The sequence below is a fragment of the Rubrivivax sp. JA1026 genome (assembly GCF_011065555.1).
Classification (GTDB): Bacteria; Pseudomonadota; Gammaproteobacteria; order Burkholderiales; family Burkholderiaceae_C; genus Rubrivivax; species Rubrivivax benzoatilyticus.
In genome coordinates this window covers 112,654-221,943 of record NZ_JAALCQ010000008.1, presented here as the reverse complement: position 1 = coordinate 221,943, position 109,290 = coordinate 112,654, and the positions used below count along the sequence as shown (strand labels likewise).

Below are 109,290 nucleotides of genomic sequence, written 5' to 3'. Positions count from 1 at the left end.
TTGTCGACGATCTCGCGGATCTCGTCGAAGCCGCGGCGCACGACGGTGACGTTGTTCTGCACGACACGCGCGCCCTTGGAGCCGAACTTGGCCTCGAGCTGCTTCTCGATGGCGCGGAACAGCTCCTCCTCGCTCAGGCCGGCGTTCTCGCGCACCGAGGTGGCGGCGAAGAACGCGCCCTGGAAGGCGTTGCCCTGCATGCGCAGCTGCAGGTCGGCGCTGCCGGCCTCCTCGCGGGCGATCTGGAAGGCGTCGAGGTAGAAGACGCGGATGCCGTTGTCGACGATCTGCTGCTGGGCCCAGCGCGGGAACGCCGCCCAGGTGGCATCACCCAGGTTGCTCTGGATGATGAAGACGCCGCCCTTCTTCAGGCCGGCCAGCGGGTTGGAGTGGCCGAACACCGCCGGGTCGGGCGACAGCACGACGTCGACGCTGACGTACTCGCAGTTGACGCGGATGGTCTCCGGCGCCGCCGACAGGTAGTAGGTCGTCGGCTGGCCCTTCTTCTCGGAGCCGTACTTCGGGTTGGCCTTGATCTCGTAGTCCAGCAGCTCGAACAGCGTCATCGCCAGGTTCTTGCCGGTGGTCATCGCGCCCCAGCCGCCGATCGAGTGCATGCGCACCGTGATCGCGCCCTTGGGCATCAGGTTCGGGTTCTCGCTGCCGCGCACGACGACGTCGGCGGCCTTCGGGTAACCGGCCTTCACGGCCTGCTGGTGCAGCTCGTCCTTCGGGTTCAGCGGGTCACGCTCGACGTCCACCGACAGGTAGAAGAACGGCTTCTTCGCGCCGCCCGGCAGCATGTTCTCGACGGCGCCGATCAGCCCCTCGGGCTGCAGGTCGCGCGAGCCCAGGCCGTAGCAGCCCGAGTACAGGCGCGGCATCTCCTGCGGCGTGATCGAGGCGTAGTTCTTGTGCGGCAGCGTGTCGGCGCCGGCCAGGCCGTTCTCCAGCGCCTTCGACAGCGAGGCGCGCAGCTCGCGCACCAGCGGCAGGTCCTCGGCCAGCGGCTGGTCGGTGCGTTCGAGCACGACGACGCCCTTCTTGCCGCGCAGCGCCTGGCCCACCAGGTCGCCCGGGAACGGGCGGAACATCGTGATGTTCAGCACCCCGACCTTCAGCTTGCGCGTCTCGCGCAGGTAGTCGGCGACGGCCTCGGCCTGCACGACCATGCTGCCCATGCCGACGATGACGTAGTCGGCGTCCTCCAGCTTCCAGCCGCCGACGCGGCCGTAGCGGCGGCCGGTCAGCGCGGCGTACTCGGCCATGCACTGCTCGGACAGCGACTCGATGGCGTCGAAGAAGTACGGCCGCTGCGCGGCCACGGCCTGCATGTAGGCGTCCTGGTTCTGCACCGAGCCCGACAGCAGCGGCACGTCGACGTCCCAGATCGCCGGCACGCGGCGGCGCTTCGGGCCGTAGACCATGGCCTGCGCCGGCGTCGGCGAGTCGATCAGGTCGTCGGGGCGGCCGAGGTACTCGGCGACGAGCTCGCGCTCGGGGATGCGCGCCGACTCGATCAGGTGGGTCGTCAGGAAGCCGTCCTGGCCGACGATGGCCGGGGTCAGCGACAGCTCGGCGAGCTTGCGCGCGATCAGGTTCAGGTCGGCGGCCTCGGTGGCGCTCTTGGCCATCACCTGGATGAAGCCGGTGTCGTCGATGCAGTGGTAGTCGTCGTGGCCGGCGTGCACGTTCAGGCTGGCCTTGGTGATCGCGCGGCAGCCCATGTTCAGCACGTAGGGCAGGCGCTTGCCGACCGTCGCGTACAGCGACTCGTGCATGAAGGCGATGCCCTGGCCCGAGGAAAAGTTGGTCGCGCGCAGGCCGGTCATCGACATGCCGGCGGTGACGCCGGCGGCAGCGTGCTCGCTCTCGGGCTCGACGAAGATCAGCGGCCGGTCGGAGACGTTCAGGTGGCCTGCGGCCACTTCCTGCGCCCAGTACTCGCCCATCTGCGTCGACGGCGTGATCGGGTAGGCGCCGGCGGCGTCCGAGGCCTCGCGCTCGACCATGATGACGGCGGTGTTGCCGTCGACCGCGTCGCGCACGCCGGGGTACTTGACGGTTTGCGGCTCGCTGTCGCGGCGATGCTCGCCGGTCAGGTAGTCGATGACCTTCTTCAGCATTTGGGGTTCCTCGGGCGGATGTAGAAAACGGTGGGGCGACGCGCGCAGAACTACTGGCGCACCGGCAGCGCGTCGTGGCGCAGGATCTTCTTGGCGGCGTGGCCGCGCAGCGCGCGGCCACGGTCGTCGAACCAGACGATCGCGCCGGTCGGGCAGCGGTCGGTGAAGCGGCGCTCGGCCTGGTCGTTCCAGCCGTAGTCGATCTCCACCAGGTTGTTCTTCAGCGCCATCAGGCCTTCGGGCGCGTCGGCGACGCAGCGGCCGCAGGCGGTGCAGGCGACTTCGCAGGAGGCTTCGGCGACATCGCCCTCGGCGCGGTTGCGGCAGGCGATCCACAGTCGCCGGTCGGCCGGCTCGACCGAGAACAGGCCCTTGGGGCAGACCTCGACACAGTCGTTGCAGGCCGTGCACTTGTCGACGTCGACGACCGGCAGGCCGTGCAGGTCCAGCGTGATCGCGCCGTGTTTGCAGACCGTGACGCAGTCGCCCAGGCCCAGGCAGCCCCAGGCGCATTCCTTGCCGCCGCCGCTGACGACGGCCGCGGCGCGGCAGGTCTCCAGGCCGGCGTAATGGGCACGCATGCGCGCCACGTGCTTGCCGCCGGCGCAGGCCAGGCGGGCGACACGCTTCTCGACCTCGCCGGCGCCGACCCCCAGCAGCCGGGCGATCGCGCCGACCTGCTCGGGGGCGCTGACGGTGCAGCGCGCCGGCACCACCTCGCCGGAGACGACCTGCTCGGCGAAGTTGCGGCAGCCGGCCAGGCCGCAGGCGCCGCAGTTGGACTTGGGCAGCAGGTCCTCGACCTGGTCGATGCGCGGATCCTCCTGCACCGACAGGCGCCGGTTGGCGAACGCGAGCACGCCGGCCAGCACGACGCCCAGCGCCGCCATGAAGCCGCCCGCAATGCCGAAGACCCCTACCTGCTCCATCGAAACCTCTCCCGGACCGTCCTACTCATGCGCCCACAGCGCCCAGCCCGCTAGAGCGTCCGATGCCAGTGCGAAAGTCGAGCCGCGACCGGCGTGCAGCCGGAGGCGGGCGGGGCTACGCATGCAAAGCGTCGGCAACTCCTGACGCCGGTCGGCGGCGGGATGAAGCGTCGTTCACAGGGCAGCCAGAGATCGGTCTGACAGACCACTTCACTACGCCGGCGACCACGTTGACCGCCGAAACCCGGGCCGCACCGCGATGGCAGTTCGACCCTGAAACGAATTGGACCCGGCCACCCGGCAAGCCAGATTGACGAACGACAAACGACTTCATCTGGCGGGATACGCGACCCGGGGAAACCCCAAAATCACAAGCGGAAAGCGCAAGAATCGACGGCCACCGCCCCGAATCGACGGCCTCCCTGCGCGTTGGCCGGCCCGGAACTCAGGCCAGGTGCTGCTGCAGCAGATAGATCGCGACGCCGGCGAAGTAGCCCAGCAGCGCCAGGCCGCTGATCTTGCGCATGTACCAGAAGAAGTCGATCTTCTCCATGCCCATCGCCGCCACGCCCGCGGCCGAGCCGATGACGAGGATGGAGCCACCGGTGCCGGCGCAATAGGCCATGAAGCCCCAGAGGAAGTGGTCCGGCGGGAAGTCGGCCAGGCTGTACATGCCCATCGACGCGGCCACCAGCGGCACGTTGTCGACCACCGCGCTGACCATGCCGATGACGATGACGATGAGGTCCTGGCGGCCGATCGTCGCGTCCAGCCATTGCGCCAGGCCGGCCAGCACGTGGGTGTGCTCAAGCGTCGCCACGCACAGCAGGATGCCGATGAAGAACACCAGCGAGCTCATGTCGATCTTGCTCAGCGCGTGCGCCAGCGTGAAGCGGACCTTGTAGTCGTCGTCCTTGTGGCGGTGCACCAGATCGCCGACGAGCCACAGGATGCCCAGCCCGAACAGGATGCCCATGAACGGCGGCAGGTGGGTCAGCGTCTTGAAGACCGGCACCGCGACCAGGATGCTCAGCCCGAGGAAGAACATCAGATTGCGCTCGAACGCGCTGGTGACGACGCCGTCGTCGTCCTCACGCTCGGTCGGCGCCAGCACCGGCTTGCCGCGCAGGGCGAAGGCCGTCACCGCCAGCGGCACCAGCAGGCTGGCGACCGACGGCAGGAAGACGTTCTTCATCACCTCCAGCGCGGTGATCTGGCCACCGATCCACAGCATCGTCGTCGTCACGTCGCCGATCGGCGTCCAGGCGCCGCCGGCGTTGGCCGCGATGACGATGATGCCGGCGAAGAACAGCCGGTCCTCGCGCCGGGCGAGCAGCTTGCGCATCAGCGAGACCATGACGATCGTCGTCGTCAGGTTGTCCAGGATCGCGCTGAGGAAGAACGCGACGATGCCGACCAGCCACAGCAGCGACGGCAGCGTCTTCGTGCGGATGCGCTCGGTGATGACCTGGAAGCCGTTGTGCGCGTCGACGACCTCGACGATGGTCATCGCGCCCATCAGGAAGAAGACGATCTGCGCCGTGCCCATCAGCGACTCGCCAAGTTCGGCGCTGACACGCGGGTGGTCCGCCGTGGCCATGGCGTAGATCGTCCACAGCAGGCCGGCGCCGAGCAGCGCCGAGGCCGACTTGTTGATCTTGAGCGGATGTTCCAGGGCGATCGCCGCATAGGCGGCGACGAACACGAGCACGAGTGCTGTCGTCAGCATGTCATCGAACCGGGGGGATGAAGAGCAAGGCGAGGCCGCCGGGGCCTCGAACCGTGACACCGCGGGGCCGCGCGGAGATCGTTCCGAGCAGCGCCCTCACCCGACGCGCGGCCGCATCGGCCGCCGGGTGGACGGTCGCGCCGTGATGACAACACGATCCGTGGGGACATTGGACGCCTGGACGGGCTGCAGCCGATTGATCGGCCGCAAGCATTCCCACCATGTGACATTTTGGGGCGTCGTGGCCCTTATCGGTGCGCCCCGGGATGGCGCCGCGCGCGGCGCATCTGCGCCAGCGGACGTTTGCCCTGCAGCTGGCGCTCGATGCCGTCGTTCAGCTCGGCGCGCAGCGCATGCACCTCCTCGACGTGGCCGTAGACGCCGGGGAAACGCAGGTCCAGCCACAGCCACAGCGTGCAGGCGCGCAGCGCCTGCTCGATGCGGTCGAGCCGGCTCCAGCCGTCGACCGTGTCCAGGAAGCTCGGCCGGCCGGCGCGGCCGCCCTTGGCGTGGCCGCGCGCCCAGTCCAGGTACTCCTGCACCGTGTCCTCGTTGCGCGAGTCCACCGGCGCCTGGGCGTAGACGAAACGCGCCGCCAGCGGCAGCGCGCCGGCGGCGTGGTCGAGCTGCTCGGCCAGCGCCAGCATCGCGTCGAGCTCGGCGACGGCGAAGTGGGCGTCGTCGAGCTTGAGCCGGTCGACGAAGACGCCCAGCACCTCGCGCAGCCGCGTGGCCTGCAGGCGCTCGGCGATGGTGCGCACGTGCCAGCCGTTGGGTGCCACCGGCGCCTTGAAGTGGCGCGGCGCCTTCGGCTGGCGGTGCAGCAGCTCCTTCAGCGTGCGCGCCGCGGTCGGCTCGGCGAGGTCGAGCACGCCGGCGAAACCTTCCTCGTGGAAGCCGAAGCGCCCGGCGCGGCCGGCGATCTGGTGCACCTCCGACTCGTCGAGCAGGCGGTCGCCGACGCCGTCGAACTTGCTCAGCGTCGAGAACAGCACACGCCGGATCGGCAGGTTCAGGCCCATGCCGATGGCGTCGGTGGCGACGAGGATCTGCGACTCGCCGCTGGCGAAACGTTCGGCCTCGCGCCGCCGCACCTCGGGCGGCAGCGCGCCGTAGATCACCGACACCGGCCGGCCGTTGGCGGCGATCGCGTCGCGCAGCGTCAGCACGTCGCGGCGGCTGAACGCGACGACGGCGTCGCCGGCCTGCAGCGCGTCCAGCGCCACCGGCCGCGGCAGCAGCTCGACGTGCTGTTTGCGCTCGAAGCGCCGCACCGTGCAGCGCTCGCCGCAGACGCCGAGCAGGATCTCGATCGCCGGCACCGCGTACTCGCTGCAGATGATGATCAGCTCGCTGGCCGGCACGGCGACGATGGCCTGGGTCCAGGCCCAGCCACGCGAGGCGTCGAAGATCATCTGAGCCTCGTCGACCACCGCCACCTCGACCGGGTTGTTGGTCGAGACCATCTCGATGGTGCTGGAGACGAAGTGCGCGCCTTCGGCGGGCACGTTCTCCTCGCCGGTCAGCAGCGAGCAGGCGACACCGCGCGCGACCATGCGGTCACGGCCTTCCAGCGCCAGCAGTCGCAGCGGCGCCAGATAGGCGCCGTCGCGCGCCTGGCACAGGCGCTCGAAGGCGGCGTGGGTCTTGCCGCTGTTGGGCGGGCCGACGTAGAGCGTGACCGTGCGCTGCTGCGCACGAGCCTTCGGGAAGGTGTCGGGATAGCCCTGGAAGGCCAGTTCGCTGGTCAGCCCCTGCAGCGTGTCGAGTTCGGTGACACGGTGCTCCCAGCGATCCTGCACGCGCGTGCAGGCGGCCATCAGCTCGTCGGCCCCCTGCGGGCGCGCGCACTCGGCCGACAGCCGCGGCAGCAGCGACACGAGTTCACGCGGCGACAGCGCGTGGCTGCGCGCCACCAGCCGAGCCAGGTGCACGACGATGGCCTCGCGCTGCGGATGCGGCACGCCGTCGCCCAGCGCGGCCTGCAGCGCCGCGGCGTCGCCGTCGCGCCAGAAGGCCCAGATCGGCGTGTCGTCGACGCGCACCCGTAACGGCAGCACCACCGGGAACGGGGCCTCCTCGGGCACCGGGATCTCGACGGTGTCGTGCAGCAGCCGGGTGAAGGCGCCGGCGTGGCGCACCAGGCCCAGCGACTCCAGCGTCGCGGCGCGCGCGTGCATCAGCGCCCGCACGTCGGGGCCGGTGCCCACCGCGTCGAGGTGGGCCAGCGCCAGCGGCACCAGGCGCGGCTCGATCCAGCGGCTGGGCCGCGTGCCGGCGGCCTTCTGCAGCAGGATCAGCCCGAGCTTGTCGAGATGGGCCTCGAAACCGGGCGCGTGCGGCTCCAGGTACTCGGCGGGTTTGGTGACCTGCGGCAGCAGGTGCGCGGCGCGGCGCACGCGCTCGAAGTCTTCGGGAGAGACGCCGGCGGGCACGCGCGCCAGGTGGCGGGGCTCGGGCAGATGGGGCAGCGGGCGCGGCGTGTCGGTCGGGCGTGGAACGGTCATGGAACGGGATCGAGCGAAGCGCAGACTCTAACCGCCCGCGCCGGCGCCCTGCCCGCTCATCCCCAGAGCGCGCCCCTGCGGTCGTCGACGCGGCGCGCCTTATGCGTGGCGCGCGGCAGCGTCTCCGGCGCCAGCAGCCGGACCTCGGCCGAGACGCCGCTGGCGCTCTTCAGCGCATGGGCGAAGCGCCCGGCCAGGCCCGGCGCGTCGCCGGCGAAACCCGGCGCGGTCTCGACTTCCACCGTCAGCCGGTCCAGGTGCTGCACGCGCTCGACGACCAGGCGGTACTCGCCGTTGAACTCGGCGAAACGCCGCACGACGGCCTCGACGTCGCTGGGGAACAGGTTGACGCCCTTGACGATCAGCATGTCGTCGAGCCGGCCGTGCACGCCCAGCAGGCGCGCGCTGGTGCGGCCGCAGCGGCAGGGTTCGGTGCTGAACGAGACGATGTCGCCGGTACGAAAGCGGATCATCGGCCGGGCGCGCTTGGCGAGCGTGGTCAGCACCAGCTCGCCGCGTTCGCCCTCGCGCACCGGCTCGCCCGCGGCGTCGAGCACCTCCCAGTGGATGTGGTCCTCGGCCCAGTGCAGCCCGTCCTGCTGCTCGCACATGCCGGCGCAGGACCCGAAGATGTCCGACAGGCCGTAGTAGTCGTAGACCTTGGCGCCCCACAGCGCCTCGATGCGCTGGCGCGTCTGCGGGATCGAGCCGCCGGGTTCGCCGGCGACGAAGAGCCGGCGCACCTGCAGGTCGCGGCGCGGGTCCAGGCCCTGCTTGAGCGCCGTCTCGCCCAGGTACCAGGCGTAGGACGGCGTCGTCCACAGCGCCGTCAGGCGGAACTGCTGCGCGATCTGCAGCAGGCGTTCGGACGGCAGCGTGCCGGCGTGCACGCTCAAGGCGCCCAGGCGCTGCGCGCCGAGCACGCAAGGCCCGCCGACGAACAGCGACAGGTTCAGCGCGTGGCCGTAGCGGTCGTCGGGCCGCAGCCCGGAGGACCAGAACTGGCGCGCCTCGTAATCGATCCAGTCGTCGAAGTCCTCGGCGGTGAACGGCGAGGCGGTCGGCACGCCGGTCGAGCCGCTGGAGGCGCAGACGTAGACCACGTCGCGCTCGGGCACGGCGACGATGTCGCCCAGCGGCGGCACCGCCAGTTGGCGGTCGCGCAGCGTGCGTTTGTCCAGCGTCGGGAAACGCCGCAGGTCGTCCAGCGTGCGCAGGTCCTCGGGGCCCACGCCGGCGGCGGCGAAGGCGGCGCGGTAGTACGGCGAGCCCTCGGCGGCGTGGTGCAGGTGGCGGCGCAGGCGCTCGAGCTTCAGCGCGTCCCAGTCGGCACGCGACTGGGTCTCCAGCGCCGGCGCCCAGAAGCGGCGTTCGGTGCCGATCTCGGCCAGGACCGCGCTCATTGGGCACCCTCCGGCCTGGCGGCCGGTCCCTCCGAGCGGGAATGAGCCCCGGACAAGTCCTGAGGGCTCATGCCGTCCTCGCGACGGCCGGCGGCGCGGTCACACGCCCGGCCAGCAGTTCGTCCAGCAACGGCAGCGTCGGCGCGCCGCCGCCGGTGGGCAACGCCTCCCAGCCCTGGCCGCGCGAGAAGAAACGCAGCGCCTCGAAGTCGGCCAGGCGGCCGCCGTCGAAGCGGTGGGCCAGACCCGCCGGCACGGCGATCCAGTCGCCGGCGGTGCAGAGCACGGCCAGGCCGCCCGCCGGCAGGCGCACGTGGAACAGGCCGCGGCCGTTGACGAACACACGCAGCTCCAGGTCGGCGTGCGTGTGCTCCTCCAGGAAGCGGGCGCGCTGCGCCGGCCAGGCCGGGTCGCCCGGGCGCACGGTGACGCGGTCCTCGTGCACGATGCCGTAGTGCCGGCGCAGCGCATCCAGCGCCGCGTGGTGGCCCGAATCGGCGTCGGGCTCGATCTCCACGCGCCCGGCGTCCACGCCCAGCCGCGCCAGCAGCGCCACGCTGGCGGCCGTGCCGCGGGCGTGCTGCGTCACGGCGCCGTCTTCATCGAACTGCCAGACCTGCATCGTCCGCCCCTCACGGCAGGAAGGACGGGCGGGCGTAGCCGGCGAAGTTCTTGTCCAGCACCTGCTTGAAGTACGGCGTCTTGAAAGCCTCGGCGATGTCGTGCGCCCAGGGTGTGGCGGCGTCGGCGCGCTTGACCGCGGCGACGAGCAGGTAGTAGTCGGGCGTCTTTTCCAGCGCCACCGCTTCGGTGAGCTTCAGCCCCGAGGAGATCGCGAAGTTGCCGTTGATGACGGCGAAGTCGGTGTCGTCCAGCGCGCGCGGCAGCTGCGCGGCCTCCAGCGGCACGAGCTGGATCTTCTTCGGGTTGGCGACGATGTCCTTCTCGGTGACGCGCAGCGGGTCGACGCCGGGCTTCACGGTCAGCAGCTTGTGCTGCTCCAGGAAGACCAGCGAACGCGCGAGGTTGGTCGGGTCGTTGGGCAGCGCGATGCGCGCGCCTTCGCGCAGCTCGGCCACGGTCTTGAACTTGCGCGAGTACAGGCCCAGCGGCGCGATCGGGCCCTGCACGATGTCGACGATGTCGAGCTTCTGGTCGGCGGCGAACTTCTTCAGGTAGATGATGTGCTGGAAGAAGTTGGCGTCGAGCGCGCCGTCGGCCAGCGCCTTGTTCGGCTGCACGTAGTCGTTGAACTCGACGAGCTTCACCTTGTAGCCCTTCTGTTCGAGCTGCGGCTTGATGCCGAGCTTCAGCACGTCGAGGTTGGAGCCGGCGGTGGCGCCGATGACGAGCTCCTTCTTCTGCTGCGCATGGGCCTGGGAGGCGAGCGTCGCGGCGCCGAGGACGGCGGCCAGGGCGACGGCGGTGGACAGCAGCGAACGGCGCGAGAACGACATGGGTTTTCCTTGGTTCCGGAGAAGACGGGAGGTCAGCGTTTGTCGAGGCGGCGTGCGAGCGCGTTGCCGCCGAACTGGATGAGCTGCACGAGCACGACGAGGATCGCGACGGTGAACACCATCACGTCGGTCTGGAAGCGGTAGTAGCCGTAGCGGATCGCGAGGTCGCCGATGCCGCCGCCGCCGACGACGCCGGCCACCGCCGAGTACGACAGGAAGCTGATCGCCAGCACCGTCAGCGCCAGCACCAGCCCCGAGCGCGCCTCGACGACGAGCACGCGCCAGACGATCTGCAGCTCCGAGGCGCCCATCGCGTGCGCTGCCTCGACGACGCCGCGCGGCACCTCGCGCAGCGTCTGTTCGACGAGGCGCGCGAAGTACGGGATCGCCGCGAAGGACAGCGGCACCGCCGCCGCCAGCGGCCCGATCGAGGTGCCGGCGATGACGCGTGTGACCGGCACCAGCGCCACCAGCAGGATGATGAACGGGAACGAGCGCACCAGGTTCACGACCCAGCTGACGACGCCGTAGACCGGCGCCGAGGCCAGCGGCTGGCCCGGCCCGAGCAGGAACAGCCAGACGCCCAGCGGGCCGCCGACGATCAACGCCGAGCCCAGGCCGATGGCCAGCATCAGCGCGGTCTGGCCGACCGCCGTCCAGAGTTCGGGCAGCAGCGCGACGATGTTCTCAGGCATGGGCGGGCTCCGGTTCTTCGGCCAGGGCCTCGTCGCCTTCGGCATCGAGTTCGGGCGGGTGGTCCACGAGGCGCTGCAGCGCCCGGCCCAGCGAGGTGCGGCGGCGCACGCCGCGCTCGGCCAGCGCGAACTGCTCGGCGACCGCACCGCGTTCGACGACGGCGACGTGGCGGCACAGCGAGCGCACGACCTCCAGCTCGTGGGTGACGATGACGATCGTCACGCCGAGCCGGGCGTTGATGTCGGCCAGCGTGCGCAGCACCTGGCGCGTGGTGTCGGCGTCCAGCGCCGAGGTCGGCTCGTCGCACAGCAGCACCGACGGGTGCGGCGCCAGCGCACGGGCGATCGCCACGCGCTGCTTCTGGCCGCCGGACAGCTGTGCCGGGTGGCTGTCGCGCTTGTCGGTGAGGCCGACGATGGCCAGGCATTCGGCGACCCGTTCGGCGACTTCGGCGCGCGAGCGCCGGCCGTGCAGGCGCAGCGGGAAGGCGACGTTGTCGAAGACGGTCGCGTTCTGCAGCAGGTTGAACTGCTGGAAGATCATGCCGATCGACTGGCGCGCCAGCCGCAGCTCGCGCTTGCCGAGTTCGGTCAGCACGCGGCCGTCGACCTCGACGCGGCCGCGGTCGGGGGTCTCCAGCAGGTTGATCAGGCGCAGCAGCGTCGACTTGCCGGCGCCGCTGGCGCCGACGATGCCGAAGACGTCGCCGCGGCGCACCTGCAGCGAGACCTCGTGCACGGCGTCGAAGACCTCGCCGCCGGGCAGGCGGAAACGTTTGCTGAGGCCGTCGAGCCGGATCAGCGGCGGGGCGGCGGGTAGTTCCTGGACAGGCATGGAGACGGCGGGAGGGACAACGTCTCATGAGTTTCTCCAGCGGTCCCGGCGCCCGGAACGAAGGAAACCGAGTTTGGTTCCTCGCCCTCCGGGAAAACCACAGCCGCCGCGGTAGGCCGCTACTACCGCCTGCGCGGCACGCTTGCCGAAGATGGCGCCCATCCCAACGAACCCAGGAGACCCGGGCGATGAGCAAGATCCTGATGCTGTGCGGCGACTTCGGCGAGGACTACGAGGTCATGGTGCCGTTCCAGGCGCTGCAGGCCGTGGGCCACACGGTGCACGCGGTGGCGCCCGACAAGAAACGCGGCGACTACGTGATGACCGCGATCCACGACTTCGAGGGCCAGCAGACCTACAGCGAGAAGCCCGGCCACCGCTTCACGCTCAACGCCAGCTTCGCCGACATCGACCCGGCGGCGTACGACGCGCTGGTGATCCCCGGCGGCCGCGCGCCCGAGTACCTGCGCATGAACTCGCGTGTCGTCGAGATCACGCGCCACTTCCTGGCGGCCGACAAGCCGGTGGCCGCGATCTGCCACGGCGCGCAGCTGCTGGCCGCCACCGGGCTGATCAAAGGCCGGCGTGTCAGCGCCTACCCGGCCTGCCAGCTCGAGGTGGAACTGGCCGGCGCCGAGTACATGGGCATCGCGATCGACGGCGCGGTCACCGACGGCAAGCTCGTCACCGCCCCGGCGTGGCCGGCGCACCCCGCCTGGATCGGGCAGTTCCTGGCCGTGCTGGGCACGCGCATCAGCCTGTAGCATCGTCCTGCAACGCCCAGGGAGACGCCCATGTGCCGGATCTTCGTCAGCGCCGACCCCGCCAGCTACGAGAGCCGCACGCGCTCGGTGCGGCTGCACGGCGTCGTCACCAGCGTGCGGCTGGAGAACCTGCACTGGGCGGTGCTCGAGGAGATCGCCGCGCGCGACGGCCTGAGCGTCGCCCAGCTCATCGAGACGCTGTACGACGAACTGGTGGCCGAACGCGGCGCGGTCGGCAACTTCGCGTCCTTTTTGCGCGTCTGCGCGCTGCGCTACGAGAACCTGATCGCCCAGGGCCTGATCCCGCGCGACGCCTCGGTGGCTATCCGCTCGCTGGACGCCGAGCGAGTGCTCGGCGCACAGCCGCGGCCGGTGGCTGCCTGGCGCGGGCAGCGCACGCTGAGCTGAAGCGGCGGGCGCGACAATCCGGGGCCCGCCCCCGGCCGCCGCCCGATGCTGACACTCTCCCAACTGCTCGCATTCCTCGCCGCCTCCGTGCTGATCACGGCCACGCCCGGCCCCGACAACCTGATGGTGCTGAGCACCGGCATGTCGCGCGGGCGGCGGCGCGGCATCGCCTTCGGCCTGGGCTGCGCGCTCGGCTGCCTGAGCCACACGGCGCTGGCGGTGCTGGGCGTCAGCGCGCTGGTCGCGGCCTCGCCGATCGCCTTCACGGCGCTGAAGTGGATCGGCGGCGGCTACCTCGTCTGGCTCGGGCTGCGTGCGCTGCGCAGCCGCGGCGGCGCGCTGTCGGGCACGGCCGGCGCCGGCGATGAGAGCGCGGCCACGCTGTTCCGCCGCGGCCTGCTGGCCAACGCGGTGAACCCGAAGGTCGTGCTGTTCTTCCTGTCCTTCCTGCCGCAGTTCGTCGTGCCGGAACAGGGGCCGGTGGCGCTGCAGCTCGGCGTGCTGGGCCTCGTGTTCACCGCCCAGGCGGCGCTGATCTTCGCGCTGCTGGGCGCCTTCGCCGGCAGCATCGGCGCCTGGCTGAACCGCCGCCCCGGCGCCGGCGCGTGGCTGGACCGCATCGCCGGCGTCGTCTTCATCGGACTGGGGCTGCGCATCATCACCAGCCGCTGAGACGCGGCCTCAGCAGCAGCGCGACTTGCAGCCGCATCCGGCGGCGGCAGCCGGCTCGGCCGTCGGCGCTTGCGCCGTCAGCGGCTTGGTGGCGCGCACGAAACCGCTGGCGAACAGGCCGTCGACCTGGCGCGCCAGCGCCTGGGCGTCGGCCACCTGGCCCGACAGCAGCGTCAGCGCGTCCTCGGCGCCGTAGACACGCGTGACCTCGATCGCCGCGTGCTCGAAACCGGCCGCGCGCAGCCGCGCGAGGTAGTCGCTGTCGCGCAGCGCGCCGGCCACGCAGCCGGCCCACAGCGTGCGGTCGGCCCGGATCGCCGCCGGCACCTCGCCGCGCACGACGATGTCGCTGACGGCGAAACGCCCGCCCGGCTTGAGCACGCGGAAGGCCTCGCGCAGCACGCGGTCCTTGTCGGCCGACAGGTTGATGACGCAGTTGGAGATGATCACGTCCACCGTGTCGTCGGGCAGCGGGATGTTCTCGATCTCGCCGCGCAGGAAGAAGACGTTGCGCAGCCCGCTCTTGCTCTTGTTCTGCTCGGCCAGCGCGAGCATCTCGCGCGTCATGTCCAGGCCGAAGGCCATGCCGGTCGGGCCGACACGGCGCGCCGACAGCAGCACGTCGATGCCTCCGCCCGAACCCAGGTCGAGCACCGTCTCGCCGGCGTGCAACTCGGCCAGCGCGGTCGGGTTGCCGCAGCCCAGCGAGGCCAGCACCGCGGTGTCGGGCAGCTCGCCGGTCTGCACGCTGTCGTACAGGCCCGAGGAGATCGGGTCGGCGGCCGCGCTGGCAATGCCGCAGCAGGGGTTGGCCTCGCCTTGCGCCACGCGCGTGGCGGCGTCGCCGTAGTGGCGGCGCACGAAATCCTTGACGTCGGTTTCGCTGTTCATCGTTCTTCCTTCACCCGGACACGCCGTTGTCACGGCCATACATCTATACTTCCACAACTTTAGAAATATAGGAAGCACCGATGTCAGAACACGACGCAGGCGCCACCACCACGATGAACGAGAAGGACGCCGTCGCCGCGCTGGCGGCGCTGGCCCAGGAAGCGCGGCTGCGCATCTTCCGCGCGCTGGTCGGCGCGGCGCCGGTCGGCATGACGCCATCGGCGCTGTCGGCGATGCTCGACATCCCGTCGTCGACGCTGTCCTTCCACCTGAAAGAGCTGATCCACGCCGGGCTCGTCAGCGCCGAGCGCGACGGCCGCAGCCTGATCTACCGCCCCGAGATGGCGCGCATGGACACGCTGCTGGGCTACCTCACCGACCACTGCTGCCAGGCCAGCGGCTGCACGCCGCGCACCACGCGCCGCGGCGCGCGCTGCTGAGCGGCGGCTTCTTTACGAGGCACCCGATGGAACCGACGACCTACAACGTCCTGTTCGTCTGCAGCGGCAACTCGGCACGCTCGATCCTCGCCGAGGCGCTGATGAACCGGCTCGGCGACGGGCGCTTCCGCGCCTTCTCCGCCGGCAGCCACCCCAAGGGCGAAGTGCATCCGCTGACGCTGAAGACACTCGCCGCGCAGGGCCTGCCGGTCGACGGCTGTCGCAGCAAGAGCTGGGAGGAGTTCGCGTCGCCAGGAGCGCCCGAGCTGCACTTCGTCTTCACCGTCTGCGACCAGGCCGCCGGCGAGGTTTGCCCGGTCTGGCCGGGCCAGCCGATCACCGCGCACTGGGGCATGCCCGACCCCGCCGCCGCGCCCGAGGCGCAGAGAGAGCAGGCCTTCGTCGACACCTTCGTCACGATGAAGCGGCGCATCCAGCTGATGCTGGCGCTGCCGCTGGCCAGCCTGGACCGCGTCGCGCTGAAGGCGCGCGTCGCCGACATCGGAAAGCACTGACATGACCGTGCACGTCCTGATCCTCTGCACCCACAACTCGGCGCGCAGCGTGCTGGCCGAAGGCATGCTGAACCACCTGGCCGCGACACTCGGCGCCGACGTGCGCGCGCACAGCGCCGGCAGCGCGCCCAGCGGGCGCATCAACCCGTTCGCGCTGGAAGCGCTGGCCAACGCCGGCATCGCCACCGGCGCGTTTCGCAGCAAGAGTTGGGACGAGTTCAGCGCCGACGGCGCGCCGCCGCTGGACATCGTCATCACCGTCTGCGACAGCGCCGCGGCCGAGACCTGCCCGGTGTTCTTCGGCGCCCAGGGCCAGCCGATCAAGGTGCATTGGGGCTACCCCGACCCGTCCAACGCCGAAGGCGGCGACGAGGGCAAGCGACGCGCTTTCGAACTGACGCGCCAGGCGATCGGCTACCGCATGCTGCAACTGCTGGCGCTGCCGCTGGCGACGATGGACCGCACCGCGCTGCAGGCCGCACTCGCCGAGATCGGCCGGAGCTGACGCCATGACCACCGCCACCCTGCCCGCCCCCGCACCGATGAGTCTGTTCGAACGCTGGCTGACGCTCTGGGTCGCGCTGTGCATCGCCGCCGGCATCGCGCTGGGGCAGTTGTTCCCGGGGCCGTTCCAGGCCATCGGCCGGCTCGAGTTCGCCCAGGTCAACCTGCCGGTCGGGCTGCTGATCTGGGTGATGATCATCCCGATGCTGCTGAAGGTGGACTTCGGCGCGCTGCACCAGGTGCGCCGGCACTGGCGCGGCATCGGCGTCACGCTGTTCGTCAACTGGGCCGTCAAGCCCTTCTCGATGGCGCTGCTGGCCTGGATCTTCATCCGCCAGGTCTTCGCGCCCTGGCTGCCGGCCGAGCAGCTCGACAGTTATGTTGCCGGGCTGATCCTGCTCGCCGCGGCGCCCTGCACGGCGATGGTCTTCGTCTGGAGCCGGCTGACCAACGGCGACCCGCTGTTCACGCTGAGCCAGGTGGCGCTGAACGACACGATCATGGTCTTCGCCTTCGCGCCCATCGTCGCGCTGCTGCTGGGGCTGTCGGCGATCACCGTGCCCTGGGACACGCTGCTGACCTCGGTCGTGCTCTACATCGTGATCCCGGTGGTGCTGGCGCAGGCCTGGCGCCGCGCGCTGCTGCGCCGCGGCCCGCAGGCGCTGGAGGCGACGCTGGCCCGCATCGGCCCGTGGTCGATCGCCGCGCTGCTGGCGACGCTGGTGCTGCTCTTCGCCTTCCAGGGCGAGGCCATCCTGGCGCAGCCGGCGGTGATCGCGATGCTGGCCGTGCCGATCCTGATCCAGGTGTTCTTCAACTCGGGACTGGCCTACTGGCTGAACCGCCGCGCCGGCGAGAGCCACGCGGTGGCCTGCCCGTCGGCGCTGATCGGCGCCAGCAACTTCTTCGAGCTGGCGGTGGCCGCGGCGATCAGCCTGTTCGGCTTCCAGTCGGGCGCGGCGCTGGCCACCGTCGTCGGCGTGCTGATCGAGGTGCCGGTGATGCTGCTGGTGGTGCGCTGGGTCAACCGCAGCAAACCCTGGTACGAAGCCGGGCTGCGGCGCGGCTGACTCAGCGCGCCTCGATCGCCTCGGGCGCCGTGTAGGCGCGGCGCGCCGCGTGCACGTCCTGGTGGTGCGCCTTGGCCCAGTCCAGCAGGCCGTGCATCGGCTTCAGGAACGAGGCGCCGAGTTCGGTCAGCGCGTAATCCACACGCGGCGGCACCGTCGGGTAGACGGTGCGGCTGACCAGGCCGTCCTGCTCCAGCCGGCGCAGCGTCTGCGCCAGCATGCGCTGCGAGATGTCGGCGATGCGCGACTTCAGCACCGTGAAGCGCAGCGTGCCGCCCTCCTCCAGCGTGAACAGCACCAGCATGCTCCAGCGGTCGCCCAAACGTTCGAGCACGTCGCGGATCGGGCAGCGGTCGGCATCGGGATCCTTGGACTTGTGAAGCGACATCGAGAACTCCGCGGGGCTGGGGTCGGTAACACCGAGGTCACCAAGTGACCTTCGGCTCCCTTCTTGTGGAGCCGGGGCGCGATGATGGATCATTTCGGCACCAACACGCAAGTTGAGAGTTGGTTCCTTTTAAATACTAATGATCCGGGCCCCGCCCGCCTTCAACGGAGTCCTGCATGTCCACCCTTCTCGTCACCGGCGCCTCGGGCCACTTCGGCCAGCGTGTGCTGCACCATCTGCTCGACACGCTGCACGTCGAACCGGCGCGCATCGTCGCCGCCTCGCGCCAGCCCGAACGCCTGGCGGCCTTCGCCGCCCGCGGCGTCGCCACGCGCCGCGCAGACTTCGACGACGCCGCGTCGCTGGCCGGCGCCTTCGCCGGCATCGCCCGCGCGCTGATCGTCAGCACCGACGCGCTGGACCGCCCGGGCAAGCGCCTGGAGCAGCACCGCGCCGCCGTCGCCGCCGCCGAGCAGGCCGGCGTCGCGCACCTCGTCTACACCTCAATGCCCGGGCCGCACGACTCCTTCATCACCTTCGCGCCCGACCACGCCGGCACCGAGGACGCGCTGGCCGCCAGCCGCGTGCCGGGCTGGACCATCCTGCGCAACCACTGGTACTTCGACAACCTGTTCCATTCGCTGCCGGCGGTGCTGGCCAACGGCGGCCAGTGGTACAGCGCGGCGGGCGACGGCAAGCTCGCCAACCTCTCGCGCGACGACCTGGCGCTGGCCGCAGCCACCGCGCTGGCCGGCAGCAGCCGGAGCCGCGAGGTCTACACGCTGAGCGGCGAAGAAGCGCTGACGACCGCCGAGCAGGCCGAACGCATCGGGCGTGCGATCGGCCGCCCGCTGACGGTGGTGCCGGTGGCGGTGGCCGACCTGGAGCGCGGCATGGTCGGCGCCGGCCTGCCCGAGCCGGTGGCGCGGGCCTACGCCTCGTTCGACGCCAACACCGCCGCCGGCCACGTCGGCACGGTGACCGGCGACTTCCGCCGCCTCGTCGGCCGCGCGCCGCAGAGCTTCGACGCCTGGCTGGCCGAAAACGCCGCGGCACTGCGCGGCTGAGCCCGCGCCACGCCGGCTAGCATCGTCGTCCCGAACCCGACGGAGACGAACGATGGCTGAAGACTCGCTGCGCGTGGCGGTGATGGGCGCCGGCGCCGTGGGCTGCTACTTCGGCGGCATGCTCGCGCGCGCCGGCCACGAGGTGGTGCTGATCGGCCGCCCGGCGCACGTGCAGGCGATCGGGGCCGAGGGCCTGCGGCTGCAGACCCGCGCCTTCGACGAGCGTGTGCGGGTCGCCGCCAGCACCGAGGTCGCGGCGGTGGCCGGCGCCTCGCTGGTGCTGTTCTGCGTGAAGTCCACCGACACCGAGGCCGCGGCCGCGTCGATGCGGCCGCACCTGGCGCCCGGCACGCTGGTGCTGAGCCTACAGAACGGCGTCGACAACGCCGAGCGCCTGCGCACGCTGCTGCCGCAGCCGGTGCGCGCCGCCGTCGTCTACGTCGCCACCGAGATGGCCGGCCCGGGCCACGTGCTGCACCACGGCCGCGGCGAGCTGCTGGTCGAACCCGGCCGCGGCGGCGACGCCTGGGCCGAAGCCTTCCGTGCCGCCGGCGTGCCGGTGCAGGTGTCGGCCGACGCGCGCCAGGCGCTGTGGACCAAGCTGATCCTGAACTGCGCCTACAACGCGCTGTCGGCGATCGGCCAGGCGCATTACGGCCGGCTGGTGGCCACCGACGGCGTGCCCGATCTGATGCGCGAGGTGGTGCGCGAGTGCGTCGCCGTCGCCGCGGCCGACGGCGTCGAGATCGCGCCCGACATCGAGGCCACGGTGTTCGCGCTGGCGCCGTCGATGCCAGGCCAGCGCTCGTCGACGGCGCAGGACCTGGCGCGCGGCAAACACACCGAGATCGAGCACCTGAACGGCTACGTCGTGCGCTGCGGCCAGCGGCACGGCGTGCCGACGCCAGTGAACGCGATGCTGCGCACGCTGGTGCGGCTGATCGAGAGCGGACACGCGCCGGCCGCTTCTTGACGCCTTCTTGATACCGCCGCCCGCAGTCTTGCGACCGTCTTGACGGCCGCTGCGGGAGCATCCCTCCGACATTGAACGGAGGGGTCGATGGACCTGTTGTACCTCGTGACCGGGGCCGCGCTGTGGGCGCTGGCCTGGGCGCTGGCGCGCGGCTGTGCGCGACTCGAACGACGCCGGGGGCGGGCATGAACGCCTGGCTTTGTGCCGCCGCGGCACTGGCCGCCGGGCTGCTCGTCTACCTCGTCGCCGCGCTGCTGCGGCCGGAGGACTTCTCGTGAGCGGCGCCTGGTTGCAACTGGCCGTCTTCCTGCTCGTGCTGTTCGCCGCGGCCTGGCCGCTGGGGCGAGCGATCGAGGCGGTGATGGACGGCCGCTTCGCGCTCGGCCAGCGCATCGAGGCGCCGCTGTACCGGCTGGCCGGCGTCGCCCCCGACGAGGACCAGCCCTGGACCCGCTACGCGCTCGGCCTGCTGGTCTTCAACGGCCTGGGGCTGCTGGCCGTCTATGCGCTGCAGCGCCTGCAGCCCGAGCTGCCGCTGAACCCGCAGCACTGGCCGGCGGTCGCGCCCGACTCGGCGCTGAACACCGCGGTGAGCTTCGTCACCAACACCAACTGGCAGGGTTACGGCGGCGAGACGACGATGAGCCGGCTGACCCAGATGCTGGGCCTGGCGGTGCAGAACTTCCTGTCGGCGGCCACCGGCATCGCCGTCGCGGTGGCGCTGGCGCGTGGTTTCGCGCGTCGCTCGGCCGGCGGCATCGGCAACGTCTGGGCCGACCTGACGCGTGCGACGCTGTGGATCCTGCTGCCGCTGTCGCTGCTGGCGGCGCTGTTCTTCGTCTCGCAGGGCGTGGTGCAGACCTTCGCCGCCGACACCACGCTCGTCACCGTCGAAGGCCGGCAGCAGACGCTGGCGCTGGGCCCGGTGGCCTCGCAGGAGGCGATCAAGCTGCTGGGCACCAACGGCGGTGGCTACTTCAACGCCAACTCGGCGCACCCGTTCGAGAACCCGACGCCGCTGGCCAACGCGGTGCAGATGGTCGCCATCCTGCTGATCCCGGCGGCGCTGTGCTTCGCCTTCGGCCGCCTTGTCGGCGACGCGCGCCAGGGCCGCGCGCTGCTGGCGGCGATGACGCTGCTCTTCGTCGTCGCCGTCGTCGCCATCACCCAGGCCGAAACCGCCGGCAACCCGCTGCTGCCCGGCCTGGGCGTCGACACCCTGCCCTCGGCGCTGCAGGCCGGCGGCAGCATGGAAGGCAAGGAAGTGCGCTTCGGCCTGAACGCCAGCACGCTGTTCGCCGCGGTGACCACCGCCGCCAGCTGCGGCGCGGTCAACACGATGCACGACAGCCTGACGCCGCTGGGCGGCGCCGTGCCGCTGGTGCTGATGCAGCTCGGCGAGGTGGTCTTCGGCGGCGTCGGCTCGGGGCTGTACGGGATGCTGGTCTTCGCGCTGCTGGCGGTGTTCATCGCAGGGCTGATGATCGGCCGCACGCCCGAGTACCTGGGCAAGAAGATCGAGGCCCACGAGATGAAGCTGGTCTCGATCACGATCCTGGTGACGCCGCTGCTGGTGCTCGGCGGCAGCGCGCTGGCGGTCAGCGTCGAGCCCGGCCGCGCCGGCATCCTGAACCCCGGCGCGCATGGCTTCAGCGAGGTGCTGTACGCGCTGGCCTCGGCGGCCAACAACAACGGCAGCGCCTTCGCCGGGCTGTCGGCCAACACGCCCTTCTACAACCTGATGCTGGCCGTGGCGATGTGGCTGGGCCGCTTCGGCGTGATCGTGCCGGTGCTGGCGCTGGCCGGCGCGCTGGCGGCCAAGCCGCGGCTGGCCGTCACGCGCGGCACGCTGCCGACGCACGGCGCGCTGTTCGTCGCGCTGCTGGTCGGCATCGTGCTGCTGGTCGGCCTGCTGAACTACGTGCCCGCGCTGGCGCTCGGCCCGGTGGCCGAGCACCTGGCGCTGTGGGCGCGATGAGGAATCCGATGTCCCGCACTTCCCTGCCCCTGTTCGACGCGGCGCTGCTGCGTCCGGCGCTGGCCGACGCGCTGCGCAAGCTCGACCCGCGTGCCCAGTGGCGCAACCCGGTGATGGCCGTGGTCTACGTCGGCAGCGCGTTCACGACCGCACTGGCTGTGGCGAACCCCAGCCTGTTCTCGGTCGGCGTCGCCGCCTGGCTGTGGTTCACGGTGCTCTTCGCCAACCTCGCCGAGGCGCTGGCCGAAGGCCGCAGCAAGGCCCAGGCGGCGGCGCTGCGCGGCCTGAAGAAGAAGACCTGGGCCAAGAAGCTGGAGCCCGGCAGCCCGCACGCCGAGCGCGCCGCGATGCACTGGCACCCGGTCGAGGCCGAGACGCTGCGCAAGGGCGACGTCGTGCTCGTCGAGGCCGGCGACACGATGCCCGCCGACGGCGAGGTCGTCGACGGCGTCGCCTCGGTCGACGAGAGCGCGATCACCGGCGAGTCGGCGCCCGTCATCCGCGAGTCCGGCGGCGACTTCTCGGCCGTCACCGGCGGCACCCGCGTGCTGTCGGACTGGATCGTCGTGCGGGTCAGCGCCGACCCGGGCGAGACCTTCGTCGACCGCATGATCGCGATGGTCGAGAACGCGCGCCGCGGCAAGACGCCCAACGAGATCGCGCTGACCATCCTGCTGGTCGCGCTGACCATCGTCTTCCTCGGCGTCGTCGCGACGCTGCTGCCGTTCTCGCGTTTCGCCGTCGACGCCGCCGGTGGCGGCGAGCCGGTGGACCTGGTGATGCTGGTGGCGCTGCTGGTGTGCCTGATCCCGACGACGATCGCCGGGCTGCTGTCGGCCATCGGCGTGGCCGGCATGAGCCGGCTGCTGCGCGCCAACGTCATCGCCACCTCGGGCCGCGCCGTCGAGGCCGCCGGCGACGTCGACGTGCTGCTGCTCGACAAGACCGGCACGATCACGCTCGGCAACCGCCAAGCCGCGGCCTTCCTGCCGGCGGCCGGCGTCGGCGAGGCCGAACTGGCCGACGCGGCGCAGCTCGCGTCGCTGGCCGACACCACGCCCGAAGGCCGCAGCATCGTCGTGCTCGCCAAGCGCCACGGCCTGCGCGAACGCGAGCTGGCGGCGCTCGACGCGGTCTTCGTGCCGTTCTCGGCGCAGACGCGCATGAGCGGCGTCGACCTGCCGGCCGGGCGCACGCTGCGCAAGGGCGCGGCCGACGCGCTGGCGCGCCACGTGCGCTCGCTGGGCGGCGAGTTCCCGGCCGGGCTGCAGCAGCTCGTCGACGAGGTCGCGCGCCGCGGCAGCACGCCGCTGGTGGTCGCCGACGGCGCGCGCGTGCTCGGCGTCGTCGAGCTCAAGGACGTCGTCAAGGGCGGCATCCGCGAGCGTTTCGCCGAGCTGCGCCGCATGGGCATCACGACGGTCATGGTCACCGGCGACAACCGCCTGACGGCCGCGGCCATCGCCGCCGAGGCCGGCGTCGACGACGTGCTCGCCGAAGCCACGCCCGAGGCCAAGCTGAAGCTGATCCGCGAGCACCAGGCCGCCGGCCGGCTGGTGGCGATGACCGGCGACGGCACCAACGACGCGCCGGCGCTGGCCCAGGCCGACGTCGCGGTGGCGATGAACACCGGCACCCAGGCCGCCAAGGAGGCCGGCAACATGGTCGACCTGGACAGCAACCCGACCAAGCTGATCGAGATCGTCGAGACCGGCAAGCAGCTCCTGATGACGCGCGGCGCGCTGACCACCTTCAGCGTCGCGAACGACGTCGCCAAGTACTTCGCCATCGTGCCGGCGGCCTTCGTCGGCACCTACCCGCAGCTGGCGGCGCTGAACGTCATGCAGCTCGCCAGCCCGGCCTCGGCGGTGCTGTCGGCGGTGATCTTCAACGCGCTGGTCATCGTCGGGCTGATCCCGCTGGCGCTGCGCGGCGTGGCCTACCGCCCGGTGGGCGCGGCCGCGCTGCTGCGCCGCAACCTGGCCGTCTACGGCCTGGGCGGCGTCGTCGTGCCCTTCGTGGGCATCAAGCTGATCGACCTGGGCCTGGCGGCCACGGGTCTGTTCTGAGGTGCTCGTCATGAACTCCATGCTCCGTCCCGCGCTCGTGCTGTTCGCCGCGCTGTCGCTGGTCACCGGCCTGGCCTACCCGCTGGTGGTGACCGGCGTCGCCCGGCTCGCCTTCCCCTGGCAGGCCGAAGGCAGCCGGGTCGAACACGAGGGCCGCGTCGTCGGCTCGGCGCTGATCGGCCAGTCCTTCACCGACCCGGGCCACTTCTGGAGCCGGCCATCGGCCACCGCGCCGATGCCCTACAACGCCGCCAACTCGGCCGGCTCCAACCTCGGGCCGTCGAACCCGGCGCTGGCCGACGCGGTGCGCACACGCGTCGCCGCGCTGCGCGCCGCCGACCCCGGCAACGACGCGCCGGTGCCGGTGGACCTGGTCACCGCCTCGGCCAGCGGGCTGGACCCGGACGTCAGCCGCGCCGCCGCCGAGTACCAGGCGGCGCGCGTGGCGCGCCTGCGCGGCCTGCCCGAGGCGCGCGTGCGCGAACTCGTCGCAGAACAGGCCGAGGAGCCCGCCTTCGGCCTCGGCGAGGCGCGTGTCAACGTGCTGAAGCTGAACCTGGCGCTGGACGAGCTGGCGCGCGCGGGGCGCAGATGAGCGCGCTGGGCGAGGTGCTGCTGGCGCTGGCGGCCGTGCTGCTGCCGCTGGCCGGCGCCGCCGCCTGGCTGCGCCGCGAGCAACGGCGAGCACGCGAGCGGCGTGGGAAGATCGCCGGCCGATGAACGAGCCGTCCCGTCCCGATCCGGACTCCCTGCTGCGCGACGTGCAGCAGGACGAGGCCCGCGAGCGCCGCGGCCGGCTGAAGATCTTCTTCGGCGCCAGCGCCGGCGTCGGCAAGACCTGGGCGATGCTGGCCGCCGCGCGCGACGCGCTGGCGCAGGGCGCGGCGCTGACCGTCGGCCTCGTCGAGGACCACGGCCGGCGCGACACCGCGGCGATGGCCGACGGCCTGCCGCAGCTGCCGCGCCAGCGCCGCAGCCATCGCGGCCGCGAGCTGGAGGAGTTCGACCTCGACGCCGCGCTGGCCTTCGGTGCCGCGCACGACGGCGCGCTGGTGCTCGTCGACGAGCTGGCGCACAGCAACGTCGCCGGTTCGCGCCACCCCAAACGCTGGCAGGACGTCGAGGAGCTGCTGGCCGCCGGCGTCGACGTCTGGACGACGATGAACGTCCAGCACCTGGAGAGCCTGAACGACGTCGTCGGCGGCATCACCGGCATCCGCGTGCGCGAGACCGTGCCCGACCGCGTCTTCGACGAGGCCGACGAGGTCGTCGTCGTCGACCTGCCGCCCGACGAGCTGCTGGCGCGGCTGAAGGCCGGCAAGGTCTACCTGCCGCCGCAGGCCGAACGCGCCGCGGCGCACTTCTTCCGCAAAGGCAACCTGCTGGCGCTGCGCGAGCTGGCGCTGCGCCGCACCGCCGACCGCGTCGACGGCGAGATGCTCGCCTGGCGGCGCCGCAACCGCGTCGAGACCGTCTGGCCCAACCGCGAGGCGCTGCTGGCCGCCGTCGCGCCGGGCGGGCACGGCGAGACCGTCGTGCGCCGCTGCGCCCGGCTGGCGGCGCAGCTGGAGCTGCCCTGGCACGCGGTGATGGTCGAGACCCCGGCGCTGCAGCGCCTGGGGCCCGAGGCGCGGCGCGAGGCGCTGCAGCAACTCAAGCTCGCCGAGTCGCTGGGCGCGACCACCGCCACGCCGTCGGCGCCCGACGCCGCCGAAGGCCTGGTGCACTACGCCCGCGAGCACAACCTGTCGCGGCTGGTGCTGGGCCGCGGCCGCCGGCGGCTGCCCTGGCAGCGGCCGACGGTCGAACGTGTCGCCGCGCTGGCTGGCGAGCTGGACGTGGTACAGGTCGGCATGGCCGGCGCGCCGGCGCCGCGCGCCACCGGCCCGGCCCCGGGCGCCGAAGGCGCCAGCTGGGCCGGCTACGCCGCCGCCGCCGGCGCCTGCGTGCTGACGGCGCTGGCCGCGACGCCGCTGCGCGACGTGCTCGAGCTCAGCAACATCGTGATGATCTTCCTGCTGGCCGTCGTCGGCGTCGGCCTGCGCTTCGGCCGCGGGCCGGCGGTGGCGGCGGCCTTCTTCGGCGTCGCGCTGTTCGACTTCTTCTTCGTGCCGCCGCGTTTCTCGTTCGCCGTCAGCGACGTGCAGTACCTCGTGACCTTCGGCGTCATGCTGGCTGTGGCGCTGGCCATCGGCCAGCTCACCGCCGGGCTCAAGGTGCAGGCCGCCGCGGCGATGCAGCGCGAGCGCCGCGTGCGCCGGCTCTACGAGATGACGCGCGACCTGTCGGCGGCGCTGCTGCCGGCGCAGGTGGCCGAGATCGGCGCGCGTTTCGTCGCCGCCGAGTTCGGCGCCCGCTGCGCGCTCTACGCCACCGACGAGCACGACGAGCTGCAGCGCCTGCCCGGCGGCGAGGCCGAGGCCGACGAAGGCGTCGTGTCCTGGGCCTTCCGCCACGGCCGCGCCGCCGGCGCCGGCACCGACACGCTGCCCGCCAGCCGCTGCCTGGTGCTGCCGCTGAAGGCGCCGATGCGCCAACGCGGCGTGCTGGCCATAGAAGCCGGCGACACCGCCGCGCTGGGCCCCGAGACGATGCGGCTGATGGAGACCTGCGCCTCGCTGCTGGCGATCTCGCTGGAGCGGCTGCATTACGTCGACGTCGCCCAGCAGAGCGCGCTGCAGATCGAGAGCGAGCGCCTGCGCAACTCGCTGCTGTCGGCGATCTCGCACGACCTGCGCACGCCGCTGGCGGCGCTGGTCGGCCTGGCCGACACGCTGGCGATCGCGCCGCCGGGGCCGGCGCCGCGCGGCCTGGTCGACGCGATCCGCGAATCGGCGCGGCGCATGGCGGCGCTGGTCGGCAACCTGCTGGACATGGCGCGGCTGCAGGCCGGCGCGGTGCGCCTGCGCCGCGCCTGGCAGCCGCTGGAGGAGGTGGTCGGCAGCGCGCTGGCCGCCTGCCGCCCGGTGCTGCAGGGCCGGCCGGTGACGGTGGCGCTGGCCGACGGGCTGCCGCTGCTGTCGCTGGACGCGGTGCTGTTCGAGCGTGTGCTGGTCAACCTGCTGGAGAACGCCGCGCGCTACACGCCGCCGGGCAGCACGCTGGTGATCCGCGCCGAGGCGCTGGACCAGACCGTGCGCCTGGTCGTCGACGACCAGGGCCCGGGCCTGCCGCCGGGGCGCGAGGAAGCGCTGTTCGAGAAGTTCGAGCGTGGCGAACGCGAGAGCGCGACGCCCGGCGTCGGCCTGGGGCTGGCGATCTCGCGTGCCATCGTGCAGGCCCACGGCGGCACGATTCGCGGTGCCAACCGCCTGGAAGCCGGCCGCGTCGCCGGCGCACGCTTCACGATCGAGCTGCCGCGCGGCACGCCGCCCGAAGACGACGGCAGCGCCGCCGCCGTGGCCGACGAGGACCTCCGATGAACGAACCGAGAACCCGTGTCCTGATCGTCGAGGACGAAGCCGACATCCGCCGCTTCGTGCGCCTGGCGCTCGAAAGCGAAGGCCACGAGGTGCACGAAGCCGACGGCCTTCGCCGCGGGCTGATCGAGGCCGGCACGCGCCGCCCCGACCTGCTGGTCGTCGACCTGGGCCTGCCCGACGGCGACGGCGTCGACCTGATCCGCGACCTGCGCGGCTGGTCGGCGGCGCCGGTCATCGTGCTGTCGGCACGCGCCGCCGAGGACGACAAGATCGCCGCGCTGGACGCCGGCGCCGACGACTACCTCGTCAAGCCTTTCGGCGCCGGCGAGCTGCTGGCGCGGGTGCGCGCCCAGCTGCGCCGCCGCGCGCTGCTGTCGCCCGACGACGGCCCGGTGCTGCGTTTCGGCGACATCACGCTGGACCTGGCGCGCCGCAGCGTGCGCCGCGGCGACGAGGAGCTGCACCTGACGCCGATCGAATACAAGCTGCTCGGCTGCCTGGCGACGCAGCCCGACCGCGTCGTCACCCACCGCCAGCTGCTGAAAGCCGTCTGGGGCCCCGGCCACGCCGAGGACACGCACTACGTGCGCGTGCACATGGCCAATCTGCGCAAGAAGATCGAGGCCCAGCCCTCGATGCCGGTGCACCTGCTGACCGAAGCCGGCATCGGCTACCGCTTCCGCGCCGGCGGCTGAGGCGCGAACGGCGCCCAGGACCGCTGCGCACCACAAGCGATCGCCGGCCGCACGAACACCGCCGCGGGCACGCAGGTCACCGGGCTGCGGCGGCGACGCGCTACCGTAGCGCCCTCGCCCAACCGCCTGCGTCCGATGTCCGACCATCCGCCCCGCGCCTGGATCCGCCTGCCCTCCGGGGCGGCGCTCGACCTGATCAACCCGGCACCCGACGCCTGGACCGACGAGGACCTGGCGCTGCGCCTGGCGCGCACCTACCGCTGGGGCGGCGAGTCGCGCTGGGCCTGGCCGCTGTCGGTGGCGCAGCACTCGCTGCTGGTGCTGGCACTGCGCCGCGCCGAGGCGCCGCAGCCGCTGAGCCTGGCCGAGCAGCGTGCCGAACTGCTGCACGACGCCGAGGAAGGTTTCCTCGGCTTCGACTGCATCTCGCCGCTCAAGCGTGTGCTCGGCGAGCCCTTCCGGGCCGTCGGCGAGCGGCTGATGGCGGCCATCACGCAGCGCTACCGCCTGCCCGACTGGACACCCGAGAGCCACCGCCTGCACAAACACGCCGACCGCGTCGCCGCGGCCTCGGAGGCGGTGCACTGCACCGGCTGGAGCGAACACGAGGTGCGCGCGCTGCTCGGCATCACCGAGCCCGTGCTCGCCGCCGACCCGCTGCAATCGCGTTACGGCGGCAGCGCCTGGGAACCCTGGCCCGCCGACCGTGCGGCCGAACGTTTCCTGGCCGAATTGAGGTCAATCAATTACGACTGAGCAGCGCCACGCCCGGCGCCGAGGAGCGAAGTCGGATTAGCGCCGTTCAGCCCCGACAGGTGACCGTTCGGCCGCGGTTCGCCTCCATTCGCGTGAAGTCGCGAAATCCGCAATCGTGCTCTCCAGAATTCGTGGAATCACAACGCTGGAGATGGACGAATGATCACCACGACCCGACGCTCGCTGTCGAAGACGCTGGCGCTGGCTGCCACCGCGGCCGCCCTCGGCGCGCCGACGCTGGCCGCTGCCGCCGACACGCCCGACATCCTGGGCACCTGGCGCCTCGTCAGCTACGTCGTCGAAGTGCAGCAGACCGGCGAGATCATGCCGGTGATGGGGCCGAAGCCGAGCGGTGGCGTGGTGTTCACGCCCAACGGCCGCGTCTTCTTCATGCTCACCGCCGACGGCCGCAAACCGGGCAAGACCGACGCCGAGAAGGCCGCGCTGCTGGACACCATCGTCTCCTACACCGGCCGCGCCGAGATCAAGGGCGACCAGTGGACGACGCACGTCGAGGCGGCCTGGAATCCGCAATGGGTGGGCACGGCGCAGACGCGCAACTTCAAGATCGACGGCGACAGGCTGCAGGTCACGACGCCCTGGCGCGTGATGCCCAATTGGGCCGACAAGGGCATGACGCGTTCGCTGATCACGTTCGAACGCCAGAAGTAATTGTTTTGGACGACGCCGGCCATTGAAGCGCCGGCGTCGCGGGTGACGTCATGTTCGACCGACTCACGTTCAAGGCCAAGATGGTCTGCCTGGTCACGACCGCCGTGGCCGGATTGCTTTTCCTCCTCGCGCAGGCCGTCTGGCAGGTGCGCCAGGAGATCGACCAGGGACAACGCGCGCAGCTCGTCGCCGTCGTCGACAGCGCACGCGCCATCGTCGCCGGGTTTCAGGCCGAGGCCGCGGCCGGGCTCCTCAGCAAAGAACAGGCCCAGGCCGCGGCCAAGGCCGCCCTGCGCGCGGCACGCTTCGGTCCCGAAGGCAAGGACTACTTCTACGTCTGGACGATGGACGGGGTCGGCGTGATGCACCCGATCAAGCCGGAATGGGAAGGCCGCGACATGAGCGGCAAGATCCTCGACGGCCACGGCAACGACCTGATCGGCTCGCTGGCCAAGGCGCTGCGCGCCAGCCCCGACGGCCGCATCTTCCTCGAGTCGGCGTTCGCGCGGCCGGGCAGCCAGGACGTCGTGCCCAAGCTGCAGCACGCGGTCGTCATCCCCGATTGGAACTGGTTCGTCGGCACCGGGCTGTACCAGGACGTGGCCGCGGCGCAGCAGCGCCAGGCGCTGCTGCGATCGCTGGCGATCGGGCTGCCGCTGATGGCGCTGATCGCCTTCATCTGCTGGAGCATGTCGCGCGCCGTGCTGCGCCAGATCGGCGGCGACCCCGGCGAGGCGCGTGCGGCGATGGCCCGCGTGGCCGCCGGCGATCTGGGCGTCGAGTTCGGCCGCGTGCCGGCCGACAGCCTGCTCGGCGAGCTCGAGCACACGGTGCAGGCGCTGCGCACGATGGTCGGCCAGGTGCGCCAGGCCACCGAGAGCATCGCCACCGCGTCGGCGCAGATCGCCGCCGGCGGCCAGGACCTGTCGCGCCGCACCGAGCAGACCGCGGCGCAGCTGCAGCACACGGCCTCGGCCGTCGAGCAGCTCAGCGGCACCGTCGACCACACCGCCGGCGCCAGCCGCAACGCCGCCGAACTGGCGGCCCAGGCCTCGGGCAGCGCCGACCGCGGCGGCCGCGTCGTGCACGACGTCGTGCAGACGATGGCCGCGATCACGGCCAGCGCCGGGCGCATCGGCGACATCACCGGCGTCATCGACGGCATCGCCTTCCAGACCAACATCCTGGCGCTGAACGCCGCGGTGGAAGCGGCGCGTGCCGGTGAACAGGGCCGCGGCTTCGCCGTCGTCGCTGGCGAGGTGCGCAGCCTGGCGCAGCGCTCGGCGCAGGCGGCGCAGGAGATCAAGGCGCTGATCGGCGAGTCGATCGAACGTGTGCAGACCGGCGCCGAACACGTGCAGCGCGCCGGCGGCGCGATGAACGACATCGTCGAGCAGGTGCAGAAGGCCGCGGCGATCATCCACCAGATCTCCGGCGCCGCCGCCGAGCAGTCGGCCGGACTGGGCCAGATCAACCGCTCGGTCGCCGACCTGGACGAGGCCACGCAGCGCAACGCCGCGCTGGTCGAGGAGTCGGCCGCGGCCGCCGGCAGCCTGCAGGAGCAGGCGCGGCGGCTGGAGCAGACGATGCGCGTGTTCAGGCTCGCCGGTCACGGCGCCTGAGGCCGCGGGCAGCGCGCCGCGACGTCGGCGACGAAGCGGCCGAAGGCGTCGAGCAGCGGCACGCCGTCGAACGCCGGCCCCTCCAGCATCGCCAGCGCCTGCACCGTGGCCTCCAGCGTCGACACCTGGTCGCCGCGGCGCGCGGCGCGGATCGCGCGGTAGCGGGTGGGCTGCGGGTCGGCCAGCGACAGCCGCGGCAGCGCCGCCAGCGCCGGGTGCTCGAGCAGCAGGCGCAGGCTCTTGCGCCAGGTCGCGTCGATGACCACCAGCCGCAGCGGCGCCGTCGCCGGCGCGGCCGAAGCCGGCGGCGCGGGGGCGGCCGGCACGTCGGGATAGAGCAGCCGCGTGTCGCGGCCAGGCCGCTGCAGCAGCGCCTGCAGGGCCTCGGGGGTGAAACGTTCGCCGACCACCACCTCGCAACGCGCCAGCGACAGCCGCAGCAGCGCGACGCTGTTCTTGGCCTGGCGCTGCTCCTGCGGGTGCTGCAGCACCAGCACCTCGGTGCGATGGGCGGTGGGCCGCACCAGCGCGCACAGACAGGTCGCCTGCGGGCGCAGGCAGCGCGCGCAACGCCGGCGGGCAACGGGGGACGGGACGTTCATGCGCCGATGCTCGCACGGGCGCCGGGCGCCCGGCCGCGATCAGCCGTGCCCTTCGGCGGCGGTGGCCCGGCCGTCCAGCCAGCGCAGCAGCAGCCGGTACAGCGCCAGCGGGTCCACCGGCTTGCTCAGGAAGTCGTCCATGCCGGCGGCCTGGCAGCGCACCTTGTCCTCGGCAAAGGCGTTGGCGGTCATCGCGATGACCGGCAGCGTGCCGGCCGGGTGGCGGCGGCGGATCGCGCGGCAGGCGTCCAGGCCGTCCAGGCCGGGCATCTGCATGTCCATCAGCACCAGCCGGTAGTCGCGCGCCAGCGCCATGTCGACGGCGGCGACGCCGTCCTCGGCGACCTCGACGACCAGGCCGGCCTCCTCGAGGATGGCCTGGGCGACCTCGGCGTTGACCGGGTTGTCCTCGGCGAGCAGCACGCGGGCGCCGGCGTGGCGCTGGCGCAGCGCCTGCTCGGCCTCGGCCGCCGGGCCCTGCGGCGGCTCCTCGGCAGCCGACGGGTCGCGCCGCAGCCGGGCGCTGAACCAGAAGGTGCTGCCCTCGCCGGCGACGCTGCTGGCACCGGCCTCGCCGCCCATCAGCTCGGCCAGCCGGCGCGTGATCGCCAGGCCCAGGCCGGTGCCGCCGGCGCGCCGCGTGGTGGAGCGGTCGGCCTGCTCGAAGGCCTCGAACAGCCGCGGCAGAACGTCCGGCGCGATGCCGATGCCGCTGTCCTGCACCTCGAAACGCACCAGCGCACTGCCCTCGTCCTGCTCGACCAGCCGCGCGCGCAGCGTCACCGCCCCCTGCTCGGTGAACTTGACGGCGTTGTTGGCGTAGTTCAGCAGCGCCTGCTGCAGCCGCGTGGGGTCGCCGATCAGATCGCGCGGCATGTGCTCGATCTCGCTGGACAGGCGCAGCTGCTTGGCGCCGGCGCGTTCGTCGACCATCGACAGCACGTTGGCGACGACGGTCTCGACACGCAGCGGCACGGCTTCGAGCGCCATCTTGCCGGCCTCGATCTTGGACAGGTCGAGCACCGCGTTGAGCACCTCCAGCAGGTGCCGGGCGGCGGACTCGAGCTTGCCCAGCCGGTCGGACTGGCGCACGCTCAGGGCCTCGCGGCGGATCAGGTGCGCCATGCCGATCATCGCGTTGAGCGGCGTGCGGATCTCGTGGCTCATGTTGGCCAGGAAGGCGCTCTTGGCCAGGTTGGCGGCCTCGGCACGCTGGCTGGCCTCGGCGAGCTGGCGGGTGCGCCGCTCGACGGTCTGCTCCAGCTGCAGGCGGTGCTCGGCCAGCGCCTGCTGGGCCTGCAGCCGCTCGGTCGCGTCGAGTGCCACGCCGTCCCAGAAGATCGAGCCGTCGGCGCGGCGCAGCGGGCGCGAACGCACGTCCAGCCAGCGCTGCCGGCCGTCGGGCAGCTCGAAACGCAGCGTGGCGTGGTAGTCGCTGCCCTCGGCGGCGCTGCGCTGCTCGTCCTCGATGTAGCGCGAGCGCGCCTCGGGCGCGAGCATCGCGAACAGCGGCTCGGCATCGGCCATCACGTCGGCCGGCCGCAGCCCCAGCGTGCCCTCGATGCCGCCGCTGACGTGGTCGAAGCGCCGGCGGCCGCCGACGACCTCGTAGCGGTAGACGAAGCCAGCGGGCAGGTTGTCGCCCATCGCGCGCAGCTGCTGCTCGCCGGCCTGAAGCCGGGCGGCGCTGGCCCCGAGATCCCACTCGATGCGCTGCGAGTTCATGCTGACGAGGGTCAGCGTGACGAGTTGCACCGACAGGATCTGCGCCAGCGCGTAGACGCCGCCGAAGCCCTTGATCGCCTCGAACGCGGTGCTGACGTCACCCGCCTCCAGCACGGCGCGCACCAGCGTGATCAGCGCGAACAGCGTCAGCCACAGCGCCAGCAGCAGGTCGTTGGAGCCGAAGTGGGGCGGCCGCCGGTGCAGCGTCACGGCGACCGTGGCCAGGCTCAGCGCCGCCGAGAACAGGCAGTAGCAGACGATGCGCGCAGTCAGCTGGCCGGGGTCCAGGCTCAGCCAGCCGAACAGCGGCAGGAAGAGCAGCGCCAGCGCGGCCTCCAGCCAGGCGCCGACGTGCACGCCGCGAAACAGCAGCATGCCGCGCAGGATCAGCACGTGCCCGGCCACCAGCAGCCCGTTGCGCAGCACGCGCGTGGCCCAGCCCGGCGGCAGCACGTCGGGGATCAGCAGCGCCGCGCCCAGCGCCAGGCAGGCGATGCCAGCGGCCCAGAAGCCGAAGCCCGGGTAGGTCTTGCGCGTGCGCAGCACCACGCCCATCACCACGGCGGCCGCCGAGGACAGCAGCGCGTTCGTGGTCAGCAGCGTGGCGGCATCCATCATCGTGAGGAAGCTGGCGCGAGAGCCCGGAAGACATCGTAGCCAAGCCGGCCCGCCCCGTGGCGATCGTTCAGGGTGCGCCTGGCCGCGCTGCCAGAAGCGGCCACTAGGCCGGGGCCGGCGCCGCGGCTTGCGCCAGCACCCGCTGCACGAAGACCTTGACGTCGCTTTCCTTCAGCAGCACCTCGCGGGCGCCGTCGGCCAGCAGGCGTTCGCGCGTGCCGGGCTCGACCTCGGCGGACATGCAGATCACCGGCGGCAGGCGCACGCCCGGGCGCACGGCCTCGCGCACGAAACGCAGCAGCGCGCAGGCGTCGCCGTCGCCGACGAAGCGGTCGCACAGCACCAGGTCCAGCGGCGGCGTCGTCTCGCCGGCGCCGGCCACCGAGGCGACGAGCGCGGCGCGCGCGGCCTCCAGCGTCTCGACCAGCACCACGGCCACGCCCTGGTTCTCGAAGGCCTGGCGCAGCAGCAGGCCGTAGACCTGCGAGTCCTCGACGACCAGCACCCGCTCGACCTGGCCCGGCTGCGCCGGCGCCGGCGCGTCGGCGGCCTCGATGTCGAAGGCCAGCGTGAAGGCGGCGCCTTCGCCGGCCCGGCTCTGCGCCTCGATGCTGCCGCCGAAGGCGCGCACCAGGTCGCGGCTGAGCGCCAGGCCCAGGCCGCTGCCGGGGCGGTCGCCGCCGTCGGTGTGGAAACGCTCGAAGACGTGTTCGCGCGAAGCGGCGGACAGGCCGCTGCCGGTGTCGGCGACGACGACGACCAGCCGCCGCCAGCGTTCGCCGCGCGGGCTGGGCTCCAGACCGGCGGCGACGTGCACCTGGCCGGCCTCGGTGTGCTTGACGGCGTTGACCAGCAGGTTGCGCAGCACCTGCTGCAGGCGCAGCGCGTCCAGCCGCCACCAGCCGTCCAGCGGCGTGCGGCGCTCGAACACCAGCGCCAGGCCCTTGGCCTGGGCCATCGGCCGCGCCTCGTCGGCGGCTTCGCGCAGGCAGCGCTCCAGCGACTCGGGGCGCAGCTCCAGCGCGAGCTGCCCTTCGTGCAGGCGATGGCGGTCCAGCAGCGCGTTCAGCAGGCCCAGCGTGGCCCGCGACGAGCGCCCCAGCACGTCCAGCAGCGGCTGCTCGGCCGGCCCGGGCGACGAGCCGCGCAGCAGCGCCACCGCGCCGCTGACCGACTGCAGCGAGTTGCGCACCTCGTGTGCCAGGAAGGCCAGGTACTGCTCGCTCTCCTGGCGGGCGCGGCGCGTGCGCTCGATCTCCAGACGCAGCGTGCGGCTGTGCCACCACCAGGCCAGCAGCAGCACCGCCAGCACCGCAGCGGCGGCATAGGCCGACAGGCGCACACGCGCCCAGTCGACACGGTCCTGCTGCTCGGCCGCGGCCCACTCGCGCTCGATGCGCGGCATGTCCTCGGCGAGCACGGCGTTGAGCGCGTCGCGCAGCCGCGGGGCCAGCGTCGCGCGCGCCAGCGACACACCCAGGTTGTGCTCGTCGTACAGCCCGGCCACGGTGCCGGTGATGTGCAGCGTGCTGCCGGCACGCGGCCCCAGGCGCGCGTAGGCGCCCTGCAGGCCGTAGAGCGCGGCCTCGGCGCGGCCCTGTTCGACCAGCGTCAGGCACTCGTCGAAGCCGGCGCACTCGACGATGTCGACGTTCGGGTAGGCGGCGCGCACATAGGGCGTGCCGAAATAGCCGCGGATCATCGCCAGCCGCTGGCCCGCCAGCTGCTGCAGGTCCCAGACCGAGAACTGGCGCCGGCTGATCAGCACCAGCGGGTTGGCGCGGTAGGGGCCGACGAAGCTCATGCGCGCGCGGCGCTCGGCGACGTCGGTCAGGCCCAGCATCACGTCCAGGCGGCCATCGGCCAGCGCCTGCAGGCCGCTGGCCAGGTCCATCGGCACGAACGAGGCGATCGACAGGCCGGCACGGCGCGCGACCTCGTTCATCATGCGGATGCCCAGGCCGTCGGCGACGCCGGGGCGCACCTCGGCACTGAACGGCAGATCGCCCGGCAGGTAGCCCACACGCAGCGGCGCGACCTCGAGCGCCGGTGCGGGCGCCGGCAGGACCACCGGCGCGGGCGGCAGCCAGCGGTCGCGCAGCGCCTTCGTGAACGCCGGGTCCAGCGCGGCGATCGTGGCGTCGAGCTGGCGCACCAGCGCCGCGTCGCGCAGATCGGCGGCCAGGCGCAGGTGGCCCTCGGGGAAGCCGTAGCTGCGCAGCACGGCCAGGCCCGAGCCGGGGCGCTCGGCCACCAGCGTGCGCAGCGTCGGCAGGGCCTCGAAGACGAAGTCGGCGTCGCCGCGCTGCACCGCGTCCAGCGCCTCCTGCAAGGTGCCGTAGGCCGGCCGCGCGGCGGCCGGGAAACGCTCGGCGGCGATGCTCTCGGCAACGTAGCCGCGCGTGACCGCCAGGCGCCGCCCGGACAGATCGGGTGTCGCCGGCACCGAGGTGATGGCCGCCGGGCCGACGAAGGCCTGCTGCACCGAGGCGTAGGGGCGCGTGAAACGCAGCGTCAGCGCCCGGTCAGGGGTCTGCGCGATCGCCGTGGCCAGCCGGATGCGGCCGTCGGCCAGCGCCTGCAGCAGCGCCGGGTACTCGACGAAACGTTCGTAGCGGAAACGCAGCCCGGTCTGGCGCGACAGCTCGGTGAGCAGTTCGACGTCCATGCCGCTCGGCGCGGGCTGGTCGGCGCGCCATTCGTGGAACGGCGGGAAACGTTCGAGCAGGCCCACCACGACGACGTCGCCGGCCTGCACGGCGTCGCCGGCGGCGGCGCGTGCCGGCCCATGGGCCAAGCACGTCATCGTCAATGCGGCCAGGGCCCCGCCGGCCCACGATCTCCACCCGAGCATTGCGCCTCCCCTGGGCGCACTGTAGACCGATCCCATGGTCCGGGGATGACAAGGCCGCCGCGCGAGGCGCGGCGGATCGCACACCCGCCGCCGTCGCGTGGCCGCGTCAGCGCTGCGGCGGCTCGCAGCGCTGCAGCAACTCGGCCAGCGGCACCTCCAGCGCCTGCGCCAGCTTGGCCGCGGTCTGCAGCGAAGGCATCGCGCTGGCCCGTTCGATCTCGCCCATGTAGGTGCGGTTGAGCTCGGCGCGTGCGGCCAGCAGCTCCTGCGACCAGCCGCGCGCCTGGCGCAGCCGGCGCACGGTGCGGCCGAAACGTTCGGCCACGCCCTCGTGCGGCAGGTGCCGCGCGTCAAATACCGGCGCCATCGATGCCGTCATCGTGTCCTGCCTCCCGTGTGAGCGCCTGCGTGATCCGGCTGCCCGCCGGCACGTCGCGCGTGATCCAGACATTGCCGCCGATGACCGAGCCACGGCCGACCGTGATGCGGCCGAGGATGGTCGCGCCGGCGTAGACGACGACCTCGTCCTCGACGATCGGGTGGCGCGCGCCGCCACGCTGCAGGCTGCCGTCGGCTTCGGTGGCGAAACGTTTGGCGCCCAGCGTGACCGCCTGGTAGAGCCGCACCTGGCGGCCGATCTGGGCCGTCTCGCCGATGACGACGCCGGTGCCGTGGTCGATGAAAAAGCCTTCGCCGATCGTCGCGCCGGGGTGGATGTCGATGCCGGTCTCGGCGTGCGCGCGTTCGGCCACCAGCCGCGCCAGCAGCGTCAGCCCGTGGCCGTAGAGCTCGTGCGCGATGCGGTGGTGGATCATCGCCTGCACGCCGGGGTAGCACAGCAGCACCTCGTCGACGCTGCGCGCCGCCGGGTCGCCGCGGAAGGCGGCGAGCACGTCGGTGTCCAGCAGGGCGCGCAGCCGCGGCAGCGCGGCACCGAAGGCGCGCACGAAGGCCAGCGCACGCGCGTCGACGTCCTCGGCGCCGCGGCCCAGGCGGGCCTGGTAGCGCAGCTCCAGCCGTGCCTGCTGCAAGAGCGCGCCCAGCACGCGGTCCAGCGTCTGGCCGACGTAGTAGTCCTCGCTCTCCTGGCGCAGGTCCTGCGGGCCCAGGCGCAGCGGGAACAACGCGCCGCGCAGGCCGTCGACGATCGCCGCCAGCACCTCGCGCGACGGCAGCTCGCGGTGGCCGTGCTCCTCGGGCCGCTGCTGCGCGCTGCGCCAGCGCGTGCGCGCGGCGCGCAGCCCGGCGACGATGCCGGCCAGGTCCAGCGAGGCGTCCTCGACCGCCAGCGCACGCGGCGGCGGGGCGTGCGTCGCCGCCGCGGCCGGCCGTTCGGCGACCGCGTCGTCGTGGGGGCCGGCCATGCTCAGGCCGCCTTGGCTTCGGCCGGCGGCAGGCCGCTGGCGTCGAACACGCCTTCGAACAGCACCGAGCTGAGGTAGCGCTCGCCCGAGTCGGGCAGCACGACGACGAGGGTCTTGCCGGCGTGTTCGGGGCGCTGCGCCAGGCGCACTGCCACCGCCGCCGCGGCACCGCCGGAGATGCCCGACAGGATGCCTTCCTCACGCGTCAGGCGGCGCGCGAAGTGGATCGCCTCCTCGTTCGTCACCTGCTCGACGGCGTCGACGAGCGACAGGTCCAGCACCTCGGGCACGAAGCCGGCGCCGATGCCCTGGATCTTGTGCGGGCCGGGCTTCACCTCCTCGCCGGCGCGCACCTGGCTCAGCACCGGGCTGGCGGCGGGCTCGACGGCCACCGAGGTGATGGCCTTGCCCTTGGTCTTCTTGATGAAGCGCGAGACGCCGGTGATCGTGCCGCCGGTGCCGACACCCGAGACCACGACGTCGACGGCGCCGTCGGTGTCGTCCCAGATCTCGGGGCCGGTCGTCGCTTCGTGGATCGCCGGGTTGGCCGGGTTGCGGAACTGCTGCAGCAGCACGTACTTCGGGTCGCTGGCGGCGATCTCCTCGGCCTTGGCGACGGCGCCCTTCATGCCCTTGGCGCCTTCGGTCAGCACGAGTTTGGCGCCGTAGGCCAGCAGCAGCTTGCGCCGCTCCAGGCTCATGGTCTCGGGCATTGTCAGCGTCAGCGGGATGCCACGCGCCGCGGCGACGAAGGCCAATGCGATGCCGGTATTGCCGCTGGTCGGCTCGACGAGTTCCTTGCCCGGGCCGAGCAGGCCGCGCTGTTCGGCGTCCCAGATCAGCGCCGCGCCGATGCGGCACTTGACCGAATACGCCGGGTTGCGGCCCTCGATCTTGGCCAGCACCGTGGCGCCGGCGCCGTCGGTGATGCGGTTCAGGCGCACGAGCGGCGTGCGGCCGATGGACAGCGAGTTGTCGTCGTAGATGCGGGTCATCGCAAGGGTTCCTCTGACGGTCGTTCGGATCGGGTGGGTGGCGGCGCGATCAGTCCTGCGTCCAGGGCAGGCCGCGCCGACGCCAGCCGTCCAGATGGCCACGCTGCTGCGCGGCGTCGAGTTCTCCTTCGAAGCCTTCACCGACGTTGAACACGTTGGTGAAGCCAGCAGCCGCAGCCGCCTCGGCGGCGGCGGCCGAGCGTTTGCCGCTGCGGCACAGCAGCAGCGCCACCGAGTCCTTGCCGCCGAGGCGGGCCTCGAGTTCACGCACGAAACGCGGGTTGCGCGTCAGCGCGGTGCCGGTGGCCCAGGCGACGTGCAGGCTGCCCGGCACTTGGCCGACGAACTTGCGTTCCTCGGCCGTGCGCACGTCCACCAGCAACGCCAGGCCGGCCTGCACCAGCGCCCAGGCGTCCTGCGGCGGCACGACGCCGGCATAGGGCAGGCCTTCGGCGCGCGCGTCCTGGCGCGCACGCTGCAGCACGGGGTGGGCGTCCACGGACGCAGGCAGTTCGGCAACGGCGTTCATCGGTTCTCCTTCGGCCGCCGGCCGCGGCCCCGCCCGGGGCGATGACGGCGATAGACGGCGGATGCCAGCGTAGGCAGGCTGCCGCCAGCGCTCAACGAATGGAAACGCCGCTCGATATGCACCGAACGAGCAAGCTCGCCATCTGCGAGCCTCGGCTTTGCACATGCGCCGAATGTCTTTGGCGGCACGCGGCTTGCCGGCCAGACTGCCCCGTTTTTGGCCGCTCCCGGCACGTCCAATGTCCCGTTCCCCCGACCTCCCCCGCGCCGCCCGCGAGACCGCGTCGCGCCCCGCGGTGCTCGACCTGATCGGCAACACGCCGCTGGTGCGCGTGACGCGCCTGGACACCGGCTGCTGCACGCTGTTCCTGAAGCTGGAGTCGCAGAACCCCGGCGGTTCGATCAAGGACCGCATCGGCGTCGCGATGATCGAGGCCGCCGAACGCGACGGCCGGCTGCAGCCCGGCGGCACCGTCGTCGAGGCGACCGCCGGCAACACCGGCCTGGGCCTGGCGCTGGTGGCGCGCGCCAAGGGCTACAAGGTCGTGCTCGTCGTGCCCGACAAGATGGCCACCGAGAAGGTGCTGCACCTGAAGGCGCTGGGCGCGACGGTGCACGTCACGCGCTCGGACGTCGGCAAGGGCCACCCCGAGTACTACCAGGACCTGGCGGCGCGCATCGCCGCCGGCATCCCGGGTTCGTTCTTCGCCGACCAGTTCAACAACCCGGCCAACCCGCTGGCGCACGAAACCGCCACCGGCCCCGAGATCTGGGCCCAGACCGGCCACGACCTGGACGCCATCGTCGTCGGCGTCGGCTCCTCGGGCACGCTGACCGGGCTGTCGCGCTACTTCCGCAAGGTGCAGCCCGAGCTCGAGTTCGTGCTCGCCGACCCGGTGGGCTCGATCCTCGCCGACTACGTGAAGACCGGCCACGTCGGCCAGGCCGGCTCCTGGGCCGTCGAAGGCATAGGCGAGGACTTCGTGCCGGCGATCGCCGACTTCGGCTCGGTCAAGAGCGCCTACTCGATCCCCGACGCCGAGAGCTTCGGCGCCGCGCGCGAGCTGCTGGCACGCGAAGGCATCCCCGGCGGCTCGTCGACCGGCACGCTGCTGGCGGCGGCGCTGCGCTGGTGCCGCGAGCAGACAACGCCCAAACGCGTGCTGACGCTGGTCTGCGACACCGGCACGCGTTATCTGTCCAAGGTCTACAACGACCAGTGGCTGATCGACCAGGGCCTGCTCGCGCGGCCGCGTTTCGGCGACCTGCGCGACCTGATCTCGCGCCGCTTTGAGGACGGCGGCGTCGTCGCCATCGCGCCCGAGGACACGCTGCTCGTGGCCTTCCAGCGCATGCGCCTGGCCGAGGTCTCGCAGCTGCCGGTGCTGGCCGACGGCCGGCTGGTCGGCGTGCTCGACGAGTCGGACCTGCTCGTCGCCGCGCAGGCCGGGCCGCAGGCGCTGCAGCGCCCGGTGCGCAATGCGATGACCGCCGCGCCGCAGACGCTGCCAGCCAGCGCCTCGATCGCCGAGCTGCGCGCCGTGCTCGACCGCGGGCTGGTGGCCATCGTCGCCGACGAAGCCGGCTTCCACGGCCTGGTCACGCGTTTCGACCTGCTCAACCACCTCCGCCGGCAACTGCTGGCGTCCACCGCCGCCGCATGAGCCACACCACCGCCCCCGACACCGACCGCCCGCTCGCCTTCGCCACGCGCACGATCCACGGCGGCCAGCACCCCGACCCGTCGACCGGCGCGATCATGCAGCCGATCTACGCCACCTCGACCTACGTGCAGAGCAGCCCCGGCGTGCACCAGGGCCTGGACTAAGGCCGCTCGCACAACCCGACACGCTGGGCCTGGGAACGCGCCGTCGCCGACCTCGAAGGCGGCGCCCAGGCCTTCGCCTTCGCCAGCGGGCTGGCGGCCATCGCCACCGTGCTGGAGCTGCTGCCGGCGGGCTCGCACGTCGTCAGCGGCGACGACCTCTACGGCGGCAGCTTCCGCCTCTTCGACAAGGTGCGGCGCCAGAGCGCGGGGCTGGAGTTCAGCTACGTCGACCTCGCCGACCCCGAGGCGCTGCGCCGCGCGATCCGCCCGAACACGCGCCTGGTCTGGGCCGAGACGCCGACCAACCCGCTGCTCAAACTCGCCGACCTGCGCGCCGTGGCCGCCATCGCCCACGAGCACGGCCTGCTCGCCGCTGCCGACAACACCTTCGCCAGCCCGTTCAACCAACGGCCGCTGGAGCTGGGCTTCGACCTCGTCGTGCACTCGGCGACCAAGTACCTGAACGGCCACAGCGACGTCATCGGCGGCGTCGCCGTCGTCGGCCGCGACGAGCGCCTGGCGCCGGTGCGCGAGCGCCTGGGTTTCCTGCAGAACGCCGTCGGCGCGATCGCCGGGCCCTTCGACAGCTTCCTGGCGCTGCGCGGCGTGAAGACGCTGGCGCTGCGTGTCGAGCGCCACAACGCCAACGCGCTGGAACTGGCGCGCTGGCTCGAGACCCAGCCGCAGGTGGCGCGCGTGCACTACCCCGGGCTGGAGTCGCACCCGCAGCACGCGCTGGCGCGGCGCCAGATGTCGGGCTTCGGCGGCATGATCTCGCTGGACCTGGCGACCGACCTCGCCGGCGCGCGACGTTTCCTCGAGGCGGTGCGCCTCTTCGCCTTGGCCGAGAGCCTGGGCGGCGTCGAGAGCCTGATCGAGCACCCGGCGATCATGACCCACGCGACGATCCCGCCCGAGACACGCGCCGCGCTCGGCATAGTCGACAGCCTGGTGCGGCTGTCGGTCGGCATCGAGGACGTCGAGGACCTGCGCGCCGACCTGGCGCAGGCGCTGGCGGCGATCTGAGCGCGGCAGGCGACGGGGCGAAAAAGAACCCCGCTGCCGCGGCGGGCAGCGGGGTCAAGTCACCGGGGTTGCCCCACGGAGCCCACGACTGAGACGACGAGAGAGCCGATGAGGATCGGCCCCTGGACCTTAGCCGTGCGCTGGTTGCAGGCCAACGAAGAACGGCGCATGTCGGCCCGCGCCGAGCGCATGGCGGGGCCATCGGCGGCGGGCCGTGCGCCCGGGCGGATACTCGACGCGTTACCCGTCAGGAAACGCCCACGATGAAGATCCAGGCTCCATCCCCCGTGCCCCCGAGCAGCCCGCATCCGACGGGCGGCAGCGCTGCGAATGCCGGCGGCGCGTGCTCGTTCGCCTCGATGCTGGCCGCGGCGACGACGCCGGCCGCCGATCAGACGGCGGACGACGAGCGCCCCGACTTCACGAGCATGACGCGGCAGCAGTTGTTCGACTGGATGAACCAGCAGATCCGCAGCGGCAGGATGTCGCTCGACGAGAGCACGCCCTTCCTCGGCATGACGATGAAGATCTCGGCCGCCACCGGCGAGCCGGTGGACATGGCCAGCGACGGCGAGCGCATCGACTTCGTCGCCAAGGCCCGCGGCGGCATCGACGGCGCGCTGGAGCGCCGCGACTACGACCTGCTCGCCCGCCTGCAGGCCGCGGTGGAGCGCATGCTGAAGATGCAGGGCTCAGCCGGCACGGCGGCCGACGGACGCGGCGTCTGAGCAGGGAGGTTTGTCCCTGCGTCCCAATCGAGGCGTTGCCGAGGGCCGGCCCGTTCAGCGGCGAGCAGCCCAGTCGGACTCGGTGACTTCCTGGAGTCCGACGTCGAAGTTCACGGTGGCGGTCCTGCCAACGGCAAAGATGCTGGAAACGGCCAGCGCGTAGCGCAGATACACGTCCTGCCGTGCCTGGGGGCGAATGGTGAGCTTGACCTGCTTGCCGTCGGGAATGCCCAGAGTGTGCGGCTGGATCACGACCTCGCGCTCACCCGGGGCAACCTTCAACTCGAAGGACTCCAGGCGATTCAAGCGCCCGACACGGAAGCCGTCGACGTACACGTACTGATCGACGGCCGCTCCGATGTATCCGGTGTCGGCCCGGTAAAGGTGCAGAGTGACGGCCGTCGCCGGGTCGACGGGTTCGGGAACCGCGCTCTTGGGCGTGGGTGCGCTGGCACAACCTGCGATGCCGGCAACACAGGCGGCGAGCATGGCTCGGCGAATCATCGTTTCCTCCCCGGACTCTGCTGGTTATCCGGGAAACATAACACGCAGGCGTTGCCTGCCGGCGATAGGCCGCTCAGGCCGTCATGCCCGCCAGCCCCATCACCCAGCGCAAGCCCAGCGCCACCGCGCCCAGCGCGCCGACGCTGGCCGCCCAGATCAGCAGCAGCCAGCCCAGCCGGCGCAGCCAGAGAAGGCGCGGGCGCAGGGACTCGGCCATCAGTGGTAGCCCTCGCCGATTTTCACCTTGCCGCGGAACACGTAGTAGGACCAGGCGGTGTAGCCGAGGATGAACGGGATGATGGCCAGCGCGCCGACGAGCGCGAAGCCCTGGCTCTGCGGCGGTGCCGCCGCGTCCCAGATCGAGATGCCCGGCGGGATGACGTTGGGCCACAGGCTGATCAACAGCCCGCTGTAGCCCAGGAACAGCAGCGCCAGCGCGAGCACGAAGGGCAGCGCCGAATGGCTGCGCGGCAAGGCGCGCAGCAGCCGCCAGGTCACCAGCGCCACCAGCAGCGGCACCGGCAGGAAGAACAGCAGGTTGGGCAGCGTGAACCAGCGCTCCGCGATCGCCGGGTGCGCCAGCGGCGTCCACAGGCTGACGGCGGCCAGCGCGGCCAGCACCGCCCAGGTCACCGGACGGCCGAGTTCGCGCATGCGCTGCAGCAGCGCGCCCTCGGTCTTCATCACCAGCCAGCCGACGCCCAGCAGCGCGTAGGCCAGCACCAGCGCGGCACCGGTGAACAGGCTGAACGGCGTCAGCCAGTCGAAGACGCCGCCGGCATAAGCGCCGTCCTTGACCTCGAAACCGCCGATGAAGGCGCCCAGCGCCACGCCCTGCGAGAAGGTGGCGATGTAGGAGCCCCAGGCGAAGGCGTGGTCCCAGAAAGGCTTGTGCGCGTCGTCGGCCTTGAAGCGGAACTCGAAGGCCACGCCGCGCCAGATCAGCCCGGCCAGCATTGCCATCAGCGGCAGGTACAGCGCGCTCAGCACCACCGCGTAGGCCAGCGGGAAGGCGGCCATCAGCCCGGCGCCGCCGAGCACCAGCCAGGTCTCGTTGCCGTCCCAGACCGGGGCGACGCTGTTGACCATCACGTCGCGCTCCTCGCGGTCCTTCACGAACGGGAAGAGGATGCCGATGCCCAGGTCGAACCCGTCCATCACGACGTACATCATCAGCCCGAAGCCGATGACCCCGAACCACAGCAGCGGCAGGTCGATGTCCATCGTGGGCTCCTCAGACCGGGTCGACGTGGTCGGGGCCGGCCGACAGCGGCCGCGCCGGGCGCGGCGCCTGGCCCGGGTCCTGCGGCGAGCTCTCGTGCTCGCCGGGCTGCGGCCCCTTGGCGACGAGCTTCAGCATGTAGCGCAGGCCGATGCCGAAGACGGCGAAGTACATGACGACGAACACCGCCAGCGTCGTGCCCATCACCTGCGCCGAGTGGTTGGACACCGCGTCGGCGGTACGCATCACGCCGTAGACGATCCAGGGCTGGCGGCCGATCTCGGTGGTGAACCAGCCGGCGAGGATGGCGATCACGCCGGCCGGCCCCATCCAGGTCGCGAAGCGCAGGAAGGCGCCGCCTTCGTAGAGCCGGCCGCGCCAGCGCCGCCAGGCGGCCCAGGCGCCGAGCAGCAGCATCAGCAGACCCAGACCGACCATCACGCGGAAGGACCAGAAGACGATGGTCGCGTTGGGCCGGTCCTCGGGCGCGAACTCGGCCAGGCCGGGGTAGGTGCCGTCCAGGCTGTGGGTCAGGATCAGGCTGCCCAGGCGCGGGATCTCGACGCGGTACAGCGTCTCCTCGGCCTGCATGTCGGGCCAGCCGAACAGCACCAGCGGCACGCCTTCGCCGGGCGGGCCGTTGCGCCAGTGGCCTTCCATCGCCGCGACCTTGGCCGGCTGGTGCTCCAGCGTGTTCAGGCCGTGCAGGTCGCCGACGGCGATCTGCAGCGGCGCGACGAACATCAGCATGCCCATCGCCATCGAGAACATCGTGCGCACGCGGACGTTGTCGTGGCCGCGGCGCAAGTGCCAGGCCGCCGACGCGCCGACGAACAGCGCCGTCGCCAGGAAGGCCGCCACCGTCATGTGCGCCAGCCGGTACGGGAACGAGGGGTTGAAGATCACCGCCAGCCAGTCCACCGGCACGACGATGCCGTCGACGATCTCGTGGCCCTGCGGCGTCTGCATCCAGCTGTTGGAGGCCAGGATCCAGGTCGCCGAGATCAGCGTGCCCAGCGCGACCATGATCGTCGACAGGAAATGCAGCCCGGGGCCGACGCGGTTCCAGCCGAACAGCATGACGCCGAGGAAACCGGCTTCGAGGAAGAAGGCGGTGAGCACCTCGTAGGCCAGCAGCGGCCCGGTGACCGAACCGGCGAAGGCCGAGAAGTAGCTCCAGTTGGTGCCGAACTGGTAGGCCATCACCAGCCCCGACACGACGCCCATCGCGAAATTGACGGCGAAGATCTTGGCCCAGAAGTGGTACAGGTCGCGGTAGACCGGGTTCTTCTTCCACAGCCACAGGCCTTCCAGCACGGCCAGATAGCTGGCCAGCCCGATCGTGATGGCCGGGAAGACGATGTGGAAGGAGACGGTGAAACCGAACTGGATGCGGGCCAGTTCGAGGGCGGTCAGTCCGAACATGGGCAGGCGGCGGCGGAGAGGCGGCAAGTGTGGCGCCGGTGGCCCGAACCCGCAGCCGAGGCGCGGGAGAACCCTCGCTTCGTCGGGGTCAGGCCCGGCCGGTCCTGCGTTGCTGGCCCCAGACGAGGTGGTCCAGCAGCCGCGCATTGATTCCCGGGTGCTCGGGCTTCAGACGCTGCACGGCTCCGTGAAGCAGGGGCTGGGCCTCGGTGATCCGAACCTCGCGCCCCAGCGCAATGCCCAACCAGCGAAGAATCATGCGGTCGGGTTTGATCAGATCGTCGCGGCCCGCGAGCATGCGGAAGTAGGTCCAGCAGATGCCGCTGCGCTGCCCCGGCAGCCGTCTGATCTCGGCCTCGATCGCGGAGTCGTCTGTCACGGACTCGAGGTCCTGGAAGCGTTCAATGCCGTTCTGGCGCAGCACGGCGACGAAGCGCAGCACCGCGTCGGCCTTCAGGATGCCGTTGCGGGTCGAGGTGAGCTGGCGGTTGCAGAACACCTCGTTCGCGAGACGTTCCGCCTTCATCGTCTCGCCCAGGCGCCCCAGATGTTCCAGCGGCTGCTGCGCGGAAAGCGCGGGGAAGACGGCGCCGTCGGCCCGGTAGGCGTTCAGCCCCGTGCAGGCGCAGTAGCGGGCCACCACACGCTGCACCGACTCGTAGCGCACGCCGATCGAATAGACGGCATCGATGACGCACAGCGTCAGGCTGCCGTAGCGGTACTCGTCGCCGAGCCGGGCCCCTGTCAGGTCCAGCGTCTGGCGCGCCTGGTTCACGATCCGGTCGATGTCGTCGGCCCCCACGGCAGGTCTCCTTGGAAAGCGGCAGACCAGCCTATCGGCGTGATCAGGTCTCAGCAAGCGCACGCGTCAAGCGCCTCCAAGCCTCCCCACACGCGTACATTGGTCGCCATGCGCACCACCGCCACCTCCACGCTGCGCACCCGGACACGCTGGCTCGCAGCCCTGGCCGCCGTCGCCGCCGTGCCTGCCGCAGCCGCCGAAGCACCGCTGCTGCGCTGCGAGCTGCGCTACTTCAGCACGACGATGCAGGTCGAGGCCCGCCCGGTTGCCGACCCGTACACGGTCGCAGCACAGGACGTCGGCACACGTTTCCGCTTCAAGGCCGTGGTGCTGGGCACGCAGGAACGTGTCGACTCGGTCTCGCTCTACGCCTACGACATGGCGGTGGCCAACGCGCCGGTGCTGATCCACGAAGTCGTCCATCGGCCGCCCTTCCCGCCCGGCACGGCGATCCCCGCGCTGACCGGCTGGAACCACGTCTATTCCTCGCGCCTGGGCCGTGAACTCGTCTACGGCTGCGCGCTGGGCACGGAGGCCGCACGATGAAACGCCGCGACTTCAATGCCGCGCTGCTGGCCGGCACCTGGGCCGCCGCCGGCGCCGCAGGTGCCGAGCCGCAGCCGACGCTCAGCCTGGTCTTCGTCGGCGACGTGATGCTCGCCGACGGCCCCGGGCGCGTGCTGCGCCGCGGCGGCAATCCGTTCGCACCGACGGCCGCGCTGCTGGCCGGCGCCGACCTGCGCATCGCCAACCTCGAATGCGTCGTCGCGCGCGGCGGCCGGGCCGACGACAAGCCCTGGACCTTCCGCGCCGACCCGCGTGTGCTGGCGCTGCTGCGCCGCCACGTCGACGCCGTCTCGCTGGCCAACAACCACTCCGGCGACTTCGGCCGCGAGGCCTTCGCCGAGATGCTGGGCGCGCTGAAGGCCCACGGCCTGCCGTACTTCGGCGGCGGCCACGACCTCGCCGAGGCGCACCGGCCGCTGATCGTCGAGCGCCGCGGGCTGCGCCTGGCGCTGCTCGGTTACGACGAGTACTTCCCGCGTTATTTCGAGGCCGGCCACGACCACCCGGGTGTCGCCTGGAGCGAGGACGAGCAGGTCGTGTTCGACATCCGCCGCGCACGCACGACGGCCGACCTGGTGATCCCGTTCATGCACTGGGGCGAGGAAGGCCGGCCGACGGCCAACGAGCGCCAGCGCGCGCTGGCGCGGCTGATGATCGACGCCGGTGCCGACGCCGTCGTCGGCACCCATCCGCACATCGTGCAGGACGTCGAGTTCCACCGCGGCAAGCCGATCGTCTACAGCCTGGGCAACTTCGTCTTCGACGGCTTCGACAGGCCCGAGAACAACACCGGCTGGGTGCTGCGCCTGGAGATCGGCCGCGAAGGCGTGCGCTCGCTGCGGCGCGCGGTGGTGCGCATGGACCGCGAGGGCACGCCGCATCCGGTGGAAGACTTCGCCGAGCTCATGCCCGCGCGCTGAGACGGCCACCCCGAGCGCCATGCCCCACACGCTGGCCGGCCCGGTACACGCCGAGCTGGTGATCAAGAAGAGCCGCTTCATCGCCTGCGTGCAGCCGGTCGACGACCGTGCGCAGGCGCAGGCCCTCGTCGCCGCGCTGCGTGCCGGACACCCGCAGGCCGCGCACGTGTGCTGGGCGCTGCTGGCCGGCGGCCAGAGTGCGGCGGTCGATGACGGCGAACCCGGCGGCACCGCCGGCCTGCCGATGCTCGCCGTGCTGCGCCACCAGGACCTGGACGGCGCGCTGGCCACCGTCGTGCGCTACTGGGGCGGCACCAAACTCGGCGCCGGCGGCCTGGTGCGTGCCTACACCGATGCGGTGGCGACCGCGCTGCAGGGTGCGGTCAAGATCCCGCGCCGCCGGCTGGCGCGGCTGGGTTGCCGCCTGCCCTATGCACTCGAAGGCTGGCTGCGCCGCCAGCTCGCCCAGGCCGACGCGACGCTGGACGAGGTGCGGCACGGCGACGCGGTGTACGTCGGTTTCAGCCTGCCGGAAGACGAGGCGCCGGCGTTGAAGGCGGCGCTGGAGGACGGCGGGCGCGGGCAGCTGGTATGGGATCGCGGCGACTGAGCGCCAAGACGAGTCCTTTGGCGGGCCCCTGCCGGGTCAGGCACTGCCCCGCGACGGCACGATCTTCCAGTGCGCGCCCGCGAACGAAGGCTGCTGGCGTTCATCGTCCCAGCGCGTGACTTTCCAGAACTCGGTCGGCATCTCGAGCGGGAAGAACAAGGGGCGGTCCTGGTCGTTGCACATCCATGGCGACCAGCGCGAGCCTTCCTTCGGCACCAGCCCGACCGGCGGCCGCGGCGAAGTCAAGACGAAGAAGAGGCGCAGCGGCGACGGCATCAGGCCCGCCGCCTGAAGAGCCTCGAGCCGCTTGACCTTGCCCTGGAACTGCTCGTTCGACCAGGCCGTATCTCCCTTGGCCTCGATCAGCACCAGGGTGCGGTCGAAAGCGACGACGAGGTCCATGTCCTCCTGGTTGCCACACACCAGCCGGCCGTCATTGGGGTGCGACGCAAAGGCCTCGTCCCCACGCGCGAGCAGCGTCAGCGCGCCCACCAGCCAGTCGAGGTGGTAGTCCATCGCCCACCACGCGGCGGCAGGCACCTCGACGCCGATGGCCTGCTGCAGACGGCGGCGAAACGCCTCGTCCAGCGTCTCGCTGGCGGGTCCGAGCGCGTTGCGGATCAACCAGAAGCGTTCCTTGCGGTTGAAGCTCTTGAGTGCTTCGACCAGATTCATCGTCTCTCCCGTCGCTGTGCGATTCGACTCGCTGGAGGCTACGCCCGGGCCACCGGGCCCGAGCGCTCGAATCGAGCGCGGCATGGACAAGACAGATGAGAGCCGGCGGTCGCCCCAGGCACCCGCTACGGCGTGGCGCGCGACGGCTGGCGACGTCAGCCGATCAACCCCAGCTTCACCCTCGCCGCCACGCGCGCCAGCGCCGCCTCGCGCGCCTCGATCGGCGCCTGGCTCTCGGTCAGGTAGGCCGCCAGCAGCAGCGGCGCGCGGCCGGGCGCCCAGACGACGGCGACGTCGTTGGTCGTGCCTTGCGCGCCGGTGCCGGTCTTGTCGGCCACGAGCCAGCCGGGCGGGAAGCCGGCGCGCAAACGCTTCAGGCCGGTGGTCGAGGCCGTCATCCACTGCAGCAGCAGGTCGGCGCCGCGGCGCGACAGGCCGCCGCCGAACAGCGCCTGGCGCAGCGCCAGCACCATCGCCGCCGACGTCGTCGTGTCGCGTTCATCGCCGGGGCGGGCTTCGTTGAGATCGGGCTCGCGGCGATCCAGGCGTGTCGTGCGGTCGCCCAGCGTGCGCACCCAGAGCGTCAGCCCGGCCGGGCCGCCCAGCGTCTGCAGCAGCAGGTTGGCGGCGGTGTTGTCGCTCAGCACGACCGCGGCTTCGCAGAGCTCGGCGACCGTCATGCCGGCGCCGTCGGCGTGGCGCGAGGTGGTCGGCGCGTAGTCCAGCAGCGCCTCGCGGCCGAAGACGATGCGCCGCTCCAGCCGCTCCTGGCCACGGTCCACACGCGCCAGCACCGCCGCGGCCAGCAGCCATTTGAAGGTGCTGCACATCGGGAAACGTTCGTCCTGGCGGTGGCCGAAGCTGCGGCCGGTCTCCAGGTCGTAGGCGTAGACGCCCAGCCGGCCGGCGACCGAACGTTCGATCGCGCCGAAGGCGTCGGCGTCGCCGGCTTCGAGGGCGAAGGCCGGGCGGCCGGCGGCGGCCAGCGTCAACGCGGCCCAGGCGTGGAACGAGCGTCGCTTCATGCGCCGATTCTGATGCGCAAGCGGCTTGCGCTGGCTCGTGACGCCCGGTGATCACTGCCTATAGCCGGTTGCCGCCACGCGGCACGCTTGCCGAGACTGCGGCGGCGATCCAACCCGACAAGGACACGTTCTCCATGGCAGACACCGCGCCCGTGCAACTGGCTCTCGGCGACAGCGCCGCACGCCAGCTCGCCAACGCCACCAAGACCGCGCCGACCCTGGCGACCATCAGCCCGCGCTGGCTGACCCAGCTGCTGCAGTGGGTGCCGGTAGAAGCCGGCATCTACCGCCTGAACAAGGTGCGCAACCCGCAGGACGTGCAGGTGCTGTGCGCCAAGCGCGACGAGTCCGAACTGCCGACGACCTTCGTCGACTACGAGACCCAGCCGCGCGAGTACTTCCTCAACGCCGTCAGCACCGTGCTGGACGTGCACACGCGCGTCTCCGACCTCTACAGCAGCCCGCACGACCAGATCAAGGAGCAGTTGCGCCTGACGATCGAGACGATCAAGGAGAAGCAGGAAAGCGAACTCATCAACAACCCCGACTACGGCCTGCTCGCCAGCGTGCACCCCGACCAGGTCGTCTACCCGCTGACCGGCGCGCCAACGCCCGACGACTTCGACGAGTTGCTCTCCAAGGTCTGGAAGGAGCCGGCCTTCTTCCTGACGCACCCGCTGGCGATCGCCGCCTTCGGCCGCGAATGCACGCGCCGCGGCGTGCCGCCGCCCACCGTCAGCCTCTTCGGCAGCCAGTTCCTCACCTGGCGCGGCATCCCGCTGGTGCCCAGCGACAAGGTGCCGGTGGCCGACGGCAAGACCAAGGTGCTGCTGCTGCGTGTCGGCGACAAGCGCCAGGGCGTCGTCGGCCTGTACCAGCCAGGGCTGCCGGGCGAGCAGAGCCCGGGGCTGTCGGTGCGTTTCATGGGCATCAGCCGCAACGCGATCGCGTCCTACCTGATCTCGCTGTACTGCTCGCTGGCGGTGCAGACCGAAGACGCGCTGGCGGTGCTGGAGGACGTCGAGGTCGGCAAGTACCACGCCTACCCCGACACCTACCGATGACCCACCCCCGTAGCGCCTTCGGCGCACCTTGCAGGCCGCGCCGTGCCGTTGGCCCGGCCCTTCGGCTGGCGCAGGCCGTCCACCGGACGGCCCACGTCCCGCCGAAGCCCCCTCGAGGGGGCGACGCCAGCGACCGGGCGAAGCCCGGCCGCGGCGTCCGCTTGATGCACTGCGGTCACGGATCGGGGCGCGCGCCTCGGTCATGCACAGGAAACACCCCGTCCCGATGACGACCCCCGAGATCCCGGCCGCGGCCTTGCCGCCCGGCCTGCCCGACCCGGCGCTGCTGGCGCGCCTGGCCGGCGAACTGTTCAACAGCTGGCCGGGCGCGGCCACGGTGCCGGCCACCGGCGGCGTGCCGCTGCCCGAGCGGCCGCATCCGGCAGGGCTGACGCCACCGCCCGGCAGCTACGGCCCGTCCACGCCGGCCGCCGTGCCGGGCGGCCTGCCGCCCGGTGCCAACCTCGTGCCGACCTCGCCGCAGAGCGCCGCCAACATCGGCGCCTCGGCGCCGGCCCGGCTGCCGCATGCGCAAGCCGGCAACGGCGTGCCCGACGTGCCGCTGTCGGCCGCGCCGGCCTACGACGGCCGCGCCGGCAGCCACCTGCTGGCGGCGCCGCAGGCGCCGGCGGCGCCCTTCCATTTCGCCGAGGCCGAGGCGCTGGGTTTCCCGGCCGCTGCAGCCGCACCGCCGACGGCCGACCCGGCTTTCGAGGCGCTGCGCGCCCTGCCCTGGCAGCTGCCGACCGCGGCCGCCGTGCCGCGGCTGGACACGGTGCCGGCGCCGTCCGCCGCGCCAGCCACCGCTTCGCCGCGCTACTACTTCGTGCCCGAAGCGGCTCCGGCGGCCCCCACCGGCCGCCCGGGCTTCGCCGACGCCCATCCGCCGCTGGACGTGCACGCCGTGCGACGCGACTTCCCGCTGCTGAACGAGCGCATCAACGGACAGCGCGTCGTCTGGCTGGACAACGCCGCGACGACGCAGAAGCCGCAGGCCGTCATCGACCGCCTGGCCCACTTCTACGCCCACGAGAACTCCAACATCCACCGCGCCGCGCACGCGCTGGCGGCACGCGCCACCGACGCCTACGAAAACGCCCGCGAGACCGTGCGCCGCTTCATCGGCGCCGCGTCGACCGAGGAGATCGTCTTCGTGCGCGGCGCCACCGAGGCCATCAACCTGGTCGCCGCGGCCTGGGGCTGCCGCCACGTCGGGCCGGGCGACGAGATCGTCGTCTCGCACCTGGAGCACCACGCCAACATCGTGCCGTGGAAGCGCCTGGCCGACGAACGTGGCGCCAAGCTGCGCGTGATCCCGGTCGACGACAGCGGCCAGGTGCGGATCGACGAGTACCAGCGGCTGCTCAACGAGCGCACGAAGATCGTCGCCGTGACGCAGGTCTCGAACGCGCTGGGCACCGTGGTGCCGGTGGACCAGATCGTCGCCATCGCGCGGCGCGCCGGCATCCGCACGCTGGTCGACGGCGCGCAGTCGGTGTCGCACCTGAAGGTCGACGTGCGCGCCTTGGACACCGACTTCTTCGTCTTCTCGGGCCACAAGGTCTTCGGGCCGACCGGCATCGGCGTGCTCTACGGCCGCCGCGAGCTGCTGGAGGACCTGGCGCCCTGGCAAGGCGGCGGCAACATGATCGCCGACGTCACGTTCGAGCGCATCGTCTACCAGCCGCCGCCGGCACGCTTCGAGGCCGGCACCGGCAACATCGCCGACGCGGTGGGGCTGGGCGCGGCGCTGGAGTACGTCGAGCGCATCGGCATCGCCAACATCGCGAAGTACGAGCACGGGCTGCTGGAGTACGCCACCGGGCGTCTGGCCGAGGTGCCGGGGCTGCGGCCGATCGGCACCGCACGCGACAAGGCCAGCGTGCTGTCCTTCGTGCTCGCCGGCTACAGCACCGACGAGGTCGGCCAGGCGCTGAACCGCGAAGGCATCGCGGTGCGCACCGGCCACCACTGCGCGCAGCCCATCCTGCGCCGCTTCGGCCTGGAAGCCACGGTGCGGCCCTCGCTGGCCTTCTACAACACCTGCGAGGAGATCGACCAGCTGGTGGCGGTGCTGCAGCGCCTGGCGGCGGCGCGGCCGGTCGCCGGCCGGCGCTGAGGCTTGCATCAGGGCCCCCGGCCGGCCATGCGCCGGCCGGATAAACAAACGACGAAGGCTTCGTGGCGGCCCGAGGGCCGGCGCCCTATCGTGAAGGCTCACACCTGGAGAAGCCTCATGCCTTTCGTCGCCGTGCTGCCGCAGCGCCTGCCCTGCCCGCGTCGTCCGATGCCGGCCGAGCCCTGCGCGCGCATCGTCGACGCCGACATCCGCCGCACCGCGCTCGCGGTGCTGGCGCTCACGGCCACCGTCTGGTGGCCGAGCGCGCCGCGCCGGGTTCAGTCGCTGGCCAGCTTCACGCGGTCGGACAGCCGCGCATAACGCTCGTAGTCGCGCCGCACCAGCTGCGCCAGCTGCTGCGGCGTGCCGCCGACCGGCGTGATGCCCTGCTTGCGCAGCGCTTCCAGCACCGCAGGCTGGCGCAGCGTGGCGCTGGCGTCGTGCGCGATGCGCTCCACCACTGCCGCCGGCGTGCGCACCGGCGCGAACAGCGCGAACCAGCTCGTGACGCGGAAGCCCGGAATCGACTCCTGCGCCGTCGGCACCGCCGGCAGCAGCGGGCTGCGCTGCGCGCCGCCGATCGCCAGCGCACGCAGCCGGCCCGACTGGATGTGCGGTAGCGCCGCCGTCACCGAGACCCACATCGCCTGCGCCTGGCCCGAGGCGACGTCGGCCACCGCCTGCGAGCCGCCGCGGTAGGGGATGTGCACGAAGAAGAAGTCGCGTTCGATCTTCAGCAGTTCGAAGGCCAGGTGGTGCAGCGAGCCGACACCGGCCGAGGCGTAGCTGTAGGCGCCGGGGCGTTTCTTCGCCGCGGCCACCATGTCGGCGATCGTGCGCCAGCCGGTGGCGGCGTTGACGACGAGCACGTAGTCGCTGTCGGCCAGGTGCACGACCGGCGCCAGCTCCTTCAGCGGGTCGAACGAGAGCTTGCCCTGCAGCGCCGGGGCGATCGTGATCGCTCCTTCCTGCGACAGCGACAGCGTGTGGCCGTCGGCGTCCGAACGCGCGGTGGCCTCGGCCGCGACCAGGCCGCCGGCGCCGGTGCGGTTCTCCACCGTCACCGGCTGGCGCCAGTCGTCCTGCAGCTGGCGCGCGACGATGCGCACCGCGACGTCGGCGCCGCTGCCGGCGGTGTTGCCGACGAGGATGCGCACCGGCTTGGCCGGGAACGCGGCGGTGTTGGCGTGGGCGCTGCCCAGGGCGGGCGCGGCCACGGCGGCGGCGCTCCAGTGCAGCAGGCGGCGGCGAGAGATCGGGGACATACGACGCTCCGGAAGAAGGCGAAAACTCAGGATCGGGGCATGGCGGCGCCCAGGCCACGCAGGAATTCGCGTGAGCTTGGACGTCGGATGCATAACGAAAGACGCCGCGGCGCCGGAGCGGGCCGCGGCGGTGTCAGCAGACGCTCAGACCGCGGCCAGCGCCTGGTCCAGGTCGGCCAGCAGGTCGGCGATGTGCTCGATGCCGACCGACAGACGCACCGTGTCCTCGGACACGCCGGCCTTGGCCAGTTCCTCGGGCGCGAGCTGGCGGTGCGTCGTCGAGGCCGGGTGCGTGGCCAGCGAGCGCACGTCGCCGATGTTCACGAGGCGGGTGAAGAGCTGCAGCGCGTCCAGGAACCGCGCGCCGCGCTCGCGGCCCTGGCCGGGCTCGCCCTTCAGGCCGAAGGTCAGCAGGCCCGAGGCGCGGCCGCCGTAGTTCTGGCGGATCAGCGCGTGGCTGGGGTGGCCTTCGAGGCCGGCGTAGTTGACCCAGGCCACCTTGGGGTGCTGCGCCAGGTGCTGGGCGATGGCCAGCGCGTTGTCGCTGATGCGCTCCATGCGCAGCGCCAGCGTCTCGATGCCGGTCAGGATCTGGAAGGCGTTGAACGGCGAGATCGCGGCGCCGGTGTTGCGCAGCGGCACGACACGCGCGCGGCCGATGTAGGCCGCCGGGCCCAGGGCCTCGGTGTAGACGACGCCGTGGTAGCTGACGTCCGGCGTGTTCAGGCGCGGGAACCGCTCCGGGTACTTCGCCCACGGGAACTTGCCCGAGTCGACGATCGCGCCGCCCAGGCTGGTGCCGTGGCCGCCCAGGTACTTGGTCAGCGAGTGCACGACGATGTCCGCGCCGTGTTCGATCGGGCGGAACAGGTAGGGGCTGGGCACGGTGTTGTCGACGATCACCGGCACGCCGTGGCGGTGGGCGATGGCGGCGATCGCGGCGACGTCGGTGACGTTGCCGGCCGGGTTGCCGATCGACTCGACGAAGACGGCCTTGGTCCGGGCGTCGATCAGCGGCTCGAAGCTCGCCGGGTCGTTGGCGTCGGCGAAACGCGTCGTGACGCCGAACTGCGGCAGCGTGTGCGCCAGCAGGTTGTAGGTGCCGCCGTAGAGCGCGCTGGAGGCGACGATGTTGTCGCCGGCTTCGGTGATGGTCTGGATCGCGTAGGTGACGGCGGCCTGCCCCGAGGCCAGCGCCAGCGCGGCGATGCCGCCTTCGAGCGCCGCGACGCGCTGCTCGAGCACGTCGGTCGTCGGATTCATGATGCGCGTGTAGATGTTGCCCGGCACCTTCAGGTCGAACAGGTCGGCACCGTGCTGCGCGTTGTCGAAGGCGTAGGCCACCGTCTGGTAGATCGGCACCGCGACGGCCTTGGTCGTCGGGTCGGGGCTGTAGCCGCCGTGCACCGACAGGGTCTCGAAGCGCCAGTGGGCGCGCGGGTTTTGTTCGCTCATCGTCGTGTGATCCTCAGCTCGGGGAGCCGGTGTCCGGCTTCTTCGGGAGCGTGAATGCTGGCCCAAGCCATTCATGCACACAACGAAACAAAACGACTCTTCTTATAACTAAAGAGCATTTATAAGGCGAAAACTCAACCCAGACTCAGCAGTTCAACGACCCGGCTGCGGCTGATGCCGCCCAGTGCCGGCGCGACCGCGACATAGGTTTCGTAGCTGGCGCCGTTGAGCATCAGGCTCAGGTCGCCGGCGAAGGTGCCGGCCCAGGCGGCATCCTGCGGCGTGGCCGCCGCTTCGCTGGCCAGCAGGCGGCGCAGCGACTCGGCGACACGCTGCACACGTTCGAGCGCCTGGCTGACCTCGCGCAGCGTGCGCCGAGCCTGGTCGGCCTCGCCGACACCCCAGCGCGCCGGGTCCAGCGCCTCGTCCTGCCGCTGCAACCGCACCGGCTGTGCCTGACCGGCCGGATAACGGATGCCACCGCCGGCGACACTGAGCGAGGTCTGCAGGCCCGCCCAACGGTTCTCGGCGACGCTGAAGACCGGCTCGCCGGCATTGTCCAGCGAAGCACGCACACCGGCCGGCGCCAGCGTCCGGTCGAGATGGCGCACCGCTGTCTCGGCGTCTGCGCCTTCGGGCAGCACGACGCTCATCGTGCGCCTCGAGCCGCCGGCCTGGAACGACAGCGTCTCGGCGCGCCCGCCCTCCAGCGTGGCGCAGCTCATGCCGCGCATGCGAAAGCGCACGCGCGCCTGGCCATCGGCATCGAAACGCAGCGACTCGTCCAGGAAACCCGAGGTCGAGTCGCGCCGCGCCCGCCAGGTCTCGGCCGCAGCCCGCAGCGAGTCCGTCAGGCTGTCGTCCGCGCCGGTCGCATCGGTGCCGGACTGGGCGTCGGCGACGCGGCGCGCCAGCCGCTCCTGCAGCGCCTTCAGACGCTGCTGCAATTCGTCGAGATAGTTCAGCGTGCGCTGGGCGCCAGCGACGGTATGGTTGGACAGTCCCTGCTCGCGCTGGCGCGCGGCGCGCAGCGGCGCAGCCTGCCGCTCGGTGGCAGCGGCCTCGCTGGACGGGAGTTCGGCCGCCGCGGCCGCCGCCGTGGAACGCGTTGTCCCCGAGGCTTCGTCACGGCGCGGGCCGCGTGTGGGCTGGACGCCGGGAATGGAGTTCTGGATCTGCACCGTTGCTTCGCCCGCCGGGTCAGATCACGTCGAACAGCGACAGCCCCGCAACCTTGGCATAGGACTTCTGCGTCGCTTCGAGCGCGCTCTTGTAGCCGTCCATGCGCACCGCAGCGTCGGCATAGTCGAGCGCGCCGTATTCGATCTTGGCTTCCTCGTTGGCCAGGGCGACGTCGGCGTGGTTGCCCTGCAGCGTCTGCAGCAGGTTCATCGCCCCGCCCTGGCGTGCGATCAGGCCACTGACCGCAGCGAGTTCGACATCGATGCCGTCGAGCGCGCCGGCGAACACCGCACGGACGGCCGGCTCGTTGACGTCCGGCGCGCTGGCAGCGGTGGTGGCGGCAAGGTCGAGCTTGTTGAGCAGGTCGGCCATCGTCGTCAGCGACACGTTGGCCGGCTGGCGTACGCCGTTGCCGACGACGACCCATTGCGTCTCGTCGTTGCCGGCCCAGCTGTAGCGGCTGCCGGCCGGCTGCGAAGCGTCGTAGGCCATCGGGGCGGTCGTGCTCAGCGTGCCGGAGAACACGTAGCGGCCCTCCTGGTCACGGCTGTTGGCGGTGAACAGCAGGCTGTCGCGCAGTGAACCGAGCGTGCTGCTCATCGCCGCGATGTCGTCGGGCGTGTTGGCCCCGTCGGCGGCCCAGACGAGCTGGTCGCGGGCATCGAGCAGATCCGAGCTGATCGAGCCCAGCAGCGCCTCGTTCTGCTGCAGCCGCGAACGCAAGGCGCCGATGTTGTCCTGGTACTGCTCGATCGCCGCCTGTTCACGTGCCAGGCGGGACAGCCGCACGGCCGCCACCGGATCGTCCGAAGGCACCGCCAGGCGCTCGCCGGTGGCAATGCGCTCGAGCAGCGAACCCACCTGGGTGTTGGCCTGCTGCAGCGCACGCGTCATCGTGCCGTGGAACTGGTTGCTGGCAATGCGCATCGTGATCTCCGCGATCCGTCAGAACATTTGCAGCGTGGCGTCGAACAGCTCGCCGGCGACTGCGATCACCTTCAGGTTGGCCTGGTACATCTGCTGGTACTGCAGCAGGCTGGCAGCCTCCTCGTCGCGGTTGACGCCGCTGGTGGACTTCCAGTTCTGCTCGGCCTGGTCACGCACCGTCTCGGCCGTCTTCAGCGCGGCCTTGTTCTGCGCGCTGCGGCTGCCCAGGTCGCCGAGCAGCTGCGAGCAGGCGTCGCGAAGCTGAACCGAGCCCAGCATCGACAGCGAGACGTTCTGGTTGGGCAGGCCGATCAGGGTCTGCAGAACGTCGCTGTTGCCGGGCTTGGTGGCGTCCGAAGAGAACGCGAGCTGGTCGGCGGTCAGCGCGCCATTGACCGCGATGCGGCCGGTGGCGGCATCGAACTGGAACAGCGGCTGCCCCGGGTTGCCCGAGAGATCGAAACCCGTGGCCAGCGTCGTGTTGACTGCCGAAGCGATCTGCGACGCGAGCGCGGCGACGGTGTCGGACAAGGGCACGAGCACCTTGCCGACGTACTCGCCGAGACCGGCGATCTGGCCGCCGAGCACGTCGTTGGCGACGGTGTAGTCCTGGTTGGCGAAGGACAGCGTCACGGCCGGGGGCGTGCCGTGGTCCATCGCCACCTCGGCGGCACGCCCGCCGACGACCAGCGGCATGCCGTTGCGCAGCGAGAGGCTGCTGCTGCCGTCGGACTGGGGCACGACCTGCACCGCGACCAGCGAAGACAGCGCGTCGATCTTGCGGTCGCGTTCGTCCAGCAGCGCCGAGGCGTTGCTGCCCGAGGCCTGGGCGGCGGCGATCTGCTTGTTCAGCGTCGCGATGCCGCCGGCCAGCGTCGTGACCTGCGAGGTCAGCGCCTGGCGCTGCTGCTCGATCGCCGAGCGCTGGTTGGCCAGCGTCTGCTGCAGGCTGACGAAACGCTGCGACAGCGCGTCGGCGGCACTCAGCACCTGCTGGCGCAGCGGCGTCGAGGTCGGCTCGACGCTGGCGGCGTTGAACGCGGCGAAGAGCTCGTCGATGCCGCCACCGATGCCGCCGGCCTCGTCGCCCATCACGCGCTCGAGCTGCGTCAGATAGGGCTGTGCCGACTCGCGCCGGCCGAGTTCGGAGGCCGCCTGCCAGAGCTGCAGGTTCTTGTAGCCGTCGCTGAAGCGCTGCAGCGAGCTGACCTCGACGCCGTCGCCCGCCGAGACGCCGACACGCGTCGTGCCCAATGCCACCAGCAGCGTGCCCTGGCGGGTGTAGCCGTCGGTCATCGAGTTGGCGACGTTCTGGCCGATGGTGGCCAGCGCGATCTGCGTCGCCTGGGTGCCCGTGAGGGCGATGCTGATGAGGCTCATCGGGAGCTTTCGTTGTCGGCTCGGGCCGCACGGCCCTGTCCAGCAGCTTGGGCGACGGCCGGAGCCTGCGGCTTAAGCGGCTCGGGCGGCAGCACCTGGCGCAGCAGTGCGTCGGCGATGCCGAAGGCGCGGCTGCCGGCCATCGCATCGGCGACGGCGCGGTCGGCGACGTCCTGCATGTCGTCGTGGATGCGGCTGCGGTTCTCGTCGTCGGCCAGCTCGCGCAGACCGCTGCGCGCCTGCTTGAGCATCTGCGCGATCATGTAACCCTCGAACTGCACGGCCGCCCTTTCGGCGCGCGCGCGTGTCGCGGCGTCGATCGCCGGCGCCGGTGCCGGTTCGGGCAGCTCGGCGGCCAGGCCGCGGCGCAGCGGGTCGATGGCGTCCATCGTCGGCTCCTTCTTCAGATGACGACGAGTTCGCCGTCGATCGCGCCGGCTTCGTCGAGCGCCTGCAGAATGGCCATCACGTCGTCGGGCGTCGCGCCGGTGGCGTTGATGACGTCGACGATGGTCTGCAGGCTGGTCGACGGCGGCCAGCGGAACATGCGCCCGCCGCCCTGCTGGTCGACCTGGACGTCGCTGCGCGGCACGACGGCGGTCTGGCCGCCGCGCGAGAACGGCGTCGGCTGGCTGACCTGCGGCGTCTCGGAGATGACGACGCGCAGCGCGCCGTGCGAGACCGCCGCCGGCCGCACGCGCACGCCCTCGGCAATGACGACGGTGCCGGTGCGCGAGTTGAAGACCACCTTGGGCACCTCGGTGCCGGTGGCGATCGGCAGGCGGCCGAGCGCGGCGACGAAGGCCACGCGTTCGGTCGGATCCTGCGGCGCGGCGACCTCGACGGTGGTGCCGTCGCGCGTCGTCGCGGCGCCAGGCCAGCGCTGGTTGATCGCCTCGACGACCGAGGTCGCGGTCTCGAAGTTGGGCCGCTTCAGGCTCAGACGCACCGCGCCGCCGGCGTCGAAGTCGGTGTCGATCTCGCGTTCGACGGTCGCGCCGTTGGGCACGCGGCCCGAGGTCGGCGTGTTGACGGTGACGCTGGAGCCGCTGGCGCCGGCGGCACTGACGCCGCCGACGACGACGTTGCCCTGGGCCAGCGCGTAGACCTCGCCGTCGGCCGCACGCAGCGGCGTCAGCAGCAGCGTGCCGCCGCGCAGGCTCTTCGCGTCGCCCAGCGAGGACACGGTGATGTCGATCTGCTGGCCTTTGCGGTAGCCCGGCGGGAACACGGCGCTGACCATCACCGTGGCGACGTTCTTGGACTTGCTCTCGGTGCGCTCGGGCAGCTTGACGCCGAACTGCTTGAGCAGGTTGTTCACCGATTGGCCGGCGGCCTTGACCTGGGTGCTGTCACCCGAGCCGTTGAGGCCGACGACGATGCCGTAGCCGACGAGCTGGTTCTCGCGCACGCCCTCGACGTGCACCAGGCTGCGCAGCGGGCGCGTCGGCGCCTCCTGCGGCGCGCGCGCGGGCGCGGCGGCGGCGGCCGTGGCGGCCAGCGCCAGCAGCCAGGCGGCGGATCGGGCTCGGATCGTCATGGTCAGAACGGCATCCAGGGACTGTTGAAGAAGCGCGTCAGCCAGCCGGCGCTGTTGGCGTCGGCGAGCGTGCCGCGCCCGGAATAGACGATGCGCGCGTTGGCCACGCGCTGCGAGGAGACGCGGTTGTCGGTGTCGATGTCGCCGGCGCGCACGTAGCCGGCCAGGCGCACGAACTCCTCGCCCTGGTTCAGGTACAGCGACTTCTCGCCCGAGATGCGCAGCAGGCCGTTGGGCAGCACCTCGTGCACGACGACGGTGATCGAACCCGACAGCGCGTTCTGCTGGGTGCTCGTCGCGTTGCCCTTGAACGAACGGTCGGCGCCGAGTTCGATGCCGGTCTTCTGCGTCTTGCCGCCGATGACCAGCGGCGACACCGAGGCGCTGCTGTCCTTGCCGTACTGGGTGTTGGCGGTCTTGCTGGCCTGGGTCGTCTCGTCCAGGCCGACGGTCAGCACGTCGCCGACGCGGAAGGCGCGCGTGTCGCTGTGCAGCGTCCAGGCGGCGTCGGCAACGAAGACGCCGCCGGCCTGGCCGCGCGCGCGCACCGGAGCAGGCATCGGGTCGCCGGCCGGCACCAGCGGGGCCTGCGGCGGCGAGACGACGGCACAGCCGGCGAGCACGGCCGCGGCGAAGGCGACGGCGGCGGCTCTCATCGTGCCGCCTGCGCCAGCGTCTGCAGCATGTTGTCGGCCGCCGAGAGCACCTTGGTGTTCATCTCGTAGCTGCGCTGGGCGGCGATCATCTCGACCATCTCCTCGACGACCTGCACGTTGGAGGCCTCCAGCGCACCCTGCTTGAGCTTGCCCAGGCCATCGCTGCCGGGGGTGCCGACGGCCGGCGTGCCGCTGGCGGCGGTCTCGACGAACAGGTTCTCGCCGGTCGGGCGCAGCCCGGCCGGGTTGATGAAGCCGGCGATCTGCAGCTGGCCCAGCTCGCTGGGCGCGGTGGCGCCGGGCACGATGGCGCTGACGACGCCGCTTTCGCTGATCGTCACTTCCTTCGAGCCGTTGGGCACGGTGATCTCGGGCACGATGGCCAGGCCCTGCATCGTCACCAGGCGGCCTTCGGCGTTGACCTGCAGTTGCCCGGCGCGGGTGTAGGCGGTGTCGCCGTTGGCCTGCGCGACCTGCAGGAAGCCGCCGCCGACGATGGCCACGTCCAGCGCCTGGCCGGTGTTCTGCAGGTTGCCGGTGGTGAACACCTTCTGCGTGCCCAGCAGCCGGGTGCCGTTGCCCAGCATCGTGCCGGTCGGCGAGGTCGTGCCGTCGGTGCGCTGGGCGCCCGGGGTCTGCTCGACCTGGTAGAACAGGTCCTCGAACATGACGCGGTCGCGCTTGTAGCCGACGGTGTTGACGTTGGCGAGGTTGTTGGCGATCGCCTGCAGCTTGGCGTCCTGCGCCTGCACGCCGGTCTTGCTGATCCACATCGCGGGGTTCATCGGTTCGTCCTTTCCGGGGTCATTCGCGCACGAGGCGGTTGCCGGCCTGCACCATGTCGTCGGCGGCCTTGTAGAACTTCATCTGGATCTCGAAGTCGCGGTTCAGCGACAGCGTCGCGACCATCTCCTCGACCGCCGAGACGTTGCTGCCTTCGAGATGCCCGGCGCGCACGCTGGCGGTCTCGGAGGTCTCGAACGGGCGGCCGTCGCGTGCAACGAGCAGGCCGTCGGCGTTCTTCTTCAGCGCCGCCGCCTCGGGGGTGACGAGCTTGAGCCGGTCGACGACCTGCATCGCCGTCTCGCCGGCGGCCTGCACCATCACGCTGCCGTCGCTGCCGATGGCCACGCGCTCGTGCGGCGGCAGCACGATGGCGCCACCTTCGCCGAGCACGTCGCGGCCGTTGACCTGCAACGTGCCGTCGGCGCTCGGCTGCAGCGTGCCGGCGCGCGTGTAGGCCTCGCCGTCACCGGCGCGCAGCGCGAGATAACCGCCCTGCACCGCGACGTCGAGTTCACGTCCGGTCGCACGCAGCGTGCCGCTGCGTGTCGACACGACGGTGTCGGCGAGTTCGGTGACGTGGCGCGCGTCGTACCCGAAGCCCTGGACAGCACGCGAGTCGGCGGCCTCGAGGTCGGCGCGAAAGCCGTCGGTGCCGGCATTGGCGAGGTTGTTGGCATGGATCTGCTGCGAGCGCAGCGCACGTTCGGCGCCGCTCATCAGCGTGTAGATCAAGGCGTCCATGGCGTCGTGTCCGCCGCCGTCACAGCGCCTGCATCAGCGCCTGCATCATCTCGTTCTCGGCCGAGAGGACCTTGCTGTTGGCCTGGTAGTTGCGCTGCGAGGACATCAGCGAGACGAGTTCGCTGGTCATGTCGACGTTGGACGACTCGACGCGCCCGGTGCTCAGCGTGCCGGCCATGCCCTGGCCGGCGGCGAAGTACAGCGCGGCGCCGGTGGCGTCGTTGGCCACCCAGCTCGTGTCGCCGACGGCGGTCAGCGCCTGCTCGTTGGGCAGCGTGGCGATGGCCAGCGTCGCGACGGTCTGCGACTTGCCGTTGCTGTACTTGGCGATGACCTGCCCCTTGTTGTCGATCGAGGTGCCGACCAGCGTGCCCGAGGCGTAGCCGTCGGCCTCGTTCTTGGTCGTCGTCGAGTCGCCGGCCGAGCGCGAGCAGCCGGCGTAGTCGACGGCGATCGACAGCGGCTCGGCGCCGGTCGGCGTGCCCAGCGCCAGCGTCACCGGCGTGGTCGGCGTCAGCAGCTCGCCGACGGTGCCGAAGGACAGCGTCTGGGTGCCGCCGACGACCGCGCCGTCGAGCGTGTAGTGCACGTCCACCGTCGAGCCGGCGCCCTTGACGAAATACTGCGTCAGCGTGTGCTGGGCGCCCAGCGAGTCGTGCACGATCGTGACGTTGGAGCCGTTGAAGCTCAGCGAGTCGGTCGGGTCGAACGGCGTCACGGTCGGCGCGGCCCAGTCCGAGGACATGTTGCCGACGTAGCTGACCTTGGTCGATGCGGCGGCAGCGATCTGGCCGTTGGGCACCAGGATGTCGCCGATGGCGCCGAGCGCGCCGCCGTTGGTCGCGGCATAGCCTTGCGCACGGCGGCCGTTGGCGTCGAGCACGTAGCCCGACTTGTCGACGCTGAACATGCCGACACGCGTGAACACCGTCTGGCCGCTGCTGTCCTTGGAGGTGAAGAAGCCGCGGCCGGCCAGCGCGACGTCCATCGCGCCGCCGGTGGCGGTGGTGCTGCCGCCGTCGCCGATGCTCTGGCTGATCGAGCTGAGCTGGGCACCGACGGCCTCGCCGCCGGCGTAGACCGAGCTGTAGTTGGCGCGGCCGGACTTGTAGCCCAGCGTGCCGGCGTTGGCGATGTTGTTGCTGATGACGTCGAGGCCGGAGGTGACGGCGGCGATGCCGGAAAGGGCGATCGAGAAGCTCATGGCGGTGTCCTGGAAAGTCAGATGGCGGTGGCGGCGCTGCGGCCGGAGAAGGTCGTGACGGCGTCGGGATCGGTCTGGCCCACGCCCTGGACGTCGAGCACCAGCGTGCCGGCGGCCGAGAGGCGAACCGAGTTCAGCTTGCCCGTCACCTCGATGGCGGGCTTCTCGCCGCCGCTGGTGGCGACGGCGATCGTGTAGTGGCCGGCGGGCACGCCGGTCTTCGCGGGGTCGAGCTCGAAGGCCACCTCGCCGGCGGCCTGGCTGCCCAGATCGACGGTGTAGGTCTTGCCGCTGGCCGAGGTCAACAGCAGCCGCGTGCTGGCACTGGCGTTGCCGAGCTCGAAACGGCCGGAGACGGCGTTCTGGCCGTCCAGCACCACCTGCTCGGTGCTGACACCGACCTCGTGGCCGACGAGGCCGCCGAAGCCCAGCGCCTGCAGCCCGGTGATCAGGCCGGCGGTGGCGCCGCCCTGGGCCGCCAGCGCCTGCAGCGACTCCATCTGGCTGAGCTGGGTCAGCTGGGTGACGAACTGGCTCGCGTCGGTCGGCTCCAGCGGGTTCTGGTTGCGGATCTGCGCCACCAGCAGCGAAGTGAACATGTCCGAGCTGCCGCCGTTGGAGGCAACGGTGGAGGCCGAGGCCGCCTTGCCGGCGGCGGTCGTGGCGTCGGTGTACAGGCCGGCCATCGCGTCAGCCCTCCTTGCCCATGCGCAGCAGCGACTGCTGCATGCCGCGCACGCGCGTCATCACTTCGACGTTGGTCTCGAAGGCACGCGACGCGGCCATCATGTCGGTCATCTCGGCGACCGGGCTGACGTTCGGGTAATAGACCATGCCTTCCTCGTCGGCGAGCGGGTTGTCGGGTTCGTGGACCTTGCGCAGCGGCTCGGTGCTCTGCACCACGTCGAGCACCTGCACGCGCATGCCCTGGCCGTCGCCGCCGCGCGTGGCCAGCGCGGCGAACACCGGCTTGCGCGCGTGGTAGGCCTCGGCCTCGGTTCCGGCGGCCGACTGGGCGTTGGCCAGGTTGCTGGCGATGGTGTTCAGGCGCACCGTCTGCGCCGCCATCGCCGAGCCGGCGATCTCGCTGATCTGGCGAAAGCTCATCACTGCCCCTCGATGGCCTTCGCAAGGCCACGCAGTTTCATGTTCACGAACGTCAGGCTGGTCTGGAAGTCCGAGACGTTCTGCGAGAACGCGGCCTGCTCGACGCCCAGCTCGACGGTGTTGCCGTCCAGGCGCGCGTGGAAGGGAACGCGCCATTGCAGCGCGCCGTCGGTGTCTAATGCCGGGCCGCCGTCCTCGTCCGTGACCTGCGAGAGCGCCTGCGCGAAGTCGACGTCGCGCGCCTGGTAGCCCGGTGTGCTCTCGTTGGCGATGTTCGAGGCCAGGACCTCGGTGCGCCGGGCCCGCAGGGCCAGCGCCTGCGGGTGCACCCCGAGCGCCTTCGTGAAATCGATTGCCATGCATGTCCTCCGCTTGACGAATACGTTGTTGATCGGTGCCGCGCTCGCTGCGGCAGCGCAGGCCGCGCCTTCGGGCGAGGCGCAGGTGACGGCAGCGGCGCGCAAGCTGCTGCTCGAGCAGGCCGAGCGCGCCGGCTGGCGCGCCCCCCAGGTGCAGGTCGAGGCGCGGCCGGCGACGGCCAGCCGCGCCCCGGCCTGCGCCCATCCCGAGGCGCGCGCGCTGGACACGCGCTCGCCTTCGCGCATGCGCTTCGAGCTGTCATGCCCCGAGTCGGACGCGCCGGGCCAGGTGTTCCTCGTGCGCGCCAAGCTCAGCGCCGAGCTGCCGGTGGCGGCACTGCCGCTGCCCGCGGGGCACGTGCTGACGGCCGACGACGTCGCCGTCGAACGCCGCGAGATCACGCCGGGGGCCGAACTCTTCGCCGACGCCGAGGAAGCCGTCGGCCGCGCCGCCCAGCGCTCGCTGGCCGCCGGCCAGGTGCTCGGCCCGCGGCTGCTGATCGAGCCGCTGCTGGTGCGCCGGGGCGACACGGTGCAGATCCACGCCCGGCGCGAAGCGGTCGAGGTCGTCGTGCCCGGGCAGGCGCTGGACGCCGGCCGGCGCGGACAGACGATCCGCGTGCGCAACGTCGCCAACGGCACGGTGATCCGCGCGCGTGTCGTCGAGCCGGGGCGGGTGGAGCCGGAAACCATGCTGTCCTCGCCCCGTTAAGGCCGCGGCAGGCTGCGCACGACGGCCTGCAGCTTGTCGGCGTAGCGCGGGTCGGTGGCGTAGCCGCCCTGCACCAGGCCGGCGGCGTAGGCGGCAACGTCGGCGCCAGTGCCCTGCACGGCGCGGTAGCGCGGGCTCTGCAGCAAGCGCGTGACGTCGCGGAACGACTCGGCCGCGCTGTCGTAGCGACGGAAGCTCTCGACCGTGGCGTAGGCGCCCTGCGCGCTGACCTCGGTGGTCGCCGCGGCGATGCGGGCGCCGCCGTAGCCGGCGCCAGCCTTGATGCCGAAGAGGTTGTGGCTGTCGCTGCCGTCGGCCGCACGCAGCGGCCGCTGGCCCCAGCCGGACTCCAGCGCCGCCTGTGCGGTCAGGATCTCGGGCGCGACACCCAGGCGCGCACCGGCTTCACGCGCCAGCGGCGCAACCTGCTCGACGAAAAGCCGGCGCTGCTCGGCATCGGCGCCGTCATCGGTCTTGCCGGCGTCGCCGCCGGTGCGCTGCAGCAGCGCACGCGCCTCGGCGCTCAGCGTGGTCGCGGCGCCGCCGGCCATCGGGTCGAGGCCGGCGTCTTCGCCATCGCGCACGTAACGCACGATCTCCTCGTGCAGCGTGCGGAACTCGGCCGACGGCGCGGCATCGCCCGCCGGCGCGATGCCTTGCGGGACGGGCGGGATGGCCGGCGAGGCGAAGATGGCTTCAGGCCGGAGCATAGGTGTCGGACTCCCCGCCGTTGAGCTGAATCAGACGCGCGTGCTGCCCCATCAGCAGCTCGCAGTTGCGGGTGTTCCTGCGGCGGCACTGCTGCAGCCGCGTCTCCAGCGTGCGCCAGGCCTGCAGCGCGGCTTCGCGCGTGGCCGGCGGAAGCACCTCGAGCAGGCGCTCGACCGGCCGGGGAGGCTCGCCGGCGCCCAGTGCAGCCGCCAGCTCCACACGTTCCGCTCGCCGCAGGTCCAGATCGGCGACCAGCGTCTCGATGCGCGCGCCCAGCGCCTGCAGCGTCTTGGCGTCGTGCGCCAGCAGTGCATGGAACTGCTGTTCCAGCAGCTCCTCGAGCCCGGCATAGGCCGCCAGGTCGGCGCTGATGCCGGCCAGAAGGCGGCGGTAGGCGTCGCGACGGTTCACCCGCGCCCCCCGTGGTAGCGCAGGATCAGGCCGGCGAGCTTGGACGGATCGAAGCCGATCTCGCCACGCGCGATCGCGTCGCGCAGTTCGGCAACCCTCGCCTCGTCGACCTCGGGCATCGACGCCAGCGCCGCGGCAGCGGGCTTGAGCACGGCGGACTCCAGCGCCGCCCCCGGGGCGACGACGGCAGCGGCGGCGGCGGTCGCCGCGCTGGTGCTCTCGACACGTTCGCCGGCGGTGGGGGCGGTGGTGGCGGCCACCGGGCCTGCGCCGTTGCTGACGATCCTCATGGTGCTTCCTCTCGTTCTGGTTCTCATCGCCTGGGTCCGGTTCAGCGCGCGCCCAGGCGCGCCGGCAGCAGCTGGCGCAGCAGCGAACTCTCGGCGGCGCCGCCGGCGGCGTCCGAGCCTTCGGTCAGCGGCACGCGCGAGACCGGCGCGCCGAACATCGTTTCGATCGCGCGCGCCTGGGCGCTGGTCAGCAGCAGCATCTCGATGCGGCGGTTGACCGCGGCACGCGGCTCCTCGGGCTCCAGCGGCGCGCTGTCGGCCATGCCGACGACCTGCAGCACACTGCGGTCGGGCATGCCGCCGACACGCAGCCAGGTGCGCGCGGCCATCGCGCGGCCGCTGGACAGGCCCCAGTTGGACAGCGCGCCCAGGCCGTCGCCGGCATAGGGCACGGCGTCGGTGTGGCCGATGATCAGCAGTTGGTTGTCCAGCTGCGCGAACAGCGGCCCCATGTCGCGCAGCAGCTGCTGCAGCCGCGCGCCGGGGCGTGCGCTGCCGAGTTCGAACAGCCCCTGGCGGTCGGTGTCGTGCAGCAGGATGCGCAGGCCGGCCGGCGTGACGACGCTCTGCAGGTTGTTCGACAGCCCGGCCTTCTCGCCGAGCCTGGCCAGCGTCTGCTGCAGCTCGCGCAGGTCCTCGGGCGACTCCAGCCGGCGCTTGCCGATCAGCGGCTCCTGCTCGCCCGGCTCCTCGCTGCGGCGCTCGGCACTGCTCTGCCAGGGCACCGGCGTGCGGTCGATCAGGCTGCCCGAGGGCCGGTCGCCGATGCCCACCGGGCGCGCGCCGGCACCGTCGGCCAGCAGGCCGGCGCCGCTGGCGCGCAGCGCGTCCTCGGCCTTCTCCTTGTCGCGCGCGGCCAGCAGCCAGAGCACCAGGAACAGGCACAGCAGCGCCAGGCAGAAGTCGGCGAACGCGACCTTCCAGGCACCGCCGTGGCCGCCTTCGTGGCCCTTGCGCGAGGCACGCTTGACGATGGTCTCGCCGTGGCCGCCGCCCTTGGCGGCCACGGCGTCAGGCTTGCTGGGCACGCTTGTCCCCCGCACGGCGTTGCGGCACGGCGCCGGGGTCGCCGGCGTCCTGCATCTTGTCGATCCAGCCTTCCAGGCGCGCGAAGCTGGGCTTGGCGTTGAGCTGCACCAGGCGGCGGCCGGCGTCGATGGCCAGCAGCGGCGGCTTGCCCGAGACGTGCGTCACCAGCACCACCTTCACCGACTCCAGCGCGCTCAGCTCCTCGTCGACCAGCTGCTTCATCATGTTGCTGATCGGGTCGAGCACGCCGTAGCAGAAGAAGATGCCGATGAAGGTGCCGACCATCGCCGAGGCCACGCGCACCGCGATCTCGCCGGTGGAGGCGCCGTCGGCGACGACGTTCATCGCCATCACGATGCCCAGCACCGCGGCCAGGATGCCGAAGCCCGGCATCGCCTCGCCGATCTTGGCCAGCGAGCGCGCCGGCTGCGACATCTCCTCGTGGATCGCCTCGAGCTCCTGGTCGAGCACGCCCTCGAGCTCGTGGGCGTTGATCTTGCCCATCGCCATCAGGCGGAAGTTGTCGACGATGAAGTGCAGCAGCTTGGGCTCGTGCAGCACCAGCGGGTAGCGCTTGAAGAGCTCGCTCTCGTGCGGCGCCTCGACGTGCGCGTCCAGCGCTTTCAGGCCGCCGGCGGCGGTCTGCAGCAGCTCGTACATCAGCAACAGCAGCTGGCGGTGGAACTCGTCGCCCTGCTTCTTGCGCAGCATGACCTTGCGCAGCTGCAGCCACATCTCGGCCAGCACGTGGCGCTGGTTGCCCAGCACGATCGCGCCGACGCCGGCGCCGACGATGATCAGCAGTTCCACCGGCTGCCAGATGACCTCGAAGCGCCCGCCGTGCAGCATGAAGCCGCCGAACACGCAGCCGAGGATGATGATGACGCCGACGATCGATTGCATGGCGGTCTTTCGTTGTCAGGCGCCCTGCAGGAAGACCTTCATCTTCCGCAGCGCCCCCTTGTTGATCTGGCAGACGCGCGCCTCGGTCAGGCCGAGCACCGCGGCGATCTCGCGCAGGCCGAGGTCGAACTCGTAATAGAGCTGCACGACCCGCTGCTCGCGCTCGTCCAGGCTGCGCAGCGCCTGCTCCAGACTGCGCCGCGCGACGTAGGCGTCCTCGGGCGAGCGCTGGTCCGACGGGATCTCGGCCATCTCGGCGACGAGCTCGTCGAAGCTCGCCAGTTCCTCGGCGTTCTCGTCGCGCTGCACCTCCTGCAGCGCCTGCAGCGTCAGCCCCAGCGCCGCGGCGACCTCGCTGTCGCTGGGCTCGCGGCCCAGGCGGCGGCGCAGCTCGCGCACGCCGTCGCGCACGCGGTGGCTCTCCTGGCGCACGCTGCGCGGGCGCCAGTCCTGGCGGCGCAGCTCGTCGAGCACGGCGCCGCGCACGCGCGCCGCGGCGAAGGCCGGGAAACGCTCGTCGGGCGGGCCGTAGCGGCGCAGCGCCTCCAGCAGGCCCATCAGGCCGACCTGCTCCATGTCCTCGCGGCCCATCACGCCGCCGACCTGGGCGTGCAACTGGCGCACCACGCGCTTGACGATGGCCGCGTGCGCCAGCAGCAGGCGCTGCTCGTCGAGCGCGCCGGCGGCCACGGGCGGCTCGCCGTACGCGTCGTAGCGGAGTTGGGGCAGCGCGCTCATTCGATGATCAGCTTGGCGATCAGCGCCTCGTCGAACGGCGGCTCGGCCTGCTCGGCGGCGTAGCTCTTGCGGAAGGCGTCGTTGATCTCGCGCGTGAAGTCCTCGACGCCGAGCTTGTTGGCGCTCTCCAGGGTGTGTGCCGACATCGCCTTGACGACGATGGTGCGCAGCAGCGGCAGGTGGTCCTTGGTCTCGCGCTCCTTCTTCACCGGGGTCTTGAACACCAGGTCGAGCGCGAGGTAGTGGTTGCCACCGTTGTCGGGGCGCAGCATCACGATGGTCTTGTCCAGCGTGACGTAGCGGTACTCGACGTCGTGGCGCGGCGCGGGCGCGGCAGTGCCGTCGGCCGCGGCCGGGGCCTGGCGCGAGTGCCACCACCAGGCGCCGCCGGCGGCGGCGATGAGCACGGTGCCGGCTGCGGCCAGCGCGATGACGAGAGACTTCTTCATGCGGCGGTCCGGGTCGGGAAGGTGAACGGGATGTCGTCTTCGCTGCCGGCTTCGGCCAGCGCACGGCCGACCTCGGCCTCGGCCTCGGCCTGCTCGCGCCTGCCGCGGCCGTCGGCGTCGGCGCCGTGGCGCGCGACCTCGACACTCGCCTCGGCACCCTGCCGCTGGGCAAGCTCCTGGCGCAGCGGCTCGCCAAGCTGCTGCAGCTGGCGCTGCACGTCGGGGTGGCTGGCGCTCAGCTGCACGTGCACGACGCCGGCCTCGCGGCGCACGACGATCTCGATCGAACCGAGTTCGGGCGGATCGAGGCGGATCGTCGCCTGCTCGACACCCTGGCCGAGCTGCAACCGCAGGCGGTCACCGAGAGCCTGCACCAGCGGCTGGTTCCAGGCGTCGCGCGCAGCGGGCAACTTCAGCGCCGGGGCGGCGTCGGCAGCGGGCGGCGTTCGGACAGAAGGCGGCAACTCGGCCGCGGCACTGGCAGCCGGGGCCAGATCGTCGGCGGGCGCGAGCTCGGCCGCCAGCGCAGCCGGGACCGCGCGCACGGCTTCGGGCACCTGGGCCTCCGTCTGCGCCGCGGGCACCGCGACCTCGGCCGGGGTCGCCGGTTGAGCAGGCGTCGCCACGGCGGAGGACAAGGGCAGCGGCGCAGGCAGCACCGGCACGGGTGCAGTCGCGACGCCAGCGGTGCCGAGCGGCGGACTGCCGTCGGCATCGATCGTGGCGGCCGGCTGTCCCCCAGCGGCGACGGATGCCGCCTCGGGCGTCTGCACCGCGCGCCACAGTGTCGCCAGCACATCGACCTGCAGCGCGCCGGTCCATTCGGCCGGATCGTCGGTCGGGGCTGGATCGTCGGCGGCGGCCCCGGCACCCTCGGTCCGGGCCAGCGTGTCCACCGTGGCCGGCGCCAGCAGCGCCGCGGCGAGCGCGGCTTCGTTCCAGGCCGGAGGCGGCACGGGGGCCGCAGGGGCGGGAGTCGCGGGCGTTGGCGTGGCGGCCGGAAGCACCGCCGTGACCGATGCGGCGCGCGCCGGAACGGATGACAGCGCGTCGGAGATCATGCCTCCTCCCCGGCGTCGAGTGCGGCGTAGCCGCGCGCGGCGTCGCGCCGGCGGGCGACTTCGAGCAGGCGTTGCCCGGCAGCGGCGGTGGCCTCGGCGCAACGGCGCTGCGCGTGGGCATGGGCGGCGCGCAACCTGGACAGCGCGGCGGCGTCGCCCACCCCTGCGGCCGGGCGGCCGCGCAGCAGCGCCGCGGTGGCGGCGTCGGCCGCGGCCAGCGCGTCCCAGTCGCCGCATTCGGCACACTGGCGCAGCGAGGCGCTCAGGCGGTCCATCGCCTGCGCCTCAACCATGGCGCGCCTGCAGGCCTTGCCAGCCGTTGCGCAGCGTCTGCAGCAGCGCCACGACCTCGTCGACGTGGCGCGGCTCCAGCTGCTGCCCGGCCTTGTAGAGCTGGCGGGCACAGAAGTCGTACAGGCGCTCGAGGTTCTGCACCAGTTCGCCGCCCTGCTCCAGGTCGAGCGCGCTGGACAGTCCGTTGAGGATCGCGACGCACTTCTCCAGGCTCTGGGCCTTGGCCTCGTAGCGGCGCGCGACGATGTGGGCGCGCGCGCGCGCCAGCTCCTCGATCAGGCCGTCGGTGAGGATCAGCACGAGTTGCACCGGCGAGGCCTGCGCGGTGCGGGCCCCGAGGTCGACGGCGTGGTAGCTGTGGTAGGCGTCTTGGATCACGGGTGGGTTCCGGATGGGCGATAGGTCAACTGGTGGCCACGCTGGAGAACAGGCTGCTGGTGCTGCTCATCGAGTTCTGCAGCTCCTGCAGCTTGGTGAACTGCTTCAGGTAGACCTGGTACAGGCTCTCGTAGCGCGTATCGAGCGCTTCCTGGCGCTTGGTGATGCTCTTCTGCGTGCGATCGACCGAGGCCATGCGGTTGGCGATCTGGCCGTCGGCGGACTTCCAGCTGCGCGTGAGTTCGGCCAGGCTGCCGAGCAGGCCGCTGGTGGAGCCGGTGCGGGCGCTGCCGAACACCGTTGCCAGCCCCTCGGGCTTGGCCTTCAACGCCGTTTCGAGCTTGCTCTGGTCCAGCGACATCTGGCCGTCGCGGCCGATCGAGACGCCGTAGTCGGCCAGGCGCACGCCGTCGACGGTCTGGCGCAGCAGAGTGCCCAGGCGGCTCTTCAGCGCCAGCACGCCGGAGTCGCTGGCGAAGGGCCCGGCGGCCGTGCCGCTGCTGGTGGCATTGGCCGTCATGCCGTCGAGCAGGTTCTCGAGCGTGTTGTAGGCGCTGATGAAGCTCTTGACGTTCTCGGCCGTGGCGGCGAGGTCGTCGGCGACGGTCAGCGTGACCGGCTTGTCGCCGCTGGCCATCGCCTTGGTGAGGTTGACGGTGACGCCGGTGATGCCGGTGAAACTGTTGCTCGCCTGCTCGATCTTCACGCCGCTGCCCTGCTCGCCGAGCCAGAGCACGGCGTCACGGCCCTGAACGAGCAGCTTCTCGGTGGACAGCGCGCCGGCCAGTGCGCCGTCGGTGACGCTGGAGGCATCCAGCGAGATCGCGCCGGCGGCACCCGTCTCGGCGGCGGTCAGCACGAGCCGGTTCTGGCCGTTGACGTTCAGCACGCTGGCGACGATGCGGCCGGCATTGGCGCCGCCGGTATTGATCGCACGCGCGATCTCGCTGGCCGTGACCTGGCCGTCGCCGTCGCTGTCGGCGGCGGAGAGATCGACGCCGAAGCTGCTGCCGCCGATCGACAGCGACAGCGTGCCGGCGCCGGCGGCGCTGACGTCGGGCAGCGCGGCGAAGCTGGTCTGGTGCTTGGTGGCGACCTGCTCGACGAAGAACGAGTACGAGCCGGTGGCGGCCTTGCTCGTCGCCGTCGCGCTGGCGTGGCTGGTGTTGTCGAAGCTCGCCGCCAGCGTCTTCACGCCCTTGGACGAGGACAGCGAGGACAGCGCCGATTCGAAGGTCGTCAGCGCCGTGCGCAGCTTGGACAGCGCGCTGGAGGTGGTCTGAGCGGCCGTGCTCTGCGTCGACAGCAGCTTGTAGGCGTTCTGCGTGTAGGCGGTGGCCAGCTGCGTGGCCATCGAGGACGGGTCGAAGGAGGTGGTCATGGTCGGGCTCCCGGGGCGTCAGGCCCCTTCTCCAGAGCACGAGGCGACCGCCGCGCACGATTGCTGAAGCGGCACGCTCATCGCTGCCCCCTCAACCAGACCTGGGTGGCGATGTCGTCCTGGCGCTTCTGCTCGCGCCCGGCAGCGTCGCGGTCCAGGCGCTGCTGGCGGCCGTCGGCCGCCTGCTCCAGCGCCATGCGGCGCGTCGAGGCGGCAATCAGTGCCAGGCGTGCGGCGTCCACGTCGGCGTCGTGGCGCGCCAGCACGTCCTGCTGGCGCCGGCCGAGTTCGATCAGCGACTCCTTGTAGGCGGCGCAGTTGGCCGCCAGCACGGCCGCCGGCACGGCGCTGGCGCCGACGCCGACGCACAGCGCGTTCAGCCGTTCGACGGCCTCGGCCTGGCGGCGGCGCTGCGCCTGGCGTTCGGCGAGTTCGGTCTGCAGCCGCTCGGCGTCGCGAGCGCGCAGCTCGGCCAGCCGGCGCACGGCCTGCAGCGAAGCCTGGGCACGGTTCATCGGGTCAGTTCCTCCAGACGTTGCACGCTGTCGGCCAGCGGCGCGGCCTCGCGCGTGCCCTGCTGCAGATAGGCCTCGATCGCCGGATAGGCCTGCACCGCGCGGTCGGTCGCCGGGTCGGCACCGGGCACGTAGGCGCCCAGCGGCAGCAGGTCGCGCACCTGGGCATGGCGCGCGGCCATGCTCTTCAACTGGCGCGCCGCGGCCTGGTGGGCGTGGCTGGTGACCAGCGCCATGCAGCGGCTGATCGACTGGGCGATGTCGATCGCCGGGTAGTGGCCGCGTTCGGCGAGCTCGCGCGACAGCACGATGTGGCCGTCGAGGATGGCGCGCGCGGTGTCGACCACCGGGTCCTGCTGGTCGTCGCCTTCGGCGAGCACGGTGTAGATGGCGCTCATGCTGCCGGCCGGGTTCTCGCCGTTGCCGGCGCTCTCGACGAGCTGCGGCAGGCGGCCGAAGACCGACGGCGGGTAGCCCCGCGTGGCCGGCGGCTCGCCGAGCGCCAGCGCGACCTCGCGCCGCGCCATCGCGTAGCGCGTCAGCGAGTCGACGAGCAGCAGCACGTCCTGGCCCTGGTCGCGAAAGTGCGCGGCGATCGTGTGGCACAACTCGGTGGCGCGCAGCCGCATCAGCGGTGACTCGTCGGCCGGCGCGACGACGACGACCGCGCGGCGCAGCCCGGCTTCGCCGAGCGACAGGTCGATGAACTCGCGCACCTCGCGGCCACGTTCGCCGATCAGGCCGACGACGACGACGTCGGCCACCGTCTGGCGCGTGATCAGTCCGAGCAGCACGCTCTTTCCCACGCCCGAGCCGGCCATCAGGCCGACACGCTGGCCCTTGCCCAGCGTCAGCACGCCGTTGATCGCACGCACGCCGACGTCCAGCGGCGCGTCGACCGGGCGGCGCTTGAGCGGGTTGATGCGCGGCGGGTGCGCCGGCAGCACGTGCTCGCCGCCGAGCCGGCCCTTGCCATCGACGGGCTCGCCGAGGCCGTCGACGATGCGTCCCAGCCACGACGGGCCGATCAGCTGCGTCGTGTCCTCGGCACCGGGCAGCACGCGGGCGCCGGTGCACAGCCCGGTCGCGGGCCGGAACGGCATCAGATAGCTGAGCTCGTTGCGGAAACCGACGACCTGGGCGTCGATCCACTCGCCGCCAACGGTCTCGATGCTGCAGCGGTGGCCGGTGCGCAGCGCGCAGCCAACGCTTTCGAGCAGCAGGCCGCTGGCGCCGACCAGGCGCCCGGTGGGCGTGGCCACCGGCACCTCGGCCAGACGCACGCTCTGCAGCGCGCGCGCGATCATGCGCCGGCCTCTACGTCAGCCTGCGCCTCGGCGGCGGGGCCGGCTTCGGCCGCGCTCTCCAGCAGCTGCGCCCCGACCTGCTCCATCACCGCGTCCAGGCGCTGGCGGCAGCCGGCGTCAGCTTCGCGCTGGGCGCTGCGAACGCGGCATTCGCCGGGTGCCAGCCGCGGGTCGGCGAGCAACTGCCAGCGGCGCGCGGCCTCGGCGTCGACGTCCTCGATGCGGCGCAGGTCCTCGGGATTGAGGCGCACCTCGACGCCGTCGTGCGGCGGCGGCATCGTCGCCAGCGTCTCGTCGACGAGCTTCAGGATCTGCTGCGGCTGCAGCGCGAGTTCGCAGCGCACGACCTGGCGCGCGACGCGGCCGACCAGGTCGACGAGCTCGCGCCGCATCGCCGCCTGGGCCTCGGCCTGCGCGCCCTGAAGCGCCGCCAGCGCGGCTTCCAGCGGTCGCGCGGTTTCGGCGAGCTTGATCTGCAGACGGCGCAGCAGCTCGGCTTCGGCATGCTCGCGCGCCTGTGCCAGCCCGGTGGCCCAGCCGTCCTCGCGCCCCTGGGCGGCACCGGCGTCGTAGCCTTCGCGCCAGCCACGCTGCTGGCCCTCGGCGTAGCCGCGCGCGGCGGCGGCCTGGGCGTCGGCCCCGGCGACAGCCGGCAGCGCCGTGCCGGCAGTCAGCCCGGCCAGCGGCGGGAAGCGATAGGGCCGGGTCCTGCTCATTCGACGACGGCCTCGGCGAACAGCTGGACCTCGATCTCGCCGGCATCGGCGAGCGCCTTCACCTGCGCCATGATCTGCTGGCGCGTCTGCTCGACACGCGACAGCGGCACCGGGCCGCTGCGGCGCATCGTGTCCTCGAAGGCCTGGGCCTGTCGGCGCGGCATCGACTGCAGCACGGCGTCGCGCACCGCGGGCTCGCAGCCCTTGAGCGCCACCGCCCACTGCTCCAGCGGCACGGCCTCGATGATGCGGGTGATGTTGGCTTCGGTCTGGCGCGCCAGGATGCCGAAGTCGTAGAGGCTGACCTCCATCTCGGCGACGACCTCGGGGTCGTGCGCGCGCAGCTGCTCGACCAGCGTCTGGCGCTCGCCGGGCAGGCGGTTGAGGATCTCGGCGGCCTGGCGCAGCCCTTCGACGGCGGTGGCCTGGGTGCTGAAGCTCGCCAGGCAGCGGTCGACCAGCGTGTCCAGGTCGGCGAGCAGCTCGCGGTCGATCTCCTTCAGGCGGGCGACGTTGAGCAGGACACGGTCGCGGCCGTCGGCCGGCAGCGCCTCGACCACCTGGCCGGCCAGCGCCGACGGCAGGAAGGCCAGGAACACGGCCTGCATGCGCACGTGCTCATGGGCGATCTGGTCGGCCAGCCAGCGCGGCGCGGCCCACTGCAGACGCGCCATCTTGGGCCGGATGGCGTCGCCGTACAGCGTGTCCAGCACGCTGCCGGCGACCTCGCGCCCCAGTGCCAGGTCCAGCGAGCGCTGCAGGTACGAGCGCGAGGCACCGTGCACGCCGCTTTGCTCGCGGTAGTCGTCGAAGAAGTGCTGCAGCGACAGGCGCACGGTCTCGACCTTGATGCCGCTCAGGCGCGACATCACCTGCGTCACCTCGAGCAGCTCCTCGCGCGACAGGCAGCGCAGCACCGCCGCCGCGGGCTCCTCGCCCATGCTCAGCAGCACGATCGCGGCGCGTTCGATCGGGGTCGGCGGCGCCACCGAGGCTTCGGTGACGGCGTTACTCGGCTCGGTCATGCTTCTGCACCCACTGTTTGACGACCTCGGCCACGCGCTCGGGCTCCTTGGAGGCGAGCACCTTCAGGTGGTCGACCAGCACGTCGACGGCGGACCCCGGCGGCGGCAGGTCGTAGTTGGCGAGCAGCGGTGCCACCGGCGAACGGCCGGGCAGCGCGGCGGAAGCGGCACCCGACCCGGCCAGCGCTGGCGAGGCTGAGCCGTTGGGGCCGGCGCCCAGCGGCACCAGCGGCGTCGGCGCCGCACTGGCACGCTGCTGCAGCAGGCGCATGCCGGGGCGCACGACGCCGAAGAACAGCATCAGCCCGCCGGCGGCGTAGAGCAGCCAGCCGCCGACGTCGACCCAGAGGTTGCGTTCGCCGTACCAGGGCGTCGGCGCCGGCGGCGCCGGGAAGGGCATCGCCGAGACGGCGAGGCGGTCGCCGCGTTCCTTGTCGATGCCCAGGCCGCTGGTCAGCGTGCGCTCGATGTCGCCCAGTTGCTGCGGCGTCCAGGCGGCGGCGCCGCCGGGCGCGGCACCGCTGGCCAGCACGACGGCGACGTTCAGGCGTTCGAGGCGGCCGCGGCTGCGCTTGATCTGCGTGATGTGGCGGTCGTAGGCGTACTGGCGGGTGCTGGCGTTGCGTTGCGCCTGGCCCGAGGCGTCGGCGCCCGAGGCCGCAGCAGCCACCGCCACCGGGCGGTTGCTCAGCGAGCCGGGCACACCCAGAGCGAGGCCTTGGCGGTCCATCTCCTGGCGCAGCGCCTCGCTGGTGACCTTGGGGTCGGCGCCGTAGACCTCGCGCGTCTCCTGCACGCGGTCGTTGTCGACCTCGGCGGTGACGCTGACGCGGTAGTTGCCGGCGCCGAGCACCGGGCCCAGCAGCTCGTCGACGCCGCGCCGCGTGTCGGCCTCGTAGCGGTGGCGAGCGTCCATGCCGCCGGAGGCCAGGCCTTCGAGGCCTTCTTCGAGGTCGACCCGCGCCGACAGCAGGTTGCCGGCCTGGTCGACGACGCTGACACGCGCGGCGTCGAGGTTGGCGACGCTGCCGGCGACGAGCTTGATCGTCGCGGCGATCTGCTCGGGGTTCAGCGTGCGCCCGGGCTTGGTCGTGACGACGACCGAGGCCGAGCTGCGGTCGTCGGCGACGGTGACGAAGGACGAGCTGCGCGCGATCGCCAGATGCACACGCGCCGAGTCGACGGCGTCCATCGTCATGATGCTCTGCGCCAGCTCGCCTTCGAGGCCGCGGCGGAAACGCACGTCCTGCACGAACTGGCTGACGCCCAGCGGGTCGTCGCGGTCCATCAGCTCCAGCCCGGCGGGCAGGCGCGCGGTGACGCCCTTGGCGGCGAGCAGCATGCGCACGCGGCCGAGATCGGACTCGGGCACCAGCACCTGGCCGCTGTCCGGGTGCACGCGGTAGGGCACGTGCTCGGCGTCGAGCACGGCCATCATGTCGGCGGCCGCGACCTTCTCGCGGGCGCCGAACAGCGGCTTGTAGCTGGACTGGTCGCGCCACTGGAAGGCGACGACCAGCGCGGTCACCGCGGCGGCCGCCAGCAGCAGCGGCGTCAGGCCGCGCAGCAGCCCGGGCGGCAGCGCCGGCAGGCCGCCGGCACGCAGCCGGGCGAACGCGGGACGCAGGGTCGAGACGAGCGGGTTGGCCACGGCGTCGTCCTCAGAGCTGCAGCTTGATCAGTTCGTCCACCGCGCCGGCGACCTTGTTGCGCACCTGCAGCAGCATCGAGAACGACAGGTCGGCCTGCTGGCTGGCGAGCATCGCGCCGACGAGGTCGTTGGAGCGGCCCGAGTCGACGGCGGCAAGCTGCTCCGAGGCGGCGTGTGCCTGGGCGTCGACAGCCTGAAGCACGTCTTTGAGGCTGGAAGCGAAGCCTGCGCCCGCGTCCGTCCCGGGGCCGCGCGCCGGCGCCACGGCCGCCACCGCGCCGAGCTCGGCGCCGTCACCGGCGATCCGGTCGGCCTGAGCCAGGACCGACATCAACATCTGCGACATCCGCACATCCTTGTTTCACCGGCACAGCACCGGCGTCTGACGTTTATTTCGCCCATGCAGCGGCCTGGCCGGCTGGACCTCTTCGAATTCAAATACAGGGATATGCGCTTATCGGCAGGACGTCAGATAACTTGACGACCTTCGCGCATTAGAGTTGTTTTACGCGCCGGCGGCTGTCTTCCATTCCGCTTTCCAGCACGAGAAAAATACAAGAATTAGGAACGATGTTAACGACCGATCCTCGCCCGCAAGCTGGCGAACTGGCCGGCTTTGACACGTCAAACGTTGCCGATGTCCCGACCGTCGAGGCGCGAACGCACACGATCCCGCGCACCGCACGAGGCGGGGCGACGGACGGTTCGGGGCGCGTAATTGACATCGGCATGGTCGTGAAACGGCACGCCACGCGCGGTCGCAGGAGGTCTCCATGGCGCACCGCGCCACGGACGGACCAAGCCAGTCCGCACCTGAGAGGGGAGGTGCGGCGAGGCGGCTTCGCCCGGCGGCCCCGCTGCCCTGCGTCCCTCGTGGGGGGACGGGTAGGCCGGAAGCTTTGCGACCCCGGCTTTCGCTCGGGTGTGCCCTGATGCGCTGCATCGTAAGCGCAAGACCGAGAAAGTTTCCTCCCGTAACACCGGCGTACCCGTGTCGACGTGAATTAGTTCTCTTGTTTATTTCTTGACACCCTCGTTGCGTCGATAAAAACAAATTCTTTTATTGATATGAATGACACAAATGATATTTATGATTTGCACCGAATAGCCAAGCATCAATGACGCAACACCGACTCGAAGCACACAACAAAAATCTAAACATTTCGTCTCCGCAGCCGATGAGAGACTCTTCCGGAAAGAACGGTGAAAGCGCCCGCTTTCCATCCCATTTGCATCCATCGAATGGCGCATAGATTTCTACAATGACCCCGATTCACGCCATGAACCCATGACCGCACCTGCCACGCCCACGCATCGTCCAATCGACGCGACCTCGCTCGGACGCCCCGTGCACCTGCTCGATGCGTTCGCACGGCGCTGGCAATCCGACCTCTCCGGTTGGTTCAGGCGCCAGATCAACCATCGGCAACGCGGCGGCTTCGAGGTGCTGGGGGCCTCGCTGGCGCGGCTCGAGCAGGAGGCCGAGGGCAGCGGCTGGCACTCGTTCGCACTCGCGCGCGGCAGCCTGGTCTGTGGCGCCGACCGCCGGCTGCTTCTGGCACTGATGGCGCGACGCTTCGGCACCGACGCGCCCGCCGAGGACACGACGGCCACCTCGACCGAGGAGCGCCTTGCGGCGCAGCTCGGTGCCGCCTGGTCTGCCCTGGCAGCGCGACGGCTGGACGCCGGTCTGGCCGCCGAGCCGGCGGCGATGGCCGGACCGGCTGGCGGCGTGCCGGTCGCGGCACCGGCACGCGGCACCTGGGTGCTCGACGCGACGATCGCCGAGGCGGGCATGAACGAGCCCGCGCGCCTGCGTGTCGCGCTGGCACCGTCGTGGCTGGAGCGCCTGTGGACGCAGCTCGCCATCGAGCGGCTGCCGTCCAGCGCCCAGGCCACCGTTGCACCGCTGGCCACGCGGCTGGAGTTCCGGCTCGTCGCCCAGCTGCTCGAGAAGCAGCTGCCGCTGTCCGACGTCGCCGCGCTGAAGGTCGGCGACGTGCTCCCGATCACGCTCGGCGAGGCCGACGCCCTGGTCGACGGCCTGCGCCTGTTCAAGGCCCGCGTCGCCGAGCACGACGGCCGGCTGTGCCTGACCTGTTTCTCCGATTCCGAATGAAAGCCACGACGATGAGCGAACCGCTTCCGATCGACCCGCTGGACACGCTGGACCTCGACGCCGACCCGGTGCCCGAGGCGCCCGCGCCGAGGCGCAAGCTGGCGCAGCTGATGCGCAAGATCCCGGTGACGCTGACGCTGGAAGTCGGCTCGGCGCGCATCTCGCTGGACGAGCTGAGCCGCATCCGCTCCGACAGCGTCGTGCCGCTGGACACGCTGGCCGGCGAGCCGCTGACGATCAAGGTCAACGGCACGACCATCGGCCGCGCCGAAGTCGTCGTCACCGGCGACAAGTACGGGCTGAAGGTCGTCGAGGTCTCGGACCTGGATCTCGGGCTGCCCGAGGCATGAGCCTCACCCCGGGCTCCCCGCGCTGGGGCCGCGCGGCGCGCTGGGCGCTGGCCGCCGGGCTGCTGGTGGCCGGCGCCTCGGCGCTGGCGGCCAATGGCGTGCCGGTGCTCAGCACGACGACCCGCGGCGCGACCACCGACTTCACGGTGAAGACCCAGGTCGTCATCCTGATGACGCTGCTGGGGCTGCTGCCGGCGCTCGTCCTGATGATGACCAGCTTCACGCGCTTCGTCATCGTGCTGGCGCTGCTGCGCCAGGCGCTGGGGCTGCAGCAGGGGCTGCCCAACCGCATCATCACCGGCGTCGCGCTGATCCTCACCTGCCTGGTGATGCGCCCGGTCGGCGACAAGGTCTGGACCGAGGCGCTGGTGCCCTACGACGAGGAGCGCATCGGCATGAGCGAGGCGCTGGAGCGCGCCGCGCAGCCGGTGTCGGCCTTCATGCTGGCGCAGACCAGCAAGACCGCGCTGGCGCAGATCTCGCGGCTGGCCGGCGAGCCGCCGGTGGCCCAGCCCGAGGAACACGCCTTCACCGTCAAGCTCGCGGCCTTCGTGCTCAGCGAGCTGAAGACCGCGTTCCAGATCGGCTGCATGTTGTTCATCCCCTTCCTGGTCATCGATCTCGTCGTGTCCTCGCTGCTGATGGCGATGGGCATGATGATGCTGTCGCCGCTCGTGATCTCGCTGCCGCTGAAGCTGCTGCTGTTCGTGCTCGTCGACGGCTGGACGCTGACCGTGGACACGCTGGTCACCAGCATCCAGAGGTTCTAGGAGCGGCGGCGATGATGACCCCGGAGATCGCCGCCGACCTCGTCAGCGAGGCGCTGGGCCTGGTGACACGCATGGTCGCGGTGCTGGTCGTGCCCGGGTTGCTGGTCGGCCTGTTGGTGGCGCTGTTCCAGGCCGCGACGCAGATCAACGAGCAGACGCTGAGCTTCCTGCCGCGGCTGCTGGCGACGCTGCTCGTCATCGCGTTGGCCGGGCGCTGGCTGGTCGGCTCGATGATGGACTTCTGCATCTCGGTCTTCCAGCGCGCGGCGACGCTGGTGGGCTGAGGACGCACGAGACGATGGAGGCAATCTACGGCCAGTGGCTGGACCTGATCGGCCAGCTCTGGTGGCCCTTCTGCCGCGTGCTCGCGTTCCTGGCGGCCACCGCGATCCTCGGCGACGCGATGCTGCCGCTGACCGTGCGCGTGCTGCTGTCGCTGGTGATGGCGGTGGTGCTGCTGCCGATCGCCACGCCGGCCCAGCCGATCGACCCGTTCTCGCTGGCCGGCGTCGCCGCGACCTTCGAGCAGGTGCTCATCGGCGTGGTGCTGGGGCTGGCCTTCCACCTCGTCACCGCGGTGCTGGCGATGCTGGGCTACCTGGCGTCGTCGCAGATCGGCCTGGCGATGGCGGTGATGAACGACCCGATGAACGGCGAGTCCTCCGACGTCGTCTCCAGCCTGCTGCACGTGCTCGGCATCCTGGTCTTCTTTGCCATCGACGGCCACCTCGTCGTCGCTGGTGTCGCCGGCGCCAGCTTCAAGGCCTGGCCGGTGGGCGGCGGGCTGGCCGGGCTGTCGCTGCAGGCGCTGCCGCTGGCCGTGGCCTGGGTGTTCTCGGCGGCGATGCTGCTGGCGCTGCCGCTGGTGTTGGCGGCGCTGGTCGTGCAGATCGGCCTGGGCCTGCTGAACCGCGTCTCGCCGGCACTGAACCTGTACTCGCTGGGTTTCGCCGTCGTCACCTGCTTCGGCCTGCTGATGCTGGTGGCGCTGGTGCGCCACCTGCCCGAGCACTACCTGGCGATGATGCAGCGTGTGCTCGACCTGATCGAACACGGCCTGAGGACCCGCCATGGCTGACAACAGCACCGGCGACAAGACCGAGAAGGCCACGCCGCAGAAGCTGCGCAAGGCCCGCGAGCAGGGCCAGGTGCCGCGCTCGCGCGACTGGGCGACGGCCGCCGGCATCGTCGTCGGGCTGCAGGTCTTCGTGATGCTGCTGCCGGGTTACCTGGCCGACTTCCGCCTGCTGTTCGGCGCCGCCTTCGTGCCGCTGGACGGCGACGGCGCGCTCGCCGAGACCTGGTCGACGCTGTTCAAGACCTCGATCCTGCTGCTGCTGAAGATGGTGCTGCCGCTGGTGGCGGTGCCGCTGCTGGCGGTCGTCGCCGGCCTGGTGCCCGGCGGCTGGGTGGCGAGCTCGAAGAACCTGGAGCCCAAGCCCGAGCGCCTGAACCCGGCGAGCAACCTGGGCCGGCTGTTCGGCGCGCGCCACTGGGCCGAGTTCGCCGGCTCGCTGCTGAAGACGCTGGCGCTGGTGGCCGTGCTCTGGCACGTCGCCAGCACCGCGCCCGAGGACTACCTGCGGCTGCAGGGCATGACGCTGGACCGCGCGCTCGCCGACGGCCTGGCGCTGGCTCGCGGCGGCATCCTGGCGCTGGTCGCGGTCTTCGTGCTCTTCGCGCTGATCGACCTGCCGCTGCAGACCTTCCTCTTCCGCCGCCAGCAGCGCATGAGCAAGCAGGAGGTGAAGGAAGAGCACAAGACCACCGAAGGTCGGCCCGAGGTGCGCCAGCGCATCCGCCAGCTGCAGCGCCAGTTCGCGCAGCGCAGCGTGCGCAAGGCCGTGCCCGGCGCCGACGCGGTGATCGTCAACCCCGAGCACTACGCCGTGGCGCTGAAGTACGACGAACGCCGCGCCCAGGCGCCCTTCGTCGTCGCCAAGGGCGTCGACGAGATGGCGCTGTACATCCGCCGCGTCGCCGCCGAACACGGCGTGCAGGTCGTCGAGGCGCCGCCGCTGGCCCGTGCGATCTACCACACCAGCCAGGTGAACCAGCAGGTGCCGGCGGCGCTGTACCGCGCCGTGGCGCTGGTGCTGGGCTACGTGATGCAGCTGCAGGCCTTCCGCGACGGCCGCCGCGTGCGCCGCCCCGAACTGCCCGACGACCTGCCGGTGCCGCCGCACCTGGCCGAGACCCCGACCCGATGAGCAACACCCCCACCCAGACCCTGCTGGCCGCGCTCAAGCGCAACCGCCTCGCCGCGCCGGTCTTCCTGCTGGCCATCCTGGCGATGGTCGTGCTGCCGCTGCCGCCGCTGCTGCTGGACGTGCTGTTCACGTTCAACATCGTGCTCGCGGTGATCGTCGTGCTGGTCGCGGTGACGACGCAGCGGCCGCTGGACTTCGCCGTCTTCCCGACGATCATCCTGACGACGACGCTGATGCGGCTGACGCTCAACGTCGCCTCGACGCGCGTCGTGCTGCTCAACGGCCACGAGGGCACGCACGCCGCCGGCCGCGTCATCGAGAGCTTCGGCAACGTCGTCATCGGCGGCAACTTCGTCGTCGGCATCGTCGTCTTCGTGATCCTGATGATCATCAACTTCGTCGTCGTGACGAAGGGCGCCGAACGCATCTCCGAGGTCTCGGCGCGGTTCACGCTGGACGCGCTGCCGGGCAAGCAGATGGCGATCGACGCCGACCTGAACGCCGGCCTGATCAACCAGGAGAAGGCGCAGGCGCGGCGGCGCGAGGTCGGCTCGGAGGCCGACTTCTACGGCGCGATGGACGGCGCGTCGAAGTTCGTGCGCGGCGACGCCATCGCCGGCATCCTGATCCTGCTGATCAACATGATCGGCGGCGTCGCCATCGGCGCCTGGATGCACGGCCTGCCGCTGGCCGAAGCCTTCCGCACCTACGCGCTGCTGACGATCGGCGACGGCCTCGTGGCGCAGATCCCGGCGCTGCTGCTGTCGGCGGCGGCGGCGATCATCGTCACGCGCGTCAGCGACTCGGGCGACGTCGAGCAGCAGATCGGCCGCCAGCTGCTGGCCTCGCCGCCGGTGCTGTACGGCGCCGCCGGCGTGATGCTGGCGCTGGCCGCGATCCCCGGCATGCCCTGGCCGACCTTCGTCGGCTTCGCCGCCGTGCTGGGCTTCGTCGCCTGGCGCATGGCGCGCCGCTCGGTGGTGGCCCCGGCCGACGACACCGCCAAGGCGGTGGAGGAAGCCCTCGTCGCCGAGCGCGAGGCCGAGATCGACTGGCCCTCGCTGCCGGTGGTCGAGCCGGTGTCGGTGACCGTCGGCTATCGCCTCGCGGCGCTGGTCGACCCGGCGCAGGGCGCGCCGCTGGCCAAGCGGCTCAAGGGCGTGCGCCAGACGATGAGCGAGCAGCTCGGCCTGGTGCTGCCGCGCCTGGGCGCACGCGACGACCTGTCGCTGCGGCCGACGCAGTACGCGGTGCTGCTGGGCGGCACGCCGATCGCGACCGCCGAGATCGTGCCCGACCGGCTGATGGCCCTGCCCTCGCCGCAGACCTACGGCGAGCTCGACGGCGTGCCCGGCATCGAGCCGGCCTACCAGCTGCCGGTGACCTGGATCGAGCCCGAGCAGAAGGCCCATGCGCTGGGCCTGGGCTACCAGGTCGTCGAGCCGGCCGGCGTCGTCGCGACGCACGTCTCCAAGCTCGTGCGCGACCACCTCGGCGAGCTGCTGCGCCACGAGGACGTGCCGGCGCTGGTCGAACGCTGCGGCGCGCTGGCACCCAAGCTCGCCGCGGCGCTGGAGAAGGCCTACACGCACAGCCAGCTGCTGAAGGTGTTCCGGCTGCTGCTGGCCGAGAACGTGTCGATCAAGGACATCGTGCCGATCGCCACGACGCTGCTGGAGAACGCCGAGACGACCAAGGACCCGGTGCTGCTGGCCGCCGAGGTGCGTTGCACGCTGCGCCGGCAGATCGTCAACGCCATTGCCGGCCCGGGGCCGACGATGCGCGCCTTCAGCCTCGGCGCGGACCTGGAGAACTTGCTGCTGGGCGCACTGAACAATGCCCGTCAGGGTGGCGCCAAGGTCGCGCTGGACAACTTCCCGGTCGACCCGAAGCTGCTGTCGCAGCTGCAGACGCACATGCCGATGGTGCTGGAGCAGATGAAGCAGCTCGCCGCCGCGCCGGTGCTGCTGGTGATGCCGCAGATCCGGCCGCTGCTGGCGCGCTACGCGCGGCTGTTCGCGCCCGGGCTGGCGGTGCTGTCGTACAACGAGATCCCGGAGTCGCGGGAGGTCAGCGTCATCGGGACTCTCGGCTGAGCCTCCCGACCCCGTCGCCGTCGGCGGCACCGGCATCGGCCTGCACCAGCGCCAGCACGACCTCGGTCGCCGCGGCGAACAGCGACGGCGGCAGCAGCGAACCCACCGGCAGCACGCCGACCGGCACCGCACCGGCGCCGGCGGCCAGGCCGCCAACCTGCACGCGGCAGCGCAGCAGCACGATGCCGGCGTCGCGCAGGCCCGCGGCCAGCGCCGGCAGCGCTCGTTTGAGTGCCGGCAGCGTCTCGCGCCGCACGCAGGCCAGCCCCAGCCACAGCCCGCCGACACCGAGCTGCAGATGCGCCGCGACACGCCCCAGCCGCGGCAGGTCGACGACGAGCAGCAGGGCCGGCGCGCGCCGCAGTCCCGGCGGCGGGGGCGCCGCGTCCTCTCCGTCCGTGGGCAGAGGGATCGTCAGCGCCAGCGGAAGACCCAGCCACGTCGCCGGCCACGGCGGCAGCGGCGGCTGCGGCGCGGCCAGCGCCCCGGGCGCCTCGCCGGCGGCAAACCGCAGGCGCTGGGCGATGCCGGCGCGCCAGGCCACGGCCAGCGCCGCGGCGTCGTCCGGCGCGGCACCACGCACCTGGCTCAGGGCCAGCGGGTCGAATTGCCAGCCCGGCGGTGTCGCGCCCGGCATCGCGCCGCGGGCGGCCAGGCGCAGCCTCGCGCCGGTCTCGACGACCTCGAAGCTCAGCACGTCGCCGACGACCACGCCTTGCGGCAGTTCGACGATCGCCGGCTGCACGCCCGGCATCGTGGACGCCGTCGGCAGCGGTGGGGTCACGGCACCGGCCAGCGCAGCAGCGGCGGCCGGCGCTTCGCGGCCCCGCAGAGCGGCGGCGTCGAAGGCGATCGGAGCGACGGCGCTCAGCCGGGACCAGGACATATCCACCTCTGCGAGCTGCGGGTCTGTCCCGCGCACCGATTGAGGGCGACCTGCCGGCTATGCGGCTTAAACCCTGCGACGTCTCCTGCCGCCCGGCGGCCGTGGCTCGCTGTGACCTCCGACCGCCGGCCAACCCTCACAGCCAAAGCTCACGAACCAAGCAAGGCAACACGTCCGCGAGCAACGGCGCAAGAGCGGGCCGCCGGGGCTTTGGTGGGAGGTTACGGCCTGAAGCGAGGGCCTTCTTGGGGCTCGCGGGCGGCGTCATGACCGCGCACAAACGCGACGACCGCATCTCGCGATGGCTGGTGCAGCTCACCGCGCGCGTGGGCTGGCAGAAGGCGGTCGTGGCCATGGCCAACAAGAACGCCCGCATCCTCAGGGCGGTGCTCGCCAAGGGCCAGCGCTTCGATCCCGACCACGTCAGCAGCAAACCCGGCGGCGCGGCCGCCGCCTGCTGACGCGGTCGGCCCCGACCGCACCGATTTCCTCCAGGCGTGCGCCAGTAGATGCATCACACAGGTCAGACCGGCGGCGGGCAAACTCGGCTAACCCAATGTCGCGCCACAGGCGTCGACGACGAGCGAATGGAGCCCCGCCGAGCGGTTCGTATCTGGGCCCGCACGGGCACCCCGTGCAACAAGGCCGTCTGTAGATGTGCAGTCTGTTCCCTGTGCCGATGCAGCATCGTGGCACACGCCATTACAGGAAGACGAATGACCGGAGCCATCATGCGTTGACTCGGCGGGAAGTCCCTGTAGAGGGGTTAGGCGTCGCCGGCAGTTGTGCCTTCCTGACCTGAGTTGGCGGCCAAGAACGCTTCAAGCGACTCGATGATGCTGGAGCGCTTCTCGTAAAGCGCGTTCAGGCGAGGTTCCCATGGTGAGGGCTCAACTGCTGCCAGGAGGTTTGCCGCGGTAGCGCCGCGGGCGACGGCCTCCTGTCGTTTCGCCTTGAAGTCGGCGTGACGCAGCTCAAGTGCGTGTATTTCATGCTGATACTGGGCCAAGAGCTCAGAGAAGGCCGTGAACTTCGCGGCGGTTTCTTGGGCGTTTGCAGAGCGTTCAAACTGCTTGCGACTATCGACCAGTTCTCGATGCTGCAACGCAATCTCTTCGCGTTGCTGAAGTATCGTAATCAGAAGACCGGCAAAAGTCAGCCCGGTAAAGAGCGCGTTCACGGCCCCGAAGCTGTCGCCGAATTTTCCAAGGTCGTCCCTCCACGTGACGCCAAAGACGCAGAAGACGAAAGCAGCGTATGAGCCAAAGAGCAGGAGGGGGGCTGCGGCGATGGCGGCGAAGGCGAGAAGTCGCTTGATAGTCGGGGTCATCTGTTGCAAATGAAGAAATCGAGCAAGTGCATGCTCTGCGACGCCTAACGAAGCTGTAGAAACACCCCGCCACGGCGGCAGCCGGCCTGACCGGCGGGGCATGCCGCACCAGCGCCGTTGATCTGTCTCTTCATGCGCCTCCCTCGGCGTCCTGTGTTCGCCGCAGCCTATCGACGGGGCATGAGGCTTGCAAGCTCTGCCGTCATCCTCCCGACCGTCACCGCGATGGCCCGATACCGCCCCGTCGACAACCAGCCGTGTTTTCTGCCGGTGGTGCTGGCCGAGCAGTTGCTGCCCGGCTCCTTCGAGTTCGCGCTCAACCACCTGGTCGACTCCGGCGCGGTGCCGCTGGACGCGTTCGACGCCTTCTATCGCAACAACGAGACGGGAGCGCCTGCGGTCTCGCCGGCCGTGCTGCTCAAGGTCGTGTTGCTGGGCACTCCCGCGGCCTGGTCTCCAGCCGCACCATCGCCTCGGCCTGCGAGCGCCACGTCACCTTCATCGCCCTGTGCGGCACGGACGCGCCGCACTTCACGACCATCGCGCGCTTCGTCTCGCGCCTGGCCGAGCCCATCGCCGAGGTCTTCCAGCGCGTGCTGCTGGTCTGCGACGCGCAGGGGCTCATCGGCCGGCAGATGTTTGCCATCGACGGCGTCAAGCTGCCCGGCAACGCGAGCAAGCGCCACAGCGGCACGCGCTCGGAACTGGCCCAGCGCGCAAGCAAGATGCTGGACGCAGCGCAGGCGATGCTGCGCCGTCACCAGGCGGCCGACGGCGCCCCGGAGCCGACGCTGCCCGTGCGCGAGCAACGCCACATCGAGACGCTGGCGCACGAGGCCCAGCGCATCACGCGCTTCCTGGCCGAACACCGCCACGACAAGACCGGCGCCAGAGGCGCCGTGCGCAAGAGCAACGTCACCGACAACGACTCGGCCAAGATGGCCACCGACAAGGGCGTCATCCAGGGCTACTGCGGCGTGGCGACGGTGGACGCCGAGCACCAGGTCATCGTCGACGCCCAGGCCCACGGCACGGGCTCGGAGCAGGCGCTGCTGCTGCCGGCGGTGCGCGCCGCGCAGGCGCACATGAGCGCGGACACCGTCGTCACCGCACAACATCGAGAAGTTGGCCAAGGCGGGGTACGGGACGGGGTGAAGGCCCGAAGCGAGGCCCTTCTCCGGGCTCGGGGCGGCTACCGCCGTGATAACCGCCTCGGAGTCGATTTCGGCAGCTTGATCGGAAGAACCGGCTTCGCCAACAAAACGGCGCCTGAAGAGGCGCCGTTTTGTGTTCGGGGCTGCAAAACAGGGTTTTGCTACAGCCTCAACGTTTGACGTGAGGGGCCGCCGCAGCGGCGAAGCCGCGAAGGGAACCCACAAGCGCAGCTTGTGGGCGGTCCCTCTCGACGGAATTGTTAGCCATTTTGGGGCAGCATGTACAGGGGCGCAAAAGATCGGTTTGAAATGCCAATTCTCGCATTTAGTGAAACGGTCGCTGGATGAGGTTTTGCATTATGCGGCGTTTTCTTGCTTGGCATTTCAAGGCAAAACTTTCCTTCGCTTTTATTTGTAATTGTGGGAAGTTCTTTTGTGAATTCATCTGGAAGCAGGATGAGTTTTAGCTTTGAAACCTCTTCAAGGCATTTTTCTACATGGTCGCCAGAGAGATTGGGATGCGATTTGGTTGTGATTTTTGCGTATTTCTTTACGACCGAAGCTAAGCAAGCTGAAGCAAAATATACATTAACCAAGTGATACGGTATGTCTCTGTTGATAGATATGCCGGTGTTTAGGCCGTTGTGTTGTTTGTGAACTTGTGGGTCGGGGCCAAGGACATTTGGGGCAAGAAGCCCCTCCACGAAATACCCAACAATCAGATTGTTCTCCCATGAAAATGAGAACGGTCTAATCCTGCGATGTTGGTGTTTGATGAGATTAATTATTTTTGAAATTTGCTCTCTGTATGACCGTGTGTTGTCTGTGAACTCGCGAGCGGCACGCGTAAAAGCCTTGTCCTTGCCTCCATCCTTGAATAGAGACTTTATTATTGACTGGCATGACTCGATGAAATTCGCGCAGTAGAAAAGAAAGCTAAACACCTCGATTCTTATGGCGTCAATTTTCTCGTCTTCGATATGGCGTGTGATTCGAATATTTTCAACTTCGCAGTTAACTCTCGTAGCGAGGCGATGGGCGCACTCTATTACATCATTGAAGGTTAGCAAGAAAAGGTCGCCTGGGTGGCTAAGGTTGTGGTCTTCATGAAATACAGCTGAATCCTCTATCGAAGTGAGGATTGATAGTGCCTCTGGAAAATATCCAGTAATTTTCGCAGGAAGTTCGTATTTCATGATGTCGTCGTTCATGGCTATTGTTATATGCAGCAACCAGACGCCGCATAACATATCCAACGCTCGCGTAACAAGCACCTCGGACGAAGGCTCAAGTTCTTGTCGCGCTTGAGATTTCCGTCGCCGAGCGCCCCTCTCCGCAGGCGTAAAAATGACGCCGAAAGCGGCGTCGGTTACAGATGAGTCTGAGCCGCCCCACGTCCGCCGCCAAGCCCACCGCCCGCCTTCGGGGGGAAGCCCACCACCCCCGAGCGAACAGCCCCAGCACCGCCCTGCCGCGGGCGCCGGGTGGCCGGTGGAGTGAGTATCAGGAGGAGGCTCGGCTTGCCGGGCCGGGGGACATGAACGGAACCGGCCACCCGGCGACCGCGGCACGCGCCGATGCGTGCATGCCCGCAAGACCTAGGCCAAAACGCCGATCACCCACGCAGCCAGAGCTGCTCCAGCCCCGGGAAACGCCAGGCCTCCGGTGGCTCGATGCCGGCGACGGCGTCCTCGCAGCGCGGGTCGGACAGGTCGAGATCGAAGGGCTCGATCGCATGGCGTTCGTCGACCGAATAGAAGACCCGCACACGCGGCGTCAGCAGCGAGGCCCCGCGGCCGACGACGACCGCCAGGCGCTCGGACTTCAGCCGCAGCAGCGTGCCGGTCGGATAGATGCCGACCGCCTTGACGAAGTGCTGCACGATCACCGCGTCGAACTCGCGCGGCGACTGCGCCAGATGGCGCATCGCCAGCCCCGGGTCCCAAGGTGCGCGATAGGGGCGGCGCGAGGTCACGGCGTCGTAGGCGTCGCAGACTGCGGCCATGCGCGCGAAGGCCGGGATGGCCTCGCCGCGCAGCCGGTCGGGGTAGCCGCTGCCGTCCAGGCGCTCGTGGTGGTGGCGCACGGCGTCCAGCACGCTGCGCGGCACGCCCTCCAGGCGCGACAGCAGCGCGTGGCCGATCTCGGCGTGGCGGCGCATCAGCGCCAGCTCGTCGCCTTGCAGCCGCGCCGGGCGCGTCAGCAGCTCCGACGGCAGCCGCGCCTTGCCGATGTCCAGCAGCAGCCCGGCGAGCGCGGCTTCGCGCAGCTGCGGTGTCTGCAGCCCCATCTGCCGGCCCAGCGCGACCATCAGCGCCGACACCGCCAGCGCGTGCAGGTACAGGTACTCGTCGGCGGCCTTCAGCCGGGCGACGGCGACGAGCAGCGTCGGCTCGTACTCGACCGAGTCGACGATCTCGTCGACCAGATGCTCGCAGGCCTCGGTGGCCACCGCGCGCCCCAGGCGCACGCTGTCGTGCAGCGAACGCAGCGGCGCCAGGCTGCGCCGGCACAGCGCCGCGGCCTGCACGTAGTCGCGGCCGACACGCGGCGGCTGCGGCGGCGGCGCGGGCTCCGGCGTCGCGTCGGGCAGCGGCTCGTCGACCGGCACCAGCGCCGGCAGCACGTCGACGCCGCGCTCCAGGTCGATCAGCACGCGTTCGACGCCGCTGCTGCGCAGCTTGGCGACGTCCTCGGCCTCGCGCAGCGCGAAACGCGTGCGCCAGAACGGGTGGTCGATCCACGAGCCGCAGATCTTGTGCACGAACATGCCGACACGCAGGTCGGCGACCGCGATCTCCTTGAGCACCGCCGGCGCGCTCCTCAGGCCGCGGGCAGCGCCGCCGGCGCCAGGCCCTGCAGCCGGCGCTGGTGCATGCGCAGCAGCAGCGCCTCGTAGTCGCGCGTGTAGCGCTCGGTGTCGAACAGCGCCAGGCCGGCACGCCGCGCATCCAGATGGCAGCGCAGCGCCTGCAGGCGCTCGGGCGAGCGGCCGAGTTCGACGGCCGTGCGCACGTAGGCCTCGGCGTCGGCGCAGGCCAGTTCGGGCAGGCCGCAGGCGGCGACGAGGCTGGCGGCGACACGCGAGGCGAAGGTTTCGCCCGGCACCGTCAGCACCGGCACCGCGGCCCACAAGGCCTCGCTGGCCGTCGTGTGCGCGTTGTAGGGCCAGGTATCGAGGAACAGATCGGCGGCGCGCAGCCGCGCGATGTGCTGGTCGACCGGCAGACGTTCGGCGAAGACCACACGTTCGGCGCCGATGCCGAGCGCCTCCAGCGCGGCCAGCAGCCGGCGCTGGCCGTCGGCGTTCCAGGCCAGCAGCCACAGCACCGCTTGCGGCAGCTCGTGCAGCACGCGCGCCCACAGCGCCAGCATCTCGGGCGTGATCTTGTAGCTCTGGTTGAAGCAGCACAGCACCAGCGCGTCCTCGGGCAGGCCGAGACCGGCACGCGGCGGCGCCGGCGGCAGCGCGCGGCGGTCGTCGTTGGGCTGGTAGCAGTGCGGCATCTGGGCGATGCACTCGCTGTAGTCCTCGGCGTGCGCCAGCGGCGTGACGATCGGGTCGCCGATGACGTAGTCCAGGAAGTCGGCGCCGGTGCTGCCCGGGTAGCCGAGATAGGACACCTGCACCGGCGCCGGCCGGTGCGCGAACACCGTCATGCGCGTGCCGCGCGTGTGGCCCTTGAGGTCGACGCCGATGTCCACGCCGTCGCGGCGCATGCGTGCGGCGACCTCGGCGTCGCACATGCTCGCGACGTCGACGACGTGGTCGCAAGCGGCCAGCAGGCGCTGCTGCAGCGCGCTGCCGTCGGCGGCGCTGTGGGTGTAGGCGAAGACCTCGAAACGCTCGCGGTCGCGGCTCTCGAGCAGGCCGACCATCAACAGCGCCGTGGCGTGGTTGTGGAAGTCGGAGGACAGGTAGCCGACACGCACGCGCCCCGGACGGCGCACGCCCGGCGGCGGCAGAGAAGGGCTGACGCCCTGCAGCAGGTGGCGCGTGTGCAACGCGCCGGCCCGGCGTTGCTGGGCACGGCTGCTGGGCAGCGCCAGCAGCGAGAACGGCGAAATCTCGCCGCCGCGCTCGACACTGGCGCCGTCGAGCAGCGCGAGCAGCGCCGCGCCGTCGCGCTCCAGTTCGCTCCAGTCGCAGCTCTGCTGGCTGGAGCTGACGAGCAGCGGCAGCGCCAGCGGCGCGATGTCACCATCGTGGTCGACCGACAGCGCGGTACGGAAACAGATCGAAGCCTGGCTCTCGGCGCCCAGGCGCTTGAAGGCCAGCCCCAGGCGGTAGTGCAGCAGCGCGTCGCCCGGGCTCAGCATGCTGGCCTGGATCAGCCGGGTGATCGCCTCCTGCGGCCGCTGCGCCAACAGCAGCGCGCTGCCGAGTGCCGACAGCAGCTCGGACGTCGCCGGCGCCGCCGCGAGCGCAGATTCCAGCACCTCGGCGGCCTCGACATGGCGGTGGCGGCGCGTCAGGCACTCGGCGAGCAACATCGCCCCCAGGGTGTCGCCGGGCTTCAGCGCCAGCGCGCGGCGCGCTGCGGCGACCGCGCTGTCGAGCTTGCCCAGCTGCAGCTGCGTGCGTGCCAGATACAGCCAGGCGGCGTTGGCCCCAGGAGCCGCCTGCACGGCGCGCTGGAAGCCCCGTTCGGCCTCGCCCCAGCGGCCGGCGCCAACGGCCGCGACGCTGGCGCGCCAGTTCGTGTCGTACCGGTCGTTGCGGCGAACATCCTGCAGCGCCATGCGCCTGCTCCTCGACGAAGAGCCGTGCCGGCCGCGGCCGGTGGACGGCAAGAGGGCCGGCCGGCGATGCCGGTCGGCCCTGGTGATGCGTGCGGCGGCGGCGCGCCGCACGTCAGGCTCAGTTCAGCAGCGACAGGGCGAGCTGCGACATGCTGCCGCTCTGCTTGAGCATCGAGGTGCCGGCCTGCAGCAGCAGCTGACGCGAGGTCATGTTGGCGGTCTCGCTGGCGTAGTCGACGTCCATGATGCGGCTCTTGGCGGCCTGCGTGTTGGTGCTCATGTTCGACAGGTTGTTGTAGACGTGGTCGAGGCGGTTGGACGCCGCGCCCAGCGCCGAGCGCACGGTGCCGACGTCGGCGAGCGCCGTGTCCAGCTTCGTGATCGTCGCGTTGGCGGAGGCGGTCAGCTCGGTGCCGACCGTCGTCGCGTCAGCGGTGGTCATGAAGGTCGTGGCGGCCAGACCCAGGCTGCCGTCGTCGGCGGTCAGCTCGGCCAGCGCTTCGGAGACGTTGACGGTCATCGTTTCAGCGGCGCTGGCGCCGATCTGGAACGTGACGCCGGCGCCCTTGCCCAGCGTGCTCGTGCCGCCGGTGACGGCCGCGGCGTCGGCACCGACGCCGAACAGCTTCTGGCCGCCGAACGAGGTGTTCTTGATGATGTTGGTCAGTTCACGGCCCAGCGCGTCGTATTCCGACTGCATCGCGGTCTTGTCGTCGGCGGTCGACGAGCCGTTGGCGGCTTCGGTCGCCAGGTCCTTCATGCGCAGCAGGATGCTGGTCGTCTCGGCGAACGCGCCTTCGGCGGTCTGCATCATCGAGATGCCGTTCTGCGTGTTCTTCTGGGCGACGGCCATGCCGCGCGTCTGGGCGTCGAGGCGGGTGGCGATCTGCAGGCCCGCGGCGTCGTCCATCGCAGAGTTGATGCGATAGCCGGTGCCCAGCTTGGACATCGACGAGGCCAGCGAACGCTGGGTGTTGCCGACGGAGTTCTGCGTGGACAGAGACGCGGCGTTGGTGTGAAGGCTCAGCATGACGGTGCTCCGGTGGGGTGGTGATCCGAGAGCGTTGCGCCTCGGTCTCGTCACCACAGGGCGACAGGCCGCCGAATTTCTTAAGCGGCGCATGCACGCCATCGCTTATTCACTCAGCGAATGAGGGTCGGCGAATCTATTCGTTCGTGCGCTCCGCCCGAAGGGTCACCATCGGCAGCGTGAACTTCCAGCAACTCCGCGCCGTCCGCGAAGCCGTCCGGCAACGCTTCAACCTCACCTCGGTCGCCGAGGTGCTGCACACCTCGCAGCCCGGCGTCAGCCGCCAGGTGCGCGAGCTCGAGGACGAGCTCGGCGTCGACCTCTTCGTGCGCGTCGGCAAGCGCCTGACCGGGCTCACCGAGCCGGGCAAGGTGGCGCTGCCGATCATCGAGCGCCTGCTCGCCGAGGCCGACAACCTCAGGCGCGCCGGCGCCGACTTCGCACGCGCCGGCAGCGGCACGCTGACGGTGGCGGCGACGCACTCGCAGGCCCGCTACGCGCTGCCGCCGGTGGTGCGCGACTTCCTGGCCGCCAACCCGCAGGTCACGCTGCACCTGAACCAGGGTTCGCCGCGCCAGATCGCGCGCTGGCTGATCGACGGCGAGGCCGACATCGGCGTCGCCACCGAGGCGCTGGCCGACTACGAGGAGCTCGTCGCCCTGCCCTGCTACCGCTGGAGCCACGTCGTCGTCGTGCCGCAAGGCCACGCGCTGGCCGACGAGGACCGGCGCGGCGAGCGCCTGACGCTCGAACGCCTGGCGCAGTTCCCGCTGGTCACCTACGAACCCGGCTACACCGGCCGGCGCCACATCGACGAAGCCTTCGAGCGCGAAGGCCTCGCCCGCGAGATCGTGCTCGCGGCGATGGACGCCGACGTCGTGAAGACCTATGTCGAGCTCGGCCTGGGCGTCGGCATCATCGCCTCGATCGCCTACGACCCGGCGCGCGACCAGGGCCTGCACGCGATCGACGTGCGCCATCTCTTCGAGGTCAACACGACGCGGCTGGCGGTGCGCCGCGGCACCTACCTGCGCGACTACGCCTACGACTTCATCCAGACCTTCGCGTCGCCGCTGTCGCGCGGCCTCGTCGACCGGGCGCTGGCCACGCCGCACGGCCAGCCGCTGGAGCTGTCGCCCGAGCCGCCGCCGCCCAACGCCTGGCGCAGCGCGCCGGCCGACGCCGTCACCGGCGGCTGAACGGCCGCCACCGCCGCGGCGGCGTCACTCGCCGCGGGCGTGCGCCTCGTGGATCGCGGCGGCCTTGGCTTCCATCTCGCGGCGCATCGCGCGGCGCATCTCGGCCGCGGCGTGGCGGCGCTTCTGGTCGGGCGTGCGCGGCTCCAGCGCCGGCACGGCCACCGGCTGGCCACCGTCGTCGACCGCGACCATCGTGAAGAAGCAGCTGTTGACGTGGCGCACGACGCCGGCGCGGATGTCCTCGGCCAGCACCTTGATGCCGATCTCCATCGACGAGCGGCCGGTGTGGTTGACCGAGGCGAGGAAGGTGACGAGTTCACCGACCTGGATCGGCTGGCGGAACATCACCTGGTCGACGCTCAGCGTGACGACGTAGCGCCCGGCGTAGCGCGCGGCGCAGGCGTAGGCCACCTGGTCGAGGTGGCGCAGGATGACCCCGCCGTGCACCTTGCCCGAGAAGTTGGCGGTGTCCGGGGTCATCAGCACCGTCATCTGCAGTTCATGGGCGGGCAAGGCGATCGTCACGGGGTCCTCGGTGAAAGTCTGCGGCGGCACGCACCGCCGCGGACGATCATGCCAGCGCGGCCTCGATGTCGGCTTGCGCCTGCTCGAAGCCGCGTGCGGCGGCCTCGGGGCCCATGTTCAGGCCTTCGGCGTAGACGAAACGCACATCGGTCATGCCGAGGAAGCCGAGCACCGACTTCAGGTACGGCACCTGCGAGTCGGCCGGCGTGTCGCGGTAGATGCCGCCGCGGGCCAGCGCGACGATGACCTTCTTGCCCTTCACCAGGCCCTCGGGGCCGGTGGCCGTGTAGCGGAAGGTGATGCCGGCACGGGCCACGGCGTCGATCCAGTTCTTGAACTGCACCGGCACGCCGAAGTTGTACATCGGCACGCCGAGCACGATCACGTCATGGGCCTGCAGTTCGGCGACGGCGGCGTCGGCCACGGCCACCCGTGCGGCCTGCTCCGGCGTGCGCGCCTCGGCCGGCGTGAACAGCGCGCCGAGCGCCGCTTCGTCGAGCACCGGCAGCGGGTCGGCGGCCAGGTCGCGAACGGTCAGTTCGGCATCCAGGTGCGAAGCACGCAGGCGGGCGACGACGTCGTGGGCGACACGGGTCGAGTTGGCGCCTTCACGGCGGGCGCTGGCATTGATCTGGAGGATCTTCATCGTGCAGTCCTGTAGGGAAGTCGGGCCGGCGGCGCCGTTCGATCGATTTGCACACACTCCTTGAGCGGCGATCGCGAGAGACGCTTTCGGTATGGCAGCCATTCTGGGCGCCTCGCGCGGTTGCGCCGTTCGCCTGCCTCGACGCCTCTGTTGCAACTTTTTGAATGGATCGCAGACCCGTCCGGCACTGTCGACGATTCGTTCATCGAATATCCCGATAATGCTCTCGGAGAATCTCGCAGCGGGCCTCTCGGATATCAAGATAAAGGGTTTACCCTGATACAGTCGCGAGCCTTTTTACCCGGCCTCCGCGAGGGCTCGCATGTCTGCTTCCACCGATCAATTCGCCAACCCTGCGCCGCTCGGCCTGATGGGCTTCGGCATGACCACCGTCCTGCTCAACATCCACAACGCGGGCTTCTTCCCGATGAGCGCCATGGTGCTCGCCATGGGCCTGTGCTACGGCGGCGCCGCGCAGATCGTCGCCGGCATCCTGGAGTTCCGCAAAGGCAACACCTTCGGCCTCACCGCCTTCGTCAGCTACGGCTTCTTCTGGCTCTCGCTGGTCGCCCTGATCGTGCTGCCCAAGCTCGGCTGGGCCGATGCCACGCCCGAGGGCTACATGGGCTGGTACCTGGTGATGTGGGGCGTGTTCACGGCCTGGATGTGGGTCGGCACCTGGCGCAGCAACCGCGCGCTGCAGTTCGTCTTCGGCAGCCTGACGCTGCTGTTCGCGCTGCTCGCCGCGCGCGACTTCACGGGCTCGACGCTGATCGGCACGATCGCCGGCTTCGAGGGCATCGTCTGCGGCCTCTCGGCGATCTACCTGGCGATGGCCGAGGTGCTCCACGCGCAGTATCACCGGAGTATCCTGCCGATCGGCGCGTGAAAATCTCCGAACCCCGCCGATGAATATCCCGGGAGCGCCGCGGAATATTCAAAGCGACGCCCCCGGAGAAAAGCCGGGCGCGCGTGAAATCGCGCTCCGGCCTTCGGCAGGCGTGCAAGGCCTTCCGGCCCTGCATGTCCGGCCTCAGCCGTCGCGCGTGAAATCGCGCTCCGGCCTTCGGCAGGCGTGCAAGGCCTTCCGGCTTTGCACGTCCGGCCCCAGCCGTCGCGCGTGAAATCGCGCTCCGGCCTTCGGCAGGCGTGCAGGGCCTTCCGGCCCTGCACGTCCGGCCTCAGAACTCCAGGTTGTCGATGAGGCGGGTCGCGCCGAGTCGCGCGGCGGCCAGCGCCACCAGCGGCGCACCGGCGGACAGCGCCGCGGCGTCGGGCGGCAGCAGCGTCTCGCGCCGACGCACCGTCAGGTAGTCCGGCGCCCAGCCGCGCTCGCGCAGCGCGGCGGCGGCAGCGGCTTCGGCGGCGGCCAGCGCCGCCGGGTCGGCCGCACGGCGTGCAGCCCCGGCCAGCGAATGCAGCGCCGCGGCCAGCGCCGGCGCCTCGGCACGTTCGGCCTCGTTCAGGTAGCCGTTGCGCGAGCTCAGCGCCAGGCCGTCGGCGGCACGCACCGTCTCGCCGGCGACGACCTGCGTCGGCAGCGCGAACTGGCGCGCCATCGCGTCGATGACACGCCACTGCTGGTAGTCCTTGCGGCCGAAGACCGCGACCGCCGGCTGCACGATGCCGAAGAGCTTCATCACGACGGTGCAGACGCCGCCGAAGAAGCCCGGCCGGAACTCGCCTTCGAGGATGTCGGCCAGCGCCGCCGGCGGTGCCACGCGGTAGACCTGGGGCTCGGGATAGAGCTCGGCCTCGTCGGGCGCGAACAGCAGGTCGCAGCCGGCACCGGCCAGCAGCTCGGCGTCGCGCGCCAGCGTGCGTGGATAACGGTCGAAGTCCTCGTGCGGCAGGAACTGCAGCCGGTTGACGAAGACGCTGGCCACGACCGGGCCGCCCAGCGTCGCCGCCTGGCGCACCAGCGCGAGGTGGCCGTCGTGCAGGTTGCCCATCGTCGGCACGAAGGCCGTGCGCGTCTGGCCGGCGAGCGCGGCGCGCAGCTCGGCGATGGTGTGGATCGTCTTCATCGGGGACTCAGTAGCCGTGCTGCACGGGGTCGGGGAAACGCCGGGCCTTGACCTCGGCGACGTAGGCGGCGGCGGCGTCCTGCACGCTGCGCGTGTGCTCGCCGTCGCGGCTGAAGTCGTGCACGAAACGCGGGCGGCGGCCCGGCGTCCAGCCCAGCATGTCGTGCAGCACCAGCACCTGGCCGTGGGTGTCGGGCCCGGCGCCGATGCCGATCGTGATCAGCCCGGGCGCGGCGGCACGCACCTGGCGCGCGACGGCCGACGGCACCAGCTCCAGCACCAGCATCGCCGCACCGGCCTCGGCCATCGCCCGGGCCTCGGCGACCAGCGTCTCGGCGCCCGCGGCATCGCGGCCCTGGACACGGAAGCCGCCCAGCGCGTGCACCCGCTGCGGCGTCAGCCCCAGGTGGGCGCAGACCGGGATGCCGCGGTCGACGAGGAAACGCACCGTCTCGACCATCGGCCCGCCGCCTTCGAGCTTGACCATCTGCGCGCCGGCACGCATCAGCGTGATCGCCGACGCCAGCGCCTGCTGCGGCGAGGCTTCGTAGCTGCCGAACGGCAGGTCGCCGATCAGCCAGGCCGAGGACAGCCCGCGCGCCACGCATTCGGTGTGATACGCCATGTGGCCCAGGTCCACCGGCAGCGTGCTGGAGCGGCCCTGGACGACGTTGCCCAGCGAGTCGCCGACGAGCACGACGTCGACGCCGGCGGCGTCGACCAGGCGGGCGAGCGTGGCCTCGTAGCAGGTCAGCATCGCGATCGGCTCGTCGCGCGCGGCCATCTCGCGCAGGCGCACGAGATTCAGGCGCGGGCGCGAAGCCCCGGCGGGGGTGTCGGTGACGTGGACGCTCATGGCGTGGGCGGCCCGCGGGGGGCGGCGGTGTCGGAACGGGCGCGATTATGGGTGCGCGCCGCACCGGCCCGCGCGCCGCAGGGCCACGCCCGGCGCTACAAGCCGCCGAGCACCTGGCCGAGCAGGATCTTGCCGATCATCGCCGCCGGGTAGACCAGCGCGTAACCCTGGGCGACGCGGCTGTCGTGGCCGGTGCGGCCGTTGGCAAACGCCAGCACCGCCGGCTGCGTCTGGGTGCCGGCCAGCACCCCGGCCAGCCGCGTGTTGCCCATGCCGAAGACGCGCCGCATCAGGATCGTGATGCCCAGCGCGGTCGTCGCCGTGACCATCAGCCCGAGCACCAGCAGGTCGATCCAGGCGCCCGACGCGAAGGCCGCGCCGAGCTGGCCGCCGGCCTTGGTGCCGGCCTGGGCCAGGAAGATCAGCAGCCCGAGCTCGGCCAGCGCCTGGGCCGCCGAATGCGGCAGCGTCGTGACGATGGGCCCGATGCGGCACAGCTGCCCGAAGACCAGCCCCAGCACCAGCGTGCCGGCGGCCGAGCCGATCGAGAACTCGGCGCCCGGCACCGGGAAGACGAACTTGCCCAGCAGGATGCCGGCGGCCATGCCCAGGCCGAGCGCGATCGGGTTGATGTCCGACAGCCCGCGCTCGGAGTCGCCGAGGAAGGCCGACACCGCCGCGATCTGCTCGCGCGGCGCGATGACCCGCACGCGGTCGCCGGGCTGCAGCACCAGGTCGTCGTTGGCCAGCATGTCGACGTCGCCGCGGCGCACGCGCGTCACGGTGGCGCCGAAGCGCCGCATCAGCCCCAGCCCGGCGATCGTGTTGCCGGCGAGTTGGGTGTTGGACAGCGTGATGCGGCGGAAGTCGAGTTCGCTGCGGTCGGCGTGCAGCGTGTGCGACGAGGCGTGGCCGAGCTCGGCCGCCACGCGGGCGACGATGTCCTCGGGGCCGACGACGGTGACCAGGTCGTTGCGGCGCAGCACGTCCGCGTCGCCCGGGGCCTGCGTCGGGAAGCGGCTGCCGCCGTGCTTGACGCGCGAGAAGCGCACGCGGCCCCCGTGGCGGCGCTCGATCTCGCCGATGCGCGGCTCGTCGCCGGTCTCCACGCGCACCGTGCAGTTGACCAGCGGCGCCGGCGCGTCGCGGTCGTTGGCGCGGCCACGCAGCGCCAGCTGGGCCGCCAGCAGCATGCCGATGACGCCGAAGACGTAGGTCACGGCGTAGCCGATCGTCGGCAGCGGGCTGTTGCCCGAGGCCTCGCGCGCGGCGGCCAGCGCCGGGGTGTTGGTCACCGCGCCGGCGAAGGCGCCGGCCACCAGCGCCGGGTCCAGCCCCAGCAGCCGGCCGCCGAGCACGGCCACCAATGCCGCCGTCGTCAGCACGCCGACGGTGGCCAGGATCGGCCAGATGCCGCGCCTGAGAGAAGCGAAGAAGCCCGGCCCCGACATCACACCGATGGCGAAGGTGAACAGCGTCAGCCCCAGCGTGCCCAGCGCCTCGGGCACGACGAACTCGTGGCCGCGCGACTTGGCCCCGGCGCTGGCGGCGATCGCCAGGAACAGCACCGCGGCGGCGCCCAGCGAGACGCCGGCAATCTTGAAGTGGCCGGCCAGCGCGCCGAAGCCGACGAGCAGGAACAGCAGCAGGATCTCCTGCCGGGCGAGATAGGCGAGCACGACATCCATGGGCATCGGGTCCGGAACTGCAGGGAGACGGAGGCGAGAGCAAGGTCCGCGCCGGATGATGCACGACCCTGCGCGTCGGCACGACGACAGGTGACACGGCGGCCGGGCTCGGTCACAGTCGTGGCCATGTGCATGCGCAAGCCGTCCGCCAGCGCGGGCCCCGGCCACCGGCCATGACCCCTCCCGGGCAGGAAACCGCCGGGCCGCTTGCTGCCGCCGCGGGCCACGCCACCGCCGGCATGTCGCCGCGGGCATGGGGCTCGTTCCGGCTGCGGCTGACGCTGGGCGCCGGGGGCCTGGCGCTGTGCACGCTGCTCGGCGTGGGGCTTTACGCGGCGCGGCTGGCGACGCAGGAGCGCCAGAACTTCGTCGGCCTGCAACTGCTGGGTGCGGCACGCTCGGCGGCGATCGGGCTGGCCACGCGGCTGCAGGAACGCGAGCGTGAGGTCGAGATCCTCAGCCGCGTGCCGTCGCTGGCCGAGAGCCCGCTGGACTCCGAGCGCGTGGCGCGCTCGCTGGCGCTGCGCAAGGAGACCAACACCGAGTACGCCTGGATGGGCGTGGCCAGCCTCGACGGGCGCGTCGTCAACGCGACCGGCGGCCTGCTGGTCGGCGCCGACGTGCGCACGCGGCCCTGGTTCGCCGCCGGGCTGAAGGGCTCCTACACCGGCGACGTGCACCAGGCCGCACTGCTCGCGACCCTGCTCGAGCCCCGCCCCGGCGGCGAGCCGCTGCGCTTCATCGACCTGGCCGCGCCGGTCATCGGGCCGGCCGGCCAGGTGCGCGGCGTGCTGGCCGCGCACGTGCACTGGGACTGGATCGCCAACGCGGTGCGCAAGGCGGTCAGAGAAGACCCGCGCGCCACGGACACCGAGGTGATCATCCTGGGGCGCGACGGCACGGTGCTGTACCCGCTGCGCGCCCCCGGCACGCGGCTGCCGCAGGCGCTGGGGCGGGAGCGCTACGGCATGCAGGAGGACCCCGGCGGCGCGTCCTACCTCGTCGCCCGCGCGAGCGTGCCGGTCACCCAGCACTCCGATCTCGGCTGGAGCGTGGTGCTGCGCCAGCCCTCGGCGGCGGCCACCGCGCCGGTGGCCCAGCTGCGCGACCGGCTGTTTGCGATCGGGCTGGCGACCTCGCTGCTGGTCGCGGCCCTGGCCTACGTGCTGGCCGCCCGTGTCAGCCGGCCGCTGGAGCGGCTGGTGACGGCGGTGATGTCGGTGCGCGAAGGCCGCGGCGGCCAGGCGAACTTCCCGCGCGACGGCGGCTCGCCGGAGCTCAGCGCGTTGTCGGACGCGGTGCGCGAGATGACCGAGGCCCTGCTCGACCGCGAGGCCCGGCTGGCGCAGGCCAACGCCCACCTCGAGCAGACCGTGGCCGAGCGCACGTGCCAGCTGTCGCAGGCCAACGAGGAGCTGGCGCGGCTGGCGGCGCAGGACGCGCTGACCGGGCTGGCCAACCGGCGCGCCTTCGATCAGCGCGCCGCCGAGGAGGAGGCGCGCTGCCGTCGCTCGGGCACCGGCTTCGGCCTGCTGCTGCTGGACATCGACCACTTCAAGGACGTCAACGACCGTTTCGGCCACGCCACCGGCGACCAGGTGCTGCAGCAGATCGCCCGGCTGCTCGAGAGCGCCACGCGCGAGACCGACCTCGTCGCGCGCCTGGGCGGCGAGGAGTTCGCGGTGCTGCTGCCCGAGCTGGGCGAATGCACCGACACGATGCGCGTGGCCGAGAAGATCCGTGAGGCGATCCAGCATCACGACTTCGGCGGCATCGGCGAGGTGACGGTGAGCGCCGGCTGCGCCTGGGCCGACGGCAGCGCGCTGCCGGTCAGCGCCGCGCTGCAGCAGGCCGACCAGGCGCTGTACGAGGCCAAGGGCCAGGGCCGCAACCGCTGCGTCGCGGCACGCGGTTTCCAGCCCGGCTGAAGCCGCTCAGCCGGCGGCCAGCGGCCGCACGAACCACAGGTCCTCGCCCTGCACGTGCGTGCGCCGGAAGCCGTGGCGCTCGTAGAAGTCGATGGCCGACTGCCAGCCGAGCGTGGTTTCGAGCACCAGCTCGCGCGCACCGCGCTCGCGCGCCGCGTCGACCAGTGCCGCCAGCACCTGCGCGCCGACGCCGCGGCGGCGCTGTTCGCGTGCGACCGACATGCGCACGATCTCGAAGCGCCCGGGGCCGGCCGGGCGCAGTGCCCCGGTGGCGACGATCAGCGCACCCTGGCGCGCGACCAGCGTCAGCCGGCCGTCGAAGGCCTGGCCCAGGGCCTCGATGTCGGGGTTGAAGCGCGCCTCGTAGTCGCCCCAGCGCTCGGCCAACCCGGCGACGAGCAGCGCGCGCACGGCGGGCACGTCGGCAGGGGCGAGCGGGTCGCTGCGAAGCGGCTCGGCGGCCACCGGGGTTGCCTGCGTCATGGCAAGAAGCGGATTCGGGCGGAAGTCGGGACCGCCGAAGATCGCAGGCGGCGCGCCGGCTAGAGCCAGCCCCGGGCCCTGGCGATGCGCGCGGCTTCGACCCGGTTGTCGGCCCCCAGCTTCTGCGCCGCCTCGTGCAGGTAGTTGCGCACCGTGCCCGGTGACAGCCCCAGCGTGTCGGCGATCTCCTTGTTGCTGCGCCCCTCCTCGGCCAGGCGCAGCACGCTGCGCTCGCGCTCGCTCAACGGGTCGGGCAGGTCCCAGGCGGCCGCGGCCAGCTCGCTGGCGACGACACGCTGGCCGGCGGCGACACGGCGCACGGCGGCGGCCAGCTCCTCGCTGGGCTGGTCCTTCAGCAGGTAGCCGCGCACGCCGGCGTCCAGCGCCCGGCGCAGATAACCGGGGCGGCCGAAGGTGGTGACGATGAGCACGCGCGTCGGCAGCTTCGCGGCCTGGACGCGCGCGGCGAGGTCCAGGCCGCTCAGGCCCGGCATCTCGATGTCCGACAGCAGCACGTCGGGACGCTCGCGCTGCACCAGCGCCCAGGCGGCCGGGCCGTCGGCAGCGCGGCCGACGACCTCGATGTCGGGCTCCAGCGCCAGCAGCGCCGCCAGCGCTCCCAGCACCATCGCCTGGTCCTCGGCGACGACGACGCGGATCATGCGCCGCCTCCGTCGGCCAGCGGCACACGCGCCAGCAGCGTGGCGCCCTGCGGCGCACAGTTCAGCGAGAGCTCGCCGCCCACGGCCCGCAGCCGCTGGCGCAGGCCGGCGAGGCCCTGGCCTTCGGCCGGCGTGACCGGCACAGCCACCGCCGCGTCGCGCGCCGTGTCCTCGACGGACAGCGTCACGACGCCGTCGGCGCAGGCCAGCTGCACCCGGCAGCGGCGGGCGTGGGCGTGGCGCACGACATTGGTCACGCCCTCGCGCAGCACGAAGGCCAGCGCCGTCTCCACCGCCGCCGGCAACGGCAGCGCGGGCAGCACGGCGTCAAGTTCGACGCCGGCGCTGCCCAGCGCGCTGCGCGCCGCCGCCAGTTCCGAGGCCAGCGTCGTGGCGCGCAGGTCGGTGAGCGTGGCCCGCACGTCGGCCAGCGCGGCGCGCGCGATGCGGCGGATGTCCTCGACCTCCGCCCTGGCGCGCAACGGCTCGGTCTCGGCCACGCGCCCGGCGAGGTCGGCCTTGACGGCGATGGCCGTCAGCGTGTGGCCCAGCAGGTCGTGCAGGTCGCGCGCGATGCGCTCGCGCTCGGCAACCACTGCTAGGCGCCGGGCTTCGTCGCGCGACGCGGCCAGTTCGGCACTCTGCACGGCGAAGGCCGCCGAGTACATCGACACCACCGCCGTCATGGCGCCGAAGAACACCGACGGCAGCCAGTGCCACGGACCGATGCCGCGCCACAGCACCAGCGCCGCCAGCACCACGGCCAGCGCGGCCAGGGCCGCCGCCGCGCGCCGGCGCGGTAGCACGCCGCCCAGCAGGCCGCAGGCGAAGACGATGAACACGCCCCAGACGCCGCCGAAGGGCTCGAGCGCCAGGCCGACGGCGGCGACGCCGGCGCCGCAGCCCAGCGCGCGCCGGTCGCTGCGGCCGAAGCCCGCCAGGTACAGCGGCAGGAAGACCGCAACGCCGGCCGCGGAGGCCAGCAGCGCCGCCGTGCCGGGTGCATGCCCCAGCCAGGGCAGCGGGTACAGCAGCAGATAGGCGAGGAACCAGTAGCCCATGCGCCGCGTGCCGCGGTCGATCTGCTGCAGCTCGGGAGCGCTGGTGTCGGGCATGGCTCGTGTCTTCACGTCGCCTCAGGATAGCGGCGGCGCGGCACCGGCGCACCGTTCTTCCAGAGGCGCACGATGGCGCGCGTGGCGCGGATGTCGGCCGTCGGGTCGCCGTCGACCAGCAGCAGGTCGGCACGCCGGCCCGGCGCGATGCGGCCGCGGTCGCCCAGCGCGAAACGTGCGGCTGGCGCCGCAGTAGCCGCGCGCAAGGCCTGCACCGGCGTCAGGCCGGCGCGCACCAGCAGCTCCAGCTCGTGGTGCAGGCTGGCGCCGTGCGCGGTGCCGGGGTTGGGCGCATCCGAGCCGGCGAGGATCTCGACACCGCCTTCGTGCAGTGCCCGCACCGAGGCCAGCGCCAGCTCCAGCCGCAACATCGACAGGCGTGCGCCTCGCCCGGCCGCCAGGCCCAGGCGCTGCTCGGGGCTGAGGAAGGGCCGCACGGCGGGGTCGGCGGCGAAGCGCGCGGCCTCGCGCGGCGGGCCTGGTTGCCCGGCCTCGGCCGAGTCGTTGCCGGCGATGACGGCCAGCGTCGGCGTGACGAAGGCCCGGCGCTCGCGCGCCAGGCTCACCAGGGCCGCGTCGGCGAGGTGGTCGGCATGCACGTGCACCAGGCCGTCGGCGCCGGCGCGCAGCGCCTCGCCCGCCGGTTGCAGGCGCGAGACGTGCACCACGGCCAGGCGCCGGCGCGCGTGCGCCGCCTGCACCAGGGCCGCCAGCGTGGCCCGGTCCAGCGACGGAAAAGGCGGCCCCAGCCCGTGGGCGTCGCGCGGTTCATAGACGATCTTGATGAAGTCGGAGCCCTCGGCCAGGCGCGCGTCCACCCAGGCCCCGGCCTCGGCAGGCGTGTTCAGCGTCGGTACCGGCAGGCCGAACTGCGTGCCGTGGCCGCCGGGCGCCGTGGCCAGCCATCCCGCCGAGAACAGGTCGGCGTGCGCACGCGGCGCCAGCGAGTCGCGCGTGCGCGCCAGCTCGCGGGCCGCGGCGGGGTCGGAGAACATGCTCAACACGGTCGTGACCCCGAAGTTCAGCGTCTCGGCCAGCGCGTCGCCCCAGGGGTGGACATGGGCGTCGATCAGGCCGGGCAGCAGCGTGCGGCCGCGCCCGTCGACCACCTCCAGCCCCGGCGGCGGCGCCAGGCCCGGGCCGAGCTCGGCGACGCGGCCGTCGCGCACGACGACGGTGGCCTGCTCGACGACACGCTCGCCGTCGAACACGCGCACGTCGCGCACGACGAAGCCCGGCGCGGGCGGCTCCAGGCGCTCGTCGCCCGGCGCCGGCAGCGCCAGGAAACCGGCCAGCAGCGCCGCCCCGGCCAGCACGGACACGAGCCCGCGTCTCATCGCGGCGCCCGCCGCCAGGCCCAAGCGGCGCCGGTGGCGAAGACGAGCGTGAAACCAGCCACCGCCGCGCCGTGCACGGCCAGGCTGCCGGCGATGTCGCGGCCGCTGGCTGCCAGCGCGATCTCGGCCAGATGGTGGCTGGGCAGGGCCAGTGCCAGCGCCTGCATCCACGGCG

Annotated in this window: 111 protein-coding genes, 3 pseudogenes and 1 riboswitch (2 of these 115 cut by a window edge); of the genes and pseudogenes, 42 read left to right on the top strand and 72 right to left on the bottom strand. The window is 71.7% G+C overall.

The window, feature by feature from the left end; translation table 11 throughout:
- The 9 genes from G5B56_RS14825 to G5B56_RS14785 form a co-directional block, all read right to left on the bottom strand.
- On the bottom strand, window positions 1–2,126 hold the start of the coding sequence (locus tag G5B56_RS14825; RefSeq protein ID WP_206023531.1) for a 2-oxoacid:acceptor oxidoreductase family protein. The gene continues 2,908 nt to the left of window position 1, outside the view; 2,126 of the gene's 5,034 nt are visible here — the first part of the coding sequence; its start codon is at window positions 2,124–2,126; the stop codon falls past the left edge of the window.
- A gap of 50 nt (window positions 2,127–2,176) precedes the next feature.
- A complete protein-coding gene (locus G5B56_RS14820) occupies window positions 2,177–3,055 on the bottom strand; it encodes a (Fe-S)-binding protein (RefSeq protein ID WP_164963724.1) in 879 nt (292 codons plus the stop codon).
- Window positions 3,056–3,500: 445 nt separating this feature from the next.
- Window positions 3,501–4,781 carry a sodium:proton antiporter NhaD gene (gene nhaD / locus G5B56_RS14815; RefSeq protein WP_193384723.1) on the bottom strand — a complete coding sequence of 427 codons (1,281 nt, stop codon included), beginning with the start codon at window positions 4,779–4,781 and terminating at the stop codon, window positions 3,501–3,503.
- A 251-nt stretch (window positions 4,782–5,032) separates the two neighbouring features.
- Window positions 5,033–7,291, bottom strand: coding sequence for a helicase-related protein (locus tag G5B56_RS14810; RefSeq protein WP_164963723.1), 2,259 nt, complete (start codon window positions 7,289–7,291; stop codon window positions 5,033–5,035).
- A gap of 56 nt (window positions 7,292–7,347) precedes the next feature.
- Complete coding sequence (locus tag G5B56_RS14805; RefSeq protein WP_164963722.1) at window positions 7,348–8,694, bottom strand: phenylacetate--CoA ligase family protein; 1,347 nt, start codon at window positions 8,692–8,694, stop codon at window positions 7,348–7,350.
- A gap of 67 nt (window positions 8,695–8,761) precedes the next feature.
- A complete protein-coding gene (locus G5B56_RS14800) occupies window positions 8,762–9,316 on the bottom strand; it encodes a hypothetical protein (RefSeq protein ID WP_164963721.1) in 555 nt (184 codons plus the stop codon).
- Between the two features lie 10 nt (window positions 9,317–9,326).
- Window positions 9,327–10,151, bottom strand: coding sequence for a MetQ/NlpA family ABC transporter substrate-binding protein (locus G5B56_RS14795; protein WP_164963720.1), 825 nt, complete (start codon window positions 10,149–10,151; stop codon window positions 9,327–9,329).
- Window positions 10,152–10,183: 32 nt separating this feature from the next.
- Window positions 10,184–10,846: a methionine ABC transporter permease gene (locus G5B56_RS14790; protein ID WP_009856211.1), complete on the bottom strand. Its 663-nt coding sequence runs from the start codon at window positions 10,844–10,846 to the stop codon at window positions 10,184–10,186.
- The gene (locus tag G5B56_RS14785; protein ID WP_164963719.1) at window positions 10,839–11,681 is read right to left on the bottom strand and encodes a methionine ABC transporter ATP-binding protein; all 843 of its coding nucleotides are present in this window, start codon (window positions 11,679–11,681) and stop codon (window positions 10,839–10,841) included. The genes G5B56_RS14790 and G5B56_RS14785 overlap by 8 nt, the downstream gene beginning before the upstream one ends.
- A gap of 188 nt (window positions 11,682–11,869) precedes the next feature.
- Here G5B56_RS14785 and G5B56_RS14780 point away from each other — a divergent pair, with 188 nt between their 5' ends.
- Genes G5B56_RS14780 through G5B56_RS14770 form a run of 3 tightly spaced genes read left to right on the top strand, consistent with a single transcriptional unit; the run spans window position 11,870 to window position 13,525 of the window.
- Window positions 11,870–12,445: a DJ-1/PfpI family protein gene (locus G5B56_RS14780; protein WP_164963718.1), complete on the top strand. Its 576-nt coding sequence runs from the start codon at window positions 11,870–11,872 to the stop codon at window positions 12,443–12,445.
- Between the two features lie 30 nt (window positions 12,446–12,475).
- Complete coding sequence (locus G5B56_RS14775) at window positions 12,476–12,853, top strand: ribbon-helix-helix domain-containing protein (RefSeq protein ID WP_164963717.1); 378 nt, start codon at window positions 12,476–12,478, stop codon at window positions 12,851–12,853.
- 45 nt (window positions 12,854–12,898) lie between these two features.
- The gene (locus G5B56_RS14770; protein ID WP_164963716.1) at window positions 12,899–13,525 is read left to right on the top strand and encodes a LysE family translocator; all 627 of its coding nucleotides are present in this window, start codon (window positions 12,899–12,901) and stop codon (window positions 13,523–13,525) included.
- A gap of 9 nt (window positions 13,526–13,534) precedes the next feature.
- Here G5B56_RS14770 and G5B56_RS14765 read toward each other — a convergent pair whose 3' ends face one another.
- On the bottom strand, window positions 13,535–14,416 hold the full coding sequence (locus tag G5B56_RS14765; protein WP_009856206.1) for an arsenite methyltransferase: 882 nt from the start codon (window positions 14,414–14,416) through the stop codon (window positions 13,535–13,537).
- A 113-nt stretch (window positions 14,417–14,529) separates the two neighbouring features.
- Between G5B56_RS14765 and G5B56_RS14760 the strand changes: the two genes are divergently transcribed.
- From G5B56_RS14760 to arsB, 4 genes are read left to right on the top strand one after another with little or no spacing between them, the layout of a single operon-like run.
- The gene (locus G5B56_RS14760) at window positions 14,530–14,856 is read left to right on the top strand and encodes a helix-turn-helix transcriptional regulator (RefSeq protein WP_009856205.1); all 327 of its coding nucleotides are present in this window, start codon (window positions 14,530–14,532) and stop codon (window positions 14,854–14,856) included.
- Window positions 14,857–14,882: 26 nt separating this feature from the next.
- Complete coding sequence (locus G5B56_RS14755) at window positions 14,883–15,371, top strand: arsenate reductase ArsC (RefSeq protein WP_164963715.1); 489 nt, start codon at window positions 14,883–14,885, stop codon at window positions 15,369–15,371.
- Between the two features lies 1 nt (window position 15,372).
- Entirely contained in the window at window positions 15,373–15,876 is a 504-nt protein-coding gene (locus G5B56_RS14750; protein ID WP_164963714.1) for an arsenate reductase ArsC, read from the top strand.
- A 4-nt stretch (window positions 15,877–15,880) separates the two neighbouring features.
- Window positions 15,881–16,945, top strand: a complete 1,065-nt coding sequence (gene arsB, locus G5B56_RS14745) for an ACR3 family arsenite efflux transporter (RefSeq protein WP_164963713.1) — start codon at window positions 15,881–15,883, stop codon at window positions 16,943–16,945.
- 1 nt (window position 16,946) lies between these two features.
- On the opposite strand, the gene G5B56_RS14740 is transcribed toward arsB, so the two are convergent.
- Window positions 16,947–17,333, bottom strand: coding sequence for a helix-turn-helix domain-containing protein (locus G5B56_RS14740; protein WP_164963712.1), 387 nt, complete (start codon window positions 17,331–17,333; stop codon window positions 16,947–16,949).
- Window positions 17,334–17,509: 176 nt separating this feature from the next.
- On the opposite strand from G5B56_RS14740, the gene G5B56_RS14735 reads away from it, so the two are divergent.
- The 12 genes from G5B56_RS14735 (at window position 17,510) to G5B56_RS14685 (ending at window position 30,587) form a co-directional block, all read left to right on the top strand.
- A complete protein-coding gene (locus tag G5B56_RS14735; protein WP_164963711.1) occupies window positions 17,510–18,400 on the top strand; it encodes an SDR family oxidoreductase in 891 nt (296 codons plus the stop codon).
- 52 nt (window positions 18,401–18,452) lie between these two features.
- Entirely contained in the window at window positions 18,453–19,373 is a 921-nt protein-coding gene (locus G5B56_RS14730; protein WP_164963710.1) for a ketopantoate reductase family protein, read from the top strand.
- A 185-nt stretch (window positions 19,374–19,558) separates the two neighbouring features.
- Entirely contained in the window at window positions 19,559–19,651 is a 93-nt protein-coding gene (gene kdpF / locus G5B56_RS14725) for a K(+)-transporting ATPase subunit F (RefSeq protein ID WP_009856198.1), read from the top strand.
- Window positions 19,648–21,351 carry a potassium-transporting ATPase subunit KdpA gene (gene kdpA, locus G5B56_RS14720; RefSeq protein WP_164963709.1) on the top strand — a complete coding sequence of 568 codons (1,704 nt, stop codon included), beginning with the start codon at window positions 19,648–19,650 and terminating at the stop codon, window positions 21,349–21,351. Before kdpF ends, kdpA begins: the two co-directional genes overlap by 4 nt.
- 8 nt (window positions 21,352–21,359) lie before the next feature.
- Complete coding sequence (gene kdpB / locus G5B56_RS14715) at window positions 21,360–23,420, top strand: potassium-transporting ATPase subunit KdpB (protein ID WP_164963708.1); 2,061 nt, start codon at window positions 21,360–21,362, stop codon at window positions 23,418–23,420.
- Between the two features lie 10 nt (window positions 23,421–23,430).
- Window positions 23,431–24,015, top strand: a complete 585-nt coding sequence (gene kdpC, locus G5B56_RS14710) for a potassium-transporting ATPase subunit KdpC (protein ID WP_164963707.1) — start codon at window positions 23,431–23,433, stop codon at window positions 24,013–24,015.
- Window positions 24,012–24,140: a hypothetical protein gene (locus G5B56_RS20040; protein ID WP_009856194.1), complete on the top strand. Its 129-nt coding sequence runs from the start codon at window positions 24,012–24,014 to the stop codon at window positions 24,138–24,140. The genes kdpC and G5B56_RS20040 overlap by 4 nt, the downstream gene beginning before the upstream one ends.
- The gene (locus G5B56_RS14705) at window positions 24,137–26,842 is read left to right on the top strand and encodes a DUF4118 domain-containing protein (protein WP_164963706.1); all 2,706 of its coding nucleotides are present in this window, start codon (window positions 24,137–24,139) and stop codon (window positions 26,840–26,842) included. The genes G5B56_RS20040 and G5B56_RS14705 overlap by 4 nt, the downstream gene beginning before the upstream one ends.
- Window positions 26,839–27,537 carry a two-component system response regulator KdpE gene (gene kdpE, locus G5B56_RS14700; RefSeq protein WP_009858198.1) on the top strand — a complete coding sequence of 233 codons (699 nt, stop codon included), beginning with the start codon at window positions 26,839–26,841 and terminating at the stop codon, window positions 27,535–27,537. Before G5B56_RS14705 ends, kdpE begins: the two co-directional genes overlap by 4 nt.
- 135 nt (window positions 27,538–27,672) lie before the next feature.
- On the top strand, window positions 27,673–28,293 hold the full coding sequence (locus tag G5B56_RS14695) for a phosphohydrolase (protein WP_164963705.1): 621 nt from the start codon (window positions 27,673–27,675) through the stop codon (window positions 28,291–28,293).
- Window positions 28,294–28,452: 159 nt separating this feature from the next.
- Window positions 28,453–28,965: a lipocalin-like domain-containing protein gene (locus G5B56_RS14690; RefSeq protein ID WP_009858201.1), complete on the top strand. Its 513-nt coding sequence runs from the start codon at window positions 28,453–28,455 to the stop codon at window positions 28,963–28,965.
- A 50-nt stretch (window positions 28,966–29,015) separates the two neighbouring features.
- Window positions 29,016–30,587, top strand: a complete 1,572-nt coding sequence (locus G5B56_RS14685; RefSeq protein WP_164963704.1) for a methyl-accepting chemotaxis protein — start codon at window positions 29,016–29,018, stop codon at window positions 30,585–30,587.
- Here the strand turns inward: G5B56_RS14685 and G5B56_RS14680 are convergent.
- The 7 genes from G5B56_RS14680 to G5B56_RS14650 all read right to left on the bottom strand — a co-directional run bounded on the left by G5B56_RS14680 (window position 30,575) and on the right by G5B56_RS14650 (window position 39,274).
- A complete protein-coding gene (locus tag G5B56_RS14680) occupies window positions 30,575–31,189 on the bottom strand; it encodes a tRNA-uridine aminocarboxypropyltransferase (protein WP_164963703.1) in 615 nt (204 codons plus the stop codon). The two genes, G5B56_RS14685 and G5B56_RS14680, sit on opposite strands and share 13 nt — an antisense overlap.
- A 39-nt stretch (window positions 31,190–31,228) precedes the next feature.
- On the bottom strand, window positions 31,229–33,532 hold the full coding sequence (locus G5B56_RS14675; protein WP_164963702.1) for a PAS domain-containing hybrid sensor histidine kinase/response regulator: 2,304 nt from the start codon (window positions 33,530–33,532) through the stop codon (window positions 31,229–31,231).
- A gap of 103 nt (window positions 33,533–33,635) precedes the next feature.
- A complete protein-coding gene (locus G5B56_RS14670) occupies window positions 33,636–36,338 on the bottom strand; it encodes a transporter substrate-binding domain-containing protein (protein ID WP_240920821.1) in 2,703 nt (900 codons plus the stop codon).
- 154 nt (window positions 36,339–36,492) lie between these two features.
- Window positions 36,493–36,765 (bottom strand): helix-turn-helix domain-containing protein, encoded by a 273-nt coding sequence (locus tag G5B56_RS14665; protein WP_029718893.1) that lies wholly within the window; start codon window positions 36,763–36,765, stop codon window positions 36,493–36,495.
- The gene (epsC, locus tag G5B56_RS14660; RefSeq protein WP_164963701.1) at window positions 36,737–37,750 is read right to left on the bottom strand and encodes a serine O-acetyltransferase EpsC; all 1,014 of its coding nucleotides are present in this window, start codon (window positions 37,748–37,750) and stop codon (window positions 36,737–36,739) included. The genes G5B56_RS14665 and epsC overlap by 29 nt, the downstream gene beginning before the upstream one ends.
- A gap of 2 nt (window positions 37,751–37,752) precedes the next feature.
- Window positions 37,753–38,745, bottom strand: coding sequence for a cysteine synthase A (cysK, locus tag G5B56_RS14655; RefSeq protein WP_164963700.1), 993 nt, complete (start codon window positions 38,743–38,745; stop codon window positions 37,753–37,755).
- Window positions 38,746–38,794: 49 nt separating this feature from the next.
- A complete protein-coding gene (locus tag G5B56_RS14650) occupies window positions 38,795–39,274 on the bottom strand; it encodes a rhodanese-like domain-containing protein (protein WP_164963699.1) in 480 nt (159 codons plus the stop codon).
- Between the two features lie 238 nt (window positions 39,275–39,512).
- On the opposite strand from G5B56_RS14650, the gene G5B56_RS14645 reads away from it, so the two are divergent.
- The 3 genes and pseudogenes from G5B56_RS14645 to G5B56_RS14635 all read left to right on the top strand — a co-directional run bounded on the left by G5B56_RS14645 (window position 39,513) and on the right by G5B56_RS14635 (window position 42,855).
- Window positions 39,513–40,937 (top strand): cystathionine beta-synthase, encoded by a 1,425-nt coding sequence (locus tag G5B56_RS14645; protein ID WP_164963698.1) that lies wholly within the window; start codon window positions 39,513–39,515, stop codon window positions 40,935–40,937.
- A pseudogene (locus tag G5B56_RS14640) lies at window positions 40,934–42,127 on the top strand (trans-sulfuration enzyme family protein). Before G5B56_RS14645 ends, G5B56_RS14640 begins: the two are co-directional and overlap by 4 nt.
- A 287-nt stretch (window positions 42,128–42,414) precedes the next feature.
- On the top strand, window positions 42,415–42,855 hold the full coding sequence (locus G5B56_RS14635; protein WP_164963697.1) for a hypothetical protein: 441 nt from the start codon (window positions 42,415–42,417) through the stop codon (window positions 42,853–42,855).
- 54 nt (window positions 42,856–42,909) lie between these two features.
- On the opposite strand, the gene G5B56_RS14630 is transcribed toward G5B56_RS14635, so the two are convergent.
- From G5B56_RS14630 to G5B56_RS14610, 5 genes are all read right to left on the bottom strand, one after another.
- The gene (locus tag G5B56_RS14630; RefSeq protein WP_138938889.1) at window positions 42,910–43,359 is read right to left on the bottom strand and encodes a hypothetical protein; all 450 of its coding nucleotides are present in this window, start codon (window positions 43,357–43,359) and stop codon (window positions 42,910–42,912) included.
- Window positions 43,360–43,432: 73 nt separating this feature from the next.
- Window positions 43,433–43,576: a DUF2474 family protein gene (locus tag G5B56_RS14625; RefSeq protein ID WP_164963696.1), complete on the bottom strand. Its 144-nt coding sequence runs from the start codon at window positions 43,574–43,576 to the stop codon at window positions 43,433–43,435.
- Entirely contained in the window at window positions 43,576–44,583 is a 1,008-nt protein-coding gene (cydB, locus tag G5B56_RS14620; protein WP_164963695.1) for a cytochrome d ubiquinol oxidase subunit II, read from the bottom strand. The genes G5B56_RS14625 and cydB overlap by 1 nt, the downstream gene beginning before the upstream one ends.
- Window positions 44,584–44,593: 10 nt before the next feature.
- Window positions 44,594–46,006, bottom strand: a complete 1,413-nt coding sequence (locus G5B56_RS14615) for a cytochrome ubiquinol oxidase subunit I (RefSeq protein ID WP_164963694.1) — start codon at window positions 46,004–46,006, stop codon at window positions 44,594–44,596.
- An 88-nt stretch (window positions 46,007–46,094) separates the two neighbouring features.
- Window positions 46,095–46,808, bottom strand: a complete 714-nt coding sequence (locus G5B56_RS14610) for a hypothetical protein (RefSeq protein ID WP_206023530.1) — start codon at window positions 46,806–46,808, stop codon at window positions 46,095–46,097.
- A gap of 108 nt (window positions 46,809–46,916) precedes the next feature.
- On the opposite strand from G5B56_RS14610, the gene G5B56_RS14605 reads away from it, so the two are divergent.
- The 3 genes from G5B56_RS14605 to G5B56_RS14595 are packed head-to-tail and all read left to right on the top strand — an operon-like array spanning window position 46,917 to window position 48,905.
- Entirely contained in the window at window positions 46,917–47,354 is a 438-nt protein-coding gene (locus G5B56_RS14605; protein WP_240920820.1) for a hypothetical protein, read from the top strand.
- Window positions 47,351–48,295: a CapA family protein gene (locus G5B56_RS14600; protein ID WP_164963693.1), complete on the top strand. Its 945-nt coding sequence runs from the start codon at window positions 47,351–47,353 to the stop codon at window positions 48,293–48,295. The genes G5B56_RS14605 and G5B56_RS14600 overlap by 4 nt, the downstream gene beginning before the upstream one ends.
- A 19-nt stretch (window positions 48,296–48,314) precedes the next feature.
- Window positions 48,315–48,905, top strand: coding sequence for a YigZ family protein (locus G5B56_RS14595; protein WP_164963692.1), 591 nt, complete (start codon window positions 48,315–48,317; stop codon window positions 48,903–48,905).
- 36 nt (window positions 48,906–48,941) lie between these two features.
- Here G5B56_RS14595 and G5B56_RS14590 read toward each other — a convergent pair whose 3' ends face one another.
- Window positions 48,942–49,580 carry a hypothetical protein gene (locus G5B56_RS14590; protein WP_164963691.1) on the bottom strand — a complete coding sequence of 213 codons (639 nt, stop codon included), beginning with the start codon at window positions 49,578–49,580 and terminating at the stop codon, window positions 48,942–48,944.
- A 155-nt stretch (window positions 49,581–49,735) separates the two neighbouring features.
- Window positions 49,736–50,605, bottom strand: a complete 870-nt coding sequence (gene bla / locus G5B56_RS14585) for a class A beta-lactamase (protein WP_164963690.1) — start codon at window positions 50,603–50,605, stop codon at window positions 49,736–49,738.
- Window positions 50,606–50,739: 134 nt separating this feature from the next.
- Here bla and G5B56_RS14580 point away from each other — a divergent pair, with 134 nt between their 5' ends.
- From G5B56_RS14580 to G5B56_RS14570, 3 genes are all read left to right on the top strand, one after another.
- Entirely contained in the window at window positions 50,740–51,669 is a 930-nt protein-coding gene (locus G5B56_RS14580) for a family 2A encapsulin nanocompartment shell protein (RefSeq protein ID WP_164963689.1), read from the top strand.
- 226 nt (window positions 51,670–51,895) lie between these two features.
- Window positions 51,896–53,788, top strand: coding sequence for a family 2A encapsulin nanocompartment cargo protein cysteine desulfurase (locus tag G5B56_RS14575; RefSeq protein WP_164963688.1), 1,893 nt, complete (start codon window positions 51,896–51,898; stop codon window positions 53,786–53,788).
- Window positions 53,789–53,905: 117 nt separating this feature from the next.
- Window positions 53,906–54,109, top strand: coding sequence for a hypothetical protein (locus tag G5B56_RS14570; RefSeq protein ID WP_164963687.1), 204 nt, complete (start codon window positions 53,906–53,908; stop codon window positions 54,107–54,109).
- Here the strand turns inward: G5B56_RS14570 and G5B56_RS14565 are convergent.
- From G5B56_RS14565 to flgB, 14 genes are all read right to left on the bottom strand, one after another.
- Window positions 54,067–55,053, bottom strand: a complete 987-nt coding sequence (locus G5B56_RS14565) for a tripartite tricarboxylate transporter substrate binding protein (protein ID WP_164963686.1) — start codon at window positions 55,051–55,053, stop codon at window positions 54,067–54,069. The two genes, G5B56_RS14570 and G5B56_RS14565, sit on opposite strands and share 43 nt — an antisense overlap.
- Window positions 55,054–55,197: 144 nt before the next feature.
- Window positions 55,198–56,508, bottom strand: coding sequence for an O-acetylhomoserine aminocarboxypropyltransferase/cysteine synthase family protein (locus G5B56_RS14560; protein ID WP_009858226.1), 1,311 nt, complete (start codon window positions 56,506–56,508; stop codon window positions 55,198–55,200).
- Between the two features lie 134 nt (window positions 56,509–56,642).
- Window positions 56,643–57,689, bottom strand: a complete 1,047-nt coding sequence (locus G5B56_RS14555) for a hypothetical protein (protein WP_164963685.1) — start codon at window positions 57,687–57,689, stop codon at window positions 56,643–56,645.
- A 19-nt stretch (window positions 57,690–57,708) separates the two neighbouring features.
- Complete coding sequence (gene flgL, locus G5B56_RS14550) at window positions 57,709–58,617, bottom strand: flagellar hook-associated protein FlgL (protein ID WP_164963684.1); 909 nt, start codon at window positions 58,615–58,617, stop codon at window positions 57,709–57,711.
- Between the two features lie 18 nt (window positions 58,618–58,635).
- The gene (flgK, locus tag G5B56_RS14545) at window positions 58,636–59,997 is read right to left on the bottom strand and encodes a flagellar hook-associated protein FlgK (protein ID WP_164963683.1); all 1,362 of its coding nucleotides are present in this window, start codon (window positions 59,995–59,997) and stop codon (window positions 58,636–58,638) included.
- Complete coding sequence (locus G5B56_RS14540) at window positions 59,994–60,386, bottom strand: flagellar biosynthesis protein FlgJ (protein ID WP_164963682.1); 393 nt, start codon at window positions 60,384–60,386, stop codon at window positions 59,994–59,996. Before G5B56_RS14540 ends, flgK begins: the two co-directional genes overlap by 4 nt.
- A gap of 14 nt (window positions 60,387–60,400) precedes the next feature.
- A complete protein-coding gene (locus G5B56_RS14535; protein WP_164963681.1) occupies window positions 60,401–61,537 on the bottom strand; it encodes a flagellar basal body P-ring protein FlgI in 1,137 nt (378 codons plus the stop codon).
- A gap of 2 nt (window positions 61,538–61,539) precedes the next feature.
- A complete protein-coding gene (gene flgH / locus G5B56_RS14530) occupies window positions 61,540–62,193 on the bottom strand; it encodes a flagellar basal body L-ring protein FlgH (RefSeq protein WP_164963680.1) in 654 nt (217 codons plus the stop codon).
- Window positions 62,190–62,978 carry a flagellar basal-body rod protein FlgG gene (flgG, locus tag G5B56_RS14525; protein ID WP_206023529.1) on the bottom strand — a complete coding sequence of 263 codons (789 nt, stop codon included), beginning with the start codon at window positions 62,976–62,978 and terminating at the stop codon, window positions 62,190–62,192. Before flgG ends, flgH begins: the two co-directional genes overlap by 4 nt.
- A gap of 19 nt (window positions 62,979–62,997) precedes the next feature.
- Window positions 62,998–63,720 (bottom strand): flagellar basal body rod protein FlgF, encoded by a 723-nt coding sequence (locus tag G5B56_RS14520; RefSeq protein WP_164963679.1) that lies wholly within the window; start codon window positions 63,718–63,720, stop codon window positions 62,998–63,000.
- Between the two features lie 19 nt (window positions 63,721–63,739).
- Entirely contained in the window at window positions 63,740–64,924 is a 1,185-nt protein-coding gene (locus tag G5B56_RS14515) for a flagellar hook protein FlgE (protein WP_164963678.1), read from the bottom strand.
- Between the two features lie 17 nt (window positions 64,925–64,941).
- Complete coding sequence (locus tag G5B56_RS14510) at window positions 64,942–65,610, bottom strand: flagellar hook capping FlgD N-terminal domain-containing protein (RefSeq protein ID WP_164963677.1); 669 nt, start codon at window positions 65,608–65,610, stop codon at window positions 64,942–64,944.
- 4 nt (window positions 65,611–65,614) lie between these two features.
- The gene (gene flgC / locus G5B56_RS14505) at window positions 65,615–66,031 is read right to left on the bottom strand and encodes a flagellar basal body rod protein FlgC (protein WP_164963676.1); all 417 of its coding nucleotides are present in this window, start codon (window positions 66,029–66,031) and stop codon (window positions 65,615–65,617) included.
- A complete protein-coding gene (flgB, locus tag G5B56_RS14500; protein ID WP_164963675.1) occupies window positions 66,031–66,390 on the bottom strand; it encodes a flagellar basal body rod protein FlgB in 360 nt (119 codons plus the stop codon). The genes flgC and flgB overlap by 1 nt, the downstream gene beginning before the upstream one ends.
- A gap of 25 nt (window positions 66,391–66,415) precedes the next feature.
- Between flgB and flgA the strand changes: the two genes are divergently transcribed.
- The gene (flgA, locus tag G5B56_RS14495) at window positions 66,416–67,102 is read left to right on the top strand and encodes a flagellar basal body P-ring formation chaperone FlgA (protein WP_164963674.1); all 687 of its coding nucleotides are present in this window, start codon (window positions 66,416–66,418) and stop codon (window positions 67,100–67,102) included.
- On the opposite strand, the gene G5B56_RS14490 is transcribed toward flgA, so the two are convergent.
- From G5B56_RS14490 to G5B56_RS14410, 17 genes are all read right to left on the bottom strand, one after another.
- Window positions 67,099–67,812: a glycoside hydrolase family 73 protein gene (locus tag G5B56_RS14490; RefSeq protein WP_164963673.1), complete on the bottom strand. Its 714-nt coding sequence runs from the start codon at window positions 67,810–67,812 to the stop codon at window positions 67,099–67,101. The two genes, flgA and G5B56_RS14490, sit on opposite strands and share 4 nt — an antisense overlap.
- Window positions 67,799–68,224: a flagellar protein FlgN gene (gene flgN / locus G5B56_RS14485; protein WP_164963672.1), complete on the bottom strand. Its 426-nt coding sequence runs from the start codon at window positions 68,222–68,224 to the stop codon at window positions 67,799–67,801. The genes G5B56_RS14490 and flgN overlap by 14 nt, the downstream gene beginning before the upstream one ends.
- Window positions 68,221–68,514: a flagellar biosynthesis anti-sigma factor FlgM gene (gene flgM / locus G5B56_RS14480; RefSeq protein WP_164963671.1), complete on the bottom strand. Its 294-nt coding sequence runs from the start codon at window positions 68,512–68,514 to the stop codon at window positions 68,221–68,223. The genes flgN and flgM overlap by 4 nt, the downstream gene beginning before the upstream one ends.
- A 41-nt stretch (window positions 68,515–68,555) precedes the next feature.
- On the bottom strand, window positions 68,556–69,542 hold the full coding sequence (locus G5B56_RS14475; protein WP_164963670.1) for a flagellar motor protein MotB: 987 nt from the start codon (window positions 69,540–69,542) through the stop codon (window positions 68,556–68,558).
- Window positions 69,526–70,446, bottom strand: coding sequence for a flagellar motor stator protein MotA (motA, locus tag G5B56_RS14470; RefSeq protein ID WP_164963669.1), 921 nt, complete (start codon window positions 70,444–70,446; stop codon window positions 69,526–69,528). Before motA ends, G5B56_RS14475 begins: the two co-directional genes overlap by 17 nt.
- A gap of 15 nt (window positions 70,447–70,461) precedes the next feature.
- Entirely contained in the window at window positions 70,462–71,184 is a 723-nt protein-coding gene (gene fliA / locus G5B56_RS14465; protein ID WP_164963668.1) for an RNA polymerase sigma factor FliA, read from the bottom strand.
- Window positions 71,181–71,633 (bottom strand): flagellar basal body-associated FliL family protein, encoded by a 453-nt coding sequence (locus tag G5B56_RS14460; protein ID WP_164963667.1) that lies wholly within the window; start codon window positions 71,631–71,633, stop codon window positions 71,181–71,183. The genes fliA and G5B56_RS14460 overlap by 4 nt, the downstream gene beginning before the upstream one ends.
- Window positions 71,630–72,589, bottom strand: a complete 960-nt coding sequence (locus G5B56_RS14455) for a flagellar hook-length control protein FliK (protein ID WP_164963666.1) — start codon at window positions 72,587–72,589, stop codon at window positions 71,630–71,632. Before G5B56_RS14455 ends, G5B56_RS14460 begins: the two co-directional genes overlap by 4 nt.
- Window positions 72,590–72,690: 101 nt before the next feature.
- On the bottom strand, window positions 72,691–72,969 hold the full coding sequence (locus tag G5B56_RS14450; protein WP_164963665.1) for a hypothetical protein: 279 nt from the start codon (window positions 72,967–72,969) through the stop codon (window positions 72,691–72,693).
- 10 nt (window positions 72,970–72,979) lie between these two features.
- A complete protein-coding gene (fliS, locus tag G5B56_RS14445) occupies window positions 72,980–73,366 on the bottom strand; it encodes a flagellar export chaperone FliS (RefSeq protein WP_164963664.1) in 387 nt (128 codons plus the stop codon).
- Between the two features lie 25 nt (window positions 73,367–73,391).
- Entirely contained in the window at window positions 73,392–74,747 is a 1,356-nt protein-coding gene (gene fliD, locus G5B56_RS14440; protein WP_164963663.1) for a flagellar filament capping protein FliD, read from the bottom strand.
- 77 nt (window positions 74,748–74,824) lie between these two features.
- Window positions 74,825–75,262: a flagellar FliJ family protein gene (locus G5B56_RS14435; RefSeq protein ID WP_164963662.1), complete on the bottom strand. Its 438-nt coding sequence runs from the start codon at window positions 75,260–75,262 to the stop codon at window positions 74,825–74,827.
- Window positions 75,259–76,569 (bottom strand): flagellar protein export ATPase FliI, encoded by a 1,311-nt coding sequence (gene fliI, locus G5B56_RS14430; protein ID WP_164963661.1) that lies wholly within the window; start codon window positions 76,567–76,569, stop codon window positions 75,259–75,261. The genes G5B56_RS14435 and fliI overlap by 4 nt, the downstream gene beginning before the upstream one ends.
- On the bottom strand, window positions 76,566–77,285 hold the full coding sequence (fliH, locus tag G5B56_RS14425) for a flagellar assembly protein FliH (protein ID WP_164963660.1): 720 nt from the start codon (window positions 77,283–77,285) through the stop codon (window positions 76,566–76,568). Before fliH ends, fliI begins: the two co-directional genes overlap by 4 nt.
- Window positions 77,282–78,310, bottom strand: a complete 1,029-nt coding sequence (locus tag G5B56_RS14420) for a flagellar motor switch protein FliG (protein WP_164963659.1) — start codon at window positions 78,308–78,310, stop codon at window positions 77,282–77,284. Before G5B56_RS14420 ends, fliH begins: the two co-directional genes overlap by 4 nt.
- Entirely contained in the window at window positions 78,294–79,961 is a 1,668-nt protein-coding gene (gene fliF / locus G5B56_RS14415) for a flagellar basal-body MS-ring/collar protein FliF (protein WP_164963658.1), read from the bottom strand. Before fliF ends, G5B56_RS14420 begins: the two co-directional genes overlap by 17 nt.
- A gap of 10 nt (window positions 79,962–79,971) precedes the next feature.
- Window positions 79,972–80,307 carry a flagellar hook-basal body complex protein FliE gene (locus tag G5B56_RS14410; protein ID WP_164963657.1) on the bottom strand — a complete coding sequence of 112 codons (336 nt, stop codon included), beginning with the start codon at window positions 80,305–80,307 and terminating at the stop codon, window positions 79,972–79,974.
- 498 nt (window positions 80,308–80,805) lie between these two features.
- A riboswitch (cyclic di-GMP riboswitch) is annotated at window positions 80,806–80,900 on the bottom strand.
- A gap of 349 nt (window positions 80,901–81,249) precedes the next feature.
- Here G5B56_RS14410 and G5B56_RS14405 point away from each other — a divergent pair.
- The 7 genes from G5B56_RS14405 to G5B56_RS14375 are packed head-to-tail and all read left to right on the top strand — an operon-like array spanning window position 81,250 to window position 87,506.
- Window positions 81,250–82,080, top strand: a complete 831-nt coding sequence (locus G5B56_RS14405; protein ID WP_164963656.1) for a FliM/FliN family flagellar motor switch protein — start codon at window positions 81,250–81,252, stop codon at window positions 82,078–82,080.
- Between the two features lie 11 nt (window positions 82,081–82,091).
- Window positions 82,092–82,430: a FliM/FliN family flagellar motor switch protein gene (locus G5B56_RS14400; RefSeq protein WP_164963655.1), complete on the top strand. Its 339-nt coding sequence runs from the start codon at window positions 82,092–82,094 to the stop codon at window positions 82,428–82,430.
- Window positions 82,427–83,200 carry a flagellar type III secretion system pore protein FliP gene (gene fliP, locus G5B56_RS14395; protein ID WP_164963654.1) on the top strand — a complete coding sequence of 258 codons (774 nt, stop codon included), beginning with the start codon at window positions 82,427–82,429 and terminating at the stop codon, window positions 83,198–83,200. The genes G5B56_RS14400 and fliP overlap by 4 nt, the downstream gene beginning before the upstream one ends.
- A gap of 11 nt (window positions 83,201–83,211) precedes the next feature.
- Window positions 83,212–83,484, top strand: coding sequence for a flagellar biosynthesis protein FliQ (gene fliQ, locus G5B56_RS14390; RefSeq protein WP_164963653.1), 273 nt, complete (start codon window positions 83,212–83,214; stop codon window positions 83,482–83,484).
- A 14-nt stretch (window positions 83,485–83,498) separates the two neighbouring features.
- Entirely contained in the window at window positions 83,499–84,278 is a 780-nt protein-coding gene (locus tag G5B56_RS14385; protein WP_164963652.1) for a flagellar biosynthetic protein FliR, read from the top strand.
- A complete protein-coding gene (locus tag G5B56_RS14380; protein WP_164963651.1) occupies window positions 84,271–85,410 on the top strand; it encodes a flagellar biosynthesis protein FlhB in 1,140 nt (379 codons plus the stop codon). The genes G5B56_RS14385 and G5B56_RS14380 overlap by 8 nt, the downstream gene beginning before the upstream one ends.
- Complete coding sequence (locus G5B56_RS14375; RefSeq protein WP_164963650.1) at window positions 85,407–87,506, top strand: flagellar biosynthesis protein FlhA; 2,100 nt, start codon at window positions 85,407–85,409, stop codon at window positions 87,504–87,506. Before G5B56_RS14380 ends, G5B56_RS14375 begins: the two co-directional genes overlap by 4 nt.
- Here G5B56_RS14375 and G5B56_RS14370 read toward each other — a convergent pair.
- Window positions 87,487–88,392 carry a hypothetical protein gene (locus tag G5B56_RS14370; RefSeq protein WP_206023528.1) on the bottom strand — a complete coding sequence of 302 codons (906 nt, stop codon included), beginning with the start codon at window positions 88,390–88,392 and terminating at the stop codon, window positions 87,487–87,489. The two genes, G5B56_RS14375 and G5B56_RS14370, sit on opposite strands and share 20 nt — an antisense overlap.
- Window positions 88,393–88,649: 257 nt before the next feature.
- Between G5B56_RS14370 and G5B56_RS14365 the strand changes: the two are divergent.
- Window positions 88,650–88,853, top strand: a pseudogene (locus G5B56_RS14365) (IS110 family transposase); the annotation flags it as partial.
- A gap of 305 nt (window positions 88,854–89,158) precedes the next feature.
- Here G5B56_RS14365 and G5B56_RS19805 read toward each other — a convergent pair.
- Window positions 89,159–90,046, bottom strand: a complete 888-nt coding sequence (locus G5B56_RS19805) for a hypothetical protein (protein ID WP_206023534.1) — start codon at window positions 90,044–90,046, stop codon at window positions 89,159–89,161.
- Here G5B56_RS19805 and G5B56_RS19905 point away from each other — a divergent pair.
- Both G5B56_RS19905 and G5B56_RS14355 read left to right on the top strand, forming a co-directional pair.
- A pseudogene (locus tag G5B56_RS19905) lies at window positions 89,980–90,258 on the top strand (hypothetical protein); the annotation flags it as partial. The gene G5B56_RS19805 and the pseudogene G5B56_RS19905 overlap by 67 nt on opposite strands.
- 57 nt (window positions 90,259–90,315) lie before the next feature.
- Complete coding sequence (locus tag G5B56_RS14355; RefSeq protein WP_240920823.1) at window positions 90,316–91,056, top strand: hypothetical protein; 741 nt, start codon at window positions 90,316–90,318, stop codon at window positions 91,054–91,056.
- 80 nt (window positions 91,057–91,136) lie between these two features.
- Here G5B56_RS14355 and G5B56_RS14350 read toward each other — a convergent pair whose 3' ends face one another.
- The 4 genes from G5B56_RS14350 to G5B56_RS14335 all read right to left on the bottom strand — a co-directional run bounded on the left by G5B56_RS14350 (window position 91,137) and on the right by G5B56_RS14335 (window position 96,649).
- Window positions 91,137–92,087 (bottom strand): hypothetical protein, encoded by a 951-nt coding sequence (locus G5B56_RS14350; RefSeq protein WP_164963647.1) that lies wholly within the window; start codon window positions 92,085–92,087, stop codon window positions 91,137–91,139.
- Window positions 92,088–92,491: 404 nt separating this feature from the next.
- Window positions 92,492–93,685, bottom strand: coding sequence for an HD-GYP domain-containing protein (locus G5B56_RS14345; RefSeq protein WP_164963646.1), 1,194 nt, complete (start codon window positions 93,683–93,685; stop codon window positions 92,492–92,494).
- Between the two features lie 14 nt (window positions 93,686–93,699).
- A complete protein-coding gene (locus tag G5B56_RS14340) occupies window positions 93,700–95,619 on the bottom strand; it encodes a tetratricopeptide repeat protein (RefSeq protein ID WP_164963645.1) in 1,920 nt (639 codons plus the stop codon).
- A gap of 118 nt (window positions 95,620–95,737) precedes the next feature.
- The gene (locus G5B56_RS14335; RefSeq protein ID WP_164963644.1) at window positions 95,738–96,649 is read right to left on the bottom strand and encodes a flagellin; all 912 of its coding nucleotides are present in this window, start codon (window positions 96,647–96,649) and stop codon (window positions 95,738–95,740) included.
- 179 nt (window positions 96,650–96,828) lie between these two features.
- Between G5B56_RS14335 and G5B56_RS14330 the strand changes: the two genes are divergently transcribed.
- On the top strand, window positions 96,829–97,848 hold the full coding sequence (locus G5B56_RS14330) for a CysB family HTH-type transcriptional regulator (protein ID WP_164963643.1): 1,020 nt from the start codon (window positions 96,829–96,831) through the stop codon (window positions 97,846–97,848).
- Between the two features lie 24 nt (window positions 97,849–97,872).
- Here the strand turns inward: G5B56_RS14330 and G5B56_RS14325 are convergent, their stop codons facing one another.
- Both G5B56_RS14325 and G5B56_RS14320 read right to left on the bottom strand, forming a co-directional pair.
- Window positions 97,873–98,367, bottom strand: coding sequence for an acyl-CoA thioesterase (locus tag G5B56_RS14325; RefSeq protein WP_029718892.1), 495 nt, complete (start codon window positions 98,365–98,367; stop codon window positions 97,873–97,875).
- A 52-nt stretch (window positions 98,368–98,419) separates the two neighbouring features.
- Entirely contained in the window at window positions 98,420–99,019 is a 600-nt protein-coding gene (locus G5B56_RS14320; RefSeq protein WP_164963642.1) for an FMN-dependent NADH-azoreductase, read from the bottom strand.
- Between the two features lie 322 nt (window positions 99,020–99,341).
- On the opposite strand from G5B56_RS14320, the gene G5B56_RS14315 reads away from it, so the two are divergent.
- Window positions 99,342–99,908 carry an acetate uptake transporter gene (locus G5B56_RS14315; protein WP_164963641.1) on the top strand — a complete coding sequence of 189 codons (567 nt, stop codon included), beginning with the start codon at window positions 99,342–99,344 and terminating at the stop codon, window positions 99,906–99,908.
- Window positions 99,909–100,200: 292 nt separating this feature from the next.
- Here G5B56_RS14315 and panC read toward each other — a convergent pair whose 3' ends face one another.
- From panC to G5B56_RS14300, 3 genes are all read right to left on the bottom strand, one after another.
- Window positions 100,201–101,046, bottom strand: a complete 846-nt coding sequence (gene panC / locus G5B56_RS14310) for a pantoate--beta-alanine ligase (protein ID WP_164963640.1) — start codon at window positions 101,044–101,046, stop codon at window positions 100,201–100,203.
- 7 nt (window positions 101,047–101,053) lie between these two features.
- Entirely contained in the window at window positions 101,054–101,902 is an 849-nt protein-coding gene (gene panB, locus G5B56_RS14305; protein ID WP_164963639.1) for a 3-methyl-2-oxobutanoate hydroxymethyltransferase, read from the bottom strand.
- Window positions 101,903–101,997: 95 nt separating this feature from the next.
- Window positions 101,998–103,590, bottom strand: a complete 1,593-nt coding sequence (locus G5B56_RS14300; RefSeq protein WP_164963638.1) for an aspartate:alanine exchanger family transporter — start codon at window positions 103,588–103,590, stop codon at window positions 101,998–102,000.
- 173 nt (window positions 103,591–103,763) lie between these two features.
- Between G5B56_RS14300 and G5B56_RS14295 the strand changes: the two genes are divergently transcribed.
- Window positions 103,764–105,518, top strand: coding sequence for a diguanylate cyclase (locus tag G5B56_RS14295; RefSeq protein ID WP_240920819.1), 1,755 nt, complete (start codon window positions 103,764–103,766; stop codon window positions 105,516–105,518).
- A gap of 6 nt (window positions 105,519–105,524) precedes the next feature.
- Here the strand turns inward: G5B56_RS14295 and G5B56_RS14290 are convergent, their stop codons facing one another.
- The 5 genes in view from G5B56_RS14290 to G5B56_RS14270 are tightly spaced (at most 59 nt apart) and all read right to left on the bottom strand, a layout consistent with a single transcriptional unit that may run on beyond the window.
- Window positions 105,525–106,001, bottom strand: coding sequence for a GNAT family N-acetyltransferase (locus G5B56_RS14290; RefSeq protein ID WP_164963637.1), 477 nt, complete (start codon window positions 105,999–106,001; stop codon window positions 105,525–105,527).
- Between the two features lie 59 nt (window positions 106,002–106,060).
- Window positions 106,061–106,663, bottom strand: coding sequence for a DNA-binding response regulator (locus G5B56_RS14285; protein WP_164963636.1), 603 nt, complete (start codon window positions 106,661–106,663; stop codon window positions 106,061–106,063).
- Window positions 106,660–107,778, bottom strand: a complete 1,119-nt coding sequence (locus G5B56_RS14280; RefSeq protein WP_206023526.1) for a sensor histidine kinase — start codon at window positions 107,776–107,778, stop codon at window positions 106,660–106,662. The genes G5B56_RS14285 and G5B56_RS14280 overlap by 4 nt, the downstream gene beginning before the upstream one ends.
- A gap of 11 nt (window positions 107,779–107,789) precedes the next feature.
- A complete protein-coding gene (locus G5B56_RS14275; protein WP_164963634.1) occupies window positions 107,790–109,115 on the bottom strand; it encodes an amidohydrolase family protein in 1,326 nt (441 codons plus the stop codon).
- Window positions 109,112–109,290, bottom strand: partial view of an ABC transporter permease gene (locus G5B56_RS14270; RefSeq protein ID WP_164963633.1) — the final stretch only. 562 nt of this gene lie beyond the right edge of the window; 179 of the gene's 741 nt are visible here — the last part of the coding sequence; the start codon falls outside the window, past its right edge — the gene reads right to left on this strand; its stop codon occupies window positions 109,112–109,114. Before G5B56_RS14270 ends, G5B56_RS14275 begins: the two co-directional genes overlap by 4 nt.

Bases quoted from the DNA above. Each gene is read 5' to 3' on its own strand.
- G5B56_RS14570 (WP_164963687.1), top strand. From the start codon at position 53,906: ATGCCTTTCGTCGCCGTGCTGCCGCAGCGCCTGCCCTGCCCGCGTCGT.
- G5B56_RS14350 (WP_164963647.1), bottom strand. From the start codon at position 92,087: ATGAACGACGACATCATGAAATACGAACTTCCTGCGAAAATTACTGGA.
- G5B56_RS14755 (WP_164963715.1), top strand. From the start codon at position 14,883: ATGGAACCGACGACCTACAACGTCCTGTTCGTCTGCAGCGGCAACTCG.
- G5B56_RS14690 (WP_009858201.1), top strand. From the start codon at position 28,453: ATGATCACCACGACCCGACGCTCGCTGTCGAAGACGCTGGCGCTGGCT.
- G5B56_RS14285 (WP_164963636.1), bottom strand. From the start codon at position 106,663: ATGATCCGCGTCGTCGTCGCCGAGGACCAGGCGATGGTGCTGGGAGCG.
- G5B56_RS14450 (WP_164963665.1), bottom strand. From the start codon at position 72,969: ATGGACCGCCTGAGCGCCTCGCTGCGCCAGTGTGCCGAATGCGGCGAC.
- G5B56_RS14275 (WP_164963634.1), bottom strand. From the start codon at position 109,115: ATGAGACGCGGGCTCGTGTCCGTGCTGGCCGGGGCGGCGCTGCTGGCC.
- G5B56_RS14775 (WP_164963717.1), top strand. From the start codon at position 12,476: ATGTGCCGGATCTTCGTCAGCGCCGACCCCGCCAGCTACGAGAGCCGC.
- G5B56_RS14380 (WP_164963651.1), top strand. From the start codon at position 84,271: ATGGCTGACAACAGCACCGGCGACAAGACCGAGAAGGCCACGCCGCAG.
- G5B56_RS14760 (WP_009856205.1), top strand. From the start codon at position 14,530: ATGAACGAGAAGGACGCCGTCGCCGCGCTGGCGGCGCTGGCCCAGGAA.
- G5B56_RS14320 (WP_164963642.1), bottom strand. From the start codon at position 99,019: ATGAAGATCCTCCAGATCAATGCCAGCGCCCGCCGTGAAGGCGCCAAC.
- G5B56_RS14780 (WP_164963718.1), top strand. From the start codon at position 11,870: ATGAGCAAGATCCTGATGCTGTGCGGCGACTTCGGCGAGGACTACGAG.
- G5B56_RS14510 (WP_164963677.1), bottom strand. From the start codon at position 65,610: ATGGCCGGCCTGTACACCGACGCCACGACCGCCGCCGGCAAGGCGGCC.
- kdpF (WP_009856198.1), top strand. From the start codon at position 19,559: ATGAACGCCTGGCTTTGTGCCGCCGCGGCACTGGCCGCCGGGCTGCTC.
- G5B56_RS14740 (WP_164963712.1), bottom strand. From the start codon at position 17,333: ATGTCGCTTCACAAGTCCAAGGATCCCGATGCCGACCGCTGCCCGATC.
- G5B56_RS14340 (WP_164963645.1), bottom strand. From the start codon at position 95,619: ATGGCGCTGCAGGATGTTCGCCGCAACGACCGGTACGACACGAACTGG.
- G5B56_RS14295 (WP_240920819.1), top strand. From the start codon at position 103,764: ATGACCCCTCCCGGGCAGGAAACCGCCGGGCCGCTTGCTGCCGCCGCG.
- fliP (WP_164963654.1), top strand. From the start codon at position 82,427: ATGAGCCTCACCCCGGGCTCCCCGCGCTGGGGCCGCGCGGCGCGCTGG.
- G5B56_RS14385 (WP_164963652.1), top strand. From the start codon at position 83,499: ATGGAGGCAATCTACGGCCAGTGGCTGGACCTGATCGGCCAGCTCTGG.
- motA (WP_164963669.1), bottom strand. From the start codon at position 70,446: ATGCAATCGATCGTCGGCGTCATCATCATCCTCGGCTGCGTGTTCGGC.
- G5B56_RS14695 (WP_164963705.1), top strand. From the start codon at position 27,673: ATGTCCGACCATCCGCCCCGCGCCTGGATCCGCCTGCCCTCCGGGGCG.
- G5B56_RS14680 (WP_164963703.1), bottom strand. From the start codon at position 31,189: ATGAACGTCCCGTCCCCCGTTGCCCGCCGGCGTTGCGCGCGCTGCCTG.
- G5B56_RS14750 (WP_164963714.1), top strand. From the start codon at position 15,373: ATGACCGTGCACGTCCTGATCCTCTGCACCCACAACTCGGCGCGCAGC.
- flgM (WP_164963671.1), bottom strand. From the start codon at position 68,514: ATGAGGATCGTCAGCAACGGCGCAGGCCCGGTGGCCGCCACCACCGCC.
- fliD (WP_164963663.1), bottom strand. From the start codon at position 74,747: ATGACCACCTCCTTCGACCCGTCCTCGATGGCCACGCAGCTGGCCACC.
- G5B56_RS14435 (WP_164963662.1), bottom strand. From the start codon at position 75,262: ATGAACCGTGCCCAGGCTTCGCTGCAGGCCGTGCGCCGGCTGGCCGAG.
- G5B56_RS14405 (WP_164963656.1), top strand. From the start codon at position 81,250: ATGACCGCACCTGCCACGCCCACGCATCGTCCAATCGACGCGACCTCG.
- G5B56_RS14685 (WP_164963704.1), top strand. From the start codon at position 29,016: ATGTTCGACCGACTCACGTTCAAGGCCAAGATGGTCTGCCTGGTCACG.
- G5B56_RS14590 (WP_164963691.1), bottom strand. From the start codon at position 49,580: ATGAATCTGGTCGAAGCACTCAAGAGCTTCAACCGCAAGGAACGCTTC.
- kdpE (WP_009858198.1), top strand. From the start codon at position 26,839: ATGAACGAACCGAGAACCCGTGTCCTGATCGTCGAGGACGAAGCCGAC.
- fliQ (WP_164963653.1), top strand. From the start codon at position 83,212: ATGATGACCCCGGAGATCGCCGCCGACCTCGTCAGCGAGGCGCTGGGC.
- G5B56_RS14675 (WP_164963702.1), bottom strand. From the start codon at position 33,532: ATGATGGATGCCGCCACGCTGCTGACCACGAACGCGCTGCTGTCCTCG.
- cydB (WP_164963695.1), bottom strand. From the start codon at position 44,583: ATGGACATCGACCTGCCGCTGCTGTGGTTCGGGGTCATCGGCTTCGGG.
- flgK (WP_164963683.1), bottom strand. From the start codon at position 59,997: ATGAGCCTCATCAGCATCGCCCTCACGGGCACCCAGGCGACGCAGATC.
- G5B56_RS14565 (WP_164963686.1), bottom strand. From the start codon at position 55,053: ATGTCCCCGATCTCTCGCCGCCGCCTGCTGCACTGGAGCGCCGCCGCC.
- G5B56_RS14575 (WP_164963688.1), top strand. From the start codon at position 51,896: ATGACGACCCCCGAGATCCCGGCCGCGGCCTTGCCGCCCGGCCTGCCC.
- G5B56_RS14535 (WP_164963681.1), bottom strand. From the start codon at position 61,537: ATGACGATCCGAGCCCGATCCGCCGCCTGGCTGCTGGCGCTGGCCGCC.
- G5B56_RS14770 (WP_164963716.1), top strand. From the start codon at position 12,899: ATGCTGACACTCTCCCAACTGCTCGCATTCCTCGCCGCCTCCGTGCTG.
- G5B56_RS14580 (WP_164963689.1), top strand. From the start codon at position 50,740: ATGGCAGACACCGCGCCCGTGCAACTGGCTCTCGGCGACAGCGCCGCA.
- G5B56_RS14650 (WP_164963699.1), bottom strand. From the start codon at position 39,274: ATGAACGCCGTTGCCGAACTGCCTGCGTCCGTGGACGCCCACCCCGTG.
- G5B56_RS14730 (WP_164963710.1), top strand. From the start codon at position 18,453: ATGGCTGAAGACTCGCTGCGCGTGGCGGTGATGGGCGCCGGCGCCGTG.
- G5B56_RS14645 (WP_164963698.1), top strand. From the start codon at position 39,513: ATGTCCCGTTCCCCCGACCTCCCCCGCGCCGCCCGCGAGACCGCGTCG.
- G5B56_RS14400 (WP_164963655.1), top strand. From the start codon at position 82,092: ATGAGCGAACCGCTTCCGATCGACCCGCTGGACACGCTGGACCTCGAC.
- G5B56_RS14765 (WP_009856206.1), bottom strand. From the start codon at position 14,416: ATGAACAGCGAAACCGACGTCAAGGATTTCGTGCGCCGCCACTACGGC.
- panB (WP_164963639.1), bottom strand. From the start codon at position 101,902: ATGAGCGTCCACGTCACCGACACCCCCGCCGGGGCTTCGCGCCCGCGC.
- arsB (WP_164963713.1), top strand. From the start codon at position 15,881: ATGACCACCGCCACCCTGCCCGCCCCCGCACCGATGAGTCTGTTCGAA.
- G5B56_RS14820 (WP_164963724.1), bottom strand. From the start codon at position 3,055: ATGGAGCAGGTAGGGGTCTTCGGCATTGCGGGCGGCTTCATGGCGGCG.
- G5B56_RS14810 (WP_164963723.1), bottom strand. From the start codon at position 7,291: ATGACCGTTCCACGCCCGACCGACACGCCGCGCCCGCTGCCCCATCTG.
- kdpB (WP_164963708.1), top strand. From the start codon at position 21,360: ATGTCCCGCACTTCCCTGCCCCTGTTCGACGCGGCGCTGCTGCGTCCG.
- cysK (WP_164963700.1), bottom strand. From the start codon at position 38,745: ATGACCCGCATCTACGACGACAACTCGCTGTCCATCGGCCGCACGCCG.
- fliI (WP_164963661.1), bottom strand. From the start codon at position 76,569: ATGATCGCGCGCGCGCTGCAGAGCGTGCGTCTGGCCGAGGTGCCGGTG.
- fliH (WP_164963660.1), bottom strand. From the start codon at position 77,285: ATGAGCAGGACCCGGCCCTATCGCTTCCCGCCGCTGGCCGGGCTGACT.
- G5B56_RS14300 (WP_164963638.1), bottom strand. From the start codon at position 103,590: ATGGATGTCGTGCTCGCCTATCTCGCCCGGCAGGAGATCCTGCTGCTG.
- G5B56_RS14735 (WP_164963711.1), top strand. From the start codon at position 17,510: ATGTCCACCCTTCTCGTCACCGGCGCCTCGGGCCACTTCGGCCAGCGT.
- G5B56_RS14375 (WP_164963650.1), top strand. From the start codon at position 85,407: ATGAGCAACACCCCCACCCAGACCCTGCTGGCCGCGCTCAAGCGCAAC.
- flgC (WP_164963676.1), bottom strand. From the start codon at position 66,031: ATGAGCTTTCGCCAGATCAGCGAGATCGCCGGCTCGGCGATGGCGGCG.
- G5B56_RS14615 (WP_164963694.1), bottom strand. From the start codon at position 46,006: ATGTTCGGACTGACCGCCCTCGAACTGGCCCGCATCCAGTTCGGTTTC.
- G5B56_RS14515 (WP_164963678.1), bottom strand. From the start codon at position 64,924: ATGAGCTTCTCGATCGCCCTTTCCGGCATCGCCGCCGTCACCTCCGGC.
- kdpC (WP_164963707.1), top strand. From the start codon at position 23,431: ATGAACTCCATGCTCCGTCCCGCGCTCGTGCTGTTCGCCGCGCTGTCG.
- G5B56_RS14800 (WP_164963721.1), bottom strand. From the start codon at position 9,316: ATGCAGGTCTGGCAGTTCGATGAAGACGGCGCCGTGACGCAGCACGCC.
- panC (WP_164963640.1), bottom strand. From the start codon at position 101,046: ATGAAGACGATCCACACCATCGCCGAGCTGCGCGCCGCGCTCGCCGGC.
- fliA (WP_164963668.1), bottom strand. From the start codon at position 71,184: ATGAGCGCGCTGCCCCAACTCCGCTACGACGCGTACGGCGAGCCGCCC.
- G5B56_RS14335 (WP_164963644.1), bottom strand. From the start codon at position 96,649: ATGCTGAGCCTTCACACCAACGCCGCGTCTCTGTCCACGCAGAACTCC.
- G5B56_RS14370 (WP_206023528.1), bottom strand. From the start codon at position 88,392: ATGTCCTGGTCCCGGCTGAGCGCCGTCGCTCCGATCGCCTTCGACGCC.
- G5B56_RS14665 (WP_029718893.1), bottom strand. From the start codon at position 36,765: ATGACGGCATCGATGGCGCCGGTATTTGACGCGCGGCACCTGCCGCAC.
- G5B56_RS14490 (WP_164963673.1), bottom strand. From the start codon at position 67,812: ATGCTCCGGCCTGAAGCCATCTTCGCCTCGCCGGCCATCCCGCCCGTC.
- G5B56_RS14605 (WP_240920820.1), top strand. From the start codon at position 46,917: ATGCGCACCACCGCCACCTCCACGCTGCGCACCCGGACACGCTGGCTC.
- G5B56_RS14630 (WP_138938889.1), bottom strand. From the start codon at position 43,359: ATGATTCGCCGAGCCATGCTCGCCGCCTGTGTTGCCGGCATCGCAGGT.
- G5B56_RS14790 (WP_009856211.1), bottom strand. From the start codon at position 10,846: ATGCCTGAGAACATCGTCGCGCTGCTGCCCGAACTCTGGACGGCGGTC.
- G5B56_RS14420 (WP_164963659.1), bottom strand. From the start codon at position 78,310: ATGACCGAGCCGAGTAACGCCGTCACCGAAGCCTCGGTGGCGCCGCCG.
- G5B56_RS20040 (WP_009856194.1), top strand. From the start codon at position 24,012: ATGAGCGCGCTGGGCGAGGTGCTGCTGGCGCTGGCGGCCGTGCTGCTG.
- G5B56_RS14785 (WP_164963719.1), bottom strand. From the start codon at position 11,681: ATGCCTGTCCAGGAACTACCCGCCGCCCCGCCGCTGATCCGGCTCGAC.
- G5B56_RS14315 (WP_164963641.1), top strand. From the start codon at position 99,342: ATGTCTGCTTCCACCGATCAATTCGCCAACCCTGCGCCGCTCGGCCTG.
- G5B56_RS14540 (WP_164963682.1), bottom strand. From the start codon at position 60,386: ATGGACGCCATCGACCCGCTGCGCCGCGGCCTGGCCGCCGAGCTGCCC.
- G5B56_RS14460 (WP_164963667.1), bottom strand. From the start codon at position 71,633: ATGAAGAAGTCTCTCGTCATCGCGCTGGCCGCAGCCGGCACCGTGCTC.
- G5B56_RS14290 (WP_164963637.1), bottom strand. From the start codon at position 106,001: ATGACGCAGGCAACCCCGGTGGCCGCCGAGCCGCTTCGCAGCGACCCG.
- G5B56_RS14795 (WP_164963720.1), bottom strand. From the start codon at position 10,151: ATGTCGTTCTCGCGCCGTTCGCTGCTGTCCACCGCCGTCGCCCTGGCC.
- G5B56_RS14520 (WP_164963679.1), bottom strand. From the start codon at position 63,720: ATGGACGCCTTGATCTACACGCTGATGAGCGGCGCCGAACGTGCGCTG.
- G5B56_RS14595 (WP_164963692.1), top strand. From the start codon at position 48,315: ATGCCCCACACGCTGGCCGGCCCGGTACACGCCGAGCTGGTGATCAAG.
- G5B56_RS14805 (WP_164963722.1), bottom strand. From the start codon at position 8,694: ATGAGCGCGGTCCTGGCCGAGATCGGCACCGAACGCCGCTTCTGGGCG.
- flgL (WP_164963684.1), bottom strand. From the start codon at position 58,617: ATGCGCATTGCCAGCAACCAGTTCCACGGCACGATGACGCGTGCGCTG.
- flgB (WP_164963675.1), bottom strand. From the start codon at position 66,390: ATGGCAATCGATTTCACGAAGGCGCTCGGGGTGCACCCGCAGGCGCTG.
- G5B56_RS14410 (WP_164963657.1), bottom strand. From the start codon at position 80,307: ATGTCGCAGATGTTGATGTCGGTCCTGGCTCAGGCCGACCGGATCGCC.
- G5B56_RS14600 (WP_164963693.1), top strand. From the start codon at position 47,351: ATGAAACGCCGCGACTTCAATGCCGCGCTGCTGGCCGGCACCTGGGCC.
- epsC (WP_164963701.1), bottom strand. From the start codon at position 37,750: ATGGCCGGCCCCCACGACGACGCGGTCGCCGAACGGCCGGCCGCGGCG.
- bla (WP_164963690.1), bottom strand. From the start codon at position 50,605: ATGAAGCGACGCTCGTTCCACGCCTGGGCCGCGTTGACGCTGGCCGCC.
- flgH (WP_164963680.1), bottom strand. From the start codon at position 62,193: ATGAGAGCCGCCGCCGTCGCCTTCGCCGCGGCCGTGCTCGCCGGCTGT.
- flgG (WP_206023529.1), bottom strand. From the start codon at position 62,978: ATGAACCCCGCGATGTGGATCAGCAAGACCGGCGTGCAGGCGCAGGAC.
- G5B56_RS14560 (WP_009858226.1), bottom strand. From the start codon at position 56,508: ATGAGCGAACAAAACCCGCGCGCCCACTGGCGCTTCGAGACCCTGTCG.
- G5B56_RS14670 (WP_240920821.1), bottom strand. From the start codon at position 36,338: ATGACGTGCTTGGCCCATGGGCCGGCACGCGCCGCCGCCGGCGACGCC.
- G5B56_RS14625 (WP_164963696.1), bottom strand. From the start codon at position 43,576: ATGGCCGAGTCCCTGCGCCCGCGCCTTCTCTGGCTGCGCCGGCTGGGC.
- G5B56_RS14280 (WP_206023526.1), bottom strand. From the start codon at position 107,778: ATGCCCGACACCAGCGCTCCCGAGCTGCAGCAGATCGACCGCGGCACG.
- G5B56_RS14705 (WP_164963706.1), top strand. From the start codon at position 24,137: ATGAACGAGCCGTCCCGTCCCGATCCGGACTCCCTGCTGCGCGACGTG.